Origin of the sequence: Mucilaginibacter sp. 3215 (assembly GCF_050433785.1) — a bacterium.
Taxonomy (GTDB): Bacteria; Bacteroidota; Bacteroidia; order Sphingobacteriales; family Sphingobacteriaceae; genus Mucilaginibacter.
This window is the reverse complement of record NZ_JBNPWO010000001.1, coordinates 807,400-891,976: the sequence shown is the minus strand read 5'-3', so window position 1 is coordinate 891,976 and position 84,577 is coordinate 807,400. Positions and strand designations below refer to the sequence as shown.

Annotated in this window: 69 protein-coding genes and 1 pseudogene (1 of these 70 cut by a window edge); 29 read left to right on the top strand and 41 right to left on the bottom strand. The window is 43.5% G+C overall.

Annotated elements, in window-relative coordinates:
• From ABIC84_RS03740 to ABIC84_RS03725, 4 genes and pseudogenes are all read left to right on the top strand, one after another.
• Positions 1-291, top strand: a pseudogene (locus tag ABIC84_RS03740) (hypothetical protein); the annotation flags it as partial.
• Positions 292-302: 11 nt separating this feature from the next.
• The gene (locus tag ABIC84_RS03735; protein ID WP_429262710.1) at positions 303-3,140 is read left to right on the top strand and encodes a CusA/CzcA family heavy metal efflux RND transporter; all 2,838 of its coding nucleotides are present in this window, start codon (positions 303-305) and stop codon (positions 3,138-3,140) included.
• Between the two features lie 10 nt (positions 3,141-3,150).
• A complete protein-coding gene (locus tag ABIC84_RS03730) occupies positions 3,151-4,284 on the top strand; it encodes an efflux RND transporter periplasmic adaptor subunit (protein WP_429262709.1) in 1,134 nt (377 codons plus the stop codon).
• 34 nt (positions 4,285-4,318) lie between these two features.
• A complete protein-coding gene (locus tag ABIC84_RS03725) occupies positions 4,319-4,702 on the top strand; it encodes a hypothetical protein (protein WP_426587410.1) in 384 nt (127 codons plus the stop codon).
• A 243-nt stretch (positions 4,703-4,945) separates the two neighbouring features.
• Here the strand turns inward: ABIC84_RS03725 and ABIC84_RS03720 are convergent, their stop codons facing one another.
• The 3 genes from ABIC84_RS03720 to ABIC84_RS03710 all read right to left on the bottom strand — a co-directional run bounded on the left by ABIC84_RS03720 (position 4,946) and on the right by ABIC84_RS03710 (position 8,663).
• A complete protein-coding gene (locus ABIC84_RS03720) occupies positions 4,946-7,327 on the bottom strand; it encodes a phosphoketolase family protein (protein ID WP_429262708.1) in 2,382 nt (793 codons plus the stop codon).
• A gap of 240 nt (positions 7,328-7,567) precedes the next feature.
• Positions 7,568-8,152: an HdeD family acid-resistance protein gene (locus ABIC84_RS03715; RefSeq protein ID WP_429262707.1), complete on the bottom strand. Its 585-nt coding sequence runs from the start codon at positions 8,150-8,152 to the stop codon at positions 7,568-7,570.
• Between the two features lie 79 nt (positions 8,153-8,231).
• On the bottom strand, positions 8,232-8,663 hold the full coding sequence (locus tag ABIC84_RS03710; protein ID WP_429262706.1) for an Hsp20/alpha crystallin family protein: 432 nt from the start codon (positions 8,661-8,663) through the stop codon (positions 8,232-8,234).
• A gap of 223 nt (positions 8,664-8,886) precedes the next feature.
• On the opposite strand from ABIC84_RS03710, the gene ABIC84_RS03705 reads away from it, so the two are divergent.
• A complete protein-coding gene (locus tag ABIC84_RS03705) occupies positions 8,887-9,747 on the top strand; it encodes a universal stress protein (RefSeq protein ID WP_429262705.1) in 861 nt (286 codons plus the stop codon).
• Positions 9,748-9,837: 90 nt separating this feature from the next.
• Here the strand turns inward: ABIC84_RS03705 and ABIC84_RS03700 are convergent, their stop codons facing one another.
• The 5 genes from ABIC84_RS03700 to ABIC84_RS03680 form a co-directional block, all read right to left on the bottom strand.
• A complete protein-coding gene (locus ABIC84_RS03700) occupies positions 9,838-11,025 on the bottom strand; it encodes a PAS domain-containing sensor histidine kinase (RefSeq protein ID WP_429262704.1) in 1,188 nt (395 codons plus the stop codon).
• A gap of 28 nt (positions 11,026-11,053) precedes the next feature.
• Positions 11,054-11,785 (bottom strand): TIGR00730 family Rossman fold protein, encoded by a 732-nt coding sequence (locus ABIC84_RS03695; protein ID WP_429262703.1) that lies wholly within the window; start codon positions 11,783-11,785, stop codon positions 11,054-11,056.
• 359 nt (positions 11,786-12,144) lie between these two features.
• Entirely contained in the window at positions 12,145-13,023 is an 879-nt protein-coding gene (locus ABIC84_RS03690) for a universal stress protein (protein ID WP_426587397.1), read from the bottom strand.
• Between the two features lie 28 nt (positions 13,024-13,051).
• Positions 13,052-14,416, bottom strand: coding sequence for a hypothetical protein (locus ABIC84_RS03685; protein WP_429262702.1), 1,365 nt, complete (start codon positions 14,414-14,416; stop codon positions 13,052-13,054).
• 109 nt (positions 14,417-14,525) lie between these two features.
• Positions 14,526-15,344, bottom strand: coding sequence for a hypothetical protein (locus ABIC84_RS03680; RefSeq protein ID WP_426587393.1), 819 nt, complete (start codon positions 15,342-15,344; stop codon positions 14,526-14,528).
• Positions 15,345-15,491: 147 nt separating this feature from the next.
• Here ABIC84_RS03680 and ABIC84_RS03675 point away from each other — a divergent pair, with 147 nt between their 5' ends.
• Positions 15,492-16,361 (top strand): universal stress protein, encoded by an 870-nt coding sequence (locus ABIC84_RS03675; protein ID WP_426587391.1) that lies wholly within the window; start codon positions 15,492-15,494, stop codon positions 16,359-16,361.
• Between the two features lie 97 nt (positions 16,362-16,458).
• On the opposite strand, the gene mgtA is transcribed toward ABIC84_RS03675, so the two are convergent.
• The 4 genes from mgtA to ABIC84_RS03655 form a co-directional block, all read right to left on the bottom strand.
• Positions 16,459-18,996 (bottom strand): magnesium-translocating P-type ATPase, encoded by a 2,538-nt coding sequence (gene mgtA, locus ABIC84_RS03670; RefSeq protein WP_429262701.1) that lies wholly within the window; start codon positions 18,994-18,996, stop codon positions 16,459-16,461.
• Between the two features lie 129 nt (positions 18,997-19,125).
• On the bottom strand, positions 19,126-19,884 hold the full coding sequence (locus ABIC84_RS03665; RefSeq protein WP_429262700.1) for a hypothetical protein: 759 nt from the start codon (positions 19,882-19,884) through the stop codon (positions 19,126-19,128).
• A gap of 116 nt (positions 19,885-20,000) precedes the next feature.
• A complete protein-coding gene (locus ABIC84_RS03660; RefSeq protein ID WP_429262699.1) occupies positions 20,001-21,251 on the bottom strand; it encodes a sensor histidine kinase in 1,251 nt (416 codons plus the stop codon).
• Positions 21,251-21,925 (bottom strand): response regulator transcription factor, encoded by a 675-nt coding sequence (locus ABIC84_RS03655; protein ID WP_426587383.1) that lies wholly within the window; start codon positions 21,923-21,925, stop codon positions 21,251-21,253. The genes ABIC84_RS03660 and ABIC84_RS03655 overlap by 1 nt, the downstream gene beginning before the upstream one ends.
• 141 nt (positions 21,926-22,066) lie before the next feature.
• On the opposite strand from ABIC84_RS03655, the gene ABIC84_RS03650 reads away from it, so the two are divergent.
• A complete protein-coding gene (locus ABIC84_RS03650; protein WP_429262698.1) occupies positions 22,067-22,729 on the top strand; it encodes a cytochrome b/b6 domain-containing protein in 663 nt (220 codons plus the stop codon).
• A 3-nt stretch (positions 22,730-22,732) separates the two neighbouring features.
• Here the strand turns inward: ABIC84_RS03650 and ABIC84_RS03645 are convergent, their stop codons facing one another.
• Genes ABIC84_RS03645 through ABIC84_RS03620 form a run of 6 tightly spaced genes read right to left on the bottom strand, consistent with a single transcriptional unit; the run spans position 22,733 to position 26,708 of the window.
• Positions 22,733-23,422 carry a VIT1/CCC1 transporter family protein gene (locus tag ABIC84_RS03645; RefSeq protein WP_429262697.1) on the bottom strand — a complete coding sequence of 230 codons (690 nt, stop codon included), beginning with the start codon at positions 23,420-23,422 and terminating at the stop codon, positions 22,733-22,735.
• A 6-nt stretch (positions 23,423-23,428) separates the two neighbouring features.
• Entirely contained in the window at positions 23,429-24,652 is a 1,224-nt protein-coding gene (locus ABIC84_RS03640; RefSeq protein WP_429262696.1) for a DUF3570 domain-containing protein, read from the bottom strand.
• Between the two features lie 14 nt (positions 24,653-24,666).
• Positions 24,667-24,894, bottom strand: coding sequence for a DUF4266 domain-containing protein (locus tag ABIC84_RS03635; protein WP_090526062.1), 228 nt, complete (start codon positions 24,892-24,894; stop codon positions 24,667-24,669).
• A gap of 3 nt (positions 24,895-24,897) precedes the next feature.
• The gene (locus tag ABIC84_RS03630) at positions 24,898-25,845 is read right to left on the bottom strand and encodes an FAD:protein FMN transferase (protein WP_429262695.1); all 948 of its coding nucleotides are present in this window, start codon (positions 25,843-25,845) and stop codon (positions 24,898-24,900) included.
• Positions 25,842-26,270 (bottom strand): thioredoxin family protein, encoded by a 429-nt coding sequence (locus ABIC84_RS03625; protein ID WP_429262694.1) that lies wholly within the window; start codon positions 26,268-26,270, stop codon positions 25,842-25,844. Before ABIC84_RS03625 ends, ABIC84_RS03630 begins: the two co-directional genes overlap by 4 nt.
• Before the next feature lie 12 nt (positions 26,271-26,282).
• Complete coding sequence (locus tag ABIC84_RS03620; RefSeq protein WP_429262693.1) at positions 26,283-26,708, bottom strand: ubiquinol-cytochrome c reductase iron-sulfur subunit; 426 nt, start codon at positions 26,706-26,708, stop codon at positions 26,283-26,285.
• A gap of 334 nt (positions 26,709-27,042) precedes the next feature.
• On the opposite strand from ABIC84_RS03620, the gene ABIC84_RS03615 reads away from it, so the two are divergent.
• Entirely contained in the window at positions 27,043-28,080 is a 1,038-nt protein-coding gene (locus tag ABIC84_RS03615; protein ID WP_429262692.1) for a zinc-dependent alcohol dehydrogenase family protein, read from the top strand.
• Between the two features lie 59 nt (positions 28,081-28,139).
• A complete protein-coding gene (locus ABIC84_RS03610) occupies positions 28,140-28,982 on the top strand; it encodes a universal stress protein (RefSeq protein ID WP_429262691.1) in 843 nt (280 codons plus the stop codon).
• Positions 28,983-29,173: 191 nt separating this feature from the next.
• Here ABIC84_RS03610 and ABIC84_RS03605 read toward each other — a convergent pair whose 3' ends face one another.
• Both ABIC84_RS03605 and ABIC84_RS03600 read right to left on the bottom strand, forming a co-directional pair.
• Positions 29,174-30,244 carry an AI-2E family transporter gene (locus tag ABIC84_RS03605; protein ID WP_429262690.1) on the bottom strand — a complete coding sequence of 357 codons (1,071 nt, stop codon included), beginning with the start codon at positions 30,242-30,244 and terminating at the stop codon, positions 29,174-29,176.
• Between the two features lie 378 nt (positions 30,245-30,622).
• On the bottom strand, positions 30,623-30,979 hold the full coding sequence (locus ABIC84_RS03600) for a hypothetical protein (RefSeq protein WP_429262689.1): 357 nt from the start codon (positions 30,977-30,979) through the stop codon (positions 30,623-30,625).
• Between the two features lie 102 nt (positions 30,980-31,081).
• Here ABIC84_RS03600 and ABIC84_RS03595 point away from each other — a divergent pair, with 102 nt between their 5' ends.
• The 4 genes from ABIC84_RS03595 to ABIC84_RS03580 all read left to right on the top strand — a co-directional run bounded on the left by ABIC84_RS03595 (position 31,082) and on the right by ABIC84_RS03580 (position 36,713).
• Positions 31,082-31,939 carry a universal stress protein gene (locus ABIC84_RS03595; RefSeq protein ID WP_429262688.1) on the top strand — a complete coding sequence of 286 codons (858 nt, stop codon included), beginning with the start codon at positions 31,082-31,084 and terminating at the stop codon, positions 31,937-31,939.
• Between the two features lie 34 nt (positions 31,940-31,973).
• A complete protein-coding gene (locus ABIC84_RS03590; protein WP_429262687.1) occupies positions 31,974-34,490 on the top strand; it encodes a cation-translocating P-type ATPase in 2,517 nt (838 codons plus the stop codon).
• Between the two features lie 317 nt (positions 34,491-34,807).
• Entirely contained in the window at positions 34,808-35,701 is an 894-nt protein-coding gene (locus ABIC84_RS03585; protein WP_429262686.1) for a MerR family transcriptional regulator, read from the top strand.
• A gap of 175 nt (positions 35,702-35,876) precedes the next feature.
• Positions 35,877-36,713, top strand: coding sequence for a phytoene/squalene synthase family protein (locus ABIC84_RS03580; protein ID WP_429262685.1), 837 nt, complete (start codon positions 35,877-35,879; stop codon positions 36,711-36,713).
• A 186-nt stretch (positions 36,714-36,899) separates the two neighbouring features.
• Here the strand turns inward: ABIC84_RS03580 and ABIC84_RS03575 are convergent, their stop codons facing one another.
• The 10 genes from ABIC84_RS03575 to ABIC84_RS03530 form a co-directional block, all read right to left on the bottom strand.
• Positions 36,900-38,462 (bottom strand): RagB/SusD family nutrient uptake outer membrane protein, encoded by a 1,563-nt coding sequence (locus tag ABIC84_RS03575; protein ID WP_429262684.1) that lies wholly within the window; start codon positions 38,460-38,462, stop codon positions 36,900-36,902.
• A 21-nt stretch (positions 38,463-38,483) separates the two neighbouring features.
• Positions 38,484-41,816 (bottom strand): TonB-dependent receptor, encoded by a 3,333-nt coding sequence (locus ABIC84_RS03570; protein ID WP_429262683.1) that lies wholly within the window; start codon positions 41,814-41,816, stop codon positions 38,484-38,486.
• A gap of 233 nt (positions 41,817-42,049) precedes the next feature.
• The gene (locus ABIC84_RS03565; protein ID WP_429262682.1) at positions 42,050-43,054 is read right to left on the bottom strand and encodes a FecR family protein; all 1,005 of its coding nucleotides are present in this window, start codon (positions 43,052-43,054) and stop codon (positions 42,050-42,052) included.
• A 70-nt stretch (positions 43,055-43,124) separates the two neighbouring features.
• The gene (locus ABIC84_RS03560) at positions 43,125-43,727 is read right to left on the bottom strand and encodes an RNA polymerase sigma-70 factor (protein WP_426587347.1); all 603 of its coding nucleotides are present in this window, start codon (positions 43,725-43,727) and stop codon (positions 43,125-43,127) included.
• Positions 43,728-44,140: 413 nt separating this feature from the next.
• Positions 44,141-47,797, bottom strand: coding sequence for an ABC transporter permease (locus ABIC84_RS03555; RefSeq protein WP_429262681.1), 3,657 nt, complete (start codon positions 47,795-47,797; stop codon positions 44,141-44,143).
• Positions 47,798-48,070: 273 nt separating this feature from the next.
• Positions 48,071-48,910, bottom strand: coding sequence for an SGNH/GDSL hydrolase family protein (locus tag ABIC84_RS03550; RefSeq protein WP_426587343.1), 840 nt, complete (start codon positions 48,908-48,910; stop codon positions 48,071-48,073).
• Positions 48,911-49,121: 211 nt separating this feature from the next.
• A complete protein-coding gene (locus tag ABIC84_RS03545) occupies positions 49,122-50,771 on the bottom strand; it encodes a hypothetical protein (RefSeq protein WP_429262680.1) in 1,650 nt (549 codons plus the stop codon).
• A gap of 355 nt (positions 50,772-51,126) precedes the next feature.
• The gene (locus tag ABIC84_RS03540; RefSeq protein WP_429262679.1) at positions 51,127-52,050 is read right to left on the bottom strand and encodes a ketopantoate reductase family protein; all 924 of its coding nucleotides are present in this window, start codon (positions 52,048-52,050) and stop codon (positions 51,127-51,129) included.
• An 18-nt stretch (positions 52,051-52,068) separates the two neighbouring features.
• Positions 52,069-52,611 (bottom strand): YbhB/YbcL family Raf kinase inhibitor-like protein, encoded by a 543-nt coding sequence (locus tag ABIC84_RS03535; RefSeq protein ID WP_373613551.1) that lies wholly within the window; start codon positions 52,609-52,611, stop codon positions 52,069-52,071.
• A 73-nt stretch (positions 52,612-52,684) separates the two neighbouring features.
• Complete coding sequence (locus ABIC84_RS03530) at positions 52,685-53,521, bottom strand: helix-turn-helix domain-containing protein (RefSeq protein ID WP_429262678.1); 837 nt, start codon at positions 53,519-53,521, stop codon at positions 52,685-52,687.
• A gap of 139 nt (positions 53,522-53,660) precedes the next feature.
• Between ABIC84_RS03530 and ABIC84_RS03525 the strand changes: the two genes are divergently transcribed.
• The 6 genes from ABIC84_RS03525 (at position 53,661) to ABIC84_RS03500 (ending at position 57,392) form a co-directional block, all read left to right on the top strand.
• Complete coding sequence (locus ABIC84_RS03525) at positions 53,661-54,683, top strand: LLM class flavin-dependent oxidoreductase (protein ID WP_429262677.1); 1,023 nt, start codon at positions 53,661-53,663, stop codon at positions 54,681-54,683.
• A gap of 318 nt (positions 54,684-55,001) precedes the next feature.
• Complete coding sequence (locus ABIC84_RS03520) at positions 55,002-55,664, top strand: class I SAM-dependent methyltransferase (RefSeq protein WP_175489963.1); 663 nt, start codon at positions 55,002-55,004, stop codon at positions 55,662-55,664.
• A gap of 46 nt (positions 55,665-55,710) precedes the next feature.
• On the top strand, positions 55,711-56,304 hold the full coding sequence (locus ABIC84_RS03515) for a class I SAM-dependent methyltransferase (RefSeq protein ID WP_429262676.1): 594 nt from the start codon (positions 55,711-55,713) through the stop codon (positions 56,302-56,304).
• 99 nt (positions 56,305-56,403) lie between these two features.
• On the top strand, positions 56,404-56,784 hold the full coding sequence (gene gcvH / locus ABIC84_RS03510) for a glycine cleavage system protein GcvH (RefSeq protein WP_129570020.1): 381 nt from the start codon (positions 56,404-56,406) through the stop codon (positions 56,782-56,784).
• A 100-nt stretch (positions 56,785-56,884) separates the two neighbouring features.
• On the top strand, positions 56,885-57,064 hold the full coding sequence (locus ABIC84_RS03505) for a histone H1 (RefSeq protein ID WP_426587323.1): 180 nt from the start codon (positions 56,885-56,887) through the stop codon (positions 57,062-57,064).
• 91 nt (positions 57,065-57,155) lie between these two features.
• Positions 57,156-57,392, top strand: coding sequence for a hypothetical protein (locus ABIC84_RS03500; protein WP_426587321.1), 237 nt, complete (start codon positions 57,156-57,158; stop codon positions 57,390-57,392).
• Positions 57,393-57,422: 30 nt separating this feature from the next.
• Here the strand turns inward: ABIC84_RS03500 and ABIC84_RS03495 are convergent, their stop codons facing one another.
• Both ABIC84_RS03495 and ABIC84_RS03490 read right to left on the bottom strand, forming a co-directional pair.
• Positions 57,423-59,114 carry a SulP family inorganic anion transporter gene (locus ABIC84_RS03495; protein WP_429262675.1) on the bottom strand — a complete coding sequence of 564 codons (1,692 nt, stop codon included), beginning with the start codon at positions 59,112-59,114 and terminating at the stop codon, positions 57,423-57,425.
• Positions 59,114-59,539, bottom strand: coding sequence for a DUF983 domain-containing protein (locus tag ABIC84_RS03490; protein WP_429262674.1), 426 nt, complete (start codon positions 59,537-59,539; stop codon positions 59,114-59,116). The genes ABIC84_RS03495 and ABIC84_RS03490 overlap by 1 nt, the downstream gene beginning before the upstream one ends.
• Before the next feature lie 176 nt (positions 59,540-59,715).
• On the opposite strand from ABIC84_RS03490, the gene ABIC84_RS03485 reads away from it, so the two are divergent.
• On the top strand, positions 59,716-60,435 hold the full coding sequence (locus ABIC84_RS03485) for a Crp/Fnr family transcriptional regulator (protein WP_426587315.1): 720 nt from the start codon (positions 59,716-59,718) through the stop codon (positions 60,433-60,435).
• A gap of 345 nt (positions 60,436-60,780) precedes the next feature.
• Here ABIC84_RS03485 and ABIC84_RS03480 read toward each other — a convergent pair whose 3' ends face one another.
• The 8 genes from ABIC84_RS03480 to ABIC84_RS03445 all read right to left on the bottom strand — a co-directional run bounded on the left by ABIC84_RS03480 (position 60,781) and on the right by ABIC84_RS03445 (position 73,138).
• A complete protein-coding gene (locus tag ABIC84_RS03480; RefSeq protein ID WP_429262673.1) occupies positions 60,781-62,292 on the bottom strand; it encodes a SusD/RagB family nutrient-binding outer membrane lipoprotein in 1,512 nt (503 codons plus the stop codon).
• Positions 62,293-62,304: 12 nt separating this feature from the next.
• Positions 62,305-65,463, bottom strand: coding sequence for a SusC/RagA family TonB-linked outer membrane protein (locus ABIC84_RS03475; RefSeq protein ID WP_429262672.1), 3,159 nt, complete (start codon positions 65,461-65,463; stop codon positions 62,305-62,307).
• A 185-nt stretch (positions 65,464-65,648) separates the two neighbouring features.
• Positions 65,649-66,965, bottom strand: a complete 1,317-nt coding sequence (locus ABIC84_RS03470) for a gluconate:H+ symporter (RefSeq protein ID WP_429262671.1) — start codon at positions 66,963-66,965, stop codon at positions 65,649-65,651.
• Positions 66,966-66,981: 16 nt separating this feature from the next.
• Positions 66,982-68,697, bottom strand: coding sequence for an IlvD/Edd family dehydratase (locus tag ABIC84_RS03465; protein WP_429262670.1), 1,716 nt, complete (start codon positions 68,695-68,697; stop codon positions 66,982-66,984).
• A 50-nt stretch (positions 68,698-68,747) separates the two neighbouring features.
• Positions 68,748-69,584, bottom strand: a complete 837-nt coding sequence (locus ABIC84_RS03460) for a fumarylacetoacetate hydrolase family protein (RefSeq protein WP_426587305.1) — start codon at positions 69,582-69,584, stop codon at positions 68,748-68,750.
• A 173-nt stretch (positions 69,585-69,757) separates the two neighbouring features.
• Positions 69,758-70,864 (bottom strand): bile acid:sodium symporter family protein, encoded by a 1,107-nt coding sequence (locus ABIC84_RS03455; RefSeq protein WP_426587303.1) that lies wholly within the window; start codon positions 70,862-70,864, stop codon positions 69,758-69,760.
• A gap of 12 nt (positions 70,865-70,876) precedes the next feature.
• Positions 70,877-72,160: a mandelate racemase/muconate lactonizing enzyme family protein gene (locus ABIC84_RS03450; protein ID WP_429262669.1), complete on the bottom strand. Its 1,284-nt coding sequence runs from the start codon at positions 72,158-72,160 to the stop codon at positions 70,877-70,879.
• Between the two features lie 24 nt (positions 72,161-72,184).
• Complete coding sequence (locus ABIC84_RS03445) at positions 72,185-73,138, bottom strand: RraA family protein (RefSeq protein WP_429262668.1); 954 nt, start codon at positions 73,136-73,138, stop codon at positions 72,185-72,187.
• Between the two features lie 247 nt (positions 73,139-73,385).
• Between ABIC84_RS03445 and ABIC84_RS03440 the strand changes: the two genes are divergently transcribed.
• Positions 73,386-74,252 carry an AraC family transcriptional regulator gene (locus ABIC84_RS03440; protein WP_429262667.1) on the top strand — a complete coding sequence of 289 codons (867 nt, stop codon included), beginning with the start codon at positions 73,386-73,388 and terminating at the stop codon, positions 74,250-74,252.
• A gap of 24 nt (positions 74,253-74,276) precedes the next feature.
• A complete protein-coding gene (locus ABIC84_RS03435; RefSeq protein WP_429262666.1) occupies positions 74,277-75,803 on the top strand; it encodes a gluconokinase in 1,527 nt (508 codons plus the stop codon).
• Between the two features lie 88 nt (positions 75,804-75,891).
• Here ABIC84_RS03435 and ABIC84_RS03430 read toward each other — a convergent pair whose 3' ends face one another.
• Positions 75,892-77,178, bottom strand: coding sequence for an alpha-L-fucosidase (locus ABIC84_RS03430; RefSeq protein WP_429262665.1), 1,287 nt, complete (start codon positions 77,176-77,178; stop codon positions 75,892-75,894).
• Positions 77,179-77,631: 453 nt separating this feature from the next.
• Between ABIC84_RS03430 and ABIC84_RS03425 the strand changes: the two genes are divergently transcribed.
• The 7 genes from ABIC84_RS03425 to ABIC84_RS03395 form a co-directional block, all read left to right on the top strand.
• The gene (locus tag ABIC84_RS03425; RefSeq protein WP_429262664.1) at positions 77,632-77,994 is read left to right on the top strand and encodes a transmembrane 220 family protein; all 363 of its coding nucleotides are present in this window, start codon (positions 77,632-77,634) and stop codon (positions 77,992-77,994) included.
• 36 nt (positions 77,995-78,030) lie between these two features.
• Positions 78,031-78,903 carry an EboA domain-containing protein gene (locus ABIC84_RS03420; protein ID WP_429262663.1) on the top strand — a complete coding sequence of 291 codons (873 nt, stop codon included), beginning with the start codon at positions 78,031-78,033 and terminating at the stop codon, positions 78,901-78,903.
• 90 nt (positions 78,904-78,993) lie between these two features.
• Positions 78,994-79,899, top strand: coding sequence for a TatD family hydrolase (locus ABIC84_RS03415; RefSeq protein ID WP_254780078.1), 906 nt, complete (start codon positions 78,994-78,996; stop codon positions 79,897-79,899).
• Positions 79,900-79,907: 8 nt separating this feature from the next.
• Positions 79,908-80,792, top strand: a complete 885-nt coding sequence (eboC, locus tag ABIC84_RS03410) for a UbiA-like protein EboC (RefSeq protein WP_429262662.1) — start codon at positions 79,908-79,910, stop codon at positions 80,790-80,792.
• 30 nt (positions 80,793-80,822) lie between these two features.
• Positions 80,823-81,995 carry a 3-dehydroquinate synthase gene (locus ABIC84_RS03405; RefSeq protein WP_429262661.1) on the top strand — a complete coding sequence of 391 codons (1,173 nt, stop codon included), beginning with the start codon at positions 80,823-80,825 and terminating at the stop codon, positions 81,993-81,995.
• A 21-nt stretch (positions 81,996-82,016) separates the two neighbouring features.
• Entirely contained in the window at positions 82,017-83,228 is a 1,212-nt protein-coding gene (gene eboE / locus ABIC84_RS03400; protein ID WP_429262660.1) for a metabolite traffic protein EboE, read from the top strand.
• 13 nt (positions 83,229-83,241) lie between these two features.
• Positions 83,242-84,577, top strand: partial view of an alkaline phosphatase family protein gene (locus ABIC84_RS03395; protein ID WP_176627215.1) — the 5' portion only. Its footprint extends 17 nt past the window's final position; 1,336 of the gene's 1,353 nt are visible here — the first part of the coding sequence; the start codon lies at positions 83,242-83,244; the stop codon falls past the right edge of the window.

Sequence of the window (84,577 nt, the reverse complement as noted above, 5' to 3'; positions counted from 1 at the left end):
GGTAAACCGGCCGTCGGGCAAATATTCAAACAAATGGCCCATGGATTATTGAACAGCAAGTATATCGGCTGGGGTTCATTTGCAAGAAGATTAAGAGGCAGAAAAGGTCCGGCAATAGCTATTAAAGCAACAGCCAGAAAACTGGCCGCTCAATACTGGCGTTTAATTGTAAAAGGAGCCGACTTTGTGGAAAAAGGGCTGCAAGCCTATGAAAATATCATTAAGAAACAGAAACAAAGGCGATTAGAAAAACTCGCCTTTGAATTAAATAGGGAACTTGTACCTGCTTAAATTATTATGTCATGGGTAGTAAGAAGATCAAGCACAAGCCCAATTTTTCGGATAGGTTAATGGCGAAGGTTGAAAGAATATATCAAAAAACATTAAGCGGGGTAATTGCAGTTCCCAAAGCTGCATTATTAACTATTATCGGTCTGTTTATATTTTCAGCCTATATTTTAACCACACTGGGCGGTGAGTTTATACCTGCACTGGAAGAAGGTGATTTTGCGGTTGATACGCGGGTGCTAACCGGCAGTAGCCTGAATACTACTATTACCAATACCCAAAAGGCCGCCCACATCTTAAAAAGCCAATTCCCCGAAGTTGAAAAGGTGGTGACCAAAATAGGCAGCGGCGAAGTGCCGACCGATCCTATGCCGATGGATGCAAGCGATATGATGGTGATCCTAAAACCCAAGAAAGAGTGGACATCGGCTAAAACCTTTAATGAATTGTCTGAAAAAATGGGTAAGGCCTTACAAGCGGTTCCGGGTGTTACCGCAGGCTTTCAGTACCCGGTTCAGATGCGTTTTAACGAACTGATGACCGGTGCACGTCAGGACGTGGTTTGTAAAATATTCGGCGAAGACCTGGATACCCTCGCTGCTTATGCGAATAAACTGGGTAAGATCATCAATACCGTTGATGGCGCTAAAAACCTGTTTGTGGAAGCAGTTGCCGGCATGCCGCAGATTATCATTAATTATAACCGCAATGCCATAGCACAATACAACCTCAATATCGCCGATATTAACAAGGTGGTTAACACAGCACTTGCCGGGCAAAGCACCGGAACCCTGTTTGAAGGTGAAAAGCGCTTTGAAGTAGTGGTCAGGATAAGCAGCGAGCAAAAAAAAGACTTGAAGGATATTCAAAATTTACTCATCCCAACACCGCGGGGTACACAGATCCCTTTATATCAGCTGGCCGATGTACAAATCAAGGACGGCCCCAACCAAATACAGCGCGAGGATGCCAAGCGCCGTATCGTAGTTGGCTTTAATGTGCGCGGCCGGGACGTACAAACAATCGTAAACGAGCTGCAGGCAAAGGTAGATAAACAACTTAAATTCCCGGCGGGGTATTATGTAACCTATGGTGGTGCCTTTGAAAACCTGAATGCTGCCAAACAGCGCCTGATGATAGCCGTGCCGGTTTCGTTACTGCTTATTTTCTTACTACTCTATTTTGCTTTCAACTCCATTAAGCACGGATTATTGATTTACTCCGCAATTCCATTGTCAGCTATCGGGGGCATCCTGTTCCTTGCTTTGCGCGGTATGCCTTTCAGCATCAGCGCAGGTGTTGGCTTTATCGCTCTGTTTGGCGTGGCCGTGCTCAACGGTATTGTATTGATATCGGAATTTAACCGGTTAAAAAAAGAAGGTATGACCAATTTGAAACGTATTGTGTTATCAGGCACCAAGGTAAGGCTAAGGCCGGTACTGATGACAGCATTTGTGGCTTCCCTGGGTTTCTTTCCCATGGCTATCAGTAACGGTGCCGGTGCCGAAGTACAAAGGCCGTTAGCTACGGTAGTAATAGGTGGCTTGCTGATCGCCACTTTCCTCACCTTGTTTGTATTGCCCGTTTTATATATCATGTTTGAAAAAGGCTTTAAAACAGTGCTATCGAAGAAAACGGGCACTGTGCTTTCCATCACTTTGCTAACTGTATTAAGCCAAACCTCGGGGGCGCAAACGCCCATCACCCTTAAAGCCGCTATAGATACTGCTTTAAAAAACAACTTACAAGTTAAACATGAACAGTTAAAGTCGAAGTATCAGCAGGTACTGATCGGCACATCAGCCAATATTTCGCAGGCTACGTTGTTTGGGGAGGTTGGACAAATCAACAGCAGCTACAACGATACGAAATTCGGTATTTCCCAGTCTTTTAACTTTCCGACTGTCTATAGCAGGCAGAAAGAACTTTTGCAAGAAGACTGGAAAAACAGCATACTGAATATCGCGGTAAATGAGGTGCTGTTAAAAAAGCAGGTTAGCCAGGTTTTTAACACCCTGGTATATTTGGAAAACAAGCGAATGTTACTACAGCATGCCGATAGCTTGTATTTGAGCTTTTATAAAAAAGCCGAGTTGCGGCTGGCCAAAGGCGAAGCCAATATACTGGAAAAAACAAGTGCTGAAACATTATTGGGACAGGTTCAGATGCAGCTAAGCCAGTTAAAGGAAGATGTGGCCATCATACAACTGCAATTCCAGTTGTTGCTTAATTCTACAGAGCCCTTAACCCCAGATAAATCCGACTATAAATTAGCCGTTATATTGGCCTCAGACACCTTGACCTTGAAAAACCACCCGGTAATAAAACTAATAGCTCAGCAGCAGCAAATTGCAGACGCCGCTATCCGCATGGAAAAGAGCAAACTTTTGCCTGATCTGGCCATAGGATATAACAATACCAGCATCAAGGGTATTGGTGCCGATAATAAGCTTTACAATGGCTCAAACCGGTTTAACTCAGTGCAATTGGGTATCGGCATACCTATTTTTGCCGGGGCGCAAAAGGCGCGGATCAACAGCGCGAGAGTAAACAAACAGATAGCCGAAAGTAGTTATGCTATGGAACTTCAAAGCATGACAACAGCTTATCAATCTGCCGTTTTTCAATACCACAAGTACCTGCAAACGGTTCAGTATTTTGAAAGCAAGCCGTTAAAAAATGCCGCTTTAATAACCGTTACCGCCAACCAGCAAATTGCCGCCGGAAACATCAACTACCTGGAATGGACACAGCTGATTAACCAGGCCACTACCATTAAAAATGATTACCTGGATGCTGTTCGCAACCTTAACGAGGCCATCATTCAACTCAACTATTTTTCAAACAACTAAAAATATGATCATGAAATCCATTATATATTTATCAGTCATCACTATCCTGCTAACTGCCTGCGGCGAAAAAAAACCGGCAACAGATAATACAGATAAAGCAGAGAATACTAACATCGTAACCCTGACGGATGCGCAGCTAAAAAATGCATCGATACTTACAGGCAAGCTTGAGCAAAGGGAAATATCATCTGTGTTAAAACTCAATGGAAAAATCGATGTTCCGCCGCAAAATATGGTTTCCATTAGTGTCCCCCTTGGTGGGTATTTAAAATCAACCAAGTTGTTGCCGGGCATGCATGTGAATAAAGGTGAAGCCATAGCGATGATAGAGGACCAGCAATATATCCAGTTACAACAGGATTATCTTACAGCAAAGGCCCGGATAGGATACCTGGAAAATGAATATAACCGCCAAAAAGACCTTAACCAAAGCAAAGCGAGCAGTGACAAGGTTTTTCAGCAGGCCGAGGCCGAATACCGCAGCCAGCAAGTGTTAATTAGCTCATTAGCTGAGAAATTACAACTCATTGGTATCAACGTACGAACTATCAGCGCTTCAAAAATATCAAGGAGCGTAAATATATACTCTCCTATCACCGGCTTTGTATCTAAAGTAAATGTCAATATCGGCAAATATGTGTCCCCGACGGAGGTGCTGTTCGAGTTGGTCAACCCAACAGATATACACCTGGCGCTGAAAGTATATGAGAAAGATCTGGATAAATTATATATCGGTCAAAAACTGGTGGCTTATACCAACAACCAACCGGCAAAAAAACACGAAGCCGAGATATTACTGATTGGCCGTGATCTTTCTGCCGACAGGAACGCAGACGTGCATTGCCATTTTGAAACCTACGATAAAACACTGGTTCCGGGTACTTATATGAATGCAGAAGTACAAGTAAAAAATACTAAGGCATATGCCATAGCTAACGAAGCCATTGTTCAGTTTGAAGGTAAACAGTATATCTATAAAGTTATCGGGAACCGACAGTTTGAGATGACCGAGGTTAATACAGGCGAAAGTGAAAACGGCTTTACAGAAATACTGTTGCCCACAAAAGCGATGACCGCGAACACTGTTTTTGTGACCAAAGGTGTGTATTCATTATTAATGATGATGAAGAATAAGGCGGAATAAAATTAAATAGCGTTTAAACTAAGGCCTGTCAAATATGAAAACTAATATCATGATGAAATTAGTCATTTTAGTAGTTGCCATCACTATATTATCATCATGCGAAAAAGCTATTGTATATAATGGAAATGTTAATATTATGGTACAATACAATCAACAACCCGTGCCAGATATTCCTGTTTATTACTATGCCGGGATACCTGAAAAAGACAACTCAGGTAACATTAGATATCAAGGAATGCAGCTTTCCGCTATTGATGGAAGTGCAACTTTTAGGCAATTACCCCCCGGGCAATATCACTTTACTGCATCTGTTTTTTTGAAGCCCGCCCATAAAACGGTAGCAGCAGACACTGATGTCACAGTGAGAAAGCGTTACCGGGACGAAAGTAATTATCAGATACTACTCCCCCTTCGTTAAATTAAGTCCGGAAACAGAAAATGCCTCTTGGCATTTTCTGTTTCACCCGGCCCCGTTGTCGTAATAGGATAAATTGCTAAGTACTGCAGGTCGGTTTTTGCAGTGTGGCTTTTGGGGTACAGGGAATTACATTATGTCCCGATCTGCATATTTATTTGAATCAGGATCCGCAATAATTACCTGGTTATCATAGTGATTAGATTAAGCATACGTACAACTTCTGGCCTTCGAAAATTTCACCTTTCAAGCTTTCCACCGCCAATTTCTGATTTCGGGCATATCCTCACCATTAACATTGATGTATTGTTTGTGCTCAACCAATTTGTCCATTAGGTTTTGTTTAAGATATAAACCTTTACTGCCCAAATGCGGCAATCGATCGATTACGTCCATGACGAGATGAAACCTATCCATTTCGTTAAGCACGGTCATGTCAAAGGATGTCGTTATTGTGCCTTCTTCTTTGTAACCTCTTACATGAATATTGTTATTGTTGGTCCGATTATAAGTAAGCCTGTGAATAAGCCATGGGTATCCATGAAAAGCGAAGATCACGGGTTTATTGATAGTAAAAAGCGCATCAAAATCATGGTCGTTCAAGCCATGTGGATGGCTGGATTGCCTTTCCAGCTTTAGCAAGTCGACAACGTTTACAACCCTTATCTTTAAATCAGGAAAATGTTCACGCAATATGGATACAGCAGCCAGCGTTTCTAATGTAGGCACATCGCCACTACAGGCCATCACAATATCCGGCTCACAGTCCTGATCATTACTTGCCCAGTCCCATACCCCAATGCCTCTTGAACAATGAACCACAGCCTCATCCATACTTAACCATTGAGGAGAAGGATGCTTCCCTGCTACCATAACATTTACATAATGTTTGCTACCCAGGCAATGAGCCATAACCGACAAAAGGCAGTTAGAATCCGGCGGCAAATAAACCCTCACAATTTCTGATTTCTTATTAATGACGTGATCAATGAATCCCGGATCCTGATGGGTAAAACCATTATGGTCCTGGCGCCAAACGGTTGAAGTAAGCAGAATATTCAGGGATGCTATCTTTCTCCGCCATGGTATCTCCCGCGTCATTTTCAACCATTTGGCGTGCTGGTTAAACATCGAATCGACGATATGTATAAATGCCTCATAACAATTGAATAGCCCGTGCCTGCCGGTTAGCAAATACCCTTCGAGCCAACCTTCGCACTGATGCTCGCTGAGCATCTCCATTACCCTCCCCTCTGGGGCAAGGTATTCATCGTTCACTTTAATGTTAGTGTTCCACTGACGGCTGGTAGTTTCAAAAATTGCCTCTAACTTGTTTGAGACAGTCTCATCGGGACCGAAAACTCTGAAATTTTGAGGATTAAGAGATATTATATCCCGTAAGAAACGACCGGTGACATGCACATCACCTTCGCCTGTGATACCCGGATGGTCAACATTAACTGCATATTTCTGAAAATCAGGAAGCACCAACTCTCTAAGCAAAAGCCCCCCATTTGTGTGCGCATTTGCTCCCATCCTTCGGTTACCTTTCGGCGCTATTTCTGCAATTTCTTTTTTTAAACTGCCGTTAGCATCAAATAATTCTTCGGGCCGGTAACTCTTCATCCAGATTTCGAGCATTTGCAAATGACTCTCCGGGCTTGACCCGGAAACGGTAAGCGGTATTTGATGAGAGCGAAATGTGCCCTCTATCTGCTTTCCATCAACAACCTTTGGGCCGGTCCATCCTTTTGGTGAATTTAATATGATCATCGGCCATTTTGGTCGCTCCTGCCCTGGATGCTCTATGGCATTGTATTTTATTTGCTTTAGAAAATGTACCGCTTGTTCTAAGGCCGCGGCCATAGCCTGGTGCATAATTTCGGGGTCCGAACCTTCGACAAATAAAGGAAAGTAGCCATAACCATGAAATAATTGTTCGAGCTCGATGTGGGGAATGCGGGCTAAAACCGTAGGATTTGAAATCTTATAGCCGTTCAAATGCAAAATTGGTAATACAGCGCCATCGGTAATCGGGTTCAGGAACTTATTAGAATGCCAGGCAGTTGCCAGCGGACCGGTTTCGGCTTCTCCATCGCCCACAACACAAGCAGCAATGAGGTCCGGATTATCCAGCACAGCGCCAAATGCATGGCTTAACGAATATCCAAGTTCGCCTCCTTCATGCATTGATCCCGGCGTTTGGGGTGAGGCATGACTGGATACACCACCTGGAAATGAAAACCGTTTAAACAAATTTTTCATCCCCGCACGGTCCTGGCTAACTTCCGGATAAACTTCGCTGTAGGTCCCTTCCAGGTATGTACCTGCTGCTACGGCAGGCCCGCCGTGCCCGGGTCCTGAAATATAAAGCATATTTAAATCATATCTGTTAATGATCCGGTTAAGGTGCGTATAAATAAAATTCTGCCCGGGGGTGGTACCCCAGTGGCCTAATTGCATTTTCTTGACGTGTTCTATTTTTAAAGGCTCTTCCAAAAGCGGATTATCACAGAGATAAAGCTGGCCGACAGACAAATAATTAGCTGCGCGCCAATAAGCATCTAATTTTTCCAAACATTCACCGGTTAACGGCGCGTTATCGATTGATGTGATATCAGTTATCATTGTCATTTTAATTGCTTTAAATAATTTAAAATGCGGTTTATTTCATTCACAATCCGCGCCATCATCAGTTCCTCATCAGTTGGTATAATATAGACGTTTACCCCTGAATAATTTACAGATATATTCTTATTTTGGTTAAGATTCATTATTCAGGGATTTAACATTATCAACAAATATCGAATGACTGGGATCCTCAAAACATGACCGCCATCACTAATTCTGATGAGTAACAGCATTTAGTTAACTTTTGGATTTACCCGAAGAAAGACTGATGATATGCCTAACCTTAAAAGAAATAACCACTCTGAAAATACCTGCTCCCAAAAACGCCATTCCTGTCCATACGATCAGGTTAGCGATACCAAAAGCAGGATAAGCAAGAATGCCAACTGAAAAGAAAATGATAACCAAGCTATTAAACATGATCCAGCCCCAACTCCCGATACCGTAAGCACGCAGATCAAGCGCGCTTCCTATCCCCATTATGCCTCTTACAAGCAACCAAAATCCAACAATAATCGGAAGCAACATCATGGTTATTGTTGGGTAGGTAAACAAATAACTACCTATAGCTAAATCAATCAACCCGCTTGCCAGCAGCCACCCCCAGCGCTCAATATGCCGGATACTTATCATTGCAAAAACAGTTTCAAAAAGGCCGGTCATCATCATTCCTGCGGCAAACGTAATACTAAGTGAAAGATACGACTGCAGCGGCGATAAAATCACCCAAAAGCCAAGAACACAAAGCAGGATACCGGATAAAAGCATCAATATCCAATACCTGGACGGGACAATTACCCTGTTATAAACTACAGCTTCCATAGTTTGATTTTTTTTTGCGGCGTTTGATCAAAGAAAAAGTTGCACCTGCACAATCAAAGTACAGGCGCAACGTGGTTGATCAGTCAATGTTAATTTTCTTTTTCTCTGCAACAGCAGGGGTTGTTTTACGAATATCAATAGTCAGCAACCCGTTCTTGTAATTTGCTTTAATGTGGTCATCATCCACATCTTCGGGTAAGTTGAAACTTCGGATAAAGGAACTGCTTGAAAATTCTTTGCGGGTGTAATTCTCTTTTTCCTCATTATGTTCCTCGCTGGTTTCGGCGCTGATAGTCAGCAAACCATTTTCAATACCGATATTGAAATCATCTTTCTTGAAACCCGGGGCGGCAACTTCAAGTTCATAGTTCTCTTTCTTATCACGGATGTTTACCGCCGGCAATAGCTCCCGATTGAAGAAAGGATGATTGAAAAAATTGTCGTTGTTCCAGAAATCCTCCATCATTGAACGCAATGAGGGAATGTTGTTTGATTTTACTAATGTTGACATAGCGTTGTATATTTAAGTTTATGGATCAAAATTCGGAATGGATTATTCAACCGCACATGACCGTGCTCACAAAGAGCTATGATTGTGAGCATTAAATGCAAGCTGCATTTAACTATTCATGTTTAAAGTCAAGCTCAGTCATGATCACGGTCATTTATAATGAGGAGTGAGATGTGAATATTTGTGTAATCAAATCAGTTACTTAAAAACTCAATTCATTATCATGAAAACTATCCTCGCACTCACCGATTTTTCCGATAATTCATCAAACGCTGCAAATTCGGCTGTACTACTGGCAGGTAAACTGCATGCCAACGTACTTTTGTATCATAACTATGAAACCATAGCGGTAGCATCCACTTTCTCAGGAGGGCCCTACGTAGAAGAAGAGTTTTTTTTAGCCACTACCGAAACAAAGAAAAAACTTGATCATCAATTAAATACACTACAATACATTGCAGATGGGATTGATAAAACCGAACGAAAGCCAACGCTTAAAGGCTTAAGCGGTGACGGTAACCTGAAAGATAATCTCAAACAAATACTTGATGAAAACCAAATTATGTTTATAACGATGGGGGCCCCGTCAGGTACCTCTATCGAACACTTGTTTTTCGGTAGCGAAACCAATAAAATAATTCAACACACACAACGCCCGGTATTGGTTGTACCAGCCAATACCAGTGTTAACAATATTAAAAAGGTAGTGTTCGCGACCACCTTCGATGAAGCGGATATTGCGCCACTCCATTTCCTAATTGGCCTGGGAAAGATCTTCAATTTCAGTATTGAAGTAGTACATGTAAACCAGCCGGTAAAAGATAAGAAACAGCAAATTGAAAAGGAAGAAGCTTTCCAAAAACATATTGCCAAATTCGAGTACGACGATATTTCGTTTAAGGACCTCGGAGGCCGCGAAGTTGCGGACCGGCTACACCGTCATTGCGCTGAAGAAAAACCCGATCTTCTCGCGGTAGTTCATCAACAGCATTCTTTTTTCAGGCGTTATTTTGAACACAGCACTACCAAAGAAGCTCTTAGCGATCTCAAATTGCCGCTGTTCATTTTCCCGACTATTATTTAAACCCGGTTCAGTTTATTAAAAGCGGTCCATTCAAAAATGGGTTCAACCCATACTTTGAATGGACCATTGGTATCAGTTACATGAAGCGGCTTATTGAACCGGAAATTTCATTTCGAACACGGTGCCTTTTCTCAGACTTGTATTAAAGTCTATTCTTCCGTTCATCAGCTCAACATATCGCTTCACAATGTTAAGCCCCAGGCCGGTCCCTTCTATGTCAGTTGTATTACCGGCCCTGAAAAATGGCTGAAATATACTATCACAATCGTCGGTTGGAATTCCCATACCATTGTCCCGTATACTAATGGTGCAGGTGCCTTTTACAAGCTGGGCATTTATATTGATTATACCGTCTTCCCCGGAATATTTAATAGCATTAGAAATGAGATTAATAAGACAATGCCTGATCAATTGATTATCAAGCATTACATCGATAGTGTCGATATCGTCATTAACAATAATTTGCTGATTGGCCTTCTTCAGCAATGACATCTCCGCAGCTATTTCTTTTATCAGAGCTCCCAGGTTAAAGATTACACGATGGATATTTACACTGCCGGACTCGATGCGTTCGATTGACAAAAAATCATTCAGGATACCGGTAAGATCTGTCACAGCTCCTTTAATTTTAGCAAGATGCTCGAATATTTTGCCCTTGTCCAGCCTTTCAAAATACCTTTCTATCAGCGATGCAGATAACTGAATGCGGCTAAGAGGGGTCCTGAATTCATGTGAAGCTATCGATACAAAACGGGTTTTCATTTTATTAACCTCTTTCTCTTTATTCAAAGAGGCGTTTACTTCTTCTTTTGCCTGTTCAAGCGTCTGGACGATATTCTTCAGGAAGGTTGTACGCTTTTCTACAATTGTCTCGAGCTCTGAAGTATATTGCCTTTGCTGTTCTTCAATTTCTTTTTCGAGGCTAAGGTCATGAATTACACCTGCGTAAACCGCTTGCTGCTTAAATAAAACCTCACTTACTGAAAGTCTTGCAGGGAAGGAACTTCCGTCTTTTCGTAATGCTACAATCTCCCGGCCTTTGTTAATTATCTTCGCATAACCTGTTTCTTTATAAACATCTATACTGCGGTTGTGTGATATGCGTGCCTGTACGGGCATTAAATAGTCAACATTCAAACTGCACAGTTCACCCGACTGATATCCAAACAATTCGTCAGCAGCTGGATTGGCATAAATGATCTGTCCGGTTTTATCAATTATAATAATACCATCTATCACATGCTGTATAACGGCTTTTAAGAAATTCAGATCATTCATATTGATAGCGATATTGATAATAAAACTATTAAATGTGTTCCAAAAGCCACTTTATAGGGGTGATTGGCTTTGCCGGCTTTAGCCCAAACGTTTTGATGCACTTTTCGGAAATTAAACTAACGGCTTCTTCTATGTTATCAGTTATCAAATACAACTTCATATCACCAGGCCCTATTGTTCCATTAGCCTTCATGAGATCGATATGTTCAACAAGTTTGCAATAGTATTCTTTACCGAAAATAATCACCGGGAAGTCCTTTATCTTGTGTGTTTGGATCAGGGTAAGCGCTTCAAAATATTCGTCCATTGTACCGTATCCCCCAGGCATAACAACAAAGGCAAAAGAGTATTTGACCAATAACACCTTCCTTACAAAAAAATGTTTCATGTAAACCCATTTATCGAGGTATCGGTTAGGCTTCTGCTCTACAGGAAGCTGGATATTACAGGCAACAGACCGGCCACCAACGTCCTTAGCTCCCCTATTAGCCGCTTCCATTAGTCCAGGCCCTCCCCCTGTCATAATTGTAAAACCGAGTTTCGCAAATTCGGCAGCAGCTTTCCGGGTCAGTTCATAATAAGGATGGTCATCCTTAAATCTGGCCGAACCAAATACCGTAATGCAGGGGCCAATAAAATGTAATGCACGGAATCCTTTTATAAATTCCCACATTGTTTCGACCGTAAAACGAAGCTCTTCAAATCGCGAATGGGGACCCTCCAGGAATGCGATCTCAGATTTATTGCTCTCTTTAGACATCACTAATTATAATTAAAACAAAGCTTTATCTTTATTCCATTTAACCTGCCGCAACATTGAATACATGCCTACGCCCTCTCTTTGATAGCAATTGGCATTAAACTCTTCAATTTCACCATTAGTGACGTTACATGTTAAATTAATCAGGTCATCAGGTTTATTAACGATTCCATACGTCTCGGTAGGCTTACAAATTGACAGAACAAACAGTGGGCTTACCATATATTACCGGCCATTATTAATATGACTTCATGTTGCTTTTTTGAGGCTGCAAAGCGCCTGTTAAGATGTGCGTGAGATTTTATAATATATCCCTGCTGAGTAAAAGTTTTCGATCCTAATTCACGGTCTAAAAAACACTAAAAATGTACGGCAGATAATCCCTCAGGCAGAACCAGCAACGGAATCTCTATATGATGTGAAAGTTTTTGGGTATAACTGATGCCAAAAAGCTTTTCAAGCGAATTTACTTTACGGTGCACCATAACAAGCATATCAGCTGTGCCATGTTCGCTTAGCCAGTCGAGGCCATGCATTACATCTACACTTTTTATATGTCTGTAATAAACTTTAGCGTAATTGGCTTTGCAGGTCACCTCCTTCAAAAAATCGTCTACTTTACGCTTATCATCTCCCTCTTCAATTTTATCATCGGTAATATGTGCTATTAATAATTCGGCATTAAAATAATAGGCCAGGCTTGCTACCGAATGAATTAGCTCAATGTCGTTATCGTTCAGATCTGTAGCGAAAGCGATTTTAAATATGGGATGAAAATGAGCATTTGCCGGGATCAGCAAAACCGGGAAGGAAGCTCTATTGATCACGTCCTGTGTATTGCTACCCAAGAAAAACCTGCTTATGGCCCCGGCTCCCGACATGCCCATAACCACCATAACGCATTTTTGCTCTTCTACCACGTTTCTGATTACATCCACCACATCACCTGTAGCACTACGTGTGTTTATAAACTCCCGATTGCCGACCGCTTCACCTAAGTGGATGTCATGCAATAATGCAGCCGACAAGCTTTGCAGTTCCTGCGTTGTCTCTTCTTTGAGGGAATTATAATCTTCGAGGGGCCAGGCCACCTGATTTGCCATCGGTGATTCGTCAGGTACTTTTATAGCATGGCATAATATTACGCCTGCTCTGATAATTTGCGCAATATTTACCGCATAACTTGCCGCATTTTTTGCCTGCGCCGAAAAATCTGTTGGAACTAAAATCGTTTTCATAATTTTTCAAAATCATAATTAAAACCGCTCACTTTGTTTTATTGACGGGTTTAAGGCTATAAAGCTGATTTTCAACCTTACTGTCAAGGTTATATACATCTTCATATTTTACAATCTGGCCATCCACAATAGCAGTAGTGATATAAGTGATCCTGATTGGGACAGGCTTTTTAAGTTGAAAAACTTTAATTTCCCGATCCATCAGGGCTCGGTGCATGGATTTTATGTCTGTTTTATTTCCGGCTGTAGTTAATAACAATTTGGCAAGTTCTTCTCCCCGCTCAATTCTTATTGCCCCGTTACTCGTCGCTCTTTTTTGCTTCTTGAATAAATTCTTGTCAGATAAACCCAACAACTCTATACCTGCCTTATTGCCGGGCATGAAATAGATGTAAGTACCATTTTTTTGATTGCCTGTTTTTTGTTTAAAAAACAGATTATACGGAATCATTTTGTCTCTCTGATTAGTTTTGGGATTTACAGCGCCTGTTCCGGTAGCAAAATCTGTAAGCGTACTTACCATTAAGGGTGTTGGTGTAGCAGGAGACCCTACAACTATTTTGAAATTAAACGTTGTATCCGGCAGAACTAATTTTAATGTATAAGTTGGAATATTAATCTGGATATAAGTACTATCGTTTATTTCGGCCCACCGTAGCCGCTCCATATTCACAGCAATTTTTCTCACATCGGCTTCCGGCGTTTCATAGCAGTCTCCCTCATATAGCCCTTTAATCAAATGTAACTGATGTTGAAATATTGCGTACTCTCTGTTTAAAGGTTGCACTTTTACTACTGCGTCCATAAAGGCAGGTAATTTGAGCGCATTAGTTAATATTTCTTCGCTCTTAAAGCCATTAATGGTTGCCTTATCAATTTTTGCTGGCGGATAATATGGGTTCAGTTTGCCGAAATGCAGGTTATTCATAAAAGCGAGCATAGCGTCGGTGAGGAATATCTCAAACCGGGCCTTTTGCTTGTTGCTTACTTTACCGGGTTGTTCGAGGATGGTGTGCAACGTGGTATACTGCAACTCTTTAGGATGATAATCTTCGTGCCTTAAACCAAATTGCAACACACAATCAATCAGGAGCATGGCAGCCCATGTTTTATTTTGATCTTTTTGTTCCACTGTCCATACCGGAGCAAAAGCCCGTTTTTCGTAAAACCGCTTGGCTGAAACAGGAAAATACAAACCATTATTCAATGCCTTATCATTTAATTGCCCGGCGATCTGTGCTGTGATCGAAGTATCAGTTGTATTGCAAATAATGGTTTTTCCTGGTGCATAGCTTTTTGACATGGCTCCTACCGGCATAAAAAAAATGCACAAAACAAACAGCCAAATAAGAGTTTGTTTACTTGCGGCAAAGCTTATTTCAACCGTTTTCATAATATCGTTTTTATGATGTAAAATTGCAATGCCTGGCAGGTTAAATTAGTGACGACGGTCATTTATCCAATTGATCCTGAACACTCAAAACAGTTTCAGCTTTGTAAAATCAATATGGAAAGACAAGCACCGGGATGCCTACTTGTACAGGAACAGAAGTATCACTCCCCTCGGTTCTCAACTGCTCACAATGAAATCGGTGATGTACAACCGCCAGCAGATCGGCATGCATATTATGTATCATAACATCAACAGCCCGTGACATATCACGTTCTTTTGTATTACTAAAAAACAGCCTCTCATAACCAATTTTTTTACTTATCTCGTCGCTAAAGAGTGTTAGCGCATAATTTTGTTCTATATGGGGCAAACCCTTTGCCGAAATATGAGCGAGTAACAGATCTGCCTGGAAGGCCTGGGCCAAAGAAGCAAGATGTTTCAAAACATTTAACCGGCAATATCGTAAATCAGCGGTGTAAACCAAGCGCTCAAAACCACCATCAAACTTCAGGGGAACAAGCATCACCGGGCAAGATATCCGGTTTAAAACCGCCTGCACCTTAACGTCCCGATTAAATGGTGCCGATTCCGGCAACCCTTTTATAACCATCCAAACGCAATTTTTATTGATGTAAGCAATCAATTGCGCTTCCGTATCACTTGACACTTCAAGTTCTTCAATTAGCGGCATATGTTCACCTTCTTTTAAGGACAAATTGGCCGGTTGGCCCCGTAACGGACCGGGTATGTAACCATCAGCGGCAACGTGCCCCGCCAATTGCAATGCTTTAGAAAACGATGGTTGTTTTACCGCATATATCCGGGCCAAAACTAAATTAGCTCCAATGTGCTTTGCTATGTTGAAGGCAAGATGCGTGGCATTTGTAGCGGACGCAGAACCATCGTCAATTACCAGGATCGTTTTCATAGGCTGTGTTTTCAGGTTAATAATTGAAGTACAATAGCAAAATTAGGCATAGGCACATTTTATCCACTTGATGTAAATCAGCGATTTACATGATTTTCCTCATATATTTTGCAGGCTTTATCCTCCACATTTATATCAAAAATGGCTATGAAAACAATAATTTCCCTTACTGATTTCTCTCCCAACGCAACACATGCAGCGCATTATGCCTTAAAACTGTCACTCGGTTTAAAAGCTGATTTGGTATTATGTAATGCTTGCCTGTTGCCAATTGATATACCGAGCCCTTATACCATCACATGGCCGATTGAAGAATACGACATGCTAAGCAAGGAAAGTACCAATATGCTGGAATTGCTAAAAAGCCAGCTTGCAACCTGGTCAGAAACTTTGAACGTCGATAATGGATTCACTCCACGCATATCCATTAGGAGTTCATTTGGAGATTTAGGTAACATGATAGAGGCCCTATCTTCCACAAATGATATTGCCATGGTCGTTGCCGGTACTCATGACAAAGACAGCTTAAATACGCTTTTACAAGGGAACATGGTAAAAAACATGATGAACAGCTTTGATTTCCCTTTATTGCTTGTTCCACAGACTGCAGAGTTTAATGACATAAAACGGATCGCGTTTGCCACCGATCTAACTTGTACAAAGGATGATGTAATTGCTCTTGAATCTTTAAACAAATTGATAGAACCACTTGATGCAGAACTAATCCTAACATCAGTAAACAACCACCCGGACCATACTGGCTTAAACGAACAATTTATAGAGCAAATACTTGATGCTATTGCCAATCAGGAAAAATGCTCTTTCTTGAGTAAAAGAATTATAAGAGCCGACAAAATCGAGACTGGGCTTTCAATACTTTGCGCAAACGAACGTATAGATATACTGGCAATGGTACATCACCATTTTAACTTTATAAAACGACTTTTTCATGGCAGCCATACCCTTGAAATGGCTAAAAACATTAATATTCCGTTGCTGATATTAAACGCGAAATAGAATTTAACATGCACATTACCGTACAAGGGTACAATATCATCTTAAGCTATGATAGCGATTTGCAGACAGCTGTTACTATGTACAACGGACAAAGAGGTTATTTAATTTTTTTATAAAACCATCTCTTGGCAAGTTCAGCCGATAGAATATATGCAGTAACAGTTGCAAGCATCAACATATAGTATTTCCAGGACAGTGGTACGAAACCAAATATTGACGCCAATGGCGAATATGGAATCATTAACACCAATAGCAATATTGCAATGGTAGTTATCGATAGATATCTGCCGGGAAGGCTTTTAAAAAATGACAGTCGGGTACGTACTACTAAAACAATTAAAACTGCAGAAACCACCGATTCGGTGAACCACCCTGTTTGAAAAACTCTTTGATTTGCATGCAAAATAAAAATTAGCACGGCAAATGTCAAATAATCAAAAACAGAACTCAATAAACCGAAAACGATCATAAATCGTTTAATAAAACTGAGGTTCCACCGTTGCGGCGTTTTAAGATTAATGTCATCAACCCTGTCTGAAGATATGGTCATTTCAGGAAAATCGGTCAGCACGTTGGTAAGCAATATCTGCTTTGGCAACAAAGGCAAAAAGGGCAAAAATAACGATGCACCGGCCATACTAAACATATTACCAAAGTTTGCGCTGGTAGCCATAAAAATATACTTCATGGTATTTGTAAATGTTTTACGGCCTTCTATAATCCCGTCACATAATACATTTAGGTCCTGATCCAATAAAACGATATCAGCTGCCTCTTTTGCAACGTCAACCGCCGAATTTACTGATATACCCACATCGGCTGTGTGCAGCGCTGGCGCATCGTTAATACCATCTCCCATAAAACCAACAACGTTCCCTGCTTTTTTTAAAACACTTATGATACGTTCTTTCTGGCTGGGCTCAACCTCCGCAAAAATATGGGTAAGGGACGCCTTATGACGCAATGCTGCACTACTCATATTACGTATTTCCTGACCGATAAGGACCTGTGCGGATGAAAGCCCAAGCTGTTTAGCCAGGTTTCTGGCTACCGGTGCGTTATCACCTGTAATGATCTTAAGTCTGACGCCGAGATGTTGCAGTTTTTTAATGGTTTCAGACATGCCGGCACGCGGAGGGTCAAATAATGTTATAAACCCAAGGAAAACCATATCATGCTCATTTTCCCTGGTGAAAATTTGATCAGGACCAACTTCCTTATATGACACTCCAAGCGTGCGCAATCCCGAATCGCTTAAAAGCTGATATTGAGCTAAAATCGCTTCTTTATGATCGCCTATATCCGCAATAACACCTGCCGATATTTCAACCCGATTACAAATATCAAGAACCTGACGCACAGCACCTTTCGTGATGGCTATATTGGCTGCCGGAATTTTCACCTGTACTGTAAGCCGTTTACGCACAAAATCATATGGCACTTCTGTAATCGCCGAAAAATCCTTCGCCTCATTTCCCTCATAATGGACAGAACAGATGGCCTTATCGATCGGGTTGACAAACCCTTGCTGGGCGCTGGCATTAAGCCAGGCATATTTAAAAACTTTATCGCTGGGTGCGCCTTTAAAATCAAGTGTCCCTTTTAAAGTTACTTTACCTTCTGTAATTGTCCCTGTCTTATCAGAACACAAGATATTCATGCTGCCAAAGTTTTCAATAGCGCTCAGCCGTTTTACAATCACCTTTTGGCTGGCCATCCTGCGGGCACCAACCGAAAGATTAACGCTAATGATGGCGGGCAACAATTGAGGTGTAAGCCCTACGGCCAACGCGAGTGAAAACAAAAACGAATCAAGCGCCGGCTTATGCAACAACACATTAACGGCAAAGATCACCAACACTAACAAAAGCGTGATCTCCATTAACATATATCCAAATTTTCTTATCCCTTTTTCGAAATCAGTTTCAGGAATTCTTAATGACAGCTTATCTGATATTTTCCCAAATTCGGTTTGCTGGCCTGTTGTCACGATGAGTGCCTTTCCAATACCGCTTACCACGCTCGAACCCATAAAAAGGCAATTGTTGCGCCTGGCTAAGGGGGCGTCAACACTTTCAACTCCTGGATTTTTTTCTACCGGGTAAGATTCGCCGGTAAATGCCGCTTCATCAACAAACAAAGCCTCAGATTCTAAAACAAGGCCATCGGCAGGGATAATATCTCCCGCAGAAAGGCAAATCACATCTCCGGGTACAACAGCAGTTACCTCAAGCTCTGTTTTCCTGTTATCCCGTAGCACGGTGCAGTGTAACTGAACCATCTTTAACAGTTCACTTACCGCACTTGCTGCACCTTTTTCCTGCCAGAAACCAAGAAGGCTGCTGATCAGGACAATGATCATAATGATTAATGTATCGGCGGTATCTCCCAGGGCTGCGGAAAGCAAAGCAGCAGCTATAAGCAATAATGTTACCGGGCTTTTAAACTGAGAAAATAATATGATCAGGTTATTAAATTTATTAGCTTTTTTTAATGTATTGGCGCCATATTGCTTAAGCCTTTTAGTAGCTTCGGCAGTGCCAATACCTGTTGCCTGAGTTTCAAGGAGTTTAAATGCATCATTAATAGAAAGTTGCCAAAAATTACTCAGTTGATCATTAGTTTTGCTTTCCATCAGTTTGGGCTAAAAGAGGTTTAGAAAATTCTAAACAAATTGAGCTATTGCGAATTAAAAACTGAATGCTTTTGATCAGTCCGAAAAATGATTCAGGTCACTATTAATTATCAGAACATTTTAATAAACCTAAAATCTTCTGCCAATAATTATTTTAACAATGGCACGGTCCGAATTCGATGTAAATCCATAGCCAATTCCTCCGTTAAACTCCCATTTAGGGTCTACGTTGAGGTCAGTGGCGACAAACAACTGGTGATCTTGTTGTTTAATTGGGTCATAGTGAAAAAATGGCCCGGTACTACCATAATATTCGAGGCCCAGGGCAACGGTTTTTGTTACATCGTAACTCCCTTTAACATTTGGTGAAAAGGTAAATCCACGGTTTTGATCGGGCCCCTTGAAACTCTTCTCAAGGGTAGGATTTAAGGATATATATAACTTGTTCCATTTTTTATCTACGATTGGCCTGATTTCCAGCGTGGAGGTATTTGCCGAGAACGCACTTTTCTGGAAGCCAAACTCTGTAGATATGCTTACCCCCACGGGCCAGTTCCAGCTTGAAGGAGCGGCAACCCTGGGCCTGATGTGAGAGCCGACGTAAGCCGTCCGGCCCGCATCTGCAATAGAGTTAAAGATATAAAAACCTGTTTCAAACCAGGTCGTCCAACCATGGGTGATCTCTATCGTTTCATGTACAACGTGGTTGGTAGGAAGTTCTCCGCTGGTTACAGTTTTACTGCCGTTTAAAGTATAATTGCTATGCAATTCAAACATTGTTTTACCTTTTTCAACGGTTTCAGAACCGTAAACCTGAATCTCATAATTATCTTGCGCTTTAAGTTCCAGAGCGTAAAACACTAAGATCAGTAAACATAAATATTTCATCAATAGTCGGTTTTAACTTATATACAAATAGTATAGCGTTAAAACTATCGGGACAATCTGAAGTAAAATTGGAGTTAAAGCTTATGTATAAGAAACGTGACAAACAGGCTATGAAATTAAAAGGTTATGACAAACGCATGCTTTCCCTCGTCATAATGGTATTGGATGCCATACCCATAGTGCTGGCAAATATTTTTAACCAGTGTTAATCCCAGTCCGGCACCTTGTGAATCTTTGCTTTTGTGAAAACGTTCAAAAATTTGTTGCCCGTTCAGCGCATTTGCAATACCGGTATTTTTTATCGAAAGTTGGTATGGGTCAAGACCAATAAAAATTTCACCACCCGGCACATTATGGCGGATTGCATTACCAAACAAATTATTTAGTAAAATATCTATCAGGTATTTACTGGCCGATATCTGCTTCGGGTGCAACTTATACCGGATAGTAAGGTTCTTATTCTGCATAAGTTCCTGAAATTGGAGCATTTTCCTTTCAAGTATTACATCGAGTTCAATCGACTCTTCTTCAATGATCAGCTTATTTTCCAGTTTAGCCAGCAGTAATAACGAGTGATTAAGTCGACTGGACTTGTTTACTGAGCTGTAAATATCTGCGATCTGTGCCAATTGCGCTGCGTTCAATGTTTCGTCCTGTATTAGCGTATCCAATTTGGTGGTTACAACGGCCAGTGGTGTCATCATTTCATGTGATGCATTCTCTGTAAATTGTTTCAGGCTAAGATAATCCTGAGTTACCCTTAAAGACATTTCCCGTATGGCTTCATTAAGTTCTGTAAACTCGTCCACCTTACTCGGTTTACCTTTAAACTGATCAACGTCGGCTATATTGAACTGTTTGATCTCTTTAAGGGTGAGTTGAAAAGGTTTCCAAAGGCCATTTAGCAGATATTTATTGGTTATAAAGAGTACCGTCAATAAACCGGCAAGTAATGCAAGCGTGATAATAGAAATGAGTTCGATCAGATTTTTTTGCCCAACCCTCGAAATAGTAATTGTAACCTTGTAGTTACTGTTTTTTAACTTTACGAGGTCTTCTACGGCCCTACCCGCTTCCCATCGCTGCTCTTTCGGTTTTAAATAAATAGTGTCAAAAAAACGCTTCTGTAACAGTTGACTGTAAGTTTTAACAAATACAGCGTGATCGCGGTCAAGGTCATATTGCTGCGGATTGCCATTGTTGCTCCTGATATACTCTTCAGCCTCTGTTAACTGCTGTTGAAGCGCCCGATCAAGTTGCTGTGTGCCGATGTAATTTATAGCGAAGTAGTAAATCACTGCTCCTATCACTAACACAGCCAGGGTGATATAAAAACTCGTCCTGGTATAATGCTCTGACAGCCTCATCAATCAGTGAATTTATAGCCGAGTCCGTATATAGATGTCAAATAATCTCTTCCTCCCGCATCCAGAATTTTCCGCCGGAGGTTTTTAATGTGGGTATAAATAAAATCGAAACTATCATACATGTCCATCTCGTCACCCCAAAGATGTTCTGCAATTGCATTTTTTGAAATTACTTTACCTTTATTGGCAATAAAGTACAGTAACATTTCATATTCTTTTCTGGTCAGTATTATCGTATTTTTATTAACCTCGACACTACGTCCCTGTATATCAATTGAAATTTCATTAAAAACCAGCTTGCTGCTGGTATTTAGCGCTTTCCTGCGATAAACAGCCATCAGCCTGGCTTTAAGTTCGGCCAAATGGAAAGGCTTGGTCAGGTAATCGTCTGCGCCTATGTTGAGCCCCTTCAATTTATCATCGAGCGAGTTGCGGGCAGAAATGATCAGAACAGCTTCGCTTTTTTGTTGTGTGCTTAAGTATTCAAGTACACCAAACCCTTCGCCATCGGGTAAGCCAATGTCAAGCAAAACACAGTCATAATCATAATCAGATAGTTTTTGCAGTGCGGGAGTCAATGCATTACAACTTTCACAAATGTTACCATCTACATTCAAATAACTCGTGATGTTTTCGCGTAAACCTTGCTCGTCTTCTATTACCAATATTTTCAAAGCTTTTTAATCAAATTTAAAAATTGAAACTGAAGAGAAGCTGAAGTATTACCAACACTACAGACTTACTTCAAAATCACCAGGTAATTTACAAACATTTTAAATGAGGATACAAATAACCCGATTCCAGTTAAAACAACTATGGCAATAATCCAACCTGATAGTCGGCCCATCACGCGCCGGATATACTCAGCTCCCTTGCGTTTTTGGCATTGGGCAAACACAATAGTTATCAGTGGTTCATTAATTACTGTTTTGATCAATTCCACTATTACAGACAGAAGAACTTTAACAAAAATAATTAAAACGCAACTGAAAACCCAGGGCGCCACCATAACCGACGATCAATCGGGCTCGGTTGCTCATGTGCTCGGTGATAGTGTTTGGAGCATACATACCTGGTTTGGTTATGTATTAGCGGGATTATTACTGTTCAGGCTCATCCTTGAACTTTTTCAAGTAACCGATCAAAAATTCATCCGCCGGATAAAGTACCTCTACCGTCAGTTTCATTCAACAAAAAAAGAACGTGAACTTGCCAAACATGAGCTCATTGTGAAAGCCATTTATGCAACATTCTATATCTTACTTATTATAATGGTAGTAACAGGTTTATTTCTGGCATTTGAAGATCTGTTAGCGCCTTTTAAGGCTATCAGGCATAGTGTTAAAGAAGTTCACGGATTTTGCATGTATCTGATTATCGCATTTATACTCGTGCATTTAGCTGGCGTATTTTTGGCTGAGCGGAAAGATGACAAAGGCATTGTTTCAGACATGATAAACGGTGGTAATAATAACTAAATATCATTTACCGGTAATCAGCTTTGCCATAATAAACGCGGCCCCTGCGGCAAGAGCTCCAATAATTACCACTTTTAACGCGCCGCTTAACGCAGGCTGGCCGGTCATTTTACTTTTGAAATAGCCAAAAATGAACAAGCAAATTATTGTTACCCCGCATGAGTAATAAAGTGCCTCTTGCGCCTCATGAATAATAATATAGGGTGAAAGCGGGATGATGCCACCCACGATATAGGAAATGCCAATAGTGATGGCACTTTGGGTAGCGCGGTTTGCATTAGGTTCCTCCAGGCCCAGTTCATAACGCATCATAAATTCAACCCATTGTTTCTTGTCTTTTGCCATCTCATCTGCAATCTCGTCCTGTAGATGATTTGAAAGGCCGAAATCTGCAAATACCTTCTTTACTTCTGCCTTTTCCTGCTCAGGTACGCGTTCAACCTCATCATATTCCCGCTTCAACTCAGATTGATAATGATCAACTTCCGTTCGACCGGCAAGATATCCGCCCAACCCCATGGCAATAGATCCGGCTACTATTTCGGCGATACCCGCGGTAACCACCAGGGTCGACGAACTTACTGCTCCGCTTAGCCCGGCTGCAAGTGCAAAAGGCACGGTTAAACCATCAGACATACCGATAATGATATCCCTGATGGTTTCTGAACTTGTTACATGATGTTCCCGATGCATAAGGCTTTATTTAAACTTCATTGCTAAAGTTACAATATTTGAATTTAAGCCCGTCGAGCGCATGTAATGCCCCGCCCTGATCTCCAGCGAATTGAAATGCTGCCATCCAAATACGCCGGTTGGCGGTAATAACCTGATATTGGCACCAACAAAGTTACTATGGAGTGTTGACAAATCGTAATCGCTGGTATAGTACACAGCGGTTGGATCATGTTGCCCATAAGGTGCAAAGTACCTTGTACCCTTCTGATTATTATACCGATAATATGGACTTACCGATACAAAAGAGGTAAGCTTTATGGGTATCTCCAATTCGGCTGTGTGCGCCCGGATCCCCCAATTGTCCATGTAGTACCTGTAAAACGTTCTGATCACAAAATGATCATCCAGAAAATAATTGAACCTTACCGCAATTGGCAATTTATAACGGCTACCTGGCAGGTTTTCAACCCTTTCAGATCCATCGGTAAAATAATCACGTTGATATTTTGTTGCCAGTAACCCATGCTGATAGGACGGTTCGATAATGAACAAAGCCTGTAAACGCGTGGTAAGCACCTGCGAAATTGAAAACGAGGTACTAAATGAATTGCGGGGGCTATGGTCTACGTTACCCCGCCCGTCCCTCTCTGATCCTGACCCATATCCTGGTGGCCTTAATTCAACCGGCAATATAACCTTCCATGTATCAAGAAACACCTGTCCCTTAAAATCAAACTGCGTGTTTTTGTCTTTTGATACCCGGGTCAGGTTGATACCCCCACCGAAAGACTGGTAATCAAACTCATGTGAATAAGACCCGGTTAAGCCAAATGCATTTCCCGTTTTATCATTAGATACTGTCCAATTTAGCGAGGGGTATACACGGGTGTCCTGCCTGGATGCGGAAGAAATACTATAAGGATCGATCTTATCTGAAGAAGCGGACGTATAATGGTCAACACCCAATTCAAAAGTAAAAGTGTGTTTATTTCCTCCTATTCCATATTTGGATAATTGCAGATCGAAGGTATTAGCAAAATCAGTTAGTTTTTCTGTGCCGATACCACCTGTAACTGCCGAGTTGTTACCATCCTGGTGGTAATAGGCAGATATGATGTTAATTTCATCAATTTTAAGCTTACGTGCCTGGTAATCGCTGCTATCTTTAACGGGCAAGGCCTTAGTTTGCGCATGCGAAGCAACTATTCCTAAATACAAAGCGGCAACGCATAAATATATTTTCCTCATTTCCGGTCGCCGTTTTAATTACATCCGCAGCCACCGCCGCTCTTTCCGCCATTTGCACCAGAACCACCTTCACGGTACAATTGGAAACTTTGCTCAAACTTTTGCGATTTACGGGCTGATAGCTCCATCTCCGCATCATTAAGGCGATTTTTCTGATATGCTTTTACCGACATGCAAGAAGTAAGGCCGAGCGCCGGTAAGCTACTTACCAGCATTAATTTAATCAAGGGTATTTTTTTCATGTACTAATTTTTAATATTAATATTATTGGAGGTATAAAGGCGGTTATTGTCGTCGATGATCACACAGGCAAGTTGCTGTAGTTGGTTTACCAGGTCCAACCCCACGCTGATCCCCATTACTGTTACGGGTGTGGCCATAGCGTCGGCAAGCTCCGCGCTCGGACAAATAATGCTTACGCTTTTAATTCCGCTTACCGGCAAACCCGTTTTAGGGTCGATGGTATGAGAATATTTTTTACCATTTATCACAGCGTACTTTTCATAGTTACCGGATGTGGCAATAGCCATATCGCTTATATTGAGCGTTGAAAACGGCGTCATCTGCTTATTCGGATCTGCTATTGCTATAGTCCATGGCTTACCATTAGGTTGTGTTCCCCAGGTAATCAGGTCGCCGGCTGCATTTACTATCCCGCTGTTTACTCCATTTTGCTGTAAAATGGCTTTCGCCCGATCAGCTGCATACCCCTTCCCTATTCCTCCAAAACCTATACGCATACCTTTTTCTTTGAGCATCACAGTCATGTGATCAGAATCCATGATCACATTTTTATAATTGATCAGTCGTACAGCATTTCGCGCGGTTTCGGCATTAGGCAAACTTTTCATATTTACATCAAAATTCCACAGGCTTTTATCAATTGATCCGTAAGTAATATCAAATGCTCCCTGCGTAAGCTCGGATATTCTTAGCGAACGCTGAATAAGTTGAAAAACCTCATGATCTGTTTTTACCGGCTTTATTCCGGCAGCGGCGTTAATCTGGTTGGTTTGGCTATCGTCACTGAACGTAGTTAGTAATTTTTCTATGCGGCTTATCTCCGCTACAGCCAAATCAATACACTTTGCGGCCCATTGCCCGTCATTACCTACAACGCTTATCTCAAAACGGTTACCCATCAGCTTCAGCACACGTTGATGTACTGTTGCCCCGCTGTCAATGGCTGTCATTGGACAAACGCTTTGATCTGGTCAATAAACTGTTCAGCGGATTCATTTGGATAACCGTCCCACTCTTTTAATACCTTACCATGTTCGTCAACAAGCAGCGTAAATGGGAACTTACCGTCAGGATTGTATTTATCTGCAAGCGCTTCATTTAACTGTACCTGCTCTTTGCTTAGTTGATTTTTCTTTTGGCGGGGAAAATCAGCCCTTACCAAAACAAGTTTATCTGCAGCGAAATCATTAAATTTTTCGGATTCCAAAATCTCTTTCCGCAGCCGGATGCAAGGGCCACACCAATCAGAGCCGGAAAAATTTATTACTATGAGCTTATGCGACGCCGCCGCTTCCGTCTGCGCTTTCTTAAAATCACCAAGCCATGTAACCGGCTTGCCTGTAAACAACAATAATGAGATGATCAGTAATTTCATTTTATCAACGGGTTAAGAGAATATCCGCAACGAGGTGCCGGTTAAAGTTGTTTGATATACGGTAAGGTTGCGGTTTGCAGGCGAATTTTTAACAACTCCGGCTTCGGAGAAAGCGGAACCATGATTATTGCAAAAAAACTGCCGTTCGCTGCTCTGATAAATAAGGGGATAGCTTTCATGGGTGCAGGATTGCTGAACAGCAATATAGCTGCCGGTTGTTGTTTTAGCCACTATTACACCTTTTGAGGTAAGATAGCCACCGTTCACGAGTAAAGCCGAGTTTGCCGAAAGGCTGAGATCAAGTGTAAAATCCACGCCGGTTGGCCCGGTGATACCTGCCGACGCATTGTCGGATTTTTTACTGCAGCCCATACAGTTAATCAGCGCGAATGACGCTGCCGTAATTCCGGCAATTGATAGAAATTCTTTTCTGTCCATAAATTTAAGATCGGGGTATATCAATAAATCTCAACCAACTTAAACAAGCCTCCTGAAGGTAAATCTCTGCGTAAAGCAATTCAGCTTCAGGTGCGTTTATTTAATTATTGCAATAGTATCTTTACATTCTGTAGTTTACATGAAATCACGGGTATTTAACAGATTTTAACAGATCGCGAATTATAAAACAAACCTCCCACATATCAGGACATCCTTAAATATCCGCCATTTTCAAATAGTGATATATATCATTTATTTACCTGACGACCAGCATCATAAAAAAATAAAACAACAGCAATTTTGTGCTTAACATAAGTAGGTTAAAGCAGAAAATATGAAAGCATTAGTTTATCACGGCCCGGGTCAGAAAGCCTGGGAAGAAAAGCCCAAACCGGTACTGCTGTCAACAAGCGATGCCATTGTAAAAATCCTGAAAACAACGATTTGCGGTACAGATCTGCACATTATGAAAGGAGATGTTCCTGAAGTTGCCGATGGCAGGATCATCGGGCACGAAGGCGTGGGTGTGATCGAAGAAGTGGGAACCACTGTCAGTAATTTTAAGCCGGGCGACCACGTGATTATATCCTGTATCACATCTTGCGGTAAATGTACCTACTGTAAAAAGGGCATGTATTCTCACTGTACAGATGGCGGTTGGCTATTAGGGCACCTGATTGATGGCACGCAGGCAGAATATGTTCGTATCCCCCATGCAGACAACAGCCTTTTTCTGGTACCCAGCGGTTCTGACGAAGAAGCATTGGTGATGTTAAGTGATATACTGCCTACGGGCTTTGAATGCGGCGTATTAAACGGCAAAGTACAACCTGGAGATACTATAGCCATAATAGGTGCCGGCCCGATCGGGATTGCCACTTTACTTACCGCACAATTTTATACACCTCCGGAAATTATCATGATCGATCAGGATGATAACCGGCTCAATGTGGCCAGGAAATTCGGTGCAACACAGATTATTAATAGCCGCAATGAAAATACAATTGAAGCGGTAATGAAACTCACCAACCAACCCGGCGTTGATGTGGCGATAGAAGCCGTCGGCATTCCCGAGACATTCGAGCTGTGTGAGGCGATTATCGCCCCCGGCGGCCGTATCGCCAACATTGGCGTTCATGGAAAAAGTGTCCGTTTACACCTGGAAGACCTGTGGTCGAAAAACATTACTATCACGACCAGGCTCGTGGACACAGTGACTTCACCAATGTTGTTAAAAACGATACAATCAAAGAAAATAGCGCCCGCCAAACTAATCACACATCGTTTCAGATTAGATCAGGTGGCAGAAGCATACGATACATTTGGCAATGCAGCCGAAGAGAAAGCGCTGAAAGTTATTTTAAGTTCTTAAACAAGATGCATATACGTGCCGAATAAAACAACATCACAACCGTTAAACCTCGAATAATTATGGAAAAGATATTAGTTACAACAGATCAATCCGTTAATTCCAAAGCGGCCATCCGTTTTGCGATTAAACTGGCCAGCCAGCGTAAGGCCGAATTAACCATCCTTCATGTATACCATCTTTTAAAACCCTTCAAATGGACAGACCACGCTTTTGCGGCGTATACCAATGAATTCAGAAAAAAAACGACAGAAGAATTGTCATCATTTATTGCAGGCATCTATCGTGATATCGATGAACGCGAAATTAACTACCAATTAGTTTTGGTATCCAATATCGATGTAGTTGATGGCATCACAGATTATGCCAGCAGGAACAGTTGTTCCTATATCTGCATCAGTACCCGTGGAGCGGGCACTATCGCAAAAATATTCGGCACGCATACCGCAAAATTGATCAGCTGTTCGACTGTGCCTGTTATATGCATACCAAGCACATACCATTTAAAAGAATTGAAACACATCATGTATGCTTCGGATATGACCGACTATGAAAACGAATTAAAAGAAGTTGTCGATTTTGCCAGGCCAATTGGTGCCAGTGTCGAGATGGTACATATCGCCTATCCTAATGAATTTGCTTTTGACAAAGAGTTGGCTGAAGCCACTTTACAGAAAAAAAATAGTTATAAAATTAGCGTTTTAAACCTGCAAAGAGATGTCAACAATAATTTACTGGAAGATATAGATCACGCTGTTAAGATCAGCAAACCGTCCCTTTTGGTCTTATTCACTCATCAGTCCAGATCTATGCTTGAAAAACTATTTTTCCCTTCTAATGCCACAGAATATTCCTTTTATGGAAAGGTTCCTTTACTCACCTTTAAAAAAAAGGAGGGCAAATAATTTTGCTAAGGTCCGCTCCTTGATATATGGATTGCCATTTCTGTAGTGGACCAACGTTAATTGTCTTTGTTAAACCCCGCCTGCGTTTAGTATTATTATAAGTTGTGGCTGTCCGCTACAACAGCCAGCCTGTTACCATTAGTTGTTTTTCAGGGCTATAAGGCTTTCCAGAAAATATATAGCCGAGAGAGTTAAACCTGCATCTGGCTCTTTACAGGCCGCTCATCGCCCAATAATACACCCCATTGCCTATAATTTTCGCTGCGGTCAAACACTATTTTTAAAATAGATAGCACCGGCATCGCCAGGAACATGCCCGAAAGCCCCGCCATGCTTCCGCCAACGATAATACCAACAATGGAAACAAGCGGATTAATTTTCACCTGCGACCCTACGATACGCGGCATTAAAATATTGTTATCCAGAAATTGTACTACTGTAATAGCTCCCAATACAATCAGCACATCTGCAATACTATCTGACGAAGCGAGCGTTAACAGCACACCCAGAATATTGCCGATCAGGGCGCCCAGGTACGGGATCAGGTTCAGAAAAGCGAAGATAATACCAATGAGCAGTGCATTTTGAATATCGAAAAACCATAATAGGCCACCTAAAAGAATAATGATATAGGTAATCTGTATCAGCAGCCCTACAAGATAGCTTTTAACCATTTTTTCAGTTTGCCTTACAGCTTCCTCCACATTCAGATAATCCTCTTTTTTAAACCACATCAGCAGAAATTTCAAAAAAAGGTTTCTGTATAGAATGATCAGGTAGATATAGATCGGCAATAATCCAATAAATATAACCATGCCAGACAAAGATCCAGCCGCGCCGCTTAAAACTCCGCCTAAAGAACTGAATAACTTTTTGCTTTGCACATTAATGAATTTCACTTGCTCTGCCGGGGAATATCCAAATGACTTGCTAATCCAGATACTTAGGTCATCCAGGTGTTTGGCCACGGTACGTTGAATCTGCGGAAAATCATCTACCAAAGCACCTATCTGACTGGAGAACAGCCAGATGATCAGCGCCACGATGACCGTTAATAACAATATTGGCAAAAAAACCGCAATAACCTCCGGCACTTTTAACTTCCTGAAAAAACGAAAGACGGGTAAAAGTACCAAGCTGAAGAAGAACGCCATCAACAAAGGCATAATGATCGTATTTCCAGCTATGATGATGGTTCCTAAAACAAACAGGCCAATTAGTTCTATGGCCCGTTTCACGGTTACCGGCATTTTGTTTACCATGGGAGCAGTTTTACACTATTAGGAGCGCGCTTTTTTATTACCCAATATAAGCCTTTTATATCGGTTTCCCATTTCGGAATAATAAGTACGTGCGATTCCTCTAACAAATCAAGGATGGTTAAGCTGACAATAATAATGTCAAAAGTAAGGGAGCCGTCGATAACCTATAAACGGTAATGGCATTTACTATATAATAACTCCGTTATGCTTGAGGTTGACAAGTATAACGCTATTCAATCATTATCATTTCTCTGTTTTAAAGGAGATATCGTATCAGTTCTGATTTCCGAATGCCTGATTTGTCCGCCTAAATAGCCAGTTCTTGCAATCAGTCCAAAGCTTATCAAGGATACAGTAAGCGCTATTAAGGCTACACGCCTAACCTGTGACGTATTTTTCAATGTTGCAAAAAGCCCAATCAGCGAAACCCCGCCTGTAAGTATTAAAGCGATAAGATACCAGGGCGGACTCCTCATGATCTTCAATGAGATGTTTTGATATTCCTTTTAAATGTTCAATTGTTTCTTCAGCTCCCTCGCCGGTCGCATAGGCAATACCGGCACCAATTGCTGAGACGATCAAAACATTATAAGCAGCGATCAGTGTATCTTTGTTCCTTTTCCATATCCCATGGATCAGTACAAATGCACCCAAAGCCGTACCAACGATAGGCAGGTGGGTGATCAGCAGGTGGATGTGTGTTTGGTTTATGACTTTTTTATCAAAGGTGATCAACTAACAGCACTGTTTAAATAGCAGTAATCAAGCTAATAAATGATCTTAATCATTTATTGTCGGGTAATGAACGGATAGCTTTACAATCTAAAGAATTACGCCATGAAGATGATTCTAATGCTCACTGACTTTTCGATAAATGCAAACCACGCCGCAAAAACCGCCGCAAAAGCTTTGAGGAATTTAAATGCAGATATACTGCTTTACAACACTTATTATGACCACCCTATACTTCCTACATATGCCGGTGGCCCCTGGGTGGTAGAAGAATTCGTTTTTCGTAAAGATGAAAGCGCGGCACGACTGGGCCAATTGGCTATTCAACTAAGGCATATTATTGCAGATCTAACTACAGAAGGCATTGAACCTAAAATTGATTATCAATTTGGTGAAGGTTCACTTGGCAGAAATACGGCGGCGGTTATTCAGGAGAATAATGTTGACCTTGTTGTAATAGGCAGTAGTACAGATAGTTCTTTAGACCACTTGATCTTCGGCAGAGATACGATGCAGGTGATAGATCATTCGTCCTGTCCCGTATTGATCATTCCGCCAACAGCGGATTTAGCCCGGCTAAAAAAAGTAACGTTAGCCACGGCTTTCGACATGGCCGATATCAATGCAATCAATTACCTAACCGGCTTACAAAAACAGTTACACTTTCACCTGGAAATTGTCCATGTATCCGCCATAGAAGAGGAAGGCGATCCTGTAAAAGAAAAGGCTTTACTTAATCATATCGAAGCAATCAAACAGGATAATATAACCTTTCAGGAAATAAGGGGAAAAGACGTGATTAAACGATTAAATAGGTTATGCAAAGATAACGGATCGGATATACTTGCACTTGTTCATTATCAAAACTCTTTTTTGTCGGGGCTGTTTGACAAGTCTACAACGGTGGCCGCTTTGGACAACCAGCATTTACCTCTGATGGTCATTCCGGCTGAAATGGTCTGATCAACTCGTAACTAACTATTAGCTGATCAAATAAATGGCAATAAATAATTTCGATATACAGGGCCTGAGCAAACAGGAAGTACTTGCGGCGAGATCTAAATACGGAGCGAACAGCCTTTCGTTTAAGAAAGAAAACGGATTTGTTAATGCGTTGATAGGATTGACAAAAGAACCGATGGTCATCTTATTGTTAGTTACCTCATGTATTTATTTTATCAGCGGAAAGGCCGGCGACGGTATTTTTTTAGCTTCAGCAATTGTACTCGTATCAGGCATATCTTTGTATCAGGACTCCAGAAGCCGGAATGCACTCGAAAAATTGAAGGATTTTTCGCAACCCAAATGCAAAGTGATCAGGCACGGAGAAGTTTTAGAGGTAAAAAAAGAAGAGCTTGTTATTGGCGACAGCCTGATGGTAGAGGAAGGCACTTTTATTACTGCTGATGGTATTATTGAACATTCCAATGATTTTTCAATCAACGAAAGCATTCTTACAGGCGAATCCCTGGCTGTTTTTAAAGACAAATCCTCTGCAGACAATCTAATTTTCAGTGGCACAACAGTAGCAAGCGGACTGGCCATTGCAACCGTAACGGCAATAGGTAATCAAACACGATTAGGTAAAATTGGCGGGAGCCTGGAATCTATAGCGGAAGAAAAAACACCCCTGGAAATACAGATCAGCAATTTTGTAAAGAAAATGGTGATCGTGGGGGTTATTGTGTTTCTGACGGTGTGGGGAATAAACTATTTTCATTCGGCAAATATCTTAGACAGTCTCCTTAAGGCGCTTACACTGGCCATGAGTATCCTGCCCGAAGAGATCCCTGTTGCGTTTACTACTTTTATGGCGCTGGGCGCCTGGCGGCTTATGAAAATTGGGGTCGTTGTTAAGCAAATGAAAACAGTGGAAACTTTGGGCAGCGCATCGGTTATATGCACTGATAAAACCGGCACACTAACCGAGAATAAGATGAGCCTGGCGAAAGCGTATGTCCTGAGGGAAGATTGCATTTATAATCTTAATGAAAAGCTATCTGCCGGCGCAGCAGCAGAGCTAATCGCGCTTGCCATGTGGGCCAGCGAACCGATCCCTTTTGATCCGATGGAAGTTGCCCTGCACAATGCCTACGCCCAGACCGATCTGGCAGATGAGCGTCCGGATTATAAAATGGTCCACGAATATCCGCTGGGCGGCAAGCCGCCGATGATGACCCACCTTTTTGAAAATGAAAAAGGGAATCGCATTATCGCAGCCAAAGGTGCACCCGAAGCATTGATCGGCGTCAGCAACCTAAATCAAATCGAGAAAGAACACGTGACTGCTGCAATAGCGGCTTTGGCTATCGAAGGTTACCGGGTATTGGCCGTAGGAGAAGCAAATTTTGTGGGAAGTGATTTCCCTGCTGCACAGCAGGAGTTTCATTTTGCATTCAAAGGGCTGGTTGCATTTTATGATCCGCCCAAGAAAAATATTACCGCTGTATTACAGGGCTTTTACAAAGCTGGTATCAAGGTTAAAATCATCACGGGCGATAACGCAGAAACTACCGGCGCTATCGCGAAGCAAATTGACTTCCGTGGAGCAGACCAATGCATCAGCGGAGACATGCTGATGCAATTGTCAGAACAGGAACTTAGGGAGAAAGTGAAGAAAGCCAACATTTTTACCCGCATGTTCCCGGATGCCAAGCTAAAGATCATCAATGCATTAAAAGCCCAAAATGAGATAGTAGCTATGACTGGAGACGGAGTTAACGACGGCCCCGCACTGAAAGCGGCGCATATTGGCATTGCGATGGGAAAAAAGGGCACAGAGATAGCGAAGCAGGCTGCCTCATTAATTTTATTGGAGGATGACCTTTCAAAAATGGTTGATGCTGTAGCCATGGGCCGGCGTATCTACACCAACCTAAAAAAAGCCATACAGTATATTATTTCCATTCACATCCCTATCGTATTAACGGTATTTATACCACTGGCCTTAGGTTGGATTTATCCGAATATTTTTTCACCGGTGCATATTATTTTCCTGGAACTGATTATGGGGCCGACTTGTTCGATCATTTATGAAAACGAGCCCATAGAAAAGAATGCCATGTTGCAAAAGCCACGTCCGTTCAGCACTACTTTCTTTAATTGGAAAGAGTTGGCGACCAGCATAGTACAGGGGGCAGCCATCACAATCGGAACACTCGCGGTCTACCAATATGCCGTAAGCAAAGCAGCAGATGAACAACTGACCCGTACCATGGTATTTACCACCCTGATATCGGCTAATATTTTGCTCACCTTAGTCAATCGTTCGTTTTACTACTCGCTGCTTACAACTATCAAATATAAAAACAACCTTGTACTCCTGGTTATCGGGCTTACAATCTTTATATCATCGTCACTCATATATATCCGCCCATTAGCAGTTTTCCTCGGTTTCAACTCGCTAAATATGAGTGACCTGGTGATCAGTATAATTATAGGGTTTACCTCCGTCATTTGGTTCGAGCTTTATAAAGCATGGTTACGTAAGGACTCAGATGTAAAAACCTCGTGATAGAAAGTACGCTGATCGTACATTAAAATTTTGAAACAGGTACTTTAGGTGGAGAATTAAACCTGATGACACTTCTTATCAATTGATCAAGACATGATCTTCTTTTTCATCTTACCTGTTATAGTAGCATCGGGTTAAATATTTCTCAGAGAATTTACAGCTTCATTGTGCCGCTTGCCACCACCTTCGTTTTTCCTTGCTTAATAACCTGTCTATTCCCTGCAATACTTGCGCCTAAGGAATTTGGCATACTTCATAAACAAACATTTGGAAATTCATTTTTTTGTCTAAATTTGAAATAGAAAAATTTAGACAAAATGAGTTATTCCATTTCTGATCTTGAGCAATTGTCAGGTGTTTCCGCCCATAATATCCGTATTTGGGAAAGGAGGTACCAAGCATTTACGCCTTCAAGGACAGCCGGGAATACGCGCTTTTATAATGATGACCAGCTAAAGAAATTATTGAACATAGCCGGACTTTACCACGCGGGCTACAAAATTTCTAAAGCCTGCGCGTTAAGCCGGGAGGAAATGAGCAAACTACTCCAGACTGAGATAGATAAAACCCGGCCCGCGCGGCATAAGCATGAGTATTTCATTTCTCAGATCATCAGCAATGCACTAATTTTTCACGAGTATGCGGTAAATGAACTTATAACCAAATCATTCGAGCAGAATGGAGTTTTAGGAACCTATAAATTCGTGATATACCCCATGTTGGTCCGTGCCGGTTTAATGTGGCTGAACAATTCGCTTTGTCCATCACAGGAGCATTTTCTTTCGTCCATCATCAGGCAAAAGCTATTTTCAGCAATCAATGATTGTTTGGAGCAACAGCAAAATAGCAAACCGTTATGGATGCTATTTTTACCGGAAGACGAAGATCATGATATTGGTCTCCTCCTTGCAAGCTATATGTTGCGGACTGCCGGCCATCGGGTGATTTATTTAGGTCCGCAGGTGCCCCTGTCGGCTTTAAGTCATGCGGTTGAAAGTACGCAACCTCAGAACCTGCTTTTTTTCATAACACGTGTAAGGCCAATTGCTAATGCACAGGCATATATTGACCAGCTCGCGTTTACTTTTCAGTCTGTTAAAATATACCTATCTGGCAACAAACAAGTTATAAATAGCGTTCACTTCCCGAAAAACGTGTATTGGTTGGAAACGCTTCCGGATTTTGAACAAATAATAGCGCTGGCTGTATGAGCAAAAAGAAACGAAAAGGCTACAAGATACCAAGCACTGATATCGCGGGATTAAGCGCCGCGGCCTACCTCTTTTTGCAGGACACCCGAGCGTACCAGAACAAGGTGCTCCGTCGACCAGCGTTTATGGCAATGTTTCAATACATCAATTATTAAACTATCTGAAAATCTAATCGATGAAAGAAAAATTTGACCGCCTTTCTGCCGAATGTAGTGAACTGGCAACACGCAGGTACAGTACCAGCTTTTTTCTGGGCATCAATTTTCTTGATAAAGAATTGCATAAGCCTATTTATGCCATCTATGGCTTTGTCAGGCTTACTGACGAAATCGTAGACAGCTTTCATAATTATGACAAGCGTGAATTACTAAATAAATTTAGAAAGGATTGCTTTGAAGCGATAGAGCTGGGTATCAGCCTGAATCCCATCCTTAACGCTTTCCAGGAAACAGTTAATAAATATCGTATAGATCACCAATTGATTAACCAATTTCTGCATAGCATGGAAATGGACCTGGACGACCAGCTTTATGATCAACAAAAATTTGAGGAATATATCCTTGGATCTGCTGAAGTGGTTGGCCTGATGTGCTTATACGTGTTCACAAACGGCAATAAGGACAGTTACGAAGCTCTTAAGCCGGGAGCCATGCGCTTAGGCGCGGCCTTTCAAAAGGTAAATTTCCTGAGAGATATCGGCGCGGACTATCTTCAGCTCAACAGAAGCTACTTTCCGGGGATTGACCTTAAGCATTTTTCCGAAACAGATAAAAAGAAGATAGAACAAGAGATTGAACAAGACTTCAATGAAGCGTTGAAGGACATCCGAAAGCTACCAAAATCTTCCCGCCGGGGCGTCTATTTGGCTTACCAGTATTACCGCGAGTTGTTTAAAAAGATTAAGCTTGCGAGCGCCTGCGTGGTTTTTTCGAAAAGATTCAGAATTTCTAATGGCAGCAAGCTTATATTGATATTCGACACTTTGCTTAAACACCAGCTCAATTATCTTTAAGAACCGTTTTTCAGATGTCCAATTTTTCAGAGGTGTGTCTTATAGCGTTATCAAGATCGTCTGTGGAAGCAATCAAATAGCTCATACGGCTATTATAATCATAGTGATCTATTGGCAAAACCAGGTTTATATTAAGAGGCCGGATCAAAATAAATTGATGCGGCCTCGCTGTCTAACAATTATTATTTAATAACCGGGATTCTGCACCAGTTCGGGCGAATTCCTGTCAATTTCGGGTTGCGGAATCGGCCAAAAGTCATAGTTATCAGCATATTTGGTTTTTACATTCGGGAATAAAGGATTTTGCACAAAGCCGTTCAGCTTCTGTGTTGCGATCCCCCATCTTCTTAAATCGAAATAACGGATTCCTTCCAAAGCGAATTCAACTCTTCTTTCATGACGCACCTTTTCTCTGAACTGGGCTTGAGACAAGCCGGCAGCAAGGTCGGGCATGTTAACCCTTTTCCTAACCAGGTTAATTGCGCTATAGGCACTTGCATCGGGGCCTGCTGCTTCATTCTGTGCTTCAGCATACATCAGCAATATATCTGCATAACGTAATAAAACAAAGTCATTATCTCCTTTTGCTCCGTAGTCAGGATCTACAAGTGTTGGATCAAGCCATTTTTTTACGGCATAGTAACCTACTATCCATGAATCCTTTCCGGGCTGGGCAACGGCATATGATCCTGTAAATGGCCATCCCTGCGCTTTGGTATCACCTGGAAAAAACAGGGTCATCCGCATCCGGGGGTCACGATTATCGAACGGTTTCCCCTTTACATAAACTGCAGATGAGCTTGTGTCCTTACCATCGGCAGCTTCATACTCGTTAACCAAATCCTGGGTTGCCAATTCTCCTTTCCAGCGTTGTAAAGGAACGCTGATGCCATTATCCTGATGCGACAGATTTGGCAGCTGGTATTTAACCGAAAACATGATTTCCGGGCTGCTGTTCTGCGCAGGTTTATAAAAATTTGAAGGATAAGATGGGTTTAACGAAAATCTTCCGCCTGCAATAATGGCGCTGGCCAAAGCGGCGGCCTCAGCGTATTTTTTTTCAAATAGCAATGCCCTCACCTTATAACCCTGAGCTGTAGCTTTAACAGCATGTCCGTTGCCATAAGCAACATCCGGTAAACCGGCTATAGCCTGGTCGAGGTCTGCCTCTACTTGTTTCAAAACATCTGCCCTGGTAGATTTGGCCATGTGTTTCTTATAATCCAGTGTAAACGGATCGGCAGTAGTGATGATCACATTTCCGTACAAGATTGCAAGCCAGTAATAATTAAACGCACGCAGAAAATAGGCTTCTGCCTTGTATTGTTTAAGTTTATCGCCGGTAAGTACTTTATCTACGTTTGCCAAAAAATAGTTAACAGAGGCTATAGCAGTATAATTATTTACGTAATAAGAAGACTGATAAAGATTATAAGTATCAAAAACGCCGGGGGATAAACCAGATGACAGCGCACTGGTGCCGCCACCATAATTATATTGCCCGTAAGAATTATCGCTAAAATTATCCCATGCAACTACCTCATATTGAGATGTGGAATAGCTCCCTCCCTGTGCATATAAGAAATTGTAACAGCCTGTTAACGCCAGGTCGGCATCACTTTCTGACTTCCAAAAATTTTGGGTTGAAAGTTTATCCGGTGGGTTAAGGTCAAGGGAACTTTTCTTGCAGGATACCAGCATGACTACCACCGTCATGAGTATGAATATATACTTATTATAAAGTTTCATAATCTTTTTCTTTAATAAAATTTAAAGTTTAATGGAGGCTCCAAAGGTTATAGTTCTGTTTTGCGGATAAGTAACGTAGGTTCCGTCTCCTACCCGTTCCGGATCAAGTCCCGGATATTTACTTATAGTAAATACGTTATCAGCAGCTACAAAAACCCTCAATGATTTTATCGACACCTTTTTCAGCGCAACTAAAGCGAAATTATAACCCAGCTGCAAGCTTTTAAGACGAACGAACGAGGCATCCTTTAAGAAATAAGTAGAAGGATAATTTTGCACGGCGGAATAACCATCTGCCACATAAATCTTAGGCATTGTATTGGTGTGGTTAGTTGGAGTCCACCGATTTAACCAATCTGTTGTTGGCACAGAACCTTGCCTGAAAGGTTCAATTCCCCAACCATTAACATAAGCCTTTTGGCCTTGAGAACCATATAGCTGAGCGCTAAAATCAAACCCCTTATAAGCAGCGCCGATATTAGCCGAATATTGATATGAAGGGAATCTGCCGCTCACATAAGTTCTGTCATTGGCATCTATTTTACCGTCGCCGTTAACATCTTTTATCTTCAGGTCGCCGGGAGTAGGTGTAACCGGTTGTTTAGGCGAATTGTCAATCTCCTGCTGACTTTGGAATATTCCGTCCCACACGTACATGTAGTAAGCATCCAGTTCATGTCCCTCTTGCCTGATGGTGTGGTCGCTGATATCTTTCGATCCATACCTTTCAAGCTTGTTTTTATAGGTTTGAAGATTTACCCCTATCGAATAGGAAAAATCCCTGCCAATCCTGTCGTTGTATTGAAGAGCAAACTCGAAGCCTTTATTACGAAGCGCTCCGTCATTAATGGTTGGTGCGTTTAAACCAATGTAGAATGGCACCTGCGAGCTTCTCAAAATATCAAAAGTATATTTATTGAAATAGTCGGCCGACAAAACAAGTTTGTTATTTAAAATGGACATATCGAGACCAATGTCGCCCACCCGGGTAGTTTCCCAGGTCAGGCTTGGATCAACCAGGGTATTTGCGATGAACCCGGAGGAAACAGAGCCGCCAAAGGCATAATTAGCGCCCGACAAAGTTGACTGATATGGATAGGTTCCGATATTCTGATTGCCTAACTGCCCCCATGAACCACGGATTTTAAGGTCATTTAACCAGGAAACATCCTTCAGGAAATTCTCCCTGGAAACACGCCAGCCGCCGGAAAATGAGTAGAACGTTCCGTACCTTGTGTTTGAAGGCAAACGGGATGTTCCATCATATCTGATGTTAGCGCCCAGTAAATATTTGTCCGCATAATCATAATTGGCACTGCCGTAAAACGAGCTGATTGCCCATGCCGATGACGTGCCGTTGTTGGTTTGCCCATCGGAAGGTCCTGCATTCAGTTCCCGCAGATAATTTGTTACATATTGGGTACGGGATGCATTGATGTTACTGGCATTGTTTTTTTCCCGCTGATAACCGGCAAATGCAGAAAAATTATGAAGTCCAAGGCTCTTTTTATAAGTCAGCTGACTATAATATACCGTATAAATATTATCTGAATTGCCCACATTTAAACCCGGCGACCCGTCATCAAGATTACCCGCAGGAGACATATCACTATAATAATATGTAGGAATTACCGGCCTGAAGTCATTGAATTTATAGTACCCATAATTAAATCCACCTTTGTTTTCCCAACGCAAGCCTTTAAAAAGATCGATATCCAGGGATAGGTTGCCTTGCAAATAATAATCGTTACCACGCGTTCTGATGTCCTCGCCTACAATAGCTGCGGGATTTTTATTACCCTGCTCATTGGAGTATGCTTTTTTTATCCATCTGCCATCTGAACTTTGGGCAGGATATAATGGTGATTGGGCCAGTGCTGAAAGAAATTGGTCGCTTGCGCCATTTTCAGGAGTCAGTTTTCTGCCGTACCGCATCTGTATATCCGATCCAAAAGTGATCCGTTTATTTAGTTTTGAGTTTAAACCCAGTGAAAACGTATATTTTGAATAATCAAATCCCCGCATCACACCAGGCTGGTTCGTGATCCCTACGCCAACGCTATATGTTGTACTATCCTTACCTCCGCTCATGTTCAGGTAATGGTTTTGCGTATAGGCTGTACGAAAAATATCGTTCAACCAGTTATGATTGGGGTACTTTACCCTATCGGTTGCGTTTTGATACAGATTTATTTGATCCTGCGTATATAAGGGTGCAAGTGAAGAGTTTGTACGCGCCTCATTTGACAATTGCATATACGTTGCCGAGTTAGTGATTATGTCAGGGAGCTTAGTTGCTTTGGAAACACCCAGATTATATGTATACTGGATAGCCAGACTACCGGCCTTACCTCTTTTGGTTTTTACCACAATTACGCCGTTGGCACCCCTTGAACCGTAGATGGCGGCCGAAGAAGCATCTTTTAATACAGATATTGATTCAATGTCGTTAGCATTCAATACATCAAGACTTCCCGGAATCCCATCAACAATGATCAAAGGATTAGATCCGGCCCCACTGAAAGTACCAACGCCCCTGATTGTTAATTGAACATTTTCGTTTCCAGGTTCTCCTGAACCTTGAACCACCTGTAAACCAGGTAACTTTCCTTGCAGCAACGCCGTGGGCGAAGTAGCTACTCTTTTATTAAGCTCATCGCCGGAAACTGTAACCACGGCACTGGTTAATTTATGCCTGCTTTGTGTGCTGTAACCCACAACAACAACCTCGTTCAAGGCCTTGTTTTCTTCCTGCAATTGAATATTGACAACTTTTTGACCATTTATCGCCACTTCGCGGGTTACATAACCCAAATAAGTGACAACCAGCGTTGCGTTATAATCGGGTGCATTTATCGTATAATTACCCTGGCTATCGGTTGCTACTGCCGCAGTTGTTCCCTTTACCTTAATGGTAACCCCCGGTAACCCTGCCCCCAGGGCATCAGTAACCTTTCCGGTAATCTTCACGTCCGCTACATCCGGTTCGTCGGTTTTATTTTCACTATTTTCGGAACCGGTGTCGGCAGAGGTTCGCAGTTTTTTGAGGATAATTTGATTATTAACTATTTCAAATCCAATACCATTAGCAAGAAAAACCTGCTCCAATATCGTTTTTAAATCTTTCTGCCCTCCGGCAGTGGTCACTTTTCTTTGATTATTTAAGGTTTCTTTGAAGTATACAAACTTAACGCCCGCTTTTTTTGAAAGCATATTAAGAAAAGACTTCATATCCATATCAACAGCGGCGATATCAACCTTGCGGTCCAGGACTCCCTGCGCGCGCGTGGTGCCGGCTACCGATACACCTGCAAATATGATGGCCAACAAAATCTGGCAACAGGATAACTTCATAATTTTATACCAGTTGATCGATATTAGTAAATTAATATTCATACATTAGTGTGTTTTATTTGGTAAAAAAATGAGACAAAAACGCCCCCGCACCTCTACGAAAGGTGTGTAATGCTACACGGCCGGGGCCCGAAGAAAGCGTGGTAACGACACGCTTTCTTCATTTTACATAAGTGGTGTTTGCTGAGGTTAATCTTTCTTCATAATTTAACTTTAGGGTTAATAATAATTGGTTAATTGGTTGTTATGGCTCTCTGTAACACAAACTTCTTCCCATCGGTTACATAGCTAACATTGAGCAGTTTTTCAAGTACTTCCATTATTTCAGGCAAACTTTGATTACTAAAATCAGCCTGTAACTTTGCTTCCGCAAGATCATGGTCCCCTGCAGGCAGCATAATGATCACATCAAATTGTTGTTGAAGCACACGAACTGCTTCTCTAAGCGAAACATCATTAAATGAAAGGCTGGTTTTTCCCCAAATTTTTAACGCCGAGTGCTTCTCTACAAGGCTAACTTCAAGTTTATCAGCCTTTTTTGCTGTTACCTGCCAAACCGCTTTTTGCTGAGGATGTAGCATAACATCTGCATTGCCTTTATTTCTATCAGCTATCGCGACAGATACTTTTCCGGTAACTACTGCTACTTCGGCACGAAGTGCATGTTCATTATCCTTTACACTAAAACTGGTTCCCCAAACTTTGGTGGACATGTGTGCTGTCCGGACAATAAACGGATGTGCGTGATCTTTTTTCACGTCAAAAAACGACTCGCCGGTGAGCGAAACAGTCCGGAACTGACGATTAAATGAGTGATCGTACGTAACTACTGTCCCCGGGTTGAGCCAGGCCGTACTACCATCGGGCAACGTTACTTTTTTTATCTTTTGCCCTGTATTTACAATCCTGATAACATCACTATTAACAGTTGACTTATTTACTGCCGATTGGTTATGCCATAAAAAGCCCACTGTAATAAAAATCAAAATACTGGCTGCTATTGCCGCCGCCCGGTAATAATTAAACTTTTTTACGCGGGGTTCGGACAACCGTATTTTTTCGCGTATTCCCAATATCAACCGGTCTTCTAATGCCTGCTTGGCCTCCGGTGAAAGCTGGTCATAAGCATCCGGTTCATTTTCCGTCGCATTAAACCAGTTAAGTACCGCCGCCTCTTCGTCAGCATTACATTTCCCTGCAAGGTATTTTTCAATCAGTTCCGGTAAAATAGGGTGCATGGTGTTAATATTGTCCTTTTAATAACTAAGACAGTTAAGACTTGTGTAACACCCAAAAGAATTTGATATTTTATTTAAAAAAAGTTCTCAGGCAGAGTAAGGAGTATATAATAGCAAATGTAAACAATTGATGAAGAGACAATCGCAGAAACCGAAGCGCCCGGTTCATATGATTTTCAACTGTTTTTTCGGTAATACCCAATTCGGCCGCAATCTGCTTATTAGATTTGTATTGTTTCCGGCTGAGTTCGTAAACCGTCCTGCATTTTTCGGGGAGTAAATGAAGATTGCGGTCAACCTCCTGCCCAATTTCTTTAACGATCAGAATTTCCTCAGGGGCGGTTTGCGGAACAGGCGCCACTAAACGCAAAACTTCGGTTGCCCTTTCGCGAAGCAGTTGCTTATGGATATGATTCAAAACCAAATTTCGTAAGGCAATGTACAGATATCCGCTCAGTGTCGACTTTATATACAATTGCCCGCGCTTGATCCATAAGTTCACAAACAGGTCCTGTACCAATTCTTCTGCTATTTCTGCTTCGCGGCACCTTTTTAGTGCAAATGAATATAAAGCCCCATGATACCGATAAAAAATTTCCGTAAAAGCCGCATGGTCAGAAAAATTTAACCGCTCAACCAACTCTTCATCGGTTAATGTTTTCCAATTGTTCATGCTGAAACTAAATTTAAAATTGGTTACAGGGCGAAAAAGCGCACCAGAATTCAAATCTAAAATAGTATTTTAATTTTTCATTAACATAATCCGACTTTCTTATGTACGAATCAGGCATTTTATTAAGGCTTTTATACAATTTTTATTTTTTATTAAATTGTTGATTAACTAGCAAAAAACCCTCCTGGTTGATCCTATTAGCCAATTTTGTTTGCATTCCTAACTATTTGATTATAATAACAAAGGTGGTCAAAGCTAAATTGGTGGGCAGTAGTCGATATGTTGGTTTATCCATTATGCGCATAATGCGCATATACAAATCATCGGCTGGATAAAATCTCTTCGGTTATTCATATTCGGAGAACAACAACCATATACTAATAGACGCCGTTGTCTTAAGTTGACGCTCGCCGCTACTCGCTCCTCAAGCTTTTCACAGGATTAGCCAGTGCCGCTTGTACAGCTTTGTAGCCTACAGCTGTCCACGCAATCGCCACCGATGCTGCTATCGCTCCAATAAATATGTCCGGGCCGATAGTAATTCTATAAGTGTAATCCTGCAGCCATTTATGCATAAAATAGTAACCTATCGGAGCTGATATAGCAAACGCGATGACAATAAGTACTGTAAATTCTTTGGAGAACAGGTACACGATATGGCCTACAGTGGCCCCTAACGTTTTACGTATACCCATTTCTTTAGTGCGTTGTAAAGCCATAAACGATACCAGGCCATACAAGCCAAGGCACGAGATGAATATGGCTATACCTGCAAATATTTTATAAAGCGTGGCTAATTCATCCTCATTTCTATAAAAGTCAGCGATTGTTTTGTCGAGGAATTGATATTCATATACGCCTTCCGGGAAAGTTTTGTTCCATAGGCTTTCAATACCGCTAAGAGTTTGCCTTACGTTTTGAGGTTGGATTTTGATATTCAACTTGGAATACTGCCTCTTCCACGGGCCCATCAATACAGGCGGGATAGCATTACGCAGCGAAGCCACATTATAATCTTTGACCACGCCAGTAATCTGCGCATTTAATTTTTTATCATCCCAGAGCATAATATATTTGCCTATGGCTTGTTTTGGATCAGTAATACCCAGTTTATGTATCAAAGTTTCATTAACAACATAGCCTGATATGGTATCTGTTTTTTTGTATGGACTACCGGCCAAAAATTGAATATCATATAACCTGAAATAATCAGCGTCGGCCCATTTCAGGCAGGCAGCAAAGTCCACCTGTTTAGGTGAATTATTGAATTTAAAATCGCTAAACCAACCACTATTATCAGACGGGCCGTATAGGCTTACACTTACATCTTTTATACCTGATTGCTGTAAAAGCTGGTCTTTTAGCGCACCTACTCTTGCCCGACTGACGCTATCGCCGGGGAAGGGAACAGTAATTACAGCATCTTTATTAAACCCAAGCGATTTTTTCCTAAAATAATTCATCTGGTAGATGAGCACCAGGGTACCGATCACCAGGAACTGTGCTATGCAGAATTGCGCCACCACTAACACCCGGCGTAACGAAATTCCGCTTGCGCGGCCGGCGTTGATCTTATTTCTTAATGCCCCTATTGGGTTAAATCCTGATAAAACCAGTGCCGGATAGAACCCGGCTAAAAAAGTAACCCCGATAACCACACCTGCTAAAAACAAGATCACCATTGGATCTCCCAGGAAACTCCCGCTCAGCCGGATCTCGAGCAGGTTATTCAACATCGGTAATACCACAAGCGAGATTATCGAGGCCAGTATAACCGCGAATAAAGTAATGATCAGGGTCTCGCTGATGAATTGAATGACTAATTGATAGCGGTTACTACCCAAAACCTTACGTATACCCACCTCTTTTGAGCGGTTTACAGCCTGGGCAGTAGCCAGGTTGATAAAGTTAACACAGGCAATAATGAGCAAAAATAAACCGATCAAACTGATAACACTGATCAGTTGCTTACTGAACGGGTGGCCGCTGTATACACCTACCTCGGTATTATAATGCATGTCTTTTAATGCCTGTAGTTGAAAGATCTCGTTTTTATTATAAGGTGCCGGCACATGCTTTTTTGCGAACACCGCCAGCTCGGCATTAAACTGTTTTTCGATCATACCGGGGGGCAAAATAATATAGCAATTCCTATCGCCGAAGGTACTTACCCAATCCTGTGCATTGCCGCTGAGGTCGCCTCCTTTTTCAATGAGCGTTAGCCAGGAAACGGCAAGCTTCATTGGGAAATCAGTATTAACCGGGGTGTTCTCAAAGATCCCGGTCACTTTAAGATCGCGTTTGTTTTCGTACCTTATTGTTTTCCCCATCGCCTTATGCCAGTCGCCGAAAAACTTGTCTGCTTCATCACGGGATAGTGCAATGGTTTTAGGTTCGGCTAAAGCTGAGTTTTTATCTCCCGCCAGCCATTTGAAATCAAACATCTGGAAAAAACCAGGATCAGCATAATAAGCCAGATCTTCTTTAAATTTTTTCAATGGAACCCCATTACGCCCATCACCTATAGTATAATGCGAGCCGTCATTCTTCATAATGTTAGCCAGCTGCTTTATTTGCGGAAAATCAAGCTTCAATCCTTCAATTAGCGGCAGTGGCGTCCCTTGGCCGGCATGCGTTCCGTCAGGGCCGCTGCTCACCGTAACAATACGATAGATCCGGTCTTTATTGGCATGAAAACTGTCGAAACTGGTTTCATATTGAACAATTAGGAATATGAGCAGGCAGGCTGCTATCCCTATTGCCAAACCGGTAATATTAATAGTAGCATAACTTTTATTGCGTATCAGGTTACGCCAGGCAATTTTGAAGTAATTTTTAAACATAACGTTTCGATTTGGTTTCTTAACGGTCCAGCCGGGTGCTGTTTCCTGGTTTAAAATTACCGGCGTAAAATGGGCTTGGCGTTCCAAGTTATAATATGGTCGCTCTTTTTTCAGTTCAAGTTTATATTCGACCGGACTTTTACCTGTCATTTGTTTAAAAGTGCGGTTAAAGGTGGTTTTTGAGTTAAATCCTGATTCGAAGGCTATGCCGAGTAGGGTCAAATGATCATAAGCCGGATCCTGCATTTTCCGGACCACTCCGGCAACCCGATACTCATTAATGAAATCATTAAAGCTTTTTTTGAGCACTGTATTAATGATCCGGGACAATTCATTGGGATGCAGGTCGAGTTTTTCGGCCAGCGAACGTAAATTAAGTTCCGGATCCTGGTAATACAGGTTGGCTTTCATGACTTTCTTCAGCCAGGTACCCTTTTGCTTTGACTCTCCCGGTAACGCCGCTTTAAAAACCCGCGGAGCAACCAAGTGTAAGCCAACCTCCGGCCTTAAAAAAGCGACAGCCGCCATCCGGATGGTCAATATCGCTAAAATGAGATACAGGGGGTAGTAAGCCTGCATTCCTAATTGATTATGGTAATAAAAGTGGTTTGTGACCGCAAGGAGCATCCAGCACAGCCACAAGATGCCGAAACCGGTTAGCGAACGTTGCAGCCATCTCATTTCGTGCCGGTACCGATCTCCCCCAGTAAATTTAATACTCCGGTAAAAGTTTGCCATCAGCTTGTGGGAGGCATACAGATAAATAATGACGGAAATAAACGCAAGCAGTTGAAATGCGGGGTTCAGCCGGTGAAAGGTCAGTGTATCATAAGCGGCTTTGCCTGTTTTAATACTATCGTTAATTTCCAATAGCTGAGTGCACAGTTCGAGCAACAACGGAATAAAATGCTGTAAATCTCTAAATCTGAATTTATACTTCGGCCGGGTTATTTTAAGTACATAAAAGAAAATCAGGGGGCCAAACCCAAGCGAAAATTGCAGCGGTAACCGGCTCCAATAAGGGATATAAGTTGCCAGTTGAATGTCAATGGCTAATATGCGGGCCATGTGCAAAACAACAACGATCAAAGCCAGGGCGAAAAACCGGTTAGCGGCGTTGTTTATCCTTTTAGTGAACCATAAAAGCAAAGCAAAGCCCATCCCGATGAAAATAGCTCCCAAAAAGGCCAGGTCGTAGGCGTTGATATGGAATATATAGGTATTCAATTACTTCAAATGGCGCAATCCCTGTTCCAAATTTACAACATATTGATACACAAAAACTTACCGACTTGTTTATATATTTAGTGTAACACAACCGAACATATGGTTGTTCGGTTATAGCGATTCGTATTTGAGCTTAATAGCCCCAGTCTGGCATATGCTGTATTATAAATAGCATTAAACAACAACGGGATGATAAAAACAGCGACAGGGGGGTGTGCTTAAAGTAGTCAAAATACATTTTGATTGTTGGCCCTGATGACTGATGTACTTATCTCATTTGGGTGAAAGACCTAATTGTTTAAACACCTGCGTAACAGCATCCGCAATGATAACGTTGCCTTTATCTGAAGGGTGCAACCCATCATAAGTAAGATTGACTGCGGCCGGCGGATAAGGATATTCGTCGTTTTTAGGATCAAAAGGTATTCCGACCGACTGGGGATAAATATAATTCCTGTACATGCCGTTTTTGGGGTCCTTTAATCGTTTAAATCTTACCAGGTCCTCCATTTTAAGCAAGGGATGGTGATAAAGGTCTACTACAGGAACCTGCTCATACCGTCCGATAGCAATTACGGCATTTGCGAAATCCTCCAGCGATTGTCCGTTCTTTTCCTGATAGGAACCAAACGCATTATTATTAGCATCGGAGATATAAACAAAATCATTACGCTGCATAGGCGTGATCAGTACGATCTTTGCCTCCGGGTTCAACTGACGGATTTTGTCGATAATGATCCGGAATGAACCATATGCGGTTGTATTTCCGGTGCCTTGCACATAATCGTCAATCTTTCCGACAGGCCTTCCCTGCCACCAGTCGTTGGTACCCAGGAAAACGGAATAAATGTCGGCCTTAACCAAACCGAGGCGGTCAATATTCCCGGCAATGCCACCGGATGTCCAGCCGTTATGGCCCTGGTTAATATACCGCAGGTTGGGTAACAACTCCGTCACGCGCGTCAGGTACCCTTTTTTTACCCTGTTTCCGGTTTCGTCAGGATGATCGTTCAGGTAAGTGATCGAGTCGCCTATGGCAACCCATGTCAATTCTTTTTCTTTAAATGAACATAAGATAAGAACGCTAAATAATACTACAAGATACTTTTTCATGTTTTAAATAAAGGTTCCCGGGTTTGGTACTCAATTTTGTATTTAATAAACCTACACAAATCCCGGCCAGGTTTCGCATAGTTTTTTGCGCTTTTATAAGCCGCCGAACCGGAAACCCTGAAAACACTTCAGGGGCTCTTCAATAATTTCGGCGAATATCTTGTATCAGCTTATTAATTTCCCAGGTGTCGCTGGTATACCGGCAGATCTTTTATTGATCGGCCAGTAATAACACAACACGCTGGTCTTGTGGCCTGATGCGGTATAAACAGCCATTAGTGGCTTTTTCCAGGGTGCCCTGCTGCATAGCAAGCCGGTAGGTATGGCCATCAAATTCATACAGGGCGCTGTTGCCTGTCAATTGTTTAAACGGGGTTTTAGCGCCTTCAGCAATGCACAAGTCCAGGGACCAGTCGCCGGCCGGATGGTTCTTCGCTGTGATGGTCAGGGATTTCTCGCTCATATTGATTTCGAAATAACCTTTACCAACAGGCCATGAAGCATGGGCCGTCGTCGTATTCAGATTTGTGAAAACAGGATCTCCTCCCTGAACCGGCACCTCCCCGCCCCCGTCGTTCATCATCAGGCGAAAGCCCTCAGGTTTGCCGCGCTTTCCCCATTGAAAACCATCTGCCAGCGGGAGCGTGTAAAAGAAACTTTGATTAACGGTAGTAACGTTATTCAGGTATTTATCCGGCACGGTTTCGTTAAACAGGTGGATATCGGTTATCCGCAACGTACCATTTTCCCAAAGCAGGTTGGTCCTGTAAAACCTGCTGTTATACCAAACGGTTTTCTTATCGCTGTTTTCCAGGTCCCTGCTTACCGTAAAGGTTGTCGCCGGGGTTACCTTGTAGGTACGTTTAAACCATTCGCCCGACTGTGCCATGGTTTCTACGCGAACCTTGCCCTGTTTGCGGAGACGGGCAATAACCGGCATCTGCCATTCCAGCCCTTTTTTCATGGCATCCCAGGTGAATGAATTTTCCTGCCCAGCCTGCGTATAATTGTAACCGAGCGAGGAATCGTTGGCAAAAGTTTGTAAAAACCAGTTGATCCACTGCTCATTTCCGCCAGCATGGGGATAAACAGGCTCAAGCGTGGTTACCGAACTGCCATCGGCGTATTGCCGTATAGGGTCGCTGCCCAGCATCCTGAATACCGGCACGGGCAACTGCTTATCTGCATGCTGGGCAGGCATATAAGCGTTTAAACGGCTCGGGTAATACGCCTGGTTCCAGTAACCGCCCCAAAGGGTGAAACCGTCGGTTCCTACCTGGTCTTTACAGTTGGCAGAGGCAACAATCTTATATTTATCATACATGTAATTCAACGAATGAGCGTCGATGACCCATGAAGCGATGGATTTGGGATAATACCCGAATATGCTTTTAAAATCGGCAAAATAAACGTCGATGATCTTTTCACGTTCGGCAGGCGTGTAACCCACAGAAAAACCGATGTCTGAATGCCAGTCCCAGGCATATTTTCCCCGCCATTTGATCCCGGCTTTTTCAATCAGCGGTTGCGGCAACTCCCACCATCCCCCAATCTCAAACTCATCTTTCGGAAGCGTTTTCAGCAATTCCTGGTAGCGCTTATCGATCAGGGCATCGTACTGTAACAAAAAAGTTCCGCCCAGGTGATATTGCTTCATCAGCGCAATCTGATTTACCACGGTCTGGTACAGGACATCTTTGGTGATACTCGCATCACGTGGTTCTATATCGCGGATGAAATTGACAATGTTAACGATTTTAGGCGTATGGCCTGGCTTTGTTTTTTTTTGAGCGAACAAAGGTGCGGTAACGACCGCCGCCATTACCGCTGAAGTGAAGATCAAAAGAGTTTTAAATCTCATAGACGATAGTGCTTTTATTTTCCGGGAACAGGTATCGATAGCTTTGCGCGCGGATGAACAAGTATTCCGTTTGGCTGGTTTATAGCGATATAATCGCTAAGTTATCATAATTCGATTTCTTCAAATAGCCTGCTAAGATATATAATGCGTATCCGTAACCGTCCCCAACTGTCTGTCGGAGCAAACCCGGTCGATTAACCGTACTGGCTGCTTTACATACCGCAGGAAAATGAAAAACGACAACTATCAAAAACTCCGCAGATTTTGCCTCTCACTTGAACCGCGCAAAATAATACACTGTCCGGATCAGTTGCTCCCGGTTTGCAGCATAATAGATAGGCATAAGGCAAGGTAATTATCGATTCAGGCTTAAGCTTGATTTGATTGCTGTCAGTTCTCCTAAAAGGCGCGTTTCTTTTACCATATCTTCCATGCCCAGCTCTTTGACTATCCTTGCGATCTCCAGGTTGAGGGTGGCGATTTCCGTAGGACGATGTTCATTGATGTCCTGCAGGGTAGATATCAATTGTCCATCGGATGAGCGGCTGATGGCAAGCAATGTCCCGGTTACCTCTTCCTCCGGAAGGGAGACGCCACAAACGTTAGCTACCTGGATACACTCTTTAATTATTCGTTTTCCGATTGCCAGCGCTTCATTATTACGGTGAAAAATACCGTTATCAATGTTCAGCAAAGCGCACACAGAGTTGAACACGCAGTTGACGATCACTTTTTTCCAGATCACTGCCTGGATGTCTGATTCTGGTTTAAAGGAAAATGCAGGACTGTTTATTTCTGATACGACTGCTGCAAGACTTTCCTCATTGCCATTGACCACCCCTACCGAGCAGGTTGCTACCGGCTTGAACCGGATCACGTTATCGGCGGTAAACTGGCCCGTCACAAACAACACGCAACGATATAACTGCGTAAAACCAAGCATAATAAATGGCTGCTCCACATTCAGGCCATTCTGCAAAAGCACAACTGGATAATGGACTCCTTTCAAAGTTAACTTCGCTGCTAACTCGCTATTGGCAAATGATTTGGCGGTGATGATAACGATACCATCAATCGTTTTTATTTGACTGAAAGTTTTTACATCAATGTTTTCACTTACTTCTGATCCGTCTGGCAAGTTAATCCTGATCCTTTCAGATGTGCCCGGCAAGCCATCAACAGTTCCACGGATCAACAGCACATTCTTACCGGCATGCTTTAATATAACCGCGAGCGTGCGGCCAATGACGCCCGCTCCGGCAATATAAATCGTTTTCATATCTGCTTTGTTTCCAGGTTATCGCTTGCAATAAACCACGAGGGAAGCTTTAGCCAGGGCCGCTTTGTTAAGCAGGTATCCTGATAAAGCAGCCGGCGTGCCAGTTGCAATACCCAATTTATCTGTATTCAACGCGTAAACCGTGATGATGTAACGATGCGGTGCTTCTCCTTCACCAGGGCAGGGCCCCTGGTACCCGGCGGCGCCCGTGTCATTAATGCTTTGCAAACTACCGGCCGGCGCCGCGCTGACTTTTGGGTCACCTGCTCCACGTTTCAGTTCCGTAACAACCGGGGGGATATTGACAATCACCCAATGCCAGAACCCGCTCCCTGTGGGGGCATCAGCGTCATACATGGTAATCGCGAAGCTTTTTGTACCTGCAGGTGCATTTGACCAGCCGAGCTGCGGCGAATGATTTTGTCCGTTGCAGCCAAAGTTGCCGGCCACAAATTCATTGGTGAACTGACCGCCAAGGTCTGCACTTTTAAGGGTGAATGTCTGTGCAGATGAGCAGTAATAACTGATTGCAAAAGCGCAAAAGAGGATAAACTTTTTCATGCCTCAAATATGCCTGCGTATTGCATAAGGCAATTGTTGCTGAAAGTTCAGAATATAATGAGAAAAGCTCAAATTATGGCGTTTTACGGTAGTTCGCTGGAGTTACGCCATATTTCCTTTTGAAAGCCGTGTTGAAATTGGACACGTGCTGATAACCGTAGTCCAGGTATAGCTCGCTGGCCGACTTGCCTTTTAGCAGTTCGGTACATGCCATTTCCAGTTTCCGCTCCCGGATGTATTTTTGAGGAGCTACCCCGTAATCTCTTTCGAAGTCACGCTTAAATGACGAGACGCTCCGGTTACTCAGAAAGGCAAGTTCATCAAGTGTAAGGCTGCCCAACAGGTTATTTTCAACAACGGTCTTTAGAGATATATCTGCAGGGTTGCCGAACATGCCGGTCAAAAGTTCGGGCCCCAACTCATGCAAAGCGGTTAGCAACTCAGTAAGTTTGAGTAAGGCCATTTCATAAGAAAGGTTTTGCCTGCCGGCGATCAGGGATTTTATGTTGCGTACATACTCATTGATATAAGTGTTGGTCTTGAAATAAATATACGGCGCATCACCGGCGCTGGCTCCCCCCTTGCCGGGACGGCTTACCGTGAATTCCTGCCCGATGCTGCGCGGAAAAAAGACAATTACACTACCATAGGGCTCGGCATTATTGCTGTGCTCGGCAATAATTGAATTGCCCTCAGGTATCAGCATGCCGTAGCCCGGAGTAAGAATAGTGTTTTCAGCGGCGCGATAGATCTGTTTTTGACCGTTTTGTACAAAGCTGACCGCGCACCGGCTAAAAAAAACGCGCGTACGGAAAGCGCTGCCTTTATCATGATAATCCACGAAAGTGATCTCACCAGCCGAAGTGTGGGAATGGTGACGTGTAACTTCCGGTACTTTTATGATTTCCATGCTGTTTTTTGGAACAAATAAACCGCAAAATACGCTCAATCCAAAATGGGTGCGGACAAAAAACCGCGGTTCATGGGCTAAAACCTTGACTTTTCCCTGATACCTAACCAGCGATTCATTCCTTAGATTTGTTGTTAGTATGAAGAAAATTGGCTTTTTATCATTCGGACACTGGTCCGACCACCCTGCATATAAAACGCGTACCGCGGCTGATACCTTGCTGCAGTCTATTGATCTGGCGGTTGCTGCCGAAGAAATTGGCCTTGACGGCGCTTATTTCCGTGTCCATCATTTCGCGTCTCAACTGGCATCTCCCTTTCCTTTGCTATCGGCTATCGGTGCAAAAACAAGTCGGATTGAGATCGGCACAGGCGTTATCGATATGCGGTATGAGAACCCGCTTTATATGGTTGAAGACGCCGGTGCCGCCGATCTGATCTCGGGCGGACGGTTACAACTGGGCATCAGCCGCGGTTCTCCGGAACAGGTGATCGAGGGCTGGCGTTATTTTGGATATGAGCCTGCCGAGGGCGAAAACGACGCGGATATGGGGCGAAAAAAAGCGCTGGTGTTTTTGGATAAGTTAAAAGGTGTTGGTTTCGCCGAGCCAAACCCCTACCCTATGTTTCCAAATCCACCGGGCTTGTTACGTTTGGAGCCCTACTCAAAAGGACTGCGGGAACGCATTTGGTGGGGCGCCGCTTCTAACGCCACGGCCGTTTGGGCAGCCGAACAGGGAATGCATCTGCAAAGTTCCACATTAAAGTTTGATGAAAGCGGCAAGCCTTTCCATGTGCAGCAGGCCGAGCAAATCAGGGTGTATAAAGAGGCGTGGAAGAAGGCCGGTCATGATCGCGAGCCAAGGGTGTCAGTAAGCCGTTCTATTTTTGCATTGGTAAACGACCATGACAGGCTTTATTTTGGCCAGCAAGGGAAAGGAGCAGACAGTTTCGGTTATATAGAGGCGGACAAGCGGGCGGTCTTCGGCAGAAGTTATGCCGCTGAACCAGACCGGCTGATCGCCGAACTATCAAAAGATGAAGCCATCCAGGAAGCAGATACGGTGCTTTTGACGATACCTAACACCTTAGGTGTTGATTACAATGTGCATGTGCTGTCTTCAATCCTAGAGCATGTGGCTCCCGGGCTGGGTTGGCGTTAAAACACTTGATAAGCGCATGCGGAATGCAGCCATCCTGACGGTAGGCGCCTATGATTCGCGCTTCGAAGTGTAGGCCCATGAGATCATGGCGGCGGCTTTCGGCATACCTGCAGATGTGATAGCTCCCCCGCTGCCGGTGGCAGGCATATGCTTTACTGAACAAGATGCTTTCGCCAACAATGTCGCGAAGGCACTTGTTTACGGTCGGATCATTCCTGCCTCAATTATCCAAACCTTGCTACCTAAAACTGATAAATATCATCTTTATCATTGATTTCTTGCAGGTAAAGCGGCCTGTAATGGCGGATATATTTGCATGTGCCAACACAATACCCATTTTCAGCATTTCCCGACCGGTCCGAAGAACAGCAGCGTGCGACGACACTTTTTAAGAAAAAAAATCCCAATGATTGTTTTTTTCGCAATGATGCGGAATTTGACTGGCTTTACCCAGAGCATTTGCAGTCGTTATCACAAAAACAATGGACGCCTATTGCCATCGCCAAAAAGGCCGCCGAATATTTAGCAGTAAAAGGCGCCAAAGTACTGGATGTTGGTAGCGGCATAGGAAAATTTTGCTTAACCGCGGCGCATTTTTATCCTGATTCTTTTTATTTCGGGGTTGAACAGCGGCATGAACTGGTGCATTACGCTCAAACCACACAAAAATACCTGGATCTTAATAATGTCAGTTTCATACATGCCAATATCACCCAGGTTAACTTTCATCAATTTGATCATTTCTATTTCTATAATTCTTTCTTTGAAAATTTAGACCAGGAGAACGCTATTGATGACCATATAGAGACGTCTTACGGCCTCTACGCCTATTATTCACGGTATTTAAAATCGATGTTGAATGATAAACCGTCGGGTACCAGAGTAGTGACCTATCAGAGTTTCGGAGAAATTATTCCGATAGATTACAGCATGAAAGATCTCGCTTATGATTCCTTACTTCAGCTGTGGGTCAAAGATTAATTACGATTTAACTTAAACACATGAATAACATACAGTTCCCTTTTTTATGTATAGTGATACAATAAGCATTTCTTATTTCCGCAAAGACGCGGCTTTCGATACTTTGTATCCGATACACATCCGGGAACTATCACAAATGCACTGGACTGGCCTGGACATTTCGCTCGAAGCCAGCAATTTCCTCGCAGCCCCAGGCGCCAGAATCCTGGATATCGGCAGCGGTGTCGGTAAATTTTGTATCGCGTCGGGCGTTTATCATCCGGAGGCTATCTTTTATGGCATTGAGCAACGGGAAGAGCTGTTCAATTATGCAGAATCAGCCAAAGCGCAGATCGGTGTACCCAATGTGCAGTTTATGCAAGGTAACCTCACTAACCTGGACTACGACCTGTTTGATCATTTTTATTTCTTCAATCCTTTTTATGAAAATATAGAACCAAGCATCCGGATCGATTATAACGTCAATACCTCGTTTGATCTGTATAACTACTATACTTTGTTCATTTACGAAATGCTGAACAAAAGACCGGCCGGTACCCGGTTGGTTACTTTCCATGCACCGGAAAAACAGATTCCGGTCAGTTATCAATTAATGAACAATTCCTATAGCCGGGTGCTGAAAATGTGGATCAAGAAGTAAAAGAGCCGGTTCAGCCTTGCTATAGAAAACATTCAAATCAGGCCTGATAAACGCGGCAATCTTTATTAAATAATAATTGAACGATAAAAAATAAAAATCATGAATTACCCCGAACATTTATTTTATACCAAAGACCATGAATGGATCAGCTTCGAGCAAGACCATGCATTGATCGGTATTACCGATTTTGCACAAAAGGAATTAGGTGATATCGTTTATGTTGATATCCCATGCCTGAACAAGATCATTGCTAAAGAGGCCATATTTGGCACAGTTGAAGCGGTAAAAACAGTATCAGACCTTTTTATGCCGGTAAATGGTAAAGTAATAGCGGTTAATCCTTTGCTTGAAACTAACCCCGAACTGGTGAACCAGGACCCTTATGGATGCTGGATGATCAAAGTGCTGGTAAGCTTAGCAGACGACCGCGAGTCGCTGTTGACGGCAGAACAATACCTGGCACAGATCGGAGGTAACTAATCCTCTGCGTTGATACCATTTTGACGGTATTAAGCCAAATATTTAACCTTACTGGCTAAAAAACAAAATCAAACACATTATTTATTTAACACAAAACACAATGGAAAAATTTAAAGCGGCAAAAGATTTGATAGATGCCATAGAGAAAGACATGTTCAGCTTTTACGAAAAAGGCAACAAAGCTGCAGGAACCAGGGTTAGAAATGCTATGCAGCAATTAAAAGTTATGGCAACAGATATCCGTAAAGAAATAACAGAAAAGAAAAGCAATCAACAATAGTTTAAGAACTGTTTTGGGAAAATAAACCTGGTCAACCTTTGACTTGGTTTATTTTATCAATAACAGCCTGACAAATCATTCTTTTTGATATATGATCGGATTTCCTTTACGTGTTACTTATCAGCAGCATGATTTTATTTATTATATCATTGCTGCCCCGAGTAAAAAGAACCATACCCTCGAGATTCTTTTAGATGCTAAAAGCTACACCTTTATTCTGAGTTTAAATAAACTATGGATCGAAAAAGATCCGGATAAAGATCGCCCTCTTGATCAGGGATTGGTGCTGGCCATAAGCAGAGCGGTGACCTTGCGTTACCCTATTTAATACCAGCATTATAACAGATCAAAGCCTTTATTAACCTGCATAGGATTTTTTTGAGGGATCGGTATCCGATAAAACTTCATCTGCCCGTTTTAATGCTTTTTCAAATGTGTCCCGGACATTGCCTTTCCCGATTTGAAATAATAAACGCGTCTTTTTTAACGCTCCTGTTACCTGTTCGCTGTTTGCCTCCGACAGGATAAGTTTAGTTCCTTTCTTTTTTATTTCCTGATGAACATCCCTTAATACCCTGATACCGGTTGCATCAATGACGGGTACATTCCCCATCCGGATAATCAATACCCGGGCGGGTTTTTCCAGCACTTTCATTGTGTCTTTAAATTTATAGGCCGCACCAAAGAACAAAGGGCCATTGATCTCAAAAACGTCAACCCCTTTGGGGATAGCTGACTGGTTAAATTCATCATCAGATAATTGATCTGGAGACAAAATAGTTTGCTGTACCGAACTGGACTGCATCATTTTACGCATAAAAAGAAAAGCGGCAACAATTATCCCAATTTCAATAGCTACGGTCAGGTCTACCAATACGGTGAGGCCGAAAGTGATCAACAAAACGGAAGCATCACTTTTTGAGCCTTTAAATACGTCTATAAAATTCCCCAGTTCACTCATATTCCAGGCTACCACCACCAATATACCTGCAAGTGTTGCCATGGGGATCAACGCTGCCCATTGGCCTATAAAAAGCATAATAAGAAGTAAGGTAATGGCATGTATGATCCCAGCTACGGGTGTACTTCCGCCATTTTTTATATTGGTAGCCGTTCTTGCTATTGCGCCGGTGGCCGGAATTCCCCCTAAAACAGATGAACAGATATTGGCCACTCCCTGTGCAATGAGCTCTGTATTAGACCGGTGATTTCCGCCGGTCATGCCATCTGCCACAACGGCTGATAATAAAGACTCAATGCTGCACAACAAAGCGATGGTAAAGGCAGGCCTGATCAATTGCCTGATGGTTTCCAGGCTTACATCTGGCATAACCGGGTGCGGTAAAGCAGCAGTGATCACTCCAAAACGGCTGCCAATAGTTTCTACGGGAAGATGAAAATACCGGACAAGCAGTGTGCTTATGACAATTGCGATCAGCGAACCGGGAACTTTCCGGGTTACCCTGGGCCACAGCAAAACAACCAGTAAGGTAAAAACCCCGATAAACAAGGCATAAAGGTTCAGTGAAGACAGGTGCCGGCTATAGCCGATCCATTTACTGATAAAATCAGCAGGGACATTTCCCATTTTCAACCCCAAAAAGTCTTTAACTTCTGAAGAAAAAATGATGACCGCGATCCCGGTGGTAAAACCAATGACCAGCGGATAGGGAATGTATTTGATAGTATTACCCAATTTAGCTACCCCCATAATAATCAAAATGATCCCGGCAATAAATGTGGCAATAACCAATCCGCTCACACCGAACTGCTGAACGATCCCGTAAACAACAACGATAAACGCGCCTGTAGGCCCTCCTATCTGTACCTTGCTGCCTCCCAATGCGGATATAATTGCCCCCGCAATGATAGCCGTAAAAATTCCTTTTTCGGGGGATACGCCTGAAGCAATGGCAAAAGCTATGGCCAGGGGCAAAGCAACAACACCTACAATTACTCCGGCAACAACATCTTTATAAAATTGCGCGGGGGTGTAACCTTTAAGGGTGTCAATCAGCTTGGGCCTGAACAAATTCATCATCTTGTTCATTATTGAAACCATTTAAATTTATTCCCATCCACCGGTATTTCAATATCAAGTTCGGGGTGATAATGGACCTTGGGAGATAACCAGTAAAGTAATATTACACGGGAATACCTGAAATTCAAAGGTGCAAGCAAGAACAAGCCACCGAGAATGGTGGTGAGATATAACCATGGCGAATCGTTATTTTGGGTTATCAGGAAAGTGGCGGCCCACAAGATGCCTCCCTCTGCTACGTTCATGGCGTAGCTGATATACATCGCCGTATAAAAATAGCCGGGCTCGATCTCGAAGATCATCTGACAATGCGGGCAATTCAGGTTGATCTTGTTGGAGCCAAAACGATATGTTGCTCCTTCGAACATATTGCCCCTGCGGCAACGCGGGCATTTTGCATGGAGCATTGCCCACGATTTTGATGTTCTTACCATTAATACAAAGCTATGCTTATAATAAAGGCCTGATATGGTATGACATCAGCAAACAAACTGATATTTATCAGTTTTAGACGGCAAGCCCGCGCCTGTACATGCTGTAAGGGTTTTTCCGGTCATACAGGTCATACCAGCCAATAACATCGGCTTCATTAAATTTATATATTTGTAATATGAGTTTATCCGGAATTTTTCCAATTGATAAGTGGGAATTCACAACACAATCTGTTCTTAATACACTTTCCGAAGAAGATTATAACTTTTTAATCTCCCGGCAAGGCGCGCAGAAATATCAAAAAGGAGAAATCATCTTCAAGGAAGGCATTGTACCTTCCGGTATCTATTTTATTCACCAGGGAAAAATAAAAAAATATAAAGTTGACCGGAATGGCCGGGAGCAGATCATATATGTAGCTAATAAAGGCGAATTAATAGGATATCACGCGATTTTGGCGGAAGAACGTTGCCCTGATTCTGCGGCTGCATTGGAAGACTGCCTGATCAGTTTTATCCCTAAAGAGGACTTTTTAACCATTCTGGACAGATCGCCACTTTTTATGCGGCGCTTATTAAAATCATTGAGCCATGAATTTAGTGTATTGGCCAATAGCATTTCCGTGATCTCTCAGAGAACAGCATCTGAACGCCTCGCTATTTCCCTGATCATTTTGAGAGAAAAATTTAAAGAGGACGGCTCAGGTGAAAAAGATGTTATTCTCAATATCTCAAGAATGGACCTGGCTGGCATGGCAGGGATAGCGCAGGAAAATGTGATCCGCCTATTAAAAGAATTTAAAGAGGAAGGCGTACTGGAAACCGACGGCCGGAAGATATGGATCAAAGACATTAAACGCTTAGTTAAAAAATCGAACTACGGATTTGGGAACCCGTAGTTACGCAGGCGCAATTGCATCAGCGGGGAATTAGTGACAATATCTTGTCAGTGTTCAATTTTTAAAAAACAGGTGTTCAATCAATTAAAATGCAATTTCACAACTAATTGATTATCAACAACAATTTGTTCAATTTAGGATTTATTAGATTTTAACTCAACCTTAAGTCACTGATTATCAATGGTAATTTATTTTGAAAAAATATCAACTGTTCACACTTTTAAAAGTTGAACACTCGTGAGTAAACAGGTTACTTCAGCAACCAACAAGATTTTGTAGCCCCCTTAATGATACCCCGGCGCCAAATGCCACCGGGGTAGTGAAGTGTAATTAGTCAGGGATAATTTATTTATCCCAAAACACAGGGGTATCCAGGTCATCCGCACCCATGCTGGCCACCGCCGCCCTGTAGTTATCGGCATTAATAGCCGCTTCTGTTTGCGGGTAGGTGTACCTGCGTACAAAGTTGCCTTTGATTTGCCTGCCCGGATAGGTATTTGGCGCTAATGCAGGGTACCCACTCCTTCTGAAATTAGCCCATGTTTCCGCGCCGTTTCCAAACGAAGTTATCCAGTACTGCGTATTAATCAGCTTCAAAGCGTTGGCATCAGAATATGCAATCGCCGGGTTATTTAAATAGGCATTTTGAGCATCGCCGCTGATGACAGCGGTAGCATCATAGCTGGTAAATTGATCCAGGGCGGCCTTTACACCATTATTATAATAAGTACTTGCCGTACCTGCTATATATCCCCTAAAAGCCGCCTCGGCCAGTAACAACTGCGTTTGGGCATAGGTTACAAAGAACTGCGGAGCGGTTATTTTACCAAATACGCTGTAATTTACCTGCGAATATTTGAACCCTGATCCGCTCACACCGCGAAATCCGGGCGCTGATGGCAACGTACCGCTGTCATAACCAATTGGCAAACCAAATTGATCAGCTGATACGGTATCAGGCGCAAGGGACAATGCTTTTCCGGGGTCAGCATACATCGCTGAAATATACTTCAGCCTTGGATCGCCGGTAGATTTTAATTGTGTTACAAAAGGCTCGGCAAGATAATAAGTGTTTGTTAACTGTTGAATTTGCTGCGTAACCAGGTTAGGATAGGTATTGTTGTATTTCAGGTAACAGTTATCGGCATTAGATTGCATCACTCCTCCGGTAACAGCTGCCTGAACAATAGTTTTTGCCTTGCCCGGGTCTATTTTAGAATATCGCATGCCTATCCGAAGCAAAAGTGAATAACCCAGGCGTTTCCATTGCGTAATATCTCCTCCATAAAACACATCTCCCTTAACAATATCTTTCGCAGGGTCTAGAGCGGCGGTGGCCGTCGTCAATTCGTTTACCAAGTCGGCATAAATATCCTGTTGTTTATCGTATTTAGGCAAAAAAGCAGAATTGAGGTAAGCCTGGCCAGCCTGGCTATATGGCACATCGCCGTAAGTGTCAACCAGCATCATGTAATTATAAGCCCGCCATATCCTGGTTTCGTTATATAAATTAGACCGGGAAGCGTTGCCTTTGATATCCGGCAGGATATGCTCAAGAAATTTTATGGTGTTTGGATAAGCGTTATTCCACCGCATCACCGTGTAGGTTTGATTTAATACATTGAAGTTAAATGCTGAGGTAACCCCACCAAAAGGATCAATAAACTGCTGAACAACCGTTGGTTCAGTTTCCATTAATGCCGCATATGTTAAAACTTCCGCGTTGGAAAACAAAAACACCGGATCGAGACTGGTAGTGTTATTTGGATTAACGTTCAACTCTCTGAACCCTTTATCGCAACCTGCTGCAGAAAACAGGCAGGCCGCGGACAATATGATCTTTATATATTTTTTCATAATCGTACTCTTTTAAAATTTGACGTTTAGGTTAAAGCCATAAGTCCGTGTTGTAGGCAGCGAACTTTGCTCGTAACCGGTTAAAATATCACCGCTTGATGAGATAGCCTCCGGATCGATATTAGGTGTGTACTTTTTGATGATAAGCACGTTGTGGCATACTGCTGAAAGCACAAGTCCTTTAATAAATTTGGTTTTCATCATTTTCGAAAAGTCATAGCTAACCGATAGGTTCCTCAGCTTGATGAAGTCCGATTTATAAACGAAAGGATCCAGGATGCCCTGCGACCGATAATTGGCATAAAAATCCTCGGCGTTCACTGCAGTTGTATTAGGAGTGCCGTCTGCATTCACCGCGTCAAACGTTACGCCTCCCTCCCTGCCTACCAGCGACTCTTTTGATAACCCTTCCCTCAGGAAATTCAGGTTGGAGCTCGACAATATTTTACCTCCGGTTTTATAATCGATATGCGCCATCAGGGTAAACCTTTTATAAGTAAATGTATTTACCCACCCACCGGTAGCCTTAGGCAACGCGCTGCCGAAAAGCACGGGAGCAGCACTTGCTACGGGCTTACCGCCAGATACGATGATTTTACCATTAGCATCCCTGCGGTAGGTTGAACCCTGGATCTGGTTCAGCGGAAGACCTACCTGGTCGACAATGGAGCCGAAGAATTCTCCTGCGCCCAGCGTCAGTTGATTTTGCCCATTGGCCAGCGCTAAAACTTTAGATGAATTTATGGCCGTATTAAATGCCGAACGCCAGGTGAAGTTTGGTTTTCTGACGGGCACTAACTCCAGCAAAAACTCCATACCACGATTTTGTAACTCGCCAAGGTTTACAATGGTACCGGTATAACCAGACGCGTTGGAAATAGCCACACTTAAGATCTGGTTGGTAGTATGCTTATCATACGCGGCTATATCCAGGTTTACCCGGCTATTGAACATACGCAGTTCAAGCCCTATTTCCTTTTCTTTTACGCTATATGGTTTAATTGCCTGATTTGGCGTAGTAACGTTGCTGATACTTCCCAGCGGAACACCATTAAACGCGTTTTGTGAAAGCGTGAACGTGAGCGAATTGCTGTACGGGTTAATACCGTTAGCACTACCTACGTTAGCATAAGTCGCCCTGATCTTTCCAAAGGTGAGCCATGAAGGCGGGTTCTTTAAAAACTCCGAAAAAACAAAGCTGCCGCTTACGGATGGATAAAAATAATGGTTATGTTCAGGGCTTAGCACCGAGAACCAGTCGTTACGGCCGGTTACATTTAAAAACAAATATGATTTATAGCCAAACTCGGCGGTGCCATAAAGCGAGTTCACAGTTGATTTGGAAACCGCAAAGGCCGAGGTATTGGTTACGCCATTTCCGAGGGTATAAAAATCCCTTACGTAAAAGTTTGTGGCGGTAACGGTATATCCCTGTGACGAAGAGGGGAATGTATTTCCACCTACCGTGGCATCAAAAGAAAATGGGCCCCATTTGTGGCCGCCGCCTAATAAGAAATCGGCATTCAGCGCGCGGTAAGTATTATCATTTGAGTTATAGCTGCCGTTATAAAGGCCAACCGGTGCAGCCGCGTTTGCTAAAGTACCAGTGGGCGAATTTTGCTCGTAATAAGATGGACTATATTCCATATTTACACGGCCCTGTAAATAAAGCCAGTCAAAAAACTGGTATCGCAGGGTAGCGGTACCTAAAAGATGATCTTTAGTTTGCCTGGTAAATTGCTTGTTCATGATCCAGTACGGGTTGGTAAGCGTAGTGAAACGTGATGTGGGCGTTTCATTGCCGTTTGCATCAACCGCGGCGGCTTTTAATACATCCAAACTCACCGAGTTACTATAACGGTACATATAATTAGTAACCGATGAGCCCTGAATACCAATTACCGGTGGATTGTTGTTGTTTTCATGGTCATAGTTCACATAGATCTGCGCAGACAATTTGGGGGTGAAATTATAGTTGAGCCCCAGATTGAAGATCTTTTTATGATAGTCATTGTTAGGTATGATGCCTTGCGCATCCTGGTTTGAATAAGAAAACCTAAAGCTGCCTTTTTCATTACCGCCTGAAAACGCGATGGTATTGGTCCAGGCGTTGGCGAGCCTGAAAAACTTGCTGATCCGGTTTCTTTCGGGCGCGTAAGGGCGTTGAACGCCATCAAACTGGTAGGTAGGCGCATTATCAAATTTTTCCCCAAAGCTCCATGCGCCCGAACTTTGCGCCTGTCCCTGTGTTTTTGGGCGCACGTTATTTTCGCCTTGTCCGTATTCATACTGAAAGTCTGTAAAATCCAGGGCCTTGTTTTGGGTAAAGTTAGAGGTAAACTCAATACCTATCCCGCCATTTTTATTACCGCTTTTGGTAGTAATGATCAACGCGCCATTACTTGCCCTTGAACCGTAAAGCGCCGCGGCTGTAGCTCCTTTTAATACAGTCATCGACTCGATATCGTCCGGGTTGATCTGCTGCATATTATCGCCGAGATCCACCGACTGGGTGTAACCGTTGGTACTTGACGGGCTTTGCGATAAAGGCAGGCCGTTTAATACGATCAGCGGCGCATTATCACCCTGGAACGCTGATTGCCCCCGCAGCCTGATCTTGGTGCTGCCGCCGGGACCACTTGCCGGTGGAGAAATGTCTAAACCGGCGACTTTTCCTTCAAGTGAATTAACAAAGTTTGTTGAACGGTTGGTTGTTATTTCACCAACGCGTATGTTTTCTGCCGCATATCCCAATTTTTTAGACTCGCGCTTTATACCTAGCGCTGTTACTACAATCTCGCTGATAGCAGTTGATTTTGGCTCAAGCGTTACATTCAGCGTAGTGCGCCCGTTAAGGGGCTCGGTTTTTGGGTTGTAGCCTACGTAGCTGAATAGTAAAACAGCGTTATCGGCAGATACCTGGAGTTTGTAATTACCGTTCGCGTCGGTTAAAACACCATTTTTTGTTCCTTTTTCGCTTACGCTAACGCCGATAAGCGGGCCGCCTTTTTCGTCGGTCACTTTACCGGTAACTATTTGTACCCCCACTTCGGGGTTGGTTCGGGCTGCGACGGCGCTTTCCGCCTGCACATGTCCTGCAATCATAAGTGTAAAAAGAACACTTATTGCAATGGACAGCATCATTCCTGATACTTTGATTTCTTTTTCCATAATTTTAGGGTTAATTCAAATTGGCAAATCTTACTTTAACTTCTTTCTCAAAATTGGTAGTTGTGAAAGAACTTCTCGGGGCGGTAACTTTAAAAGCCGCTTTTCATTTTAGTATCGCTTTTTCTTCATGTTATGCAGGGTTTGGGTTTAAAATTGGTTTATATACATGTACTGGTATAATCTATTTATAGTAAACAGTCTAACGACAAGACGCCGACAAGCCCTATTACAGCTACCATGCTTTCCATTACCGTCCATGAGCGAAGTGTTTCCTTTACTGATAACCCGAAATATTCTTTGCATAGCCAAAAAGCTGTATCGTTTACGTGCGAGCCAAACAAGCTGCCCGCTCCGATAGCCAGCACCAGTAAATTGGTATTTACGCCCGCATGTTGAGCTATCGGGAACAACACGCCCGCGGCGGTTACGCCAGCCACCGTAGCCGAGCCGAGGCAAATTCGTAAACAAGCCGTCGCCAGCCACGCCAACAACAAGGGATGCATGGTGCTGCTGACCAGCAAACCGGCAAGGGTATTGCTTAAGTGGCTATCTACAAATACCTGCTTCAGTGCACCCGCGCTGCCAATGATGAGCAATACCATGGCTATATCTTTTACTGCACACACATACCCATCCATTATTTTTGCCAATGACCTGCCTTTACGCAAACCAAGCGTATACGTACTTATAATTACGGTGACCAGTATGGCTATAATTGGTTCGGCGAGCCATTCAGATAAACTCTTTATCAAAGAATTATCCCTAAAAAGCACAGGCAGCGAATGGGCCAGGCAAATCAATACTACAGGTAAAAGAGATGATAGTATGCTGTTAACAATACCCGGTAGTTCATGAACAGGCAAGGCGGCCGAACTATGGGTAAATTGCAAACCGTTAGGCCCAATTTTTTTAAGGGTGGCCGAGAACATCGGTCCTGCGATTATTATAGCAGGAATAGCGATGATCAGCCCATAGCCAAATGTTTTTACTACATCGGCATGAAAAACGCTGATGAGTGTCATTGGCGAAGGATGAGGTGGTAAAAAGCCGTGCATTACAGATAGCGCCGTAAGCATAGGCATTCCCACATACAACAGCGGTAAACGGTAGCTGGAGGCAACCGAAAAAATGATAGGGACCAGCAGTATGAACCCGACATTGTAATACAATGGGATCCCTACAATAAAGCCTGTAAGGGCCATGGCATAGCTTACATATCTGGCACCAAACAAATCATGCATGAAATGGGCTATCCGCTGCGCGGCACCGCTTTCAGCAACCAATTTACCCAGCATGGCACCTAATACAATAATGATCGCTACCGAACCTAAGGTATCGCCCAGTCCTTTATTTATGGATACGATAACCGCTGTAAATGGCATACCGAAAAAGCAGCCCGCCAACAGTGCTACGATAATAAAGGCAAGAAAAGCATTCACTTTTGCCCATGTTATCAGCGCTATAAGCAATAAAATACAAAGAATCAGTATTAATATTGTCATTTACAATCAGGTTAATTTAATGCGAATCGCGGGTTACAACAGATCCTGAATTTCCAACCAGGAAATCCAGATCGGCTCCTTTATCGGCTTGCTGCACATGGCGCTGATACATAGATACGTACCCCCTATCGGTATGATAAGCAGGTTTTTGCCATAACAACCGCCGTCTTTGCAGTTCAACTTCATCTACAAACAGCTCTATTTTTTTGGCTGGTACATCGAGGCATATCAGGTCCCCGTTTTCAACCAGCGCCAGGTTACCGCCGATGGCGGACTCCGGTGAAACATGGAGCACAACCGTACCGTATGCGGTACCGCTCATCCTTCCGTCAGAGATCCTTACCATATCTGTAATACCTTTATCCAGCAGTTTTTTTGGCAGCACCATATTGCCAACTTCGGGCATGCCGGGATAACCTACCGGCCCGACATTTTTAAGCACCATCACACAGGTTTCGTCAATATCAAGTTGCGGGTCGTCAACCCTTGCGTGATAGTCTTCAATAGTTTCGAAAACCACTGCCCGACCAGTATGCTGCATCAGTGCTGGCGTTGCTGCCGAAGGCTTGATGACAGCACCATTTACGGCGAGGTTCCCTTTTAAAACGGCTATACCGGCCTCAGGGATAATTGGGGTATTATATGCTGCAATAACCTCATTATTATAGCAGATACCCTCGCCTTTGATGTTTTCCGCGTGCGATTTACCCGTTACGGTTATTGCACCCATATCCAGCTCATTGCTCAGTTCTTTCAAGATCACCGGTAACCCGCCTGCATAGTAGAAATCTTCCATCAGGTATTTTCCGGAAGGCATGAGGTTGAGTAACAAAGGTATTCTGCTGCCCAGCCTGTCAAAATCGTCCAGGCACAGGTCTACCCCGATACGCCCGGCAATTGCCGTAAGATGTATAATGAAATTGGTTGACCCTCCTATTGCCGCGTTTACTTTAATAGCGTTTTCGAAAGCGGCACGTGTAAGAACTTTTGATATCGTTAAACCTTCCTTTACCATTTCAACGATACGCCTGCCGGATAGCTGCGCCAGTACTTTTTTCCTGGAGTCGACCGCCGGGGTAGCCGCGGCCTGCGAAAGGCACATGCCAAGCGACTCAACCATACAGGCCATAGTAGACGCGGTACCCATCGTCATACAATGGCCTGCACTTCTTGACATGCAGCTTTCAGCAGCAAGGTATTCATCGCTGGTTATTTTACCGGTTTTGAGGTCGTCGGTCAGCTTCCATACCGCTGTGCCCGATCCGATATCAGCGCCGCGATATTTACCGTTGAGCATTGGCCCGCCCGGCACTACGATGGTAGGTAAGCCTACGCTGGCCGCTCCCATCATGGTAGATGGCGTAGTTTTGTCGCAGCCGGTCAGCAGCACCACTCCATCTATCGGGTTGCCCCGTATTGACTCTTCCGCATCCATACTGGCCAGGTTCCTGAAAAGCATAGCGGTTGGTTTAAGCAAAGTTTCGCCTAAGGACATGATGGGAAACTCTACCGGGAAACCGCCTGCTTCGTAAACCCCGCGTTTAACAGCTTCGGCAAGGTCCCGTAGGTGTGCATTGCAAGGGGTTAGCTCCGACCAGGTGTTGCAGATCCCGATGACCGGTCTTCCGTCGAAAAGGTCGGCAGGCATACCCTGGTTTTTCATCCAACTCCTGTATAAGAACCCCATTTTACCTGTTTTTCCAAACCAATCGGCACTTCTGAACTGTGACATTTTATTTTCTTTTATAATTTTATTTAATTGATATCGTTGCCCTGGTGCAATTATTTGCCCACCAGGTTTGTAAGTGTTCCTATATTGCTTATTGTAATACTAATCACATCGCCGTAGTTAAGTGTGAAAGAATCCGGCGGCACTATACCGGTACCTGTCATCAGGTATGCACCTGCGGGAAATGACATCTCCATAAACAGGTAACCGGCAAGCTCCTGGTGCGTACGCTTCATCCTGCTGATCAATATGGTGTCGGCAAATACCTGAACATTATCTCTCATTATTTCAATTTGAATTTCGGTGTCAGGCGGGATAGCTGTTCCCGGCACATAAAGACACGGGCCAACCGCGGCGGCTCCGTCGTATGATTTAGCCTGAGGAAGATATAAGGGATTTTCTCCTTCGATATCTCTTGAGGACATGTCATTGCCAATCATATAACCCTCAATAGCCCCCGCGCTGCAAATGAACAATACCAACTCGGGCTCCGGAACGTTCCATTCCGAATCTTTCCGGATGCGAACCGTTCCACCGGGGCCAACCGCGCGGGATGCCGACGATTTAAAAAAGATCTCGGGACGTTCGGCATTGTAAACCCTTGCATAGAAATCACCTCCACCTGCATCTTTAGATTCTTCCATCCGGGCATCTTTACTGCGCAGATAAGTGACGCCCGACGCCCAGATCTCCTGACCGGCAATGGGAGTACATAATTGTTCCAGATCATGGGCCAGCAACGGGTTGGCTGAAATGTTTTGGAGATCTTTTAAAACTTCGCTGTGCAGCGTTTCACGGTTTATAAAACTGTCCCAGTTCCAATCCGGCGAACTGTATAACAGACCGGCGTATTTTACAATAACTTTATCGTTGGTTTTAAATATATGCATAGCTATTTATTGCTGTCCGGCGTTTATGCGGCAGTTATTTCGTTATCAAAAAAATGTAACAAATCGGTTACTTGGTTATGTACAAAGAATGCTAAAGCAAATCGCTTAAGCTTCCAAAAAAACACAGCGTTGATTTTTGCACAAAAAACTTAGCTTAAAAACCCAGTGCCCTTTCATTTCTCAGCAGGATTGTGCGCCGGACCGGGCTTTCTTTTGTGCCAGTAAGACGCCAGTAAAGAACCTGTAATATTCATGAAAGTTGAAAAGATGACCGGGGCAAGGCCGAGCGTAGCGATTTTTCCCATCCCTTTGGCAAGCCCGGCGGCCATACCCCCGTTTTGCATCCCTACTTCTATAGCGATGGTACGACAATCACGTTCTTCCATTCCAAATGCCTTTGCCGACCAAAAGCCAAGCAAATAGCCCCCAATATTATGCAGCAGTACCAATACCGCCAGCAATAGGCCAACTTTAAGCAGGCTTTCTCTCCCCGCGGCTGTTATAATAATAATGATACAGATAATCCCTCCCATGGATATCATGGGCATTATCCTTTTTAGCCATGTACTGCGTGTTTTGGCTATTGAAGAAAACAGCACACCCAAAGCAATAGGTATCATGACCATCTTAAAAATATCCGCCACCATTAACCAGGGGTCTATTTTAATAAGCGGACCGGCAAGTAAATTCATTAAAAATGGTGTCAATACCGGCGATAGCATGGTGGAAATGCTGGTTATAGTAACCGAGAGCGCCAGGTTTGCCCTCGCCAGATAGGATACCACATTGGATGCCATGCCGTTAGGGCAACAACCGATCAGTATAATGCCGGCCGCTATCTCGGCAGGCATTCCGGCTAATTTTACGCTCAATGTCGCGATGCTGAAGCCAAGTAAGGGCATTATAATAAAATGGCTCACCACCCCTATAATGATTCCTCCGGGCGACTTTAACACGCCAACAAAATCCTGATAATGCATGGAAGTGCCCATGCCAAACATGATGAGCTGTATTAGCGGGATAATAAGTGTGGCATATTTAAAATTGCCATAACTGATAAAAAAACCAGGATAATAAAGCGCCATGGCCGCCCCGCCAAAAATCAATACCGTATAAGAAAAGCTTTTGGTTTTTGGCGAAGCACAGAGGCTTACTGCAAGCAGTATAAAAAAAGCAAGTACATAAGGCCCTGTGTATCCAAGGCCTTTAGGTATCACAATAAGTACAGCGGCAAACGCAGCGATGGTTAACGTGATAGTGACTTTGAAAAAAGTATTCATACCCGGCATTGATCAAGCAAAGAAAGGGACTCCGGGCATCGCATATTTCTTCAACCCTTCCTCGTTGATCTCAACACCCACTCCGGGCTTGTCAGATAGCACCAGGAAACCTTTCTCAATAAAGGGTTTATCGTATTGTACTATTTCCTTCCACTTTGGCTCGGTATCGCTCAACGTTTGCCATTCCAGGATATGGAAATTGGGTACCGAGGCACAAACATGCGCGGTTGCCATAGCCCCCAGGAAAGATCCTACCATGTGCGGCGAAAACGGCACGTAATATAAGTTGGCAAGGTTGGCTATCCGCTGCCCCTCGCCCAGCCCGCCGCATTTTTGAAGATCGGGCATCACAATATCAATTCCGGCTTCCGAAAGCAGCCTGGTATAACCATAAGCCAGGTAAAAATTTTCCCCGGCACAAATAGGTGTGCTGGTTTCCTGGGTTATAGTTTTGTACACATCAATATTATCTGCAGGTACCGGTTCTTCCAGCCACATTAAATTTAGAGGTTCCATCATTTTTGCAACCCTGCGGCCGGTTGTAGCATCGTAACGGCCGTGCATATCTACACATATATCAATGTTTGGCCCAACCTCTTTCCTCACTGCTGCTATGGCATTATACATCCTGTCGAGTTCGGCGTTACTGGCAGTCCAGTTATAGCGGTCAAATTTATTGGGATCACGGGCATCGTCAATATCAAATTTCACGGCAGTGTATCCGCGATTAACCGCACCGCGCGCGGCCTTGGCATAATCTTCGGGCACCGGGTTTGTGGCTGTGTATAATTCCGTATCACAATAAACACGGCATTTATCGCGGTATTTGCCGCCTAATAACTGGTAAACCGGTAAGCCCAAAGCTTTGCCTGTAAGGTCCCAAAGAGCCGCCTCAACCGCAGTGAGCACGGCCACAAACATGCCGGATTGCGCACCGGAAAAAAAGTTAGCTTTCCTGATCTCCTCGGCTATCCGGTTTGGGTTTAGTGGACTCCGGCCTTTCAGCATCCATTCCAACCGTTTAACCAGGTAATAAGTTCCCGCTATGGCATCAACACCTTCGCCCGAACCCCAGATGCCCTGGTTGGTGTATATTTTTACAAAAAGCCCCCCGCCCGCGTAGGCGCACTTAACTTCTGTAATTTTAAGGTCGGATGGGGATGATGCCTGCGGGGTGCGCTCTTTGGCATCTATTAACCCTTGCCCAAATGTTTTATTTAATGGTGCCGCTAATACGGCGGCACCGGCTAATACAGTTTTCGAAAGAAAGCTGCGCCTGTTTTGATAGTTTGACATATTTTATATTTAGGATAGATTTATTTACCAGGTCCGGTTTTTCAGGATGTTTTGAATTTGCTCTTTAGGCACCGGCAATTCATTAATATGTTGGTTAAGCCATGCAAAAAAATCTTTTTCGATATCCGGGCTCCACCGGGCGTCTATTTGCCCGGCTGTGTATTTACCTTCTTTTAACCGCAGGTGGCCAAACATATCCCGTAACCTCACCACTTCGGAGGTGGTCACTACCTTTTCGGCCAGGTGCGGCGGGATAAACATGACTACGCCATTCTCGCCCAAAACCACATCTCCGGGCATTACGGTAGCCTGCTTGATCCTGGTAGGCTGATTGATCCCGACAATCATGGTGTTCAGGTCGCCGGGCGGGTTATGGTACGATGGATCATAGCTTTCTACAAAGGATGTAAAGCCGCCTATCTCTTTTAATCCCCGCAGATCCCTCACCGCGCCGTTATAAACTATACCGTTACCGGTTTTCGCGTAGATAGCGTTACCGACGTTATCGCCAATGGTAGGCCCGTTTTTATGAGCCCCAAACTGATCGGCCACGTACACATCGCCTTTTACCAGCAGGTCTACCGGCCAGGTGTTTTGCCCTTTTTTTCCCTGGGTTTTGCCCCTGTCGTCAATAGCTTTCCATACATCGGGGCGCGCAGGCATGAAAACCGCGGTTACCGCGCGGCCAACCAAAACGCTATCCGGGTTTATTACCAGCCAGTTTTCGGTGAGTTGGTAGCCGTAGCCTGCGTTTTTTAAAACGGCCCAGGCTTCTTCAATACTAACGTGCTTCATCCGGGCCAAAATATTGTCGGATACCTTCGGACGCCCGTCGGCAAAGCGCTCACCCTTCCATTCCGGAGTAAGGAAAAGCAACTCGTCCCTGGATATTTGTTGCGCGAAGGCGTGATGAAAAAACAAACAGCATTGCAGCAATGCAATACCCGCAATACGGCAAAGAAGAAAACATTTTCTCATCGTAATAAATTTAAAACGCACACTATTAAGGGGAGTAGCGGCTTTGGTGTTGGTTGTAACTGGTTATAATACTTACAAAGTATCATAATATTTAACCCGGAAAATACCATTAAAAAACAGCGTTGGTTTTTATACAAATTTTAGTTTTGTAATGTGTAAACTTGCTTTCAATGGGCGCCCCCTGTTGGATGCCCGATAACCGTTGCAGTACAGAGGCGGCAGCAACGTATACCAATTATTATACTGAATGAATCAATTGATACTTCAGCAGGGCATATCTAAAGAACTTATGCATTTTCCGCATATTCTGGAGTTTACCCACAAAAAGAACAATACTATCCAACTCAATTCCTTTAACAGCAACGTTACGGACTGCATTTGCCTGTATTATATTTTAGAGGGAAAATTCACATGGATGATTGACTTACAACAACATACCTTATATCCAGGCGATTTTGCCGTAGTATTGCCTGGGCAACGCATTGGCGGCGAAAGCGGAATATTAAATATCGGCGCGCTATTTGGGTTAAAGATCTCTACCGAAGATTGTGGAAAGATTTTGCTGGGTAAATGGAGCGGGCTTACTAAAAAGGAAAAACTATCCATCAATCAGATTTTGCTTGTAAATAAGCAACAGCTTGTTTTGAAACTAAAAGAAGCGCAGGTTTTAATGCATAATTTACAACTGGAACTGCAAAATGAGGAAGTGGGCTTTTACACACGTGTAAACCAGCTGCTTGATGAGCTTTTTGTGTTGATAAGCAGGCAGTTGATCAGGCAAAACAATTCCAGGAGAGACTTCCCTCAAACATTCCTGAAGCTGGAGCAAACGTTGCGGCAAAACCTTGCCCACCAATGGACGGTGGAAGAAATGGCCGCACTGACAGGCATGGGGACTACTGCCTTCACGGAAAAAGTAAAAAACTATTCAGGCTTTTCACCTCTAAACTATTTAATCAACATAAGGATAACCGAAGCCACCAAACTGCTTAAAAAAAACGAGGTAAATGTTACCGACATAGCGCTGAGCACAGGATTTTATTCGTCTCAGCATTTTTCCACAACCTTTAAAAAACTTACCGGGTACACCCCAAGCGAGTTCAGAAAAAAATAAAACACCAGATCATCAATATACATCATGAATTGTATTATCATCATAGAAATGGGCACAGACGCTGTAAGGGTCTTCGCCTTTGATCTTTCCGGTAACTTGATCAGTTCGTCAAAGGGGCATTATCCCACCTTTCATGAACAACCTGACCATAGCGAACAGGACCCTGAGCAGATGTTTATTACCATGCTCTACATTTTGAAAAATCTGCTTAATGAAAAGATCTACCCAAAAAAATATACCGTAACCTGTATCTGCTTTGGCTCATCTATGCACAGTTTACTGGCGGTGGATAAGGATGGCATACCGTTAGGCAACGCTATTACCTGGGCTGATAACCGGGGCAAAAAAGAGGCCGCAGAACTTAAACAAAGCGGCCTGGGCGAGGAGATTTACAGGGCTACCGGCACTCCCATCCACCCGATGTCGTCGTTAATTAAAATTGCCTGGATGAAAAACCACGAACCCAAAAAATTCAAACAGGCCCAAAAGTTTATGCCTATAAAAAGCTATATCATTCAGCAACTAACAGGAGACTGTGTGATAGATTACAGTATAGCATCTGCAACAGGCCTGATGAATATTCATGAATTAACCTGGGATGAGGCTGCATTGGAGTTTGCCGGCATAACACCACAGGAGCTTCCGGATCTGCACCCGGTTTTCTATTCGGGGGTAACGCTGAAAAAAGAATATCAAAGGGTTTTAAAACTGTCGCCAACGGTTAAAATCCTGATTGGATCAAGTGATGGTTGCCTGGCTACACTGGGCGCGGGCGTTTGGGAAAACAGTATGGCCACTATTACCATTGAAGATAGCGGCGCGTTCCGGATCATTGGCGATAAAATAATAGAAGACCCCAAACAGCAGATTTTCAACTATCTGCTTACCGATAAGCATATCATCACCGGGGGGCCTACAAGTAACGGTGGTGTGATATTCAATTGGTTTGCGAAACAATTTGGTGATTTTCGGGAGGCTTTTGATATCGATCAATCAATGGAAATGCTGATAGAGGAAGCTGCGGGTGTCGAAGTCGGCTCGGGCGGTTTGATCTTTCTTCCCTTTTTGCACGGCGAACGGGCTCCTATCTGGAACCCCAATTCGAGGGGGTGTTATTTTGGCGTTAACATCAGGCACGAGCGCAAACACTTTATACGGGCCACCATTGAGGGTATCTTATATGAGATGTACAGTATTGGGCGTACGCTGGAAAAACACCGTCATATCGAAAGCCTGTCTATCAACGGCAGTTTCGCGTCTATACCCTTTTGCACTCAAATTATAGCCGACCTGTTTAATAAACCCGTAAGCACACTTAACCATGCGGATAGCATAGGCAAAGGTGCGTTCCTGCTAAGCGCGACCGAGATGGGTATTTATCCTTCTTTAGAAGAAGCCTCCAAAACGGTAACCATGCATCAAACCTATTTGCCCAACGCGGAAAACCACAAGGTGTATGCCCAATATTTTAAAGTATTTGAAAGTCTGATAACAAAAGTCGCTGATGAATTTGACGCTATTTCTGATTTGCAACAACGGTATAGTCAATAAATTAACAAGGTGGCCGGGGCCGGGCTGGGATTGACACAGTTTATTTTACAGCCCCAGTTTTAGCTCAACTTTAGGATATTTGAAACAGTTAGTTACCTTTTGTTTTTAACTCCAAAGTGGTTGCCAGTGAATCGAGTTTTACTGTGGCTAAGTCAAGATTAATACCCGTTGAATCCTGATGAAATTTAACTTTTTTACCATGCAGTACCCTGCAATATGTAATAGTTTGTTTAACAGGCGGTAATTTAATGACAGTATCTCCCGCCGGCATTTTCAGCACGTGGATATATATTTTATCCCCCCTGCTTGTGGCTCCGTAAAAATCATCAACAGGTTGAAAAGGCCCCGGACGCGTTTGATATATGCTCTCGCCATTTTTTGCTAACCACTGCCCCACTTCTCTCAGGCGATCAACATGAGCAGAAGGAATAACACCGTCCGGATCCGGTCCAACATTTAATAACATATTTCCACCGCGGTCAACGGTATTAACAAGCATGTTTATAATCTTTTTCAGCGGCATCAATCGCTGAGCTTTATTGTATCCCCAACTGGTTTCGTTAAGGTTCAAGCATTTTTCCCAAGGGAAGGGAATAATAGGCCCTTTAACATCCGCGCCACCTTCGTCGGTCTGGAAATCTCCCACCATCCCTGATCTTGGATTAATGACCACATCCGGGTTATAGCTACGTACCATAGCATTAAGTTTTAATGGTTCCCAAAACCAGGCTGCGTCGGCATCTGTACCTTTATGCGCCAGCCAGCCGCCATCATACCATAAAATATCTATTTTACCGTAATTTTTCATTAGCTCTTCTACCTGCCCATATGTTTGTTTTTTGAGCAAGGCAGCATTGTCAGGAAACCCCTTGGGGTCGAAATAACCAGGAAAACGCCAATCCAGAGGAGAATAATAAATGCCTACATAAAGGCCTGCTTTACGGCACGCATCAGTATACTCCTTTACAAAATCACGGTGAGCGGCAGTTTCCCAACTATCAAAATGCCGGTAACTTGAGGGGCTGTTCCAAAGGGCAAAGCCATCGTGATGGCGGCTAACCATTACCATATACTTCATACCTGCCTCTTTGGCTACCTTAGCCCACTCTGTGGCGCTAAAATGTTTTGGGTTAAACTGATCGGCTAACCTGGCATATTCCTCTGCCGGTATCTTTTGATTGAACATGGTCCATTCACCCGTGGCTGGAATTGCATATAAGCCCCAATGTATGAACATCCCAAATTTCTGATCTTCCCACCATTGCATCTTTTCGGGAGGAAGGTTAGAACCAGGACCCGACACACCCTGCCCTGCACCCTTTAATGCAGGGTACACCTTACCTTTTTCCATTGATTTTCGTTCTGCGTCGCTCATTTGCTGGCTCTTTACCATAAAAGAATGGCTCAATAGTGTTAGCAGCAAGCAAGCAGCTTTGATTGTTGTTTTTTTGTTAAACATAATTAGGGCTTTCGTACAGTAACAATTCAGCCAAATAGCGATGGTTTAAACCTTTTGTATAAAACCCAACGTTTTTCAGGACGGTTTAATAATAAGGTATACGCCACGCTAAATTAATTAAAGCCGGCGACGCAGAATTACCTAAACCAGACTTTATTTTATACAAAAACGACCTCCTGCCGGCGTCCCTTCCAGCTCTGCAAAAACTCGTCACTTCCGATATGTAAGCGTTTTTGCCTGGTTACAATGCAAAACCATTGCCCATCTCCAATAGAAAATGAAGTTGTCAAGCGTAAGAAAATATATATTGATATATGAGCCTTAGATTACATTACATTTATTAATTTGCCTGGCTCCGATCTGTTCAATATGATTGCTATTATAAATATCATTTTCTGTCTTTCTTTTCTGGTTTTCGCTTACCTTAACCTGAACGATGTCGATCCATGGCTTTGGGTACCAATCTACCTTAGTGCGGCGGTGTGTTGCGGGCTGGTAGTTTTTCACCAGGTTTATCCGAGGTTGTATCTATGCTTGATCGCGATATATCTTGTTCATGCAGGTATCATTTATTTTTCTAAAGATGGTGTCCGCGACTGGATAACGAAATATAACAGGCCAAGTTTGGTAGAAACGATGCAGGCAGACAAGCCTTATATAGAAAAAACGAGGGAGTTCTTTGGCCTGCTGATAATTGCCGGCGCATTGCTCATCAATTATATCGCGGCCTGAGCAACACAGATCGGTCAACCCTGATGATTTGAAGATATGTTCACTTATGATATAGAAAAATTTAAGCCCCTGCTTACAGATCTCATTGCAAGGCATGTAAGCCCGGATGCAAAAGACTGGCTGCTGGCCCAGGGAGCCCATGCTGCATCTGCTGCAGCATTTAACGCTACCTTCGCCGCTTTGCCGCGTAAGACAGGAAAAGCTCCGGTCAATGCCGGTACTGAAAACGAAGCTGGTTTATCGGCTATCCGTAAAGATTTTTCGATCGCAGGATGGTCGGTTGACAGGCTTGCCAGGGTATGGCTGTTGTTAACGCTTGACACCACCGATAAAGATCGTTATCAGCGGAACATCGAGAACTTATTCTTAGCTGCTGAAATGAACGAATTGGTGGCTTTATATTCGGCTTTACCTCTGCTTGCTTACGCCCCGATATGGGTACAACGCTGTACGGAAGGCAACCGCAGTAATCTGGGCGTTGTGCTCGAAGCGATCATGTATCGCAACCCCTACCCTGCGGAAAACCTGCCCGAGCCGGCCTGGAACCAAATGGTGCTAAAGGCACTTTTCACCGAAAAAAAGCTGGAACTGATCACGGGATTGGACCAGCGTGCCAATGCCAGCCTTGCACATACATTGATCGATTACGCGCGAGAGCGCTGGTCAGCCGGCCGGAGTACAGATCCTATGCTATGGCGATTAGTAAGTCGCTTTATGGATGATGCTATACTGCAGGACATCCGGGAAGGATTACCGGGCTTAGGCGAACTTGAAAGGGAAGCAGTGGCATTAGCTATTGCCGAAAGCAGCTTTCAGCCCGCAAAAGAGTTGTTGAAAGTTGGTCCTTTAAAAGTGGTGACCGGCGGAAAAACGAGTTGGAACGAATTTATTAACGATACAAAAAATTAATTTTGGGATATGTGTTGCAGCAATTTTGAAAACAGAGAGCAAATACCTGGCGAAAAACCAGAGTCATTTGATATAACGGCCGTAAAAGGTATGCGTTTTTTTGACCCGCATGTACATATGACATCCCGTACAACTGATGACTACCAGGCGATGGCTGATGCTGGCGTGGTGGGGCTGATAGAACCGGCTTTTTGGCTGGGACAGCCCCGGACAGGCATTGACAGCTTTCGCGATTATTACAGCAGCCTGGTTGGCTGGGAAAGGTTTCGCTCATCGCAGTTTGGCATTAAACATTACTGCACCATAGGGCTTAACTCCCGCGAAGCAAACAATGAAAGCCTTGCAGAACAGGTGATGGAAATACTTCCGCTGTTTGCTTATAAAGAGGGTGTTGTGGGTATCGGTGAAATAGGTTTCGACGACCAAACCGCGGCTGAAGAAAAATATTACCGCTTGCAACTGGAGCTGGCCAGGGAAGCCGGCCTGCCCGTACAAGTCCACACGCCGCACCGCGACAAGAAAAACGGCACACGCCGTAGTATGGACATCGCGATAGAACATGGCATTGATCCTTATAAGGTCATCATTGATCATAACAACGAGGAGACCGTTAAAGAGGTCCTTGACCGGGGTTTTTGGGCCGCATTCACGATTTACCCCTTCACCAAAATGGGTAATGAGCGCATGGTTGAAATCGCCAGGCAATATGGCCCGGAGCGGATCATGGTCAATTCGGCTGCTGATTGGGGCATCAGTGATCCCCTGGCTGTGCCGAAAACCGCCGCACTAATGAAAATACGCGGTATCAGTGACAAAGATATCCAATTGATCACCTACGGTAACGCAATTACCGCTTTTGCCCAAAGCGGACAGCTCGATGAAACTGATTTCGCCGCGGTGAGGAACGTTGATCAAAGCGTAAAATTTGAAGGTAACAGTATATTGCGCGGCGGCCAGCAACCGAGAATCGATAAATCATCCATCATCATTAGCTAATCGTGATCTTGAGGAAACTGTACATTTATCTTCAGCTCATGCGGCCCGCCAATATTGTTACTTCGGTCGCAGATATTCTGGCGGGGATCGCTATTGCCAGTGCTCCGGGTACTTTAACGGAAAGAGCCTGGCCAACGGCCCTCCTCCTTTGCCTTTCCACAGCTTGTCTTTACGGCGGCGGTATTGTTTTTAACGATATTTTCGATGTGGAGACTGATAAGATTGAACGGCCTGAAAGGGCTATCCCCTCAGGCAAGGTTAGTTTACCGGAAGCTTCAGTGCTCGGCACGTTGTTGTTAAGCGCAGGCATTTTATTGGCATTTCTCGTTTCGGCGGCATCTGGTATACTCGCGGCAGCTATTGCGCTCTGCGCGCTGCTCTACGACAAGTTTGGTAAGCATCATCCCTTTTTCGGGCCGCTTAATATGGGGATGTGTCGGGGATTAAACCTGTTGCTCGGAGTCAGCATCATACCGGATGCGCTCAACCATTGGTCAATGTTAGCATTGGTGCCTGTGATTTACATATTCTCGATCACCCTGACCAGTCGTGGCGAAGTTCATGGGGGCAAAAGGAACAACTTGTATATAGCGGCATTTTTGTACGCCGCGGTCATCGCCTTTATCAGCTACTTTTCGTACGTTAATAACCGGCTGCTATGGTCACTGCTTTTCATCTTACCCTTTACCTGGATGATATTCAAACCGTTGCTCAGAGCTATAAGAGAGCCTATCGGCAAAAATATTGGTAATGCCGTAAAGGCCGGGGTGATCTCCCTGATATTGATGGACGCTTCCTGGTCTGCCACATTCAGCTCACTTACATTCGCCCTGATGATCGCCTGCCTCTTACCACTCTCCATGTGGCTGTCGAAAACCTTTGCAGTCACCTAATTAATTTCAATAACAATAGATCTTCCCCCGATGGAACATTTGCAACAGAACTTCAGCGTAAAATATAGTTATAACGTCTTTTTTACTTCGGCTTTATTCGCAAAGGACAATCCCCTTATGAACGATTTTCTGACAAACGCTGCTACTTCAGGCGCGTTAAGGAAGATTCTTTTTGTGGTGGATCAGGGGATGGCCGACGCCCACGAGCATTTATGCTCTGATATCAGTTCTTATTTTCAGGCGCATACTGCTGTTCATCTGGTGCCCGAGATCTTGCTGATACCCGGCGGCGAGTACGTAAAGAATGATGAACGCTATTTTGATATGATCCTCGAAGCGGTAAATAATTACGGTATAGACCGGCATTCATACATCGCAGCAATTGGTGGCGGGGCCGTATTGGATATGGCAGGTTATGTTGCTGCAGTAGCCCACCGGGGAGTAAAGCTTATCCGCATACCAACAACTGTGCTGTCTCAGAACGATTCAGGGATCGGGGTGAAGAACAGCATCAATTATTTTGGGAAAAAGAATTTTCTGGGCACATTCGCACCGCCTGCCGCTGTTTTTAATGATGACCAGTTTTTGACCACGCTGACCGACCGAGACTGGCGTTCCGGAATATCCGAAGCTATCAAAGTTGCCTTGATCAAAGACCCTGTTTTTTTCAACTGGATAGAACAGAATACACCCGCCCTCGTGAGCCGCGACGCGACAGCAATGAATTACCTGATTTGGCGCTGCGCGCAGCTGCACATGCAGCACATTGCCGGCGCCGACCCCTTTGAAAGCGGCTCATCACGCCCTTTGGATTTCGGGCATTGGAGCGCGCACAAACTGGAATATCTTAGCGGTTTCGACGTTCGACATGGTGAAGCAGTAGCCATGGGGATAGCCCTGGATACGGTTTATTCCTGCCTTTGCGGCCGTTTAACCGTTGCGGACAGTGAGCGCGTGGTAAGCCTGATCCAAAACTTAGGTTTTGAAATCAGCCATGGGCTCTTAAAGATCAACGGAGATGACAGCCCATTATTGCAGGGCCTGGAGGAGTTTCGCGAGCATTTGGGCGGGGAGCTCACCATTACGTTACTCAATGCTATTGGCGAAGGTGCCGAGGTGCATGAAATTGATACCCAGCTTTTGAAACAAGCGAGTATTGAACTATACAACCGGCAATTCGAACTTCAGCAAACGCAAATTTAAACAATACAAACATCTGCCCTCATGAAAATAAATGCAGCGCACCTGACCTATTGTACGAATATCCATCCCGCGGAGAACTGGCCGGAAACTTTCGGGGCCCTGAAAAACCATTTCCCGACAATCAGGGCTGCCCTTGCGGGGAAGGAACAAATGGGTATTGGCCTGCGCCTTTCTAATATGGCCAGCCTGGGTTTGCTGGCAGAGGAAGATAATTTAGCGGAGTTTAAACAATGGCTGTCTGATCATGATGCTTATGTTTTCACGATGAACGGTTTCCCCTATGGCGGTTTCCATAACACCGTAGTTAAGGACGAAGTGCATGCGCCGGATTGGACAACAGTTGAGCGCGTGGATTATACCTTACGCCTGTTTCATATATTGGGCGAATTACTTCCTGAAGGTTTGCAGGGAGGGATTTCAACCTCACCCTTAAGCTATAAACCATGGCATGCGGCCGGTGAGGCCAGGAACAAGGCAAGGGCGATCGCCACGGAGAATATTTTAACAGTGATGGCTGCACTTTTTAAAATATACAGTTCGGCCGGAGTCCTGATGCACCTGGATATCGAACCCGAGCCAGATGGCTTCCTGGAATCAGGTCGGGAGTTTATAGATTGGTTTGAAAACGACCTGTTGCCGCGTGGTATTTTAGTGCTGGGAGAACAGTTTGGCCTGTCTCCGGCTGATGCAGAAGCAGCTATCAAACAACACATTAACCTATGTTATGACGTTTGCCATTTTGCCATCGGCTATGAGGAACATGAGAGCGTTATTGATGAACTGGCCGCGAAAGGCATCCAGGTAGGCAAGATACAAATCAGTGCTGCCTTAAAGGCCCGCCTTCCGGTGGATTTGGCGATGAGGGACGAGGTGACCGACGCGCTTGCCAGATTCAATGAGCCAACCTATTTACACCAGGTGATCGCGAAAACCGCAAAGGGAGAATTGATCCGTTATCCGGATTTACCGGAAGCCCTGGCAGATGGTCGGAACCCGGCAGTCAATGAATGGCGCGCACATTTCCATGTACCTGTTTTTGTAGAGGATATGGGTGTTGTTCAGTCAACACAAAACGATATTGTCAGGGTGCTCAACAAATTCAGGAACGCTGCTTTTACACAACACCTGGAAGTGGAAACATATACCTGGAGTGTATTACCTGATGAGCTGAAGGCCCCCCTAACACAATCGATCATCCGGGAATTGGATTGGGTTAAAGCGCAGATATCATAAGAAAGAAACTAATATGAATAAAACGGTAGTTATCGATGTAGTAGGTTTATCCACGTCTCTGATCGGCGAGCATACGCCATTTCTTAAATCTTATACCAAAGACAGACATCTGACGCATATAACACCTGTATTACCTGCTGTTACCACCGCCATGCAGTCCGCCTACGTCACCGGTAAATTTCCTGTTGACAATGGCATTGTAGGTAATGGGTGGTATGACCGCGCGGATTGTGAAGTAAAATTCTGGAAGCAGTCAAACAAACTTGTGGAGGGACAGAAAATATGGGAAAAGGCCAAGAGCGAAGATCCATCTTTCACGAGCTCGATAATGTTTTGGTGGTACAATATGTACTCCTCTGCGGATTACTCCGTGACACCCAGGCCAAACTACCTTGCCGACGGACGAAAAATACCGGATTGTTACTCGGAGCCTGCCGATCTGCGTGACCACCTTCAGGCGAAGTTGGGGCAGTTTCCGCTTTTTCAGTTTTGGGGGCCCGGCGCCAATATCAAATCAAGCCGTTGGATAGCTGACGCTGCAATAGAAACAGATACGTTGCATGACCCGACGCTAACGCTGATATACCTGCCGCATCTGGACTATTGCCTGCAAAAATTTGGTCCGGATTTACCGGTTATTGCCAAGGACCTGAATGATATTGATAAAATTATCGAAGATCTGGTTTCGTTTTACAAGAAAAAAAATGCCGAGATCATCATCCTTTCCGAATATGGTATCTCCCCGGTGGACCGCCCGGTTCATTTAAACCGGGTATTGAGGCAAAACGGCTTGTTAGGCATCAGGATTGAACGTGGACTGGAGATACTTGATCCGGGTGCTTCCAAAGCCTTTGCGGTAGCTGATCACCAACTGGCACATGTCTACATCAACGATGCGAGCGTAACGGCAAAAGTCAAAGCGCTGCTTGAAGCCGTGCCTGGTGTTGAACGGGTGCTTACCCGGGAAGAGCAGGCCGCATATCACATCGACCATCCCCGGGCCGGCGACCTGGTCCTGATCGCTGATGAAAGAAGTTGGTTCACTTATTACTTTTGGCTGGATGACGCGCTTGCCCCGGATTACGCGCGCGTAGTTGACATCCATAAAAAACCGGGTTATGATCCTGTTGAGATGTTTATGAGCTCAAAGCTCCGCGCCGGCTACAAGTTGCTGCGCAAAAAGGCTGGTTTCAGGTATGTGATGGATGTCATTCCCCTGGATGCCGCCCTGATTAAAGGCTCTCATGGCCGGGTGGATGTACCGTCAGAATATCAGCCGGTGATCATTACCGATAACCCATTGGAAAAACAGGACCTGATAGCGACCGACATTCATGATATCATCTGGA

What these genes read in the sequence shown, in the direction of transcription:
- ABIC84_RS03735 (WP_429262710.1), top strand. Translation starts at nt 303, where the DNA reads ATGGGTAGTAAGAAGATCAAGCACAAGCCCAATTTTTCGGATAGGTTA.
- ABIC84_RS03730 (WP_429262709.1), top strand. Translation starts at nt 3,151, where the DNA reads ATGAAATCCATTATATATTTATCAGTCATCACTATCCTGCTAACTGCC.
- ABIC84_RS03725 (WP_426587410.1), top strand. Translation starts at nt 4,319, where the DNA reads ATGAAAACTAATATCATGATGAAATTAGTCATTTTAGTAGTTGCCATC.
- ABIC84_RS03720 (WP_429262708.1), bottom strand. Translation starts at nt 7,327, where the DNA reads ATGATAACTGATATCACATCAATCGATAACGCGCCGTTAACCGGTGAA.
- ABIC84_RS03715 (WP_429262707.1), bottom strand. Translation starts at nt 8,152, where the DNA reads ATGGAAGCTGTAGTTTATAACAGGGTAATTGTCCCGTCCAGGTATTGG.
- ABIC84_RS03710 (WP_429262706.1), bottom strand. Translation starts at nt 8,663, where the DNA reads ATGTCAACATTAGTAAAATCAAACAACATTCCCTCATTGCGTTCAATG.
- ABIC84_RS03705 (WP_429262705.1), top strand. Translation starts at nt 8,887, where the DNA reads ATGAAAACTATCCTCGCACTCACCGATTTTTCCGATAATTCATCAAAC.
- ABIC84_RS03700 (WP_429262704.1), bottom strand. Translation starts at nt 11,025, where the DNA reads ATGAATGATCTGAATTTCTTAAAAGCCGTTATACAGCATGTGATAGAT.
- ABIC84_RS03695 (WP_429262703.1), bottom strand. Translation starts at nt 11,785, where the DNA reads ATGTCTAAAGAGAGCAATAAATCTGAGATCGCATTCCTGGAGGGTCCC.
- ABIC84_RS03690 (WP_426587397.1), bottom strand. Translation starts at nt 13,023, where the DNA reads ATGAAAACGATTTTAGTTCCAACAGATTTTTCGGCGCAGGCAAAAAAT.
- ABIC84_RS03685 (WP_429262702.1), bottom strand. Translation starts at nt 14,416, where the DNA reads ATGAAAACGGTTGAAATAAGCTTTGCCGCAAGTAAACAAACTCTTATT.
- ABIC84_RS03680 (WP_426587393.1), bottom strand. Translation starts at nt 15,344, where the DNA reads ATGAAAACGATCCTGGTAATTGACGATGGTTCTGCGTCCGCTACAAAT.
- ABIC84_RS03675 (WP_426587391.1), top strand. Translation starts at nt 15,492, where the DNA reads ATGAAAACAATAATTTCCCTTACTGATTTCTCTCCCAACGCAACACAT.
- mgtA (WP_429262701.1), bottom strand. Translation starts at nt 18,996, where the DNA reads ATGGAAAGCAAAACTAATGATCAACTGAGTAATTTTTGGCAACTTTCT.
- ABIC84_RS03665 (WP_429262700.1), bottom strand. Translation starts at nt 19,884, where the DNA reads ATGAAATATTTATGTTTACTGATCTTAGTGTTTTACGCTCTGGAACTT.
- ABIC84_RS03660 (WP_429262699.1), bottom strand. Translation starts at nt 21,251, where the DNA reads ATGAGGCTGTCAGAGCATTATACCAGGACGAGTTTTTATATCACCCTG.
- ABIC84_RS03650 (WP_429262698.1), top strand. Translation starts at nt 22,067, where the DNA reads ATGGCAATAATCCAACCTGATAGTCGGCCCATCACGCGCCGGATATAC.
- ABIC84_RS03645 (WP_429262697.1), bottom strand. Translation starts at nt 23,422, where the DNA reads ATGCATCGGGAACATCATGTAACAAGTTCAGAAACCATCAGGGATATC.
- ABIC84_RS03640 (WP_429262696.1), bottom strand. Translation starts at nt 24,652, where the DNA reads ATGAGGAAAATATATTTATGCGTTGCCGCTTTGTATTTAGGAATAGTT.
- ABIC84_RS03635 (WP_090526062.1), bottom strand. Translation starts at nt 24,894, where the DNA reads ATGAAAAAAATACCCTTGATTAAATTAATGCTGGTAAGTAGCTTACCG.
- ABIC84_RS03630 (WP_429262695.1), bottom strand. Translation starts at nt 25,845, where the DNA reads ATGACAGCCATTGACAGCGGGGCAACAGTACATCAACGTGTGCTGAAG.
- ABIC84_RS03625 (WP_429262694.1), bottom strand. Translation starts at nt 26,270, where the DNA reads ATGAAATTACTGATCATCTCATTATTGTTGTTTACAGGCAAGCCGGTT.
- ABIC84_RS03620 (WP_429262693.1), bottom strand. Translation starts at nt 26,708, where the DNA reads ATGGACAGAAAAGAATTTCTATCAATTGCCGGAATTACGGCAGCGTCA.
- ABIC84_RS03615 (WP_429262692.1), top strand. Translation starts at nt 27,043, where the DNA reads ATGAAAGCATTAGTTTATCACGGCCCGGGTCAGAAAGCCTGGGAAGAA.
- ABIC84_RS03610 (WP_429262691.1), top strand. Translation starts at nt 28,140, where the DNA reads ATGGAAAAGATATTAGTTACAACAGATCAATCCGTTAATTCCAAAGCG.
- ABIC84_RS03605 (WP_429262690.1), bottom strand. Translation starts at nt 30,244, where the DNA reads ATGGTAAACAAAATGCCGGTAACCGTGAAACGGGCCATAGAACTAATT.
- ABIC84_RS03595 (WP_429262688.1), top strand. Translation starts at nt 31,082, where the DNA reads ATGAAGATGATTCTAATGCTCACTGACTTTTCGATAAATGCAAACCAC.
- ABIC84_RS03590 (WP_429262687.1), top strand. Translation starts at nt 31,974, where the DNA reads ATGGCAATAAATAATTTCGATATACAGGGCCTGAGCAAACAGGAAGTA.
- ABIC84_RS03585 (WP_429262686.1), top strand. Translation starts at nt 34,808, where the DNA reads ATGAGTTATTCCATTTCTGATCTTGAGCAATTGTCAGGTGTTTCCGCC.
- ABIC84_RS03580 (WP_429262685.1), top strand. Translation starts at nt 35,877, where the DNA reads ATGAAAGAAAAATTTGACCGCCTTTCTGCCGAATGTAGTGAACTGGCA.
- ABIC84_RS03575 (WP_429262684.1), bottom strand. Translation starts at nt 38,462, where the DNA reads ATGAAACTTTATAATAAGTATATATTCATACTCATGACGGTGGTAGTC.
- ABIC84_RS03570 (WP_429262683.1), bottom strand. Translation starts at nt 41,816, where the DNA reads ATGAAGTTATCCTGTTGCCAGATTTTGTTGGCCATCATATTTGCAGGT.
- ABIC84_RS03565 (WP_429262682.1), bottom strand. Translation starts at nt 43,054, where the DNA reads ATGCACCCTATTTTACCGGAACTGATTGAAAAATACCTTGCAGGGAAA.
- ABIC84_RS03560 (WP_426587347.1), bottom strand. Translation starts at nt 43,727, where the DNA reads ATGAACAATTGGAAAACATTAACCGATGAAGAGTTGGTTGAGCGGTTA.
- ABIC84_RS03550 (WP_426587343.1), bottom strand. Translation starts at nt 48,910, where the DNA reads ATGAAAAAGTATCTTGTAGTATTATTTAGCGTTCTTATCTTATGTTCA.
- ABIC84_RS03545 (WP_429262680.1), bottom strand. Translation starts at nt 50,771, where the DNA reads ATGAGATTTAAAACTCTTTTGATCTTCACTTCAGCGGTAATGGCGGCG.
- ABIC84_RS03540 (WP_429262679.1), bottom strand. Translation starts at nt 52,050, where the DNA reads ATGAAAACGATTTATATTGCCGGAGCGGGCGTCATTGGCCGCACGCTC.
- ABIC84_RS03535 (WP_373613551.1), bottom strand. Translation starts at nt 52,611, where the DNA reads ATGAAAAAGTTTATCCTCTTTTGCGCTTTTGCAATCAGTTATTACTGC.
- ABIC84_RS03530 (WP_429262678.1), bottom strand. Translation starts at nt 53,521, where the DNA reads ATGGAAATCATAAAAGTACCGGAAGTTACACGTCACCATTCCCACACT.
- ABIC84_RS03525 (WP_429262677.1), top strand. Translation starts at nt 53,661, where the DNA reads ATGAAGAAAATTGGCTTTTTATCATTCGGACACTGGTCCGACCACCCT.
- ABIC84_RS03515 (WP_429262676.1), top strand. Translation starts at nt 55,711, where the DNA reads ATGTATAGTGATACAATAAGCATTTCTTATTTCCGCAAAGACGCGGCT.
- gcvH (WP_129570020.1), top strand. Translation starts at nt 56,404, where the DNA reads ATGAATTACCCCGAACATTTATTTTATACCAAAGACCATGAATGGATC.
- ABIC84_RS03505 (WP_426587323.1), top strand. Translation starts at nt 56,885, where the DNA reads ATGGAAAAATTTAAAGCGGCAAAAGATTTGATAGATGCCATAGAGAAA.
- ABIC84_RS03500 (WP_426587321.1), top strand. Translation starts at nt 57,156, where the DNA reads ATGATCGGATTTCCTTTACGTGTTACTTATCAGCAGCATGATTTTATT.
- ABIC84_RS03495 (WP_429262675.1), bottom strand. Translation starts at nt 59,114, where the DNA reads ATGAACAAGATGATGAATTTGTTCAGGCCCAAGCTGATTGACACCCTT.
- ABIC84_RS03490 (WP_429262674.1), bottom strand. Translation starts at nt 59,539, where the DNA reads ATGGTAAGAACATCAAAATCGTGGGCAATGCTCCATGCAAAATGCCCG.
- ABIC84_RS03485 (WP_426587315.1), top strand. Translation starts at nt 59,716, where the DNA reads ATGAGTTTATCCGGAATTTTTCCAATTGATAAGTGGGAATTCACAACA.
- ABIC84_RS03480 (WP_429262673.1), bottom strand. Translation starts at nt 62,292, where the DNA reads ATGAAAAAATATATAAAGATCATATTGTCCGCGGCCTGCCTGTTTTCT.
- ABIC84_RS03475 (WP_429262672.1), bottom strand. Translation starts at nt 65,463, where the DNA reads ATGGAAAAAGAAATCAAAGTATCAGGAATGATGCTGTCCATTGCAATA.
- ABIC84_RS03470 (WP_429262671.1), bottom strand. Translation starts at nt 66,965, where the DNA reads ATGACAATATTAATACTGATTCTTTGTATTTTATTGCTTATAGCGCTG.
- ABIC84_RS03465 (WP_429262670.1), bottom strand. Translation starts at nt 68,697, where the DNA reads ATGTCACAGTTCAGAAGTGCCGATTGGTTTGGAAAAACAGGTAAAATG.
- ABIC84_RS03460 (WP_426587305.1), bottom strand. Translation starts at nt 69,584, where the DNA reads ATGCATATATTTAAAACCAACGATAAAGTTATTGTAAAATACGCCGGT.
- ABIC84_RS03455 (WP_426587303.1), bottom strand. Translation starts at nt 70,864, where the DNA reads ATGAATACTTTTTTCAAAGTCACTATCACGTTAACCATCGCTGCGTTT.
- ABIC84_RS03450 (WP_429262669.1), bottom strand. Translation starts at nt 72,160, where the DNA reads ATGTCAAACTATCAAAACAGGCGCAGCTTTCTTTCGAAAACTGTATTA.
- ABIC84_RS03445 (WP_429262668.1), bottom strand. Translation starts at nt 73,138, where the DNA reads ATGAGAAAATGTTTTCTTCTTTGCCGTATTGCGGGTATTGCATTGCTG.
- ABIC84_RS03440 (WP_429262667.1), top strand. Translation starts at nt 73,386, where the DNA reads ATGAATCAATTGATACTTCAGCAGGGCATATCTAAAGAACTTATGCAT.
- ABIC84_RS03435 (WP_429262666.1), top strand. Translation starts at nt 74,277, where the DNA reads ATGAATTGTATTATCATCATAGAAATGGGCACAGACGCTGTAAGGGTC.
- ABIC84_RS03430 (WP_429262665.1), bottom strand. Translation starts at nt 77,178, where the DNA reads ATGAGCGACGCAGAACGAAAATCAATGGAAAAAGGTAAGGTGTACCCT.
- ABIC84_RS03425 (WP_429262664.1), top strand. Translation starts at nt 77,632, where the DNA reads ATGATTGCTATTATAAATATCATTTTCTGTCTTTCTTTTCTGGTTTTC.
- ABIC84_RS03420 (WP_429262663.1), top strand. Translation starts at nt 78,031, where the DNA reads ATGTTCACTTATGATATAGAAAAATTTAAGCCCCTGCTTACAGATCTC.
- ABIC84_RS03415 (WP_254780078.1), top strand. Translation starts at nt 78,994, where the DNA reads ATGCGTTTTTTTGACCCGCATGTACATATGACATCCCGTACAACTGAT.
- ABIC84_RS03405 (WP_429262661.1), top strand. Translation starts at nt 80,823, where the DNA reads ATGGAACATTTGCAACAGAACTTCAGCGTAAAATATAGTTATAACGTC.
- eboE (WP_429262660.1), top strand. Translation starts at nt 82,017, where the DNA reads ATGAAAATAAATGCAGCGCACCTGACCTATTGTACGAATATCCATCCC.